Below are 109,459 nucleotides of genomic sequence, written 5' to 3'. Positions count from 1 at the left end.
GATGACGGGCCGGTGAAGGCCGAAGCCATCGCCGATGCGCAGGACATCCCGCACAAGTTCCTCGAGGGCATCCTCAACGACATGCGCCGAGGCGGGCTCGTCCTCAGTCAGCGCGGCGGCAACGGCGGCTACCGGCTGGCCAAGCCCGCCGGGTCCATCAGCATCGCGGATGTGATCCGCGTCGTGGACGGACCGCTCGTCTCGGTGCGCGGGGTACGCCCACCGGACCTGTCCTACACCGGCCCCGCCGAGTCCCTGCTCCCCCTGTGGATCGCCCTGCGGGCCAACGTGCGCGAGATCCTCGACGGCGTGTCCCTCGCCGACGTCGCGTCGTCCGAGCTGCCCCCCGTCGTATCGGCGCTGGCCGAAACCCCCGGGGCCTGGACCAATCCCTGACCTCCTGCCGCCAGTGCAGACGCTGCCCCACCTGCGCGTTCTCACATAACGAGAAATTAGAGTCCAACATGCGGTCACCCTCTTGGGGCGGGTGCCGACCTCTGCCAAGATGCCTACCAACCAGGTGGGAAAACTAGGAATGAGGGAGGGAGCGACCGTGCGAACCGTGCACCACGCAGGCCGGACGCTGCCTCTGACCTCCCGTCGCCACATCGACCTGGTCCGTACCTCCAGCGCCATCTGTCAGCCCGGCTGACACCCTTCACCGGGCCCCGTCTCCGCGCAGAGCGCCATGAGCGCCATGAGCGACGAGCCACGAGCCACCGTTCCGGTGCGCTCTCCGCCGGCCGGGCGGGCCCCTTCGGCCGACCTCACCGACCGCGCGCCTTCGAGCGCGGGCCTTCGAGCGCGGGCGTCCGAAACCTCCGTGCCTTGACCTCGCCGACGGCCGGGAGCCGATGTCCCGTACGCCGGCGGCTCCGCGCCGCTCCATCTCCGTATCGCCCCGAACCTGCACACCATCCCGTGAAAGGACACCCCCGTGTCTGCCGCAAGACCGCTCCCCCTCCTGCGCGCCATCGCCGTCACAGCGGCGCTTCCCCTGCTGCTCACCGCCTGCGGCTACGGTTCCGAGGCGAAGAAGGACGACGACAAGGCCCAGGTCGCGGCCACCGGCGACAAGAAGCTGTCGGCCGCCGAGGTCCGTATCGGGTACTTCCCGAACCTGACGCACGCCACCGCGCTGGTCGGCCTCCAGGAGGGCCTGATCGAGAAGGAACTGAACGGCACCAAGGTCAAGCCGCAGTCCTTCAACGCCGGCCCGTCCGAGATCGAAGCCCTCAACGGCGGCTCTCTCGACATCGGCTTCATCGGCCCCTCGCCCTCGATCAACGGCTACGTCAAGTCCAAGGGCTCCAACCTGCGCATCATCTCCGGCTCCGCATCCGGCGGCGTCAAGCTCGTCGTGAACCCGGACAGGATCAAGACCCTCGACGACCTCAAGGGCAAGAAGATCGCCACCCCGCAGAAGGGGAACACCCAGGACGTCGCCTTCCTCAACTGGATCTCCGAGAAGGGCTGGACGGTCGACCCCGAGTCCGGCAAGGGCGACGTCTCCGTCGTCCGCACCGACAACAAGGTCACCCCCGACGCCTTCAAGCAGGGCTCCATCGACGGCGCCTGGGTACCCGAGCCCACAGCCTCCAAGCTCGTCTCCGACGGCGGCTCCGTCCTCCTCGACGAGACCGCCCTGTGGCCCGACAAGAAGTTCGTCATCACGAACATCATCGTGTCGCAGAAGTTCCTCAAGGAGCACCCCGACGTCGTCGAGGCCGTCCTCAAGGGCACCGTGAAGACCAACGAGTGGATCAACGCCAACCCGGACAAGGCCAAGGCCTCCGCGAACGCGAAGCTCGAGGCGGACAGCGGCAAGGCCCTCGACGCGAAGGTCCTCGACCCGGCGTGGCCCAGCATCGCCATCACCGACGACCCGCTGGCCTCCACCCTCAAGACCCAGTCCGAGTGGGCCGTCAAGGCCAAGCTCATCGAGCAGCCCGACCTCGCCGGCATCTACGACCTCACGCTCCTGAACAAGGTCCTCAAGGCCGCCGGCAAGCCCGAGGTCTCCGACGCCGGCCTCGGCGCCAAGTAACCCCGCACCACGGCAGTCCCAGGACGGCGACGAGCACGACCGGCTCGTCGCCGTCCTGGGCGCTTCTGCGTTCGGGGAGCAACGCGCCTGCGGTCAGAGGACCTTGGAGAGAAAGGCACGGGTGCGCGCGTGCTGCGGGTCGTCCAGTACGGCCGCGGGCGGCCCGTGTTCGACCACGGCTCCGCCGTCCATGAACACGACGGTGTCGGCGACCTCGCGGGCGAAGCCGATCTCGTGCGTCACGACGATCATGGTGGTTCCGGCGCGGGCCAGGTCCTTGACGACGTCCAGGACCTCGCCGACCAGCTCCGGGTCGAGCGCCGAGGTCGGCTCGTCGAAGAGCAGCACCTTGGGTTCGAGGGCGAGGGCGCGGGCGATAGCCACGCGCTGCTGCTGCCCGCCGGACAGCTGCAGCGGATAGGCGTCGACCTTGTCGGCGAGCCCGACGCGCTCCAGCAGCCGGCGGGCCGTCCCCTCCGCCTCCTGACGCGGGCGGCCCAGTACGGCCACCGGGGCCTCGACGAGATTGTCCAGCACCGTGAGGTGCGGGAACAGGTTGAAGGTCTGGAAGACGAACCCGATGCGGGTGCGCTGGCGCCGGACCTCCTTCTCCTTCAACTCGTACAGCTTGCCGCGGGAGCTGCGGTAGCCGATCAGGTCTCCGTCGACGCTGATCCAGCCGCGGTCGACCTTCTCCAAATGATTGATGGTGCGCAGGAGCGTGGACTTCCCCGACCCGGAAGGGCCGAGGATGACGGTGACCTCGCCGGGGCGGACCAACAGGTCGACTCCGCGCAGCACTTCCAGTGGCCCGAAGCTCTTGTGGACACCGCGCACCTCGACCATGACGTCACTCATGGATTCCCCCTCATGCGTGCTCGGCCGGGTTGATCTGCGACGTGTCGATCGCGGAGGCGGTGGTGCCCCACTTCTGCAGGATCCGCGCGTAGGTGCCGTTCTTGATGAGCTCGTTGACGGCGGCCTGGAGGGCGGGGGCGAGCGGGGAGCCCTTCTTGAAGGCGAATCCGACGTCGAGGCGGTGGTACTCGCCGAGGAAGGCGGTCTGCGCGGCGGGCTGTGCGGCCTGGTGGCGCAGGCCGTTGATCGTCGACATGACGACGTCGATCCGGCCCTGCTGGAGGGCGGTGGTGACGGCCCCGGTCTCGGAGAAGACCTTCACCTCGTACGGCTTCTTGCCGGCCGCGGCGCAGACGCCCTTCTGCGCGGTGAGGGTCTTCTCGAAGGTCGTGCCCGCGCCGGTTCCGATGGTCAGTCCGCACAGCTGGGTGAGGTCGGAGACCTGTGTGGTCAGGGTGGTGTTGCCGGTCCTGACCGCGAACCCCTGTCCGTCGTTGATGTAGGTGACGAAGTCGATGGTCTTCAGGCGTTCGGTGGTGACGCCGAAGTTGCCGGTGCCGAAGTCGTACTTGCCGCTGCCGAGCGCGGGCAGGATCGTCTCGAAGGAGGCGTCCTGGCGCTCCAGCTTCACGCCGAGGACCTTGGCGACCGCGTCGGCGATGTCGATGTCCTGGCCGGCGGGGGGCTTGTCCTGCCCGTTCGGGTAGTACGCCGCGGGCGGGGCTCCGACGGAGCTGCCGACCCGCAGCGTGCCCGCCTTGCGGACCTCGGCGGGCAGCAGGGCGGCGATCGAGTCCACGGCCCGTACACCGGCGACGGGGTCGTCGGCCGGTGCCGGGGCCGCCCCGGCACCCGCGACGGCCGGGGCTCCGCCACCGGAGCCGCAGGCCGTCAGCGCCAGGAGGGGCAGGAGGGCGAGGGCGGCGGCGGTGCGCAGTCGGGTGCGGATCGCGTTCCCGGGGAGGTTCACAGCGGGAGGACCTTTCCATTGCGGGGTGCGGTGCCCAGGTGGGGCGTGGTGCCGAGGTGGAGGGTGCGTGCTGTGGAGGTCATCCGTGCACTGCCGCGGGCAACGGGTCTGAGCCGTCTGCCGCGGACGCGGGCCCGCGCCCGGCCACCCGTTCGGCGTCTCGCTTGGCGACTTCTTCGCGGACGAGCGGGATCACGTACCGGCCGAAGTCGACGGCGTCGTCCAGCAGGTCGTAGCCGCGGGCCGAGAGGATGTCGACACCGAGGTCGTAGTAGTCCAGCAGCGCCCGGGCGACCGTCTCCGGAGTGCCGACCAGGGCGTTGGAGTTGCCGGCGCCGCCGGTGGCGGCAGCGGTCGGGGTCCACAGGGCCCGGTCGTAGCGCTCCCCCGCCTCGGCGATGGCGAGCAGTCGCTGTGATCCGGTGTTCTGCGGGGCCCCGACCTCCGGGATGCCGTTGCGGTGCTGTGGTACGAGGCCCGCCTGCCGCCGCTGCTTGATGGCGCCCACCGTGCGGTGTGCCTTCTCCCAGGCCAGTTCCTCGGTCGGGGCGATGATCGGGCGGAACGCGACCTGGATGCGCGGCACGTCGGTGCGGCCGGCAGCCCTCGCCGCGGCCTTCACGGCCTCGATCTGCTCGGCGGTCTTCGCGAGCGGCTCGCCCCACAGGCAGTAGATGTCGGCCTCCGCGCCGCCGGCGGCGTACGCGGCGGGTGAGGATCCGCCGAACGAGACGTTCGGGCGCGGCTGCTGGACGGGGAAGACATCGCTGACGAAGTCGTGGAAGCGGTAGTGCTCGCCCTCGTGGTCGAAGGCCTCCCGGGTGGTCCAGATCTTCTTGACGATCCGGATGTACTCGCGGGTGCGGGCGTAGCGTTCGTCCTTGGTGAGGGTGTCGCCCTCGCGGCCCTGCTCGTGGTCGTTGCCGCCGGTGATGAAGTGGACGGAGAGTCGGCCGTCGCTGATCCGGTCGAGGGTTGCGAAGGTCTTGGCGGCGTAGGTGGGGTACGAGACGTTGGGCCGGTGGGCGAGCAGGATCTGGAGGCGATCCAGTCTGCTCGCGATGTACGCGGCAGCGGGCGCGGGGTCCGGGGACCCGGAGCCGTACGCGAACAGCACGCGGTCCCAGTCGTGGTCCTCGTGGGCCCGGGCGAGCCGGAGCGTGTACTCCTTGTCGAAGGCGGCGCCCGATCGGGCGGTGGTTTCGGAGCCGTTGTTGGTCGCGGCGATGCCGAGGAATTCCACGGGCATGGGGTGGGCCTTTCGGAACGGGCGAGGATCGTGCACCGGGGCATGGCTGAGCAGCCGCTCGGGCAGCACGAGGTGACGCAACGTCACACGGATGCGGGTGGGGGCGGAGCGATACGGGCGTGACGACGCGGGGCGTCGGGAGCAGCAGTTCGGCGGCAGCGCACGGCCGGGATCGCGGCGGTGGGCCTGGCACGGCTCACCGCCCGCGTCCGGTGAGGGTGCGAAGGGAGGTCTCGGCCCGCGACGGGGTCACCGAGGGAGGGAAGGGCCGTTCAGAGCGCCCACTGCCGCGTCAGGCGCAACACGCCGCGGACCACACCCGACCGAAGTCGATGTAGTCGCGCGAGAAAAGGCGCTGACGGGCATTCATGCGACTAATTGAGCAGTACATGCGGCTCCTCGTCAAGCAACGGTCGAATGCCGGACGGCCCTCGGCCCCCGCGTGGTTGACAGGGCCGGGCCGTAGGTGCCTACGATCGACGGCGGAGCGGCCGTGCCCATACGGCGGCCTCTCCGCCCGCGTTGAGGGACGCGGCGAGCGTGACGACACGAGTACCCCCGTTCCCGGCAGCACCGCAAGCGCGCGGATCCTGTGCCCGTGCCTGCGCGCGTGCCGTGCCGCCGGGTGGTCATCCGCCCCCGCGCCCCTCCCTGGAGAGCCTCCCCATGGCCACCCCGCCCGAAGTCACCGATCACACCGATCACACCGATCACACCGATACGTCCGACTCCCCCAGCGCAGCCCGTGCCGGGGCGGCCGCCACCGTGGCGAAGCGCCCCGGCGCGCACGGCATCCCCGGGGACGGGCTGCCCCCGATCGTGCCGCGTCGGCGCATCGGCCGCCGGCTGTCCGCTGCCGCCGCACTACTGGCCTTCGCGCTGGTGCTGGCCTCCGTCGTCCGCAACAAGGCCTTCCAATGGGACGTGGTGGGGCAGTACTTCACCACCGCCGCGGTGCTCGACGGACTGCTGCTCACTTTGTGGCTGACGGGCGCGGTGATGGTGCTCGGCTTCCTGTTCGGCACCGTGCTGGCGGTGATGCGCCTCTCGGGCAACCCGGTGCTGCGGACACTGAGCTGGGGCTATGTGTGGATCTTCCGCTCCACGCCGCTGCTGGTGCAGCTGCTGTTCTGGTTCAACATCGGCGCCCTGTACCCCACGCTCGGCCTCGGGATCCCGTACGGCCCCCAGCTCTTCACCATCAAGACGGTGAACCTGCTCGGCCCGACCCTCACCGCCGTCATCGGCCTGACCCTGCACGAATCCGCGTACGCCGCCGAGGTGGTGCGCGGCGGCATCCTCTCCGTGGACCCGGGCCAGACCGAGGCCGCGCAGGCGCTGGGCCTGAGCAGGCGCCGCACCCTGCGCCGGATCGTCGTTCCGCAGGCGATGCGGTCGATCGTGCCGACCGCCGGGAACATGCTGATCGGCACGCTCAAGGGCACGAGCATCGTCAGCGTGCTGGCCGTGCACGACCTGCTGTACTCGGTGCAGCTGACGTACAACCAGAACTACCAGGTGATCCCGCTGCTGATGGTCGCCACGCTCTGGTACGTCGCCGTCACGACGGTGCTGAGCGGGGGCCAGTACTACGTCGAGCGGTACTACGCGCGCGGCACCTCCCGCGGCCTGCCGCCCACGCCGCCCCAGCGCCTGCGCACCCGGCTGACCACCCTGCGCGCCCGGCTGCACGCCCTGACCGCCGCCGGTGGACGGCCCGCCCGGTGAGCGGGCGTCGCCGTTGCGGCGCGGACCCTCCCTATGCGAACCCGCCCCACACCGCGGCTCCGCCCTCCCCCGCGCCCGCGGCGTCGATCCGGTACGCGTCGTCCTTCGCGTCGCGTCCGCCGGTGGCGTGATCGTACTGGCCGGCGAAGACGTGCTCGCCGGACGGGACGTTCCTGCCGGGTTTCAGGGTCCACCGGTAGACGAGGAAGCCCCCTTCCTCGCGGGCGGAGAGCTCGAAGTCCTCGGCGGGCAGCGTCCGCCAGCTGCCGGTGTCCTTCACCCCTGCGGTGAGGGCGATGCGCAGCTCGACGACGAGCGCGGTGAGCGGCTTCCTGGTCTTCAGGGTGACGTTGCTCTGCGCCCAGTAGGTGTTGCTGTGGGGATCGACCGAGCCGTCGGCCCACAGCGGACCGTCCTCGGTCCGGCTGCCCGCGGTCGGCGGCGCCGTGCGGTCGACGGCGGACGGGGCGGCGGACGGGGCGGCGGCCGCCGGTTGCCGGGGCGGGTCCGGGGTGTGCACGACCGCGACCACGGTGAGGGCGCTCACCGTCAGGGTTCCGGCGGTGGCCAGGGTCGCGAGGACGATCTTCGGCCAGGTCAGGCTGCCCGTGCGGGCGCTGTCCCGCAGCCCGCGGGCGGCGCCGCGGCGGGCCGTTCCGCGCTCGACGCGGGCCAGCATGCGGGCCCGGTCGGGCAGGTGGGCTTCGGCGCTCTCGCGCAGCAGGCCGCGCAGTTCGTCGGTCACCGGCTTCCCCTTCCCACCAGCTCGTCCGCGGCCCGGGCACCGAGCAGCCGCTGCAGTTCCGCCGTCCCCTTCGAGGTCTGGCTCTTCACCGTACCCACCGATATCCCGAGCGCCGCCGCGGTGTCCTTCTCCGAGAGGTCGAAGGCGTGCCGCAGCACCACGCAGGCGCGTTTGCGGAAGGGCAGCGTGTCCAGCGCGGCCCGTACGTCCATGACGGCGGCGATGTCCGGGCCGTCGGTCCGCTCCGGGCGGTGCGACCAGAACAGCAGGACGCGCCGCCGCTCGCGCACCGTGCTCCGGATCCGGCTGCGGGCGAGGTTGGCGACGATTCCGCGGGCGTAGGCGGCCGCGGAGTCGGCACGGCGGGCCCTGTCCCAGCGGTGCCAGAGCGCGACCATCGCGTCCGCGGCGAGGTCGTCGGCAGCGTCCGCCTCTCCGGTCAGCAGGTACGCCAGGCGGGAGAGTTCGGCGTGGTGGCGTTCGAAGAACGCATGGAAGTCCGCGGCCCTCTCATCTTCGGTCATGGCCTCGGTACGGCCTCTCGGTGCGACGGGGGCAGTCTCGGGCAGGTGCCGGAGCGTAGCAGTCCGTTCGCGCACTCGTTCGGGTGCCCCGGTCCGCCCGAGTTCGGTGCGCCCGGGTCCGGTACGCATGGGCCCGGTCCGCATCGTGACGCCCATCAGCCGGTCGGGTTCCAGCCGTCGGTGCCGGCCAAGTAGGCGCGGGCGGTGTGGGCGGCGGCCCGTTCCGGGGTGAGCTGGGGGCGGCTCGCTCCGCTGCCGGCGCCGGGGCCGGTGTTGGCGTACTCGGCGAACCGGGCGGACTTCCAGGAGAAGCCCCCCATGTCGCTCCACGGGCCCTCGGTCTTCACGGCTGCCGGCAGGCTCGTGTTGCGGATGACGAGTTGACCGACCGCGCTCGCGCCCGGGTGCCAGGGGCGGCCGAGGTAGTAGGTCCCGGGCCGGGCTGGGCTGCTGATCGTGCTGTCGGTGATGAGGATCCCGTACGGCTTGGCCGCGTCGGTGTTCGGCGCGGCGAGGTATCCGCCCGTTCCGCCGGCCGCGGTGCCGCGGTCGCGCAGGGTGATGTTGACACGGTCGTAGACGGCGGTGGCGTTGCCGAAGACGAAGTCGACGTCGCCCGCGATGAAACAGTGGCGGAAGTACTGCCGGTACTGGCCGGTGGCGGAGGGAGCCCAGTTGAGGACGGTGTCCTGGTGCCCGAGGAAACGCGAGTTGAGGTACTTCTGGCGGTCGCCGGACGCGTTGACCGCCACCGCCTGGGTGTCCTGGATCTCCGGGTGCGCCGCCCGCTGCCAGGTGTTCTCGAAGGTCACGCCCGTGACGGTGAGGTCGTTCGCCGAGAAGGTCGCGGTGGCGCTCCCCGCCGTACCGTACGTGCCGCCCCCGGGCTTCGGCGTGCCGGAGGCGTTGTCGTAGGTGATGACGACGTCCTCGGCATTGCCGGTGGCGCCCTTGAGGGTCAGCCCGCGCTTGGAGGCCGGGACGTTCACCGTCTCCCGGTAGGTGCCGCGCGCGACGAGTACCGTGTCGCCCGCGGTGGCGGCGTCGACTGCGGCCTGCACGGTGCGGTGGGCGGCGGAGCCGTCGGCGGCGACCGTCAGGGTCCGGCCGCCGGCCGGACCCGACGGGGCGGGCGCGGCCTTGCCGCCGGTCTCGGTGAGGACGCCGGCCCCCGCCTCGGCCGCCAGCTTCGCCGGCAGTCCGGCGGCGGGTTCCAGTCCGGCGGTGAGGGTGGGCCGCCAGTCGACGGTGGTCTTGATCTTCTTCTTGGGGTTGGCGGTGTTGTGGGCGGCGACCAGGTCGACGAGGGCGCCGCCGACGAGGTTGCCGCTGCCCGCGATGGCTCCGGTGCCGTCACCGCTGAGCAGGTCGGAGGTCTTCCGGTCGGAGGAGAGCTTCCAGTGGTTGTTCTGCGCGACGACTTGGGCGCCGGCGCGGGAGTTGATGCTGTAGCTGTGGGCGTAGCCCTCCGATTCCGTGGTGTCGTAGGAGTTGTCGTACAGGTGGATCTGGCCCACCCGGGCGAGGGGGGCGCGCTGGACGATGCCCCGGAAGACGTTGTGGTGGAGCGTCACCCGCAGTTTGGTGTCCTTGTCGCTGCTGCCGATCAGCATGGTCTTGTCGTGGTTGGCGAAGGTGTTGTATCCGACGGTGACCAGGTCGGAGGCGTTGGTGATGTCGAGGGCGCCGTCGTGGACCTGGTACTCGCGGCCGAAGCGGACGGGATTGCCCGAGTCCGGGTGCGGGTCGTCGGAGAAGCTGTTGTGGTCGACCCAGACGTGGGTGGCGCCGCGCAGGCTGACGGCGTCGTAGGCGGAGTTCCAGTTGCCGGTGGAGCCGTCGGTGGGGTCCCACTGCGGGAAGCAGTCCCGGACGTCGGTGAGCGACAGGTTGCGGATGATCACGTTGCCGGCGTTCTTCACCACCAGGCTGCCGCCGGTGATGCCCGCTCCGGTGCCGGGTACGCCGATGACGGTGGTCCGCGCCGGCACCGTGAACACCATCCGAGCGGCCTGCCTGGCCTGGGCCGCCCTGCGGGCGTTCTCCTGGGCACCGGACGGCACCTTGGTACGGCCCCAGACGGCGGGGTCGTAGGCCTTGAGGTAGGCGTCGAGCGAGTAGCCGGTGCCCGCGGCGTAGTCGGCGCAGCTCTGCGGCCTCCCGTTGTCATCGGTGCCGGCGTCGATCAGGCCCTTGACCCGGACGATCCGCGGGGCATCGGCCGGGCCCGCGGCCAGGGCCCGCGCCAGCTCGGCGCGGGTGGAGACGGTGAAGACGCGTGCCGCGGCCGCCGCCCGGCCGCCGGTGGTGCCCGAGCCGCTCGCCGCCCAGCCGTCCCGGGCGGGCAGCACCCCGTGAGCGAGGTCGGCGGGCGCCACGGCATCGGCCTTCACGACCAGCGGCACGGCGCCGAGGCCGGCGGCGACCAGGGCGGCCGCTGCGACCAGGGCGAGCCTTCGGCGTCCGACGGGGCGGCGATGGGGGGAAGCTGACATGAGCGGTACTCCTTGGGGTGACGTGCACTGTTCACCCCTCAGTTGCCGCCGGAGCCGGAAAGGTTGCCGGGCACACGGCTTCGCCTGCGAGTCCGTCGTCGCTCAGGGGCGCACGGCGCCCCCGAGCAGGGTGAGCGCGGCCTCGCGCAGCCGGGCGTCGGTGCCGGCCGTCCGGCGGCCGGTGATGCCGGAGCGGAACAGGGCGGAGCCCTCCATCAGCATCACGAACACCTCGGCCCTGTGGTGTGCTTCGGCCTCGCTCACGCCCGGCGCGTGCTCGCGGACGAAGGCGGCCACGTGCGTGACGTACTGGTCGTAGAAGGCGCGGACCGCCGCGGCCGCCTCCTCGTCGTGCGCGGCCAGTGCCCACACCTCGGTGAACAGCATGACCAGGCGCGGGTCGTCGTGGTCGGAGAGGACGGCGTCGAGCAGGGCTTCGCGGTCGGTGCCGTGCGTGTGCGCGGCGGGGAGGGCCGTGAGGGCGGTGACCCGTTCCAAGGACGAGGCGAGGATGCGGTCGAGGAGCGCCGACAGCAGGTCGGAACGGGCCGGGAAGTAGTACTGGAGGTGGCCCAGCCGGACACCGGCTTCCTCGGCGACGGCCCGCAGGGTCAGTTCGGACCCTCCGGAGCCGGTGAGGACGCGCTCGGCCGCATCGAGGAGGGCCGTACGCCGCTGGCGGCCCTTGGAGGTCGGTCCGCCTGCGGCGCTCATGCGGCGGCCCGTGTTCCCGGCCGGCCGTGGCCCGTGCCGACGGCGTCGTCCTCGTCGAAGGCCAGGCCGACACCGTGCGCGGCGAGCAGCTCGAGGGCGCGGGCCGGATCCGGATGCTGCTCGGGGAAAACCACCCCCCGGGGAGCGGGCGAGCCGTCGGTGCCGAGGACGCGGCGCAGGCCCATGACGGCCCCGACCGCCGTCAGGTGGTGCTGGCCGAGGGGGTCGGTGACGGTCGCGGTGCGCGTGCGTCCGCGATGGGTGACGTCCACGCGCAGCCGGGCCGTCCCGCCGTCGCCCGGCGAGTGGAGCAGGGCCCGCCGCGCGGGCGCCCAGCGTTCCCCGCCGGCCCAGCGGAAGAATCCCGTGCCCCGCAGCGCGAGGAGCGCCCGGGTCGCGGCCGGGGAGCTGAAGCCGATGCGGGTGGCTGCGGTGGTGGTGCCGAGGGTCAGCGGCAGCGTGAACTGCTCCGGGGTGTCGATGCGCGCGACGCGTACGGGTGTTCCGTCGATGCGGACCGTACGGGACTCCGTCATCGGGGTGGCGAGTCGGCGCCTTCCTCCGTCCACCACCTCGAACGCCACGCCCAGCCGGTCCATGAACTCGACGGAATCCGCGCCGGCCCGGTCGGCCATGTCCCAGCGGACGGCGATCTCGACCTGCTCGGCGCCGCCCAGCTCCGCGGCCAGCGCCGCCGCCACCAGGCTGCTGACCCCGCCCATCCAGGCGGAGGAGAGCAGCACCGGGGCGGCGGGGCGGTGCAGGGCGGCGACGGTGACGGCCCGCTGCAGTCGGCCCGTCCACCGGGTGATGTCGACGTAGGGCACGCCGGCGGCCGCGGCGGCGGCCAGCACCCGGTCCTCGGGGTCGTTGACCGAGCCGATGACCGCCCGGACGTCCGCCCGGAAGGGGGACGGGTCCGCCAGGTCCCAGGCCCGCACCTCGCCCCCGACCTCGGCGGCCAGGGCCTCGCCGCGGTCGGGGTTCCGGCCGGTGAGCAGGGTCGGGGTGGCCGGGCCCAGGATGCGGGCGATCTCGGCGCCCACGGTGCCGTATCCGCCGGTGATCAGTACAGGGCCGGAGGGGTCCGGGCGCAGTTCGTCGTGCGGTTCGGTGATCATGCTCCGAAGTTTAGGTCAGATGACCTAAAAATGCGATCCCGCCGTCGGCGCCGCCTACCGTCCGGTACGGGCCGGGCGTCCCGGCCTCACTTCAGGTGCCGGTCGAAGAAGCGGTTGCCGTCCTCCACCTCGAACCACGGGGTACCGGTATGTCCACCCAGGTTGGCGTGGAGCGTCTTCTCCGCGGAGCCGAACGCGTCGAACAGGTCCAGGGCCCGCTGCCGGGGGTTCCCCTCGTCGTCCCACTGCAACAGGAACAGCAGCGGGACGTTGACCTGCCGGGCCTCCTCGCGCTGGGCGCGGGGCACGTATCCCCCGGCGAAGAGGCCGGCGGCCGCGATGCGCGGCTCGACCGCAGCTAGGCGGATGCCGACGGCGGTCCACCCCGAGTACCCGACCGGGCCGCCGATCTCGGGCAGCGCGAGGAGCGCGTCCAAAGTGGTACGCCAGTCCGGGACGGCCTTTTCGACCAGCGGGCCGATGAAGGACTCGAAGATCTCGTCGACCGGCCCGCCGGCCCGCATCGCCCGGCGGAAGTCGGCGCGAGCCTGCTCGTCGGCGGCGCTGCGGGGCCGGTCACCGCACCCGGTGGCGTCGATGGTGGCCACCGCGTAGCCGTACGCCGCGGATTGCCGGGCGCGCGCCACCAGCCGGGCCGCCCCCTTGGGCAGGCCGTTGTTGTGGGCCATCAGGATCAGCGGGAGCGGTGTGGCGGATCGAGGCGTCCACAGGGTGCCGGGGATCTCGCCGAGGGTGAATTCGCGTTCGAGGACGCCGTCGTCGTGACGGTGTTCAGAAGTGAACTGCATGGTCGTGCCTTTCGGGAGTGCTCATGAATGGCGCTCCCGGACGACCTGCCTATCGTCCGACCGTGGCCCCGGGAGGGAGCGCCCATGTCGATACTGCGTTCACGGGTACCACCTCCTCGTTCTCTCGCACGGCCTCCGGAAACGTAGCAGCGGCCGCTGTCCCCGCCAACCAGATTTTTTGCGGACGCCCCACGGCCGGACGCCGCGGAGCCGGCGCCGTCCTCACTTCGTGGAGGCCGCCGGGGCACGCCGGCCCGGGTGGCTCGCCCCGGGCACCGGCGGTGTCGGCCGGCTCCGCCGTCGGCGCAGCCAGACGTACAGCATCAGGCACGGCAGCAGCAGCCCGAGGACGGTGAGGGTGAGGAACGCGGTGAAGCTGCTGATGTGGGTGACCAGCCAGTCGAAGTTCTGCCCGAAGAAGCCGACCACGAACGACAGCGGGAGAAACACGCTCGCGAGGATCGTGAGCCTCTCCATCGTGGCGCTCTGCCGGAGGTTGATCTTGTTCTGTTCTACGGAGATCACCGCGATGTTCGCTTCCAGGACGGTGGTCAGGAGGTCCCGCTGGGCGGCGACCTCCTCGTTGACCAGCAGCAGGTGGTCGTGGACGTCACGGATGTACGGCCGGAGCGCGGACGGCGTCTTGCCGGTCTGCAGCCGCCTGGCGAGCACGGCGAGCAGCGGGTGCACGGCCCGGTAGAAGTCGGTGGCCTCGCGGCGCAGCGAGTAGATCCGCTCGGTCGGGGCGACCGCCCCGGAGAAGACCGTCGCCTCGATCTGCTCGATGTCGCGCTCGAGTTCGCCTACGACCGGCGCATAGCTGTCGACGACCTGGTCGAGGATCGCCCACAGCGTGGAGGCGCTCCCGGTCCTGAGCAGTTCGGGGCGGCTTTCGAGCCGGCTGCGGGCTCCGTGCAGCTCGCTGGCGATGCCGTGGCGAACGGTGATCACGAAGTGGTCGGCGAGGAAGATGCTGATCTCGCCGGTGTCGATCTCCTCCCGCTCGTCGTCGTAGCGCGCCGTCCGCAGGATGATCAGCTCGGTGCCGTCCTCGTACTGCTCGGCCTTGGGGCGCAGGTGGAAGGCCGCGGCGTCCTCGACGGCGAGCTCGTGCAGTCCGAAGATCTCGCGGACCCGGTCCAGTTCCTCGGGACCCGGTTCGAAGAGGCCCAGCCAGACGAATCCGCCTTGCCCGCAGCGCGCGGCCGCCTGCTCCAGCGGCATCGCGCCTTCCTGCTGTCGACGCCCGTCGCGATAATGTGCGCAGTCGACGATCATGGCCTTCCTCCTCACGGCCGACCGGTGTGCGCCCGCCTCGTACCCGCCCGGGGGCACAGCGCGTCGTACAGGCCCCACAGCAATAGATGCTCCTCCGACTCGGCCGAGATGTCCTCGTGGCCGGCGCCGGTGCCTGCTCTCCCGGGCGGAGTCCGCTGGTCACCGGACGCGCGAGGGACGGTCCGGTACGGCGCACCACCGACGCCGACGCCGACGATCATCGTGGCGGTGTGGCCCTGAGGATGCGGCGGACGATGGACTCGGCTTCCTTCTGGTGGTGGTCCAGCCAATCGGTGAGGTGTGTGCGGACGACCTCCTGGACGTAGGTGCCCGCGTCGGGATTGCGGAGCCTGGTCCTGGTGGAGCCCTCGAAGACGGGATGGGCGAGCTTGACGGAGACGACCGCGGTCAGGCCCTCGCGGACGGCCCCGGCGGGGATGTCCTCGTCGTCCGCGGACAGCATCCCGTGCCGGCGCGCGTAGTCGTTGACGAGGTCCGTGAGCGCGGTGCGGAAGCCCTCTTCGTGGGCGCCGCCCTCGCGGGTACGCGTGCTGTTCGCGAAGGAGTGGAGCTCGCCCGGGGACCAGGTGTTCCACTGCATGGCGACCTGCACGGAGATCGTCCTGCTCTCGTTCTCCGACTCGAATCCGATGGCCGGGGAGTGGAGGTGACTCGCGGGGTAGGGGTTGAGCCGGGCCACGTAGGCGCGTAGGCCGTCCGGGTGGTGGTGGCGGACCGGCCGCTGCGGACGCTCGTCGGTGAGCGAGACGGCCAGGCCCCCATTGAGGAAGGCCAGTTCCTGGAGGCGCTCCGACAGCGTGGCGAACGAGAACCGGCCGGTCTCGAAGATGCCGGCGTCGGGCAGGAACGCGATCGTGGTGCCGTGCTCGCTCGTCTCCTCCTTCCTCGTCAGCGCAGTGACCGCGACCCCCTTCCGGTACTCCTGTGTCCACCGGTGGCCGTCACGGCGGACCTCGACCGTGAGGCGGCTCGACAGCGCGTTGACCGCGCACAGGCCCACGCCTCCGAGGCCGCCGGAAACGCCGTAGCCGGTGTGGGGCCGGGAGCCGAAGTTCAGCTCCGTCAGTTCGCGTTCGACGGCCGACGTGCCGGTGGGCTCCTCCGCCTCGACGGGCAGGCCCCGCCCGTTGTCCGCGACGCGGATGCCGCCGTCCGCCGTGATCGTCACGCCGATGGCGTCGGCATGGCCGGCCATGTGCTCGTCCACGGCGTACGAGACGACCTCGTACACCATGTGGTGCAGGCCGCGTTCGCCGGTCGAGCCGACGTACATGCCCGGACGCCTGCGGATCGCCTCGTGGCCTTCGAGTACCTGGATGTGCGCGGCGGTGTACTCGTTCACACTCACGTTCGCGGGCTGTGCGGGGTTGCCGGACTCGGTCATGAAGCACCCTCCCTGGGTCGTCCTGAGCACGTTCGTGGGCGGGGCTCGCCGAAGGAGTCCACGCCGCTTCCGCGCCCTCGCCCGTGTGTGCCCCATCCTAGGAATCTGACGGCAAATCCGCAGGTCAGACTGTATGCGACGAGGCTCCGAGCGGCCGCTGCCGCGGCTTTACCCAAGCCGTCGTCCCGGGGCGCCTCCGCAGGGCGCGGAGTGGCGCGAAGGCCCCGCCGAAGGCGTCCTGGGGGGCTTTCCCGGCGCAGCCCAAGGGCCTTTTTCGCGCGAATTTCCATCGCGTCCCGGCTCTGCGGAGATGGCCGCCGTCCCGGCGGTGATGCCGCGTCAGCCCAGCGCGCGGTCGAGATTGAAGGCGGCACTGATCAGCGAGAGATGGGTGAAGGCCTGCGGGAAGTTTCCCAGTTGCTCCCCGGTCGGGCCGATCTCCTCGGCGAACAGGCCGAGATGGTTGGCGTAGGTGAGCATCTTCTCGAAGGCGAGCCTGGCTTCCTCCAGCCGGCCCGCCCGGGCCAGCGCCTCCACGTACCAGAAGGAACAGATCGAAAAGGTGCCCTCGGGTCCGTGCAGTCCGTCCGGGCTGGCGGTCGGGTCGTAGCGGTACACCAGCGAGTCGGAGACCAGGTCCGTGGTGAGGGCGTCCAGGGTGGAGAGCCACTTGGGGTCCGTGGGCGAGACGAACTTGGCCATCGGCATCATCAGCAGCGAGGCGTCCAGCACGTGGCCGTCCAGCCCCTGGACGAACGCCCCGCGCTCGCTCGACCAGCCGCGCCGCATGATCTGCCGGTAGATCGCGTCCCGGGACTCGCGCCAGCGGTTCAGGTCCGCGGGCAGACCGCGGCGGTTCGCCATGCGCATCGCCCGTTCCAGGGCCACCCAGCACATCAGCCGCGAGTAGACGAAGTCGCGCCGGCCCGCCCTGGTCTCCCACACCCCTTCGTCCGGCTGGTCCCAGTGCTCGCACAGCCAGTCCACGACGGCACCGACCTGGTCCCAGCGGTCACTGCTGATCGGCTGCCCCCACTTGTCGTAGAGGTAGATCGAGTCGATCAGGGCGCCGTAGATGTCCAGCTGGAGCTGGCCGGTCGCGGCGTTGCCCACCCGGACCGGTCCGGAGCCGAGGTATCCCTCCAGGTGCGAAAGCTCGTATTCGGGCAGTTCGGTGCGCCCGTCGATGCCGTACATGATCTGCAACGGACCGGTCTCCCCCGTGCCCTGCAGGATGCCCCGCTCGGAGATGAACCCCATGAACGCCTCGGCCTCCGAGGTGAACCCCAGTCGCAGCATCGCGTAGACGCAGAAGGCGGCGTCGCGGACCCAGACGTAGCGGTAGTCCCAGTTGCGCTCGCCGCCGATCTGCTCGGGCAGGCTGGTGGTCGGTGCGGCGACGATCGCGCCGGTCGGCGCATAGGTGAGCAGCTTCAGCACCAGCGCGGACCGGTTCACCATCTCCCGCCACCGCCCGTGGTAGCGCGAACCGGCGAGCCAGTGGCGCCAGAACCGGACGGTCGCCTCGGCCTGCTCCTGTGCTTCGGCGCGCGGGCACGCCCGGGGCGGGGCATCATCGCCGATCTGGTCGAGGGCGAAGACGTGGGACTCGCCCTCGAGGAGCTTGAAGTGCGACCACACGTCCTGGCCGTCGGCTTCCAGGGGTGCGGTGGCGGTCAGCGCGAGGGTGAGGGACGGGGAGCGGAACACCGCGGTGTGGCCTTCGAGGTGCGTGGTGTGCTTTTCGGTGCCGTAGCCGAAGCGGGGAGCGATCCGCGCCCTGAACGGGAGGGTTCCGCGGACGCAGATCACCCGCCGGATCAGCCGGTGCCGGGACGCCTCGCGGGACTCGTCGACGACGGGCATGAAGTCCTGGATCTCCGCCACCCCGTCGGCGGCGAAGAACCGCGTGATCAGCACGTTCGTGTCGGGGAAGTAGAACTGCCTGGTGCGGGTCGGAACCTCGGCGGCCAACTCGAACGAGCCGCCGCGGTCGGCGTCGAGGATGGACCCGAAGACGCTCGGCGCATCGAAGCGCGGACAGCAGTACCAGTCGATGGTGCCGTTCGTGCCGACCAGGGCGGCGGTACGAAGATCGCCGATCAGGCCGTGGTCGGAGATCGGGATGTAGCGGCCGCCGTCCGCCTGCGCGAAACCCGTCGTGTCGAACGCCATACCGGCCTCCCTGCCGCTGCGGGCCGGGCCTGGGGATGAACCTTGCTCTTCATGCTAGACCGCAGTTCGCGGCGGGGTCCGGCGAAGCCGTGCGGGCCGGGGACGTCTGCCTTCGCAGCGCGGCCCGGGTCAGTGGGCGGCGGCGGGCGAGATCTGCCGCATGAGGCTGATCAGGTCCGGAGCGACCCACTCCTCGGCGATCCTGTCGCCCTCGATGCGGTAGACCTCGATGCTGGTGAAAGCCACCTGCCGGCCCGTCGCCTCGATCTGCTGGAACGCGCCCTGATGGGTTCCCTCGAAGCGCAGCAGCACCGTCACCTTGTCGCCGGCGCCGAAGATCTCCTGAACCATGATCTTCAGGTCGGGGAAGGCGTCCTTCATCGCCTGTGTGCCCAGGCGCCAGACGTCGCGGCCGACCAGCGGCGCGGGGCTGCCGGGAACGTTGGCGATGAAGTCCTGCGTCAGCATCTGCTCCGCCGCGTCCAGGTCACCGCTCTCGACCGCCCGGTACGCGGTGCGCAGCAGGGTCACGTTCTTCTCGGGCGCGGTGATCATCTCGATGTCCTCTCCGGGGTCGTCCGCGGGCTCGGTGATCGCTGCGGACCGGGATGCCCCTCAGTACAGACCCTGACGTCGCGGCAAGGTCAAGGGACCGCGGATGCGCTGCCCGAACCGGCCCTGGCCTGGCCCGGCGTCGCGAACGTTGGTGTGGAGGGGCGACGGAACCGGGTACCGTCTTTGTCATGTTCTTCCAGAGGCCGATTTACGAGTGAGGGCGTGATGGGCCCCTGCTGACGTCCTTCGGCGTCGCTGCCCCTCCCCCACCGATCAGTCCGTAGACCGCTTCGCATCACCACCTGGAGAACCCGTGACCGACAGCAAGAACATCAACAACCCCGTGGGCCAGGGCGGCGGCCAGCGCAAGAGGCTGTCCCGCGCCGAACGGCAGAACAACGGTCCGCACCGCAACCTCGACCGCCGGAACGCCGCCGACCAGAAGGCGGAGCTGGTGCGCAAGATGCGCGAGAAGGCGGGCGCGGCCGAGGGCGCCGAGCAGGCGGACGACGCCCCCGCACAGAGCTGACGTACCGCCGCCGCAAGGCGGCACCGCACGGGGACGGGCCCTCACCGCGACGGGCCCGCACCGCGACGCGGTTCAGTTCACCGGAATGATGTCGGGGGCGCCGAGACGCACCGCGTCGGCGGTCCGGTCGTCCGGCTGCTCCTGCGCTTCCCGCTCGGCGGCCACGCGCTTGAGGTAGTGGTCGACCTCGCGGTCCCGGTGCGCCCGGTCCCATCCCAGGTGGGGCGCCATCAGCCGGGCCACGGTCGGCGCCGCGTCCACCCCGCGGTCCCAGGACTCGATGGAGATCCGGGTGCGCCGGGCGAGGACGTCCTCCAGGTGGCGGGCCCCCTCGTGGGTCACCGCGTACACGGCCTCGACCTTCAGGTAGTCGTCGGAGCTCGGCAGTGCCTCGCCGAGCGCGGGGTCGGCGGCCACCAGGGCGAGCAGTTCGGGCGCCAGGGAGCCGTAGCGGTTCAGGAGGTGCTCGACGCGGGCGACATGGAGGCCGGAGGTCTCGGCGAGTCGGCGCCGGGAGTTCCACAGCGCCGGGTAGCCGTCGGCGCCCAGCAGCGGGACACGGTGCGTGACGCAGTCGGGAACCTTCTCGTCCAGGCCTCGGACGGCCTCGTCGACCGCGTCCTTGGCCATCACCCGGTAGGTGGTGTACTTGCCGCCCGCCACCACGACGAGTCCCGGCACCGGATGGGCGACCAGGTGCTCCCGGGACAGCTTGCTGGTCTCCGCGGCCTCGCCGGACAGCAGGGGCCGCAGGCCGGCGTAGACGCCCTCGACGTCCTCGGGGACCAGGGGCGTGGCCAGGGCGCTGTTGACGTGTTCCAGCAGGTAGGTGACGTCCTTGGAGCTGAGGGCGGGGTGGGCCTTGTCGAGGGTCCAGTCGGTGTCGGTGGTCCCGATGATCCAGTGCCGCCCCCAGGGGATGACGAACAGCACGCTCTTCTCGGTGCGCAGGATCAGTCCGGTGCGGGAGTTGATGCGGTCCCGGGGGACGAGCAGGTGGACGCCCTTCGAGGCGCGGACGTGGAACTGGCCGCGCGTGCCGGCCATGGCCTGGGTGTCGTCCGTCCACACCCCGGTCGCGTTGATGACCTGCTTGGCCCGTACCTCTGTCTCCTCGCCGGTCTCCAGGTCCGTGACCACGGCGCCGACCACCCGCTCGCCCTGCCGCAGGAAGCGGCTGACGCGGGTCCGGTTGGCGGTCAGTGCCCCGTACGCGGCGGCCGTACGGGCGAGGAACAGGGTGTGGCGGGCGTCGTCGACCTGGGCGTCCCAGTACTGGATGGCGCCCACCAGGGCGTCGGCGCGCAGGGCAGGTGCTTCGAGCAGGGCCCGGCGCCTGCTCAGGTGGCGGTGGAGGGGCAGGCCCCCGGACGTGCCGGAGGCCCGGGCCATCACGTCGTAGAGCAGCACCCCGCTGCCGACGTACGGGCGCTCCGTGACGCGGTGTTGCAGGGGGTAGAGGAACGGCACCGGACGCACCAGGTGGGGGGCGAGGTACCGGAGCAGGAGGCCCCGTTCCTTGAGGGCTTCGGCGACGAGGCGGAAATCGAGCATCTCCAGGTAGCGGAGGCCGCCGTGGATGAGTTTGCTGGAGCGGCTGGACGTGCCCGAAGCCCAGTCGCGGGCTTCGACGAGTCCGACGCTCAGGCCCCGGGTGGCGGCGTCGAGGGCGGCCCCGCTGCCGACGACACCGCCTCCGACGACCAGGACGTCGAGTTCGCCCTGCCCCATGCCTGCGAGGGCCTGTGCGCGGGCCCGCGGTGAGAGTGCGACCGGATCGACCATGGTCTCCTCCTCGGTGATGCGGGCACGTGCGTGGCGGCCGGATCGGCCGGACCTATTCGACCTTGGCCCAGTCGAGCGTGCGCTCCACCGCCCGCTTCCAGCCCTCGTACCCTTCGGTGCGCCGTTCCTCCGACCACTCGGGCTCCCAGCGCTTGGACTCCTGCCAGTGGGTGCGCAGTTCGTCCGTGTCGCGCCAGAAGCCGGTGGCGAGCCCGGCCGCGTAGGCGGCGCCGAGCGCGGTCGTCTCGGCGACGACAGGCCGGCTGACCGGGACGCCGAGGACATCGGCCTGGGTCTGCATGCACAGGTCGTTGGCCGTGACCCCGCCGTCGACCTTGAGCACGTCGAGGTGGACGCCGGAGTCCTGCTCCATGGCTTCCACCACGTCACGGGTCTGGTAGCAGATGGCCTCCAGGGTGGCCCGCGCCAGGTGTCCGTTGTCGTGGTAGCGGGCCAGGCCGACGATCGCGCCGCGGGCGTCGGAGCGCCAGTACGGGGCGAACAGGCCGGAGAAGGCGGGCACGAAGTAGATGCCGCCGCTGTCCTCGACGGTGCGGGCCAGGCGCTCGCTCTCGGCGGCGTCACCGATGATCTTCAGTTGGTCGCGCAGCCATTGCACGGCGGAACCGGTGACCGCGATGGATCCTTCGAGGGCGTAGATCGCGGGGCTGTCGCCGAACTGATAGGCCACGGTGGTCAGCAGGCCGTGCTGCGAGCGGACCAGCTCCGTCCCGGTGTTGAGCACCAGGAAGTTGCCGGTCCCGTACGTGTTCTTCGCCTCGCCGGGCTGGTAGCAGACCTGCCCGACGGTGGCCGCCTGCTGGTCGCCGAGGACACCGGTGATGGGAATGGCCCCGCGCAACGGACGCGAGGTGCGGGTCTGTCCGTACGCCTCCGGGTGGGAGGAAGGGTTGATGGTGGGCAGCATGGACCGGGGGATGCCGAAGAAGCCGAGGAGCTCGTCGTCCCAGTCGAGGGTCTCCAGGTCCATGAGCATGGTGCGGCTGGCGTTGGTGACGTCGGTGGCGTGGACGCCGCCGTCGGGTCCGCCGGTGAGGTTCCACAGCACCCAGCAGTCGGTGTTGCCGAAGAGGGCGTGGCCCTGCTCGGCGGCCTCGCGCACGCCGTCGACGTTCTCCAGGATCCATTGGATCTTGCCGCCGGAGAAGTAGGTGGCCGGTGGCAGCCCCGCCTTGCGGCGGATGACCTCGCCCTGGCCGCCGCGCTCGAGTGCCGCGGCGATGGAGTCGGTACGGGTGTCCTGCCAGACGATGGCGTTGTAGTACGGGCGGCCCGTGCGGGGGTCCCAGACGACGGTCGTCTCGCGCTGATTGGTGATGCCGACGGCCGCCAGGTCGGAGGCGTCGAGGTTGCCGTGCCGGAGGGCGTTCTGGATCACCGAGTTGGTGCGTTCCCAGATCTCCACCGGGTCGTGTTCGACCCACCCCGATCGCGGGAGGATCTGCGAGTGCTCCAGCTGGTGCCGCGCCACCTCGTTGCCGGCGTGGTCGAAGATCATGAAACGGGTGCTCGTGGTCCCCTGGTCCACTGCGCCGACGAAGTCAGCCATGGGTGCCGCCTCCTGTTGGGATGCCGTGTGTGGGCTGTGATCCGCGACAGGACGGGAGGGGCGTCGTGCCGTGTCCCGCCCCCGTCGCGGATCCGATCAGCTCTCCTCCGGTGCCGGTACGCGTCCGGGAGGCTCCGGTTCCGCGGTCGGCAGGAACCGGCCGATGAGCAGCTTGTAGATGGCCGCTCCCAGCACACCGCCGATGAACGGGCCGATGATCGGCACCCAGAAGTAGAGGTTGCCGTACTGATCCCTCCATGCTCCGCCGTAGCCGGTGAGGAAGCTGGCCAGCCGGGGGCCGAGGTCACGGGCCGGATTGATCGCGTACCCGGCGTTGGTGCCCCAGGCCATGCCGATCGCCACCACGATCAGGCCGACGATGAACGGTGCCAGGTTGGCGCCGGGAGGCGTGCCCAGCAGGTCCGTGACCGCGAAGATCAGCATCAGCAGGATCGCGGTGCCGATGATCTGGTCGCGCAGTGCGCCCCACTCGGTCACCGGCAGGTTCGTGTTTCCGTTGGCCGGCAGCGTGGAGAAGACACCCTGCGTCTTGATGGTGTGGCCGGGGTCGGCTTTTGCCAGCGCCTCGGTGTAGTTCCAGCGGACGATCAGGGCGGCGACGAAGGCTCCGGCGAGCTGGGCCAGCGCGTAGGGGGCCACCTTGCTCCACGGGAAGCCCTTGAAAGCGGCCAGGGCGACGGTCACCGCGGGATTGAGGTGGGCGCCGCTCAGCCGTGCCGCGACGTAGACGCCCAGGGTCACACCGAGACCCCAGGCCCAGGCGATGCTGTCGTGGTTTCCGAGGCCGCCCGCCGGGTCGGTCAGGGCTCCGCCGGCGACCACCTGGGCCACGACACCACAGCCGAAGAGAATGAGGATCATGGTTCCGGCGAATTCGGCCGATAGTTCGCCGACCAATCCTGATGATTTGAGGCGCTCCTTCATGGGTGCCCGCTTCCCGCCGGTCCGAGGACCGGCTTTCGCCTGCCCCGAGTCCCCCGATTCAGCGTAGATCGGGTCGGTCGTACCGCAAACGCGAGGGTGGTCCGGTCCGGTGGAGGCCAGTGCCCGCTTGGGATTGCCCGGTACTCCTCCGAGGCGGTTTCTCCCGTTCTCGCGCATGCCCTCGGGGGTGGCAGCACACTGTTCGTATGGCGTGCCTTCGCTGACGCGCCTGACCGGCGCGCGGAAATCGGTCCTCCGTGACGGCGCCGGACACCGGACACCCACTCGTCGGCTCCGACCGGGAGGCACTCGATGAAGATGCTGATCAACAGTCCTGAGGCCGTGGTCGCGGACGCCCTGCGTGGGCTGGCCGCGGCCCATCCGGACCTGGACGTGGACGTCGAGGCCCGGGTCGTCGTACGACGGGACGCGCGGACCGGCGGGCGGGTCGGTCTCGTCTCCGGCGGCGGCTCCGGACACGAGCCCCTGCACGCCGGTTTCGTCGGATACGGAATGCTGTCCGCCGCCTGTCCGGGCGAGGTGTTCACTTCCCCCGTGCCGGACCAGATGGCGCGGGCGATCAAGGCCGTGGACTCCGGCCAGGGCGTGCTGCTCGTCGTCAAGAACTACACCGGGGACGTACTGAACTTCGACATGGCCGCCGAGCTCGCCGAGGAGGACGGCATCCGCGTCGAGCGGGTGCTCGTCAACGACGATGTCGCCGTGACCGACAGCCTCTACACGGCCGGGCGGCGCGGCACCGGGGCCACGCTCTTCGTCGAGAAGATCGCCGGGGCGGCGGCGGAGGAGGGCGCGCCGCTGGAGCAGGTCGCCGCGCTCGCCCGGCGGGTCAACGAGGCCTCGGGCAGCTTCGGCGTCGCGCTGAGCGCCTGCACCACCCCCGCGAAGGGCAGTCCCACCTTCGACCTGCCGGACGGCGAGCTGGAGCTGGGCATCGGGATCCACGGCGAGCCGGGCCGGGAGCGGCGCCCGATGATGCCGGCGGCGGAGATCGCGGAGGTCGCGGTGGGTACCGTGCTGGACGACATGGCGAACACGGCCCCTGTCGACGGGCCGGTCCTGGCCCTGGTCAACGGGATGGGCGCAACGCCGCTGCTGGAGCTGTACGGCTTCCATGCGGAGGTGGCCCGGGTGCTGGAGGCCCGGGGCGTCCCGGTGGCCCGGGCCCTCGTGGGGAACTACGTCACCTCGCTGGACATGGCGGGATGCTCGGTCACGCTGTGCCGGGCCGACGAGGAGATGCTGCGCCTGTGGGACGCGCCGGTGCAGACGGCAGCGCTGCGCTGGGGCCGCTGACGCTCCCCCCGCGGACAAGGCTGTGCTGCGACATCGGTGACCGGGCGCCGAGGTTCGGCGAGCGCCGGCGCTGCCATGCGCGGCCCCGGCCGCCGGGGCCGGCCGGGGCGGCACCGGAATCGTCACCCGGCACACCGAGTCGGCGCTGTCGCCGTGCATCCCCCGTGGTGGAGGACCCGTACGGGGGATGACGGACGGTCCGGTGGCCGGAGGGGGGGCGGGCGCGCGCGGCGGGCCGCACGCCCCTCCGTGGGGGCCGGCGGTCAGTGGCCCGCGGCCCGGTCCCCGGCGGCCTGTTCGCGCATGCCCCACGGGGAGCCGTACGCGGTGAGCAGGTCGAGGAAGGGCTGCGGCGGCAGCGCCTCGGGGCCCAGGACGCCGGACTGCGTCCACACGCCGGTGGCGAGGAGTTCGAGGGCCACCACCGGGTTGACGGCGGTCTGCCAGACGACGGCCTGGGAGCCGTATTCGCCCATGGACCACTGGTTGTCGACGACGTGGTAGAGGTAGACCTCGCGGGGCAGGCCGTCCTTCGTGCCCTTGACCCAGGTGCCGGCGCAGGTCTTTCCGGTCATGCGGTCGCCGAGCGTCGCAGGGTCCGGCAGGCAGGCGGCGACCACGTCGCGGGGCGAGATGCGGACCTCGGCGCCGTCCTCGCCGCGGACCGCGACCCGGTCGGTGGAGTCCAGGCCCAGGGCGTGCAGGGTCTTGAGCTTGCCGATGAAGTCGTCGCCGAGGCCGTACTTGAAGGTGACCCGGCGGGCTCCGACCCAGCGCGGGATCAGGAGGACCTCCTCGTGTTCGACGTTGACGCACTCCACGGGGCCGATGCCTTCGGGGAAGTCGAAGACCTCCGGCTCGCTGAAGGGCTCGGTGGTGAACCAGCCGCGCTCGCGCTCGTAGACCACGGGCGGGTTCAGGCACTCCTCGATCGTCGTCCAGATGTTGAAGGACGGGGCGAAGTCGTAGCCCTCGACGGTCAGGTTGGCGCCGTCGCGGATGCCGATCTCCTCGATCTCGTCGAAGAGCCGGTCCGCCGCGTAGCGGGCGAAGACGTCCGAGAGGCCGGGCTCGACCCCCATGCCGACGAGGGCGAGACGGCCCGACTTCTCCCATTCCTCGGCCCGTTCGAACTGCTCGTCGCCGAGCTTGACTCCGCACGCGCTGTGCGGGCGGTCGGGGTGCGGACGGGAGAGGGACATGGCCATGTCGACGTAGTGGCTGCCCGCCGCCAGCGCGGCGTTGAACAGCGGCATCACGAACCGCGGGTCGGTGGCGTTCATCAGGACGTCGCATCCGCGCTCGGTGAGCAGGCGCGTGACGGCCGCCTCGTCGGAGGCGTCGACGCGGCAGGCGCTGAAGCGCTGCTCCTCGCCGCCGAGGGCCGCGACGGCGGCCTCGGCGCGGGCCGGGTCGTAGTCGGCGACGACGAAGTGGTCGAAGAAGTCGCGGCGGGCGGCGATCTTGGCGATCGCGCTCCCGACACCGCCGGCACCCACAAGCAGAACACGCATGGCGAGGTCCTTTCTCTGTGAGGCGTGCGCCTCAGGGGGCTGATGCAACCCGCCGCTCCGAGTTAAGGTCAATGGTGTTGGCGTAAGGACGGCCATACGGACGGGAGGACGGGCGATGGCGAAGGACGTGGTCCCGGAGGAGGCCCGCAGGCGGCGGCGCCCGACCCGGCAGGGGACGGTGCTCTCCGAGCGGCTGATCGTCGAGACGGCGCTGCGGATGGTGCGCGAGCACGGGAGCGCCGGGCTGTCCGCCCGGCGGCTCGGGGCCGCGCTGGGGGCGGACCCCAGCACCCTGTACCGGTACTTCGACGGCATGGACGGACTGACCCTGGCCATCGGCGAGGAGCTGATCGGGCGGGCGCTCGCGGGCTGGGCCCCGACCGGGCGGTGGCGCGAGGACCTGCGCTCGCTGGGGCTCCGCATCCACGGCGCCTACCTCGCCCACCCCCAGGCCGCACTGCTGACCGCGAGCCGGGTGACCGGCCGGCCGCGCGAGATCGCGACCGACGAGGCGATCCTCGGCAGCCTGCGCGGCGCGGGATTCCCGGATGCGGACGCCGTACGGATCTACCACGCCTACATCGACCAGGCCCTGGCCTTCGCGGCGCTCGACGCGGGGTCCCTCGCGCTGACCGACGAGGCGCGCGAGTCGGACGAGGAGCGGTGGGAGTCGACGTACGCCCGGCTGCCGGCCGACGCCTACCCGAACATCGCGGCCACGGCGGGCCTTCTGGCGGCCCGGATGCCGCACAGCGCGTACCCGGTCGCGCTGGAGATGCTGCTGGACACCGCCGAGAGGCAACTGGCGGGCGCGGCCGGGGGCTCCGGGGGTGCGGCGGGGGCCGAGGGCGGGAGCACCCGCCGGCGCGGCTGAACCCGCCCCGGCCCGGCGGGCGCGCTTATGCCAACACCATTGACCCTTGGTACGGCGCACGGGTTTCCTCATCGCATTCACGCCCCGTTCACCGTTCACCGTTCACCCTGCACCAGTGAGGGACCATGGTCGAAGACACCCCGCGGACGCCGGCCGCCACCGCCACGCTCAGACCGAACGCGATCGGGTTCGTCGACGCCCTCGCCATCGGACTCAACGCCACGTCGCCGGCGTACTCCCTGGCTGCCGTGATCGGGCCGATCGTCGCCCTGGTCGGCGTACACGCCCCCGGGGTGATGCTCGCGTCCTTCGTTCCGATGGTGCTCATCGCATCCGCTTTCTACTACTTGAACCGGTCCGACCCCGACTGCGGCACGACCTTTTCGTGGGTGACCCGTGCGCTCGGGCCCACGACCGGCTGGCTGGGCGGCTGGGCGATCACCATGACCGGGGTCCTGGTGGTCGGCTCGCTCGCCGATGTCGCCGTCAACTTCGGCCTGCTGGCCGTCGGCCTGGACGGCTGGGCCGCGAACACCCTGATCCGCCAGGCGCTCACCGTGCTGGTGATCGTGGCGATGGCGGCGCTGTGCGTCCGGGACACGCAGGCCGCGGCGCGGCTGCAGAACGTCCTCGTCCTGCTCCAGACCCTCTGCCTCTTCGTCTTCGCGGCGGTGGCCCTGTACCGGGTCCACGCCGGGACCGGCTCGCTCGACGCGGTGCGGCCGTCCGCCGACTGGCTCGACCCGTTCGGAGCCGGGAGCACGGCGCTGACGGGCGGGCTGCTCCTCGGCGTCTTCGTGTACTGGGGCTGGGAGTCGGCGGTCAACCTCACCGAGGAGACGACGGATCCCTCGTCCGCCCCGGGCCGGGCCGGCCTGTGGTCGACGGTCGTCCTGCTGGCCACGTACGTATCGGTGGCCTTCGCCGTCGTCGCGTACGCGGGCACCGGCTACCTCGCGGCGCACGTCGACGACGAGGAGGCCGTCTTCGCCTCCCTGGCCCGCGAGGCCCTCGGCGGCTGGGACTGGATCGTCCTCCTCGCCGTCGCCACCTCCGCGCTCGCCTCGACCCAGACGACGATCATCCCGGCCTCACGTACCGCGCTGTCCATGGCCCGCCGGCACGCCCTCCCCCGCCGCTTCGGCCTGATCCATCCCCGGTACCGCACGCCCGCCGTCAGCACCTGGTGGGTCGCCGGCACGGCCACCGTCTGGTACCTGCTCATCCACCGGATCAGCGAAAACGCGCTCGCCGACTCCCTGACGGCCCTCTCCCTGCTGATCGCCTTCTACTACGCCCTGACCGGCATCGCCTGCGCGGTCTACCACCGGCGGCGACTCACCGCGGGGGTGCGCGAGTTCCTGTTCATCGGCGCCGGCCCCCTGCTCGGCGCGGCGATGCTGGTCTGGCTGCTCGTCGAAGCGGTCGCCGACATGGCGGACCCGGCCAACTCCTCGGGCGGGACGTCCTGGTTCGGCCTGGGTCCGCCGTTGGTGATCGCGCTCGGCCTGAGCCTGGCGGGTGTGCTGGTGATGCTGGCCCGGCGCGCGGTGTCCGGGGCGTTCTGGGCCGAGCGCCCGAGCGTGTACGGGGCGCCGTCGGACCGTACGGCGATGAGCGCGCGGCAGGCCCGTCCACAGCCCGTGCCGATTGTCAGTGGCTCGCGAGAGGATCACTGACATGACGAACCTTTCCGCCGTTCAGGCGCTGTCCAGCATGCCCGGCATCCCCACCGGCATCCCCGTCCTGTCCGGCCGCTCCGCGTACGAGGCCGCGCTCGAGCGCCTGCGCGCGGCCTCGGGGGCGTACTACGCCGACGGCGACAGCCCGATGGACGATGCGACGTACGACCAGCTGCGGCTCGCCGTCCTGGCGTGGGAGTCGGAGCACCCCGGCGAGGTCGCCGCCGACTCCCCCACCGGGCTGGTCGGCGACGGCGCCGCCCCCGTCGGGGACATTGCGCACACCACCCGGCTGCTCAGCCTGGACAATGTGTTCAACGCCGATGGTCTGGTGGCGTGGGGCGAGTCCCTGCAGCGCCGCCTGGGCCGTGCGCCGGTGGGTGGGTACACCGTCGAGCCGAAGCTGGACGGCGCGGCCGTGGCGGCCCGTTACCGGGCCGGGCGGCTGGTGCAGATCATCACGCGTGGCGACGGCAGCAGCGGTGAGGACGTCAGCCACGTCATCGGGCAGATCGACGGCCTGCCCGAGCAACTGCCGGTGGCAGCCACCTTCGAGGTGCGCGGCGAGGTGCTGTTCACCCAGGAGCAGTTCGAGGCCGCGAACGCGGTGCGTACCGCGCACGGCGCGCAGGTGTTCGCCAACCCCCGCAACGGCACGGCCGGCACGCTGAGGGCGAAGGACCGCCCGTACCGGCTGATGATGACGTTCTGGACGTACGGCGCGGTCGAACTGGACGGGGAGGCGTTCCTGCCCGCCGGAGCCACGCACGCCGAGGTGCTGGCCGCGGTCGCGCTGGCCGGCGTACGGACGACCGCGGACACCCCGGCCGGGCTGCACGTGGTCGCCACGCTCGCCGAGGCCCAGCAGCGGGTGGACGAGATCGCCGCTCTGCGCCCCGGGCTGCCCTTCGGCATCGACGGGGTCGTGATCAAGGTCAATGACGCGGCCGAGCAGGAGGCGGCGGGGCTGGGCAGCCGGTTCCCCTACTTCGCGGTCGCCTTCAAGCTCCCGGCCGTCGAGCGGCAGACTGTGCTGGAGGACGTGGTGTGGGAGGTCGGCCGGACCGGGGTGCTCGCCCCGACCGCGATCCTCGCCCCGGTACTGATCGACGGGTCCACGGTGACCCGGGCCACGCTGCACAACCCGGCCGACATACGGCGCCGGGACCTGCACCTGGGCGACACCGTGACGGTCTACAAGGCGGGTGACATCATCCCCCGCGTCCAGGCGGCCGTGGTGCCGCTCCGCCCGGAGGGTGCGGTGGAAGTACCGCTCCCCGAGGAGTGCCCGAGCTGCGGCGGGGAGATCAACAAGACTCAGGAGCGGTGGCGTTGCGCGAAGGGCGCGGCCTGCGCCCTCCCGGCGCTCATCGAGTACGCCGCCGGGCGCGAGATGCTCGACATCGACGGGCTCGGCAGAACGTACGTCAAGGCCCTGGTCGACGCCGGGGACGTCACGGACGTCGCCGACCTGTTCGGCCTGTCCGTGGAGCAGCTCACCACCGCTTCCGGGAGCGCCAAGCGGGCCGCGAAGCTGGCGGAGCAGATCGAGGCGGCGAAGGCCCGCCCGCTGAACCGCGTGGTGTGCGCGCTGGGGATCCTGGGCACGGGGCGCAGCATCTCGCGCCGGATAGCGCGACACTTCGGCACGATGGACGCCGTCCGCGCGGCCGATTCCCTGGCGATGCAGGCGGTGGACGGCATCGGCCCGGAGAAGGCCCCGGTGATCGTCGAACAGATCGCCGCACTGGCTCCGGTGATCGACAAGCTCGCGGCGGCGGGCGTCAACATGACCGAGCCCCAGGACACGTCGGCGGCGCCGGAGTCGGGGCCGCTGGCGGGCAAGGTCGTGGTGGTGACCGGCAAGATGACCGGCGCCCTGGAAGGCCGGGGTCGGGACGCGATGAACGCCCTGATCGAGAAGGCGGGCGGGCGCGCGGGGAGCAGCGTGAGCCCCAAGACCTCGATCCTGGTCTCCGCGCCGTCGGCCGGCGGCAAGCCGAGCTCCAAGGCGGTCAAGGCGGCCGAGCTCGGCGTCGAGGTCCTCTCGCCGGAGGCCTTCGCCGAGCTGGTCGCCGAGTTCCTGGTCTGAGCGGGCGGGGGGCGAGGGGCGCGGGCGGCTGCGCCTGCACCTTCGCCTGCCATGCGAAAGGCCTCCGGCCGTCCCGCGTACAGGCGGGGCGGCCGGAGGCCTCAAGTCGGTGGCGAGGAAAGCGAAGGGACTGATTTCAAGGAGTGTGGAGAAGGAAGCCCCCTCATGGCCTCGCCACGGCCACGTTAACAGTCAGGCGGGGATCAGGTCACGCAGGTTTTCCGGAGTGACGATCCGCGACTGCGGGTGCAGCCCGGCGGGACGTTCCAGGCCGATGTAGGTGACGGGCCCCGCCGGAACGTTCTTGCCGTCCCACAGGGTCACCGTCGTCGCGCTGCCGGTCATCAGCTCGGTGAGGTGGCGCACGGTGACCGGCTCCCGCTCGACGATGCCGCGCAGCAGCGTAGCGACCGTGGCCCGGTTGCCCTCGACCCTGTTCGACGACGGAGCCCCCTTCAGGTAGAGGTGCAGCCACTTGGCGCGCCACCGGCCGTCGGAACCGCGCAGGAAGACCAGCGGCAGCGCGACCCGGCCGGGACCGCGCAGCTCCGACTTCATGCGTACCGTGCGCGGCTCGAACGGGCGCCCCTTCTGCTCGCCCTCACGCAGCATGAACCCGAAGAACGACTCCTCGACCTCCTCGAAGCCCTCACCGCTGTAGATGTTGACCTGCGGCACGATGCAGGTGGCGCGCACTGCGCCGAGCCGCAGGTTGATGAACTCCGAGGCGCCGTCGGGGGCGTCCGTGATGTCGCCGGAGTGCTCGCCCTCGACGCCGCGCAGCTTGGTGTACGACAGCCAGGAGGCGGTCGAGTAGTCGGCGTTCAGGAGCGCCGCCGACAGGTCGTAGTCGGTGGAGTGCTCGCTCTGCTTCCAGTACACGAAGAAGCGCAGCAGCTCCCCCTCGACGCGCGACACCGAGCCGCGCGGCAGCACGCCGAGCCCGGACGCGGTGGCCTTGCCGCTGAGCGGCAGCGCCACGTCCAGGACGTCCGGGTCGATCAGCAGGTGGTCGGCGGCGGGCAGCCGTCGGCGCAGCTCCGCGTCGAGCGCGGCGATCAGCCGCTTGCGCTCGCGCGCGTGCACCGGCCGGCGGACGTCGTCGGCGACCCAGGCGCGGCCGAGACGGTTGACGAACACGCGCTGCTCGCCCGTCTCGTGCTCGCGGTTGTGCAGGTGCTGGCGCACCGCCAGCACGACCCGGCCGGATACGTCGGCCAGGACCTGCTCGGCGGCTTCCACCACGACGTCGCGCTCCTCCTGGGTGTAGGAGTCGCGCAGCAGGTGGTCCAGGGAGCGGAAGAGCTTGCCGGGCGCGGCCTTCAGCAGTGCGACGGCGGCGGTGGTGTCGGCGCGGGCGAGCAGCTCATCGACCCGGCTCTCCAGGGAGCGCGCCGTCTTCTCGCCGCGGGCGACGGCGAACACGTCGGCCGCGTGCGGCCACTGCGGGTACTCGTGCGGGTGCAGCCGCTCGCCGAGCCGCTTCCACCTCTCGCGGTGGGCGTGCACGTCGGCGAGCTTGGCCGGGGCCGCGGCGACCACCGCGTCCAGCCCCGCGAGCAGCGCCCGGCGCACCGAACGGGGCAGGGTGCTCAGCCGCGTCGGCTCCTGCAGGGTCACGTCGCCGCCCACGAGCGCGCAGGCGAGGCGCAGCACGTCGGTGACCGTGTCCAGCAGCAGGCCCGCGCCGGCCATCAGCCGGGCCTGGTTGATCACGGCGCGGTTCTCCCGTACGGGGATCTCCGCGGGCTGCGGTCCGTCGGCGCAGTGACCGGCGAGGTCCGCCAGGTCGCGCAGGCCGTCCTCGCCGAGCGGGGTGGCGCTGCCGGCCAGGGCGAGGTAGAGGGAGGTGATTTCCTCGTCGAGGGCGCCGCCCAGGTGCAGGACCGTCATCCGGTCCCCCGCCGCGGCGATCAGCTCGTCGTGGTGGGCGAGCATCTCGGCGTAGGCGTGGCGGTAGTTGCCGTATGACGGGAGGGTGAGCAGGTTCACCACACCGGCGCTCAGCTGCTCCAGGGTGCTCGTGCGCGTCTCGTCGTCGGCGAGCGCGTCGGCGATGCAGCGTGTCCAGAAGTCGAAGGTGTCCGGGACGTTGGCGGGGAAGTCGATGAAGTACACGTTGTGCCGGACGTGGTCGCCGACCATCTCCCGTACGGTGCCGAGCGTCCGTACGGCGGTCTCGACGACCGCGCCCTCGGCGAGCCCGGACAGGTGCGCGAGCAGCTCGGCGGAGAGTTTGAAGCCCACCGACATCAGCGCGGCGTCGAACTGCTGTGCCACGACCGCGCCTTCCCCGACGGGTCCTGTCGGGCAGGGGATGCGGTGGGTGTGCCGGATGACCAGGGGTTCGAGTCGGTGGACCATTCCGGGATGATCCCAGGACGGGGCGAGTGGCCGCACCCGGTTTTGGCCGGGGATACGCTGAGGGCATGTCAGTCCTGAACAGCCCCGCGCCGGGCACGCTGCGTCTGGAACCCGTCACCGCCGACAACTTCGACGCGGTCTGCGCGATACAGGTGCGCGCCGACCAGGCGCACTTGGTCTCCCCCGTGGTGAAGTCGCTCGCCGAGGCGTACGTGCACACGGCGACCGCCTGGCCGCGTGCCATCGTCGACGGCGACGAGGTCGTCGGCTTCGTGATGGCCTTCCACGACTTCGTGTGGGACCCGGCGGTGGACCCCGACGACCGGCGCAGCGGGCTGTGGCGCCTCAACATCGACGCCGGCCGGCAGGGCAAGGGGTACGGCCGCTTCGCCGTGCAGGCCGTGACGGAGGAGCTCCGCGCCCGCGGCGTCGACCACGCGTACGTCAGCTGGAGCACCGGCGTGAACAGCCCCGAGCCCTTCTACCTCGGCCTCGGCTTCCGGCCGACCGGCGAACTCGCCGGCGACCAGCGCGTCGCCAAGCTCCCCCTGGCCCCGAACCTGCCCTGACCGCCCGGACGCACGGCGTGACCTGCGCTGACGCCGCTCGTTCCGACATGTGGCCCGATTCCTGCCGGTCGGCCTCAAGGGGGTACTGTCCCCCGGTCACGGACGGCATTCGGATCGTCCGTCCAACCCAGGGGAACCGACATGACTGAACTGGACTCGCTGCGGGCAAGCCTTGCGTCGGGTGAGCACGAGTTCGCCGCCACCTTGGCCTTCGTCGCCGCGCATTACGAGTACAGGCCCCAGGCGTTCCACAACGGAGAAGTGGAAAACGCCGCGGGTGAGAACGAGGGCTCCTGCAAGACGCTGGGACTGGCCCTGCTGGAAGGACTCAGCGACCAGGAGGCCCTGCAGGCATTCGGTGAGCACTACCGCAGTGTGCTGGCGACGCCGAACGGCACCGATCACAGCAACATCCGCAACCTCATGGCCCATGGCCTGGCAGGCGTGCGCTTCGCCGGGCAGCCGTTGACCCGCAAGGGCTGAACAGCGACGGCACGGCAGCGGACATCCTGAAGGCCTGCACCAGCGCTCAGGAGAGCCAGTCGGCGTAGCGGGTGGGGGCGAGATGGGCGCCCTCGTCGGTGAGGACGTCACCCTTGACGACGGCGAACATGCCGGCGGTGGGGTCGGTGACGACGGTGCGGCTGTCGGACATGTGGGCCAGGGTGAGCCGGCCCAACTCGTCCAGGGAGAAGACCTCGGGTCCGGCGATGCGGCGAATGCCTCCCAGCGGGGCGCCCGCAGCGACTTCTGCCACCGCGGCGGCCACGTCCTTGGCGGCGATCGGCTGGATCGGCGTGGCGGGCAGCCGGACGGTGTCGCCGTCGGCGGTCCAGGACAGGATCGCGTCGATGAATTCCATGAACTGCGTGGCGCGGACGATCGAGTAGGGGATCGGCCCGGCCGTGAGGATGTCCTCCTGGAGCACCTTGGCCCGGTAGTAGTCCAGCTCCGGCACCTGGTCCACGCCGACGATCGAGAGAATGACGAAGTGCCGGACGCCACCCTTCCGGCCCGCGGCCAGAAGGGCGTCCATCGAGGTCCGGAAGAAGGCCAGGGAGGCTTCGTCGAAGGTCGGGGAGTTCGTCAGGTTGACGATGACGTCGGCCCCCGCCACCGCCCCGTCCAGTCCCTGGCCGCTGATGACGTCGACACCGGTGGACTGCGAGTGCGGCACCGCCTCGTGCCCGGCGGCGTTCAGACGGGTGACGACCTGCGACCCGATCAGCCCGGTACCGCCGATGACCGCGAACTTCATGACATGCCTTCCGTCGGGAGATGCGTCCAAAATATGGCAGATGTCCCCTATGAGGACGTCTGATGCGGCACAGGAGTGGCTGAAGGAAGGAGCGGCATCGGCGTGGGAGCTCACCGCATCCCGGCGTCGAACCAGGGCCGTCCGGCCTGGGGACGGTGACCATACGCTCGGCCGTACGCCCCCTTCGCCGACCCCTTGTGGCCGAGGGGCGTCCGAGCATCGGACGAAGTGCCGCCGATATCCTCCCGGGCACGTGATCAACAGAAAGACGGTGAGGATGACCAAGGACGTTCCGACAACAGCCCGGGTGCAGGACATACTGAACCGGGCCACACGCGTGGTGATCGTCGAAGGATCGCCCGACGAGGTCGACTCCGTCGACCGGGCACGGCTCGTGGTGACGGGTGACGAGATCGCAGACCTGGCAAGCCACTTGGCCATCGTGGACGGTGGGACCGGTGACAGATGCCGGTGCAACGGCTGGCCGACGATCATGGTTCACGGTCCGGACGGCGAAACGGCCTGTTGGACCCTGCACCACCAGATCGGGCTGCGAGGGATCGGCAACTGCGATGCCGACCTGCGTGATGGACCGGCCCTCACGGCATGGCTGGCACAGCGTGGCCTGACCGGATCACAGAGGGCCCAGGAGTGGCTCGCCGAGGAAGAGGCCGAGGCCGAGCATCGCCGGATGCGCTGGATCCGGGCCGCACCGGCCGGCCTGGACGCCGCAGCCGCCGATGTGGCTCAGCCACCGGGCCGTGACTACGAAGCCTGGTCACGGCAGCTGAACGAGGCCGAGGTCCGGCTCGCCGCTCTCGTCCAGCAGCACTACCCCGATGCGACCGAGCGGATCCGCGCGCTGCTGGCATGGGCGGGGATCTGCTCCCGGGAGTCCAGCACCGGATCAATGTGGTACGACACTGCCGTACAGCGCCAACTCCACCGGGAATCTCCCGACCTCGTCCTGGCCGCGCTGGCTGCGCACCCCCCGAGTCCGGCCCAACTCGACGGGGCGTCCGAACTGTTCTGCGCTCCCGAATGGACCAAGGCGCACGACCGCCACCTGCCCGAACCGCAGAGGTCGATGCTGATCGGACACATCCAGGCAGAGGGCACTGACGCCATGCGACGCCGGCTGAGCTGGGGCTACTACGGCGCCGAGCGAACGGTCGACTGAGCTCTCAGCCGTGGTGTCGGAGGCGCGATGCCTGTTCCGCTGCCCTCGGGGAACAGCGCGCAGTCCCCAAGCGCCACCACCTGTCGACCTCCGTCCGGGAGCGGAGCCTCGGGTGCCGCAGCGGGTCAGCGAACGGGCCCGGTGGCCGGGGCGCGGGCCAGGCCCGGCCAGCCCCCGGACCGGTCTATCCAAGGTTGGATTTCAGCCACACAATGGCTCGGAGGCCAGAAAGGACGCCAGCATTGACAAGCGAACATCCCGGTGGTGCAGGCCGCCCCGAGGACTGGGCCCATCAGATCGTCACCGGCCTCCAATCCCGTGCCGACGCCGACTGGGCTCTCCATGTGGCTGTCCATGGCGCACACAACCTGGCCGCCGAGAACAAGGAGCGGCGCGCCCGGGCCGTTCACGCCGCCGCCATGGGACTGGACCACGCGGGGTGCGCGGCCGCCGCCGGCGTTTCGGAGTCCCTCCTGTCCACCTGGCGTGCGCAGCACCCTGTCTTCGACGCCGCCCTGGCAACGGCGACCGCCATGGCTGCCGTGGATGAAGTGAGCGCGCCGGGCCGGCTCAGCGGTATGAGTCTGGGTCTCTTCCTGCAGGCCGTGGCCCGAGGGGCCGCCGTGGCGACTGCCGCAAGGGCCGTGGGGCTCACGAGCAGTCAGCTCCGCCGCCTGCGCGAGCGCCATGCGGACGTCGACCACCTGACGCGCGCGGCGATCGGGCAGTCCCTCTCCCCCGGCACACCCAAACGCGCCAGGCGTCCCCTCACCTACTGGCTGATCCGGTCCAGCGAGCCGAGCCCTCCTCCGCGCTGAGAAGGGCACCCCGTCGCGCGGCACGCGGCGATCAGGCCGGTCCAGGTTTGACATGCAGGCAAGCCCGACGCAGTGTTCGCTCGGTTACCCAACGCGGTGGTGGTCGGGCCGGCCGACGGCGTCCGCGTCGGTCAGCGGGTACGGAAACTGCCGGTGTACACGTCCGTACGGTTCTGCGGCGCGTCGGAGTTGGTTTCGGTGAGCACCGCCCGCACTTCCTTGCCGTCGGCGACCAGGCCTTGGTAGTCGCCGAGGAAGTAACCCCCGGCGAACGGCGCCTGCAGCCAGTCGAACACCCGTGAGATCCGGCGTTCGGTCCGGAGCTCCGGGTTTCCGTGCGGCAGTGTGGCCAGCTGATAGGCGGTGGGCAGGGTGGTGGTGTCGCCCGGCTTGAGGAAGCGCAGGTCGTAGTAGGTGAGCGCGACCGTGCCCCGCTCGTCGACCGCGATCGACGGGGAGAAGGCCGGCACATCCTCAGGGCTGATCAGCTCGGGGCTCCCCCAGGTGCGTCCGCCGTCGGTGGAGCGTACGAGCTGGACGGAGTCGAACCTGCCGCCGGAGAAGTCCGAGCCCTCGTAAGCCATGTACAGCGCGCCCGACTTGGGGTCGACGGCCGGGCTGGGCAGGGTGGCCGCGGCGCGCAGCAGTTTGGTGGGGTCGTTCGGGTCGACCTCCGGTACGGAGGTGTCCCGGGCCACGGTGACCGGGGCGCTCCAGGTCTCTCCGGCGTCGGTCGAGGTGACCACCTCGTAGCGGGCTTCGACGACGGTACTCAGGTCGTCGGAGTGGGTGATCCGGTCGAAGAAGTCGTACAGGGTGCCGGTGCGCGGGTCGACGACGATCACATGGCCGATGGTCTGGGTGTTGGGCACGGCTCCGGTGTCGACGAACCGCCGGGCCTCGCTCCAGGTGCGGCCGCCGTCGCGGGTGAGGGAGATGTAGCCGGGACCGTCGAGTGAGCTGGGGCCGGGCGGGTCGTTGTCGAGGCGGTCCCAGACCTGGTAGGCGGTGCCTTCGCGGATCGGGTCGGCGGTGAGCGAGGGCTTGTCGTTGAAGAACGGCTGCTCGTCGACGTGGGTGGTGGTGAGGTTCTGCCAGGTCCGGCCGCCGTCGCGGGACGTGGCGGCCAGGAGGGCGCTGCGCGTGCTCCTGGTGAAGTCGACGCCTTCCCCGCTCGCGTAGACCGTGCCGTCCGGGCCGGTGCTCACCCAGGGGTCGGAGGCCCGTTCGTAGTCCGCGCCGCCGGGGGCGCACAGGCTGAACGGCAGCGTGCTCCGGTGGAAGGTGTGGCCGTCGGTGCTCCAGGAGGCCACCAGGCCGCGGGCGGCGCCGTCGCTCCAGCGGTCCTGCTGGTACACGGTGACCACGCGTTTCGGGTCGCGTGGATCGACGGACAGGTACGGCTCGACCTCGGTGCCGGGGTAGACGATGCTCTCTGGGGAGATCGCGCCAATGGTGCAGTCCGCGTACGGGTCGCCTTGGGACACCTTGACGAGGGGTGTGCGGACAGGGTTCCGGTCTGCTGCGGCGGGGGTTGCGCCGGTGACCGTGACGAGCAGGAGCGCGGCGGTGGTGACGGCGGTCAGGGGCAGGAAGACGCGCATGCAGGATCTCCTCCGGGCCTGTCGGCCGGGGTACGCGACCGCCGTCATCGGGGCGGCCTGGGGCGCGGAGGCGTACCGGAAGGCGAGGGTGGGGCGACTCCGCTTGGTCGTTTTCGGCGTCGCAGCCGGTGCCCTTGATGGGCCGAACGACGGAGTCGTCCCCGGGGTCGTCGACGAGCACGGCGGAGCCGACCGGCAGGCGGGCGCACCGTGCGGCCGGCTCCTTGGTGGTCCTGTTGCGGCGGCGCCGTCCCGTAGGTGCCCGGAGATGGCCGTGGGTCGCGCGCCGCGTGCCGGTTGGCGATGCCGGTTGCTTCGGGTTCGCGAGGACGGTCGACGTCCACCATCGCGAGCGCCGCGATGCGAGGCGGGCGCGCGCGATCGTCACCCCGTACGCACCGCGCCGGATACACCGGCCGGACTGGTTGTCCAGCCGTGCGCCGACCGGTCGATTGAGCGTCGGTGTGCTCCCAAGATTTCCCGCCCGTGCCCCGCCCGCTCAAGGAGCCGCACCGACCGCCGTTTTCACCCTGTCACCCGAATGGCCCAACAAGACGTGCCACCCACATGGGTGAGAAACTGGCTAGTGGCCCAACCGAGGTAATCCGTGAAAGGGGAACCACATGCGCATTCGACGAATCTTTGCCGCCGTCATCGCCACGGCAGCCCTCGCCGGACTCGGCCTCACAGGTGCCGCCACCGCCACCGCTGCCGCACAGAGTGCCCCCACCGTCGTCACCCCTTCCCAGTGCAAGCAGGGCGGCGGAACACCCGCGATCAATGACGCGGGCAACTACTGCAAGGGTGGTATGTACGACGGCGAGCAAGTCGACTGACCCCACAAGTGGCTCGCTGCGCGACCACGCGCCGGGCACTCCCGCGCGAGCGCCCACCCAGTGCGGCAGGTCACCGAAACGTCGGGTTGAAAACGGAACCAGGGGTAGTCGCGGGTCATGGATGCCACAGAGAACACCCCGTTGCGTGCCGTAGCACTCGTCTGCACCCTGTCTCCGTCCCCTGCCCGGTCCAGCTCCGACCTCCTCGCCCGGCAGACCCTGGACGCCCTCGCCGAGCACGGCGTCACCGGCAAGACCATCCGGATCGCCGACCACGACGTGAAAACCGGTGTGGCGACGGATCTGGGCGGCGGTGACGCCTGGCCGGACATCAGGGAGACGATCCTCGGCACGGACATCCTGATTCTGGCGACGCCGATCTGGCTCGGCCACCCCTCCAGCCTCGCCCAGCGCGTCATGGAACGCCTCAACGCGGAAATCGGCGAGAGCGACGACGAGGGCCGCATGCTCACCTACGGCAAGGTCGCCGCCGTATGCGTGGTCGGCAATGAGGACGGCGCCCACAAGGTCAGCGCCGACCTCTTCCAGGGCCTGAACGATGTCGGCTTCTCCCTCGCCCCGAACGCCGTCACCTACTGGGTCGGCGAAGCCATGCAGGGCACCGACTACCAGGACCTCGACAAGACCCCCGAGAAGACCGCCGCCACCACGAAGACGCTCGCGGCGAACACCGCCCATCTCGCCCGTCGGCTCAAGCGCAGCGAGTACCCGCCTGCCTGAGCAGGGGCGGATGGCCCGCCCGCCCGCTGCGGGAAGTACGTGGACCCGGGCGGGCCGGCGGGTCGACGCGCACGCTTGGCGGGCGCGGGCTCACCACTCGGGGTGGAGGTCGTGGCTGTCGTAGCGCCGACCCGATGCGGTGATCCACGGTCGGAAGCGGCCCGGGCCGGTGTGGTCGAAGGTGTAGGTGACCGGTTCGCCGGTGTCGTCGGTGACGATGACCGCGCCCGCCCTCTCGGCGCTGCGAAGGGCGTGGGTCCAGTGGCGGCCGCGATGACCGCTTTGGTAGTCGGGGATCTTGCACTGTGCCATCGGTCATCAACCTTTCGTATCCGCGGTCACGCACGAGAGCGGTTCGGTCGATCCGGCGCACGTGCCGCGGCCCGTACGCCTTCCGGTCCGGTCGCCGCCCTGCCCCTGGCGTCTTCCCCGGCCCGTCGTCCGTCACGCCGGTCGATTCCTCGGGAATGTCCGGCCCGGACCGGACCGGCGCTGCCGCGCGTCCCGGCAGGTCTCGGCGGTGACGAGAGGGGCGAGGGCCCACTAGCGGAACGCGTCAGCCGCCTGCACGATGCGGGCGGACATGTTGATCTCCATCATGCGCAGGGCCGCCTCGGCCAGGTCCTGGTGAATGTGCGCGACGGCGTCCCGGGCGATCGTGACCGGCAGGTGGCGGATGTGCGCGTCGAGGGCGGAGTAGAGCACGCACTGCTCCGTGACCTGCCCGCACAGGACGAGGCCGGTCACGTCGAGGGAGTTCAGAAGGTAGGCGAGCGGGGTCTCGTAGAAGATCGAGTGGCGTGCCTTGACGACGAAGTACGCGGACTCGTCGGGTCGGATCGGTTCGACGAGGTCGGCGTGCGGGCTCGCGAGGGCCACCTCCAGGAGTTCCCCGTGGTGGGAGCGCCATTTCCCGAAGTTGTCGTTGGCGTAGACCACGGGGACGTCCCGTTCTCGGGCTTGTGCTAGCAGGTTTCGCACGGCGGGCAGGGCCCGCGAGGCGGACGGGATCAGGAGTTCGGCGTCCTCGTGGTCATACGTGTTGAGCATGTCGATGACGACGAGTGCGGGCGTCTTCGCCACGGTCCACCTCCCAGGACCGGTGATGACCGGTGATGTGCCGGGCCGACCGGCTCGCGTATGGGGTGCGGGTGCGGTCGGCCCGGCGTGATCAGTACCCGAGTGCTTCCTCGAGCTGGTGCTTGTTCATGTGGGACCGGCCTTGGATCCCGTGTTCCGCGGCTCGATGGCGCAGTTCCTGCAGGGTGAGGTGGGAGGAGCCGCCGCGCCGGCCGGAACGGTGGGTGCCGTCGGGGTGGAGGACGACCTTCGTCCAGCCGTCGTCGCGGTTGTCGAAGTGCTCGTACGCCGAGGGGGCCTCGTCCAGGTCGAGTTCGTGGGAGACGACGAAGCTGGGCTCCGCCCTGCCGCCTGCGATGAGGTCGCGCAGCGCCCGGTTGTACCGCTTGACCGGGGCCTGGCCGGTGCCGATCGTCTGCCCCTTGAACCAAAGCTTGCCGAAGTCGATCGGAATCTTCCCCTCGGCGGCAAGCTCCCCCTGTGCCTCGAGGGCTCCTGGGTCTTCGGGGACGAACACCCCGACAACGCCGATCCTGCCGGTGAAGCGGACGGAGTCGATGAGGCCGTTCATGGTGAGGGTGGCGTCCTCGTGGCCCTGGGGGTCGTGGGCCTGGTAGCCGACGCATTCGCAGCCGTTGTCGGCGCCGAGGCCGAGGGTGGCGTCCTTGATGACTTCGGCGGGGTCCTGCTCGGCGGTGTTGATGGGGATGGCGCCGATCTGCTCGGCGAGGCGGAGCCGGTCGGGCTGGTGGTCGGCGACCCAGACCCGCCCGGCGCCCTTGAGCAGGGCCGAGTAGGCGGCCATCAGACCGACCGGGCCCGCGCCGTGGACAACCGTCTGGTCGCCGGGCTTGACTCCGGCCATCTCCGTGGCGTGATAGCCGGTCGGGAAGATGTCGGCCAGCATCACGTAGTCGAGCTGGCGCTCGGCGGCGTCCTCGCCCAGGCGCAGGGCGTTGAAGTCGCCGTACGGGACGCGCAGCAGCTCGGCCTGCCCGCCCTGGTACGGGCCCATTTCCGCGAAGCCGTAGGCCGCGCCCGCCATGTCCGCCTTCGGCTGCATGGTGAGGCAGTAGTTCGTCAGGCCCTGCTCGCACTGCTTGCAGAAGCCGCAGGCGATGTTGAAGGGCAGCACCACCCAGTCACCGACCTTCACCTTGCCGACGGCCGCACCGACCTCGACCACCTGCCCCAGGTTCTCGTGGCCCATGGCCCGGCCGGTCTCGAATGAGGTCCGTCCTTCGTACATGTGGAGGTCGGATCCGCAGATGTTCGTGGTCGTGACCTTCACGAGAATGTCGGCGGGGTGCTCAATCCTCGCATCGGGAACGTCCTTCACCGTCACTGTCCGCGGTCCTTCGTACACTGCAGCTTTCATGATCGTTCCTTGGCCGCCGTATTGAAGAAGTCCCCTTTGTCGCGGGTACCCCATGCGTCACCGCCAAACGACGGGATCGCCGGAATCGCCGGAGTCGGCCTCGGACGTGCGGCCTCGCCCCTGGCCCGTGGCCCGTGGCCCGTGACGCGTGACCGGAACCACGACCCCACCTCGTGCGGCTTCACTGGCGGGCCCAGCCCACTCCACCTCGCGCCGCCCGGGCAGCTCCGCCCCGCCGCCGGCCACCGGAGCCCCCGGGCTCCCCTGTGGCCGTCCGCGCGGTCATCGCGTCGGAGCCGGCCCGTTTGGCCGCGACCTCCCCGAGCAGGACGTGGCCACTCCCCTGCCCGGCATTTCGCTCCCCCAGCGGTCAGCGGCTCCGAGCTATAAGGCCCGGCCGGAGTCTGGATGCATTCCTGGCCTCTCGACTTCGCGAACTCGACCATGCCGGGGAGGGAGTAGTTTTCTGCGCGCGGGAGTCGGCACGGCTGCTCGGCGAACAGGGCCGACAGGCAGAGGAACTGGAGATACTCGCGCCGCACCTCGCTACCTTTAGTCAGGGACGCAGAATGCAGTGCCCTCAGCCGAGGAGTACGAAGAGCAGCAGAAAGCACATTGCCCCGAAGGAAGAATGGTGCGCACCATGAAGTACACCGTCTCCACCGAGATCGCCCTGCCGCGGGAGAAGGTGGTCCAGCTGCTCGCCGACCCGGCATACCTGCCGAAATGCTGCGGGGCCTGGTGCTGCACGAGCCGCTGAGTGGGGAGCACGGGCAGCTCGGCACCAAGTCGCGGGTCGTGATGGAGATGGGCAAGCGGCAGATGGAGTGCACCGAGACCATCACGCGCCGGGAACCGGCGGACCTGAGTGAGATCCCGAAATCGAGCGTCGTTCACTTCGACCGCGAGATGGTCGGCGAGGGCATGTGGAGCGCCGTGCGCGACCGGCTGACGGAAGCCGGCCCGGAAACGACGCTGTGGGAGAGCGAGAACGAATACCGGTTCAGCAGCTTTCTGATGAAGCTGGTGGGGATTCTGATGCCCGGCGCCTTCCGGAAGCAGTCGCAACAGCACATGCAGGACTTCAAGGCTTTCGCCGAGCAGGGAAAGGACGTCCGCGAGGCGAAGGACTGATCTGCCGCAACTGGTCGTGCGCCTGACGGCGCGGCGTGTTGATGGGACGGCGCCGGCAACCACGCGGCAGGTTGCAGGGCGTCGGTAGGATCAGCGCTCTCATAAGGGGTGCGATGCGAATATCAGGACGGGATGGCACGGGACGGAAGTACGCGTTGACTTCGGACGACGACTACAGCGACTTCTGGGGCTTTGCTCACGAGGCCGACGGGCTCTTCACGCCTCTGCCGGATGAGGAGGGCGCACGTCGAGTGCACCTCGTAGGGTGCCTACCGGAGGGTGGCCTGCTGAAGAGCGTCGATCATGTCGGTAGTCGTCGCGCCGTGGCGGGGAACGCCTGGCTCGCCCTTCTCGACCGGGACGGCGCCACCATGGGGTCCTACTTCGTCAACGAGGTCACCGTCATCGACGTCAAGCCTTCCGCTGATGGAGTCGGCCTCGTCGACCTCACGGTGACGCTGTGGTGCGAGAACGCCCTGCCCGGAGCGGAACGAGCCTGGGACCTGCTCCGCACCGGTCGCCTGAACCAGACCGGAATGTGGCACGATCTCGCACCCGCAGACCGGCAGGCATGGCTATCGGTGGCGCTGTGGTCCCGGGAGTACCAATGCCAGGGAAAGCCCGATGCACCCGCGGGCCAAGTGTTCACCTTGAACGGCCGGCACATCGTCGACAAAGACAGCTTCTACTGCGCGATCGGTGAGGCCATCAACGGACCCGGCGGATATTTCGGCTGGAACCTTGACGCCCTGGACGACTGTCTCTTCGGCGGCTGGGGCGCCACTTCCCCCTTCACCTTGCACTGGGATTCCTCGGCCGAGGCCCGGGCACGGTTGGTCGGCGACCGTGAGGTTGCACTGTTCGACCTGTTCCTGGAGATCTTCGAGAAACGGGGCGTGAGCGTCATCCTTCGGTGACAGCTGGTCGGTACCGGGCATCGGTCCGGGTGACGATGGCCTCCTGGACAATCTGCGATGCGGTCGGCGAGCTCGGCCTTGCCGTCGTCCCGGCCGACCAGGACCAGGTCGACGCCACGGGCACGGTGACTTCGTAGCCCTCGTCGACCAGTTCCCTGCCGATGACCGCTTCGATCGACGCGCAAAATTTCTTGTCGCCAGGTCCGCTGGGACGACGCTGGCCCTTTGCCCGAGGCCTTCGACCTGGACCGGCGATTGGATCTGGAACTATGCCGTCTGGGCGACGAGGTATTCCGACCTCGCCTTCTCCTTGACGGCGGATGCGAGCTCGGCCCCCGGGGTGTCGGGGCCGGATGCGGTCGCGACGATGGCGACAGCCGGTGGGGCGACGGCGGCTTCGAGTGCGGGCGTAGCCAGCGGTGCAGCGATTGCGGCGGCGATGGCGAGGACTGCGGCAGCGCGTAGAGTCCACTTCAACACGAGGATGCTCCGATCTGGACGTGTGAGGGTGATGGCATGTGCCTCGATCGTCGCCACCGAACCGGTGTCCGGAGATCGTCCGCAGGTCGCGAATGTCTCCCCCGCACGGGGGAGGTGGCCGGCCGCGGAGTGCCTCCCGTCCCGGTGAACATCGACCTGGACGGATCGGGCCGCGGCCCCGTGAGCGATCGCTGACACGGCGCGGGTGGCAGCACGACGATCGCTTTGCCGCGGGTGGCGCCGAGCGCGGTGGCCACCGCTTCGGAGGGCACGCCGGACGACGGGCAGGGGCGGCGCGGTCCGGGTTCGCGAGCCGTCCCGCGCGGTCTACGTCCGTGCCGGGAGCGCAGAGGATGTTCGGTGATGGTCGCCCCGTCCGGGCGATACGCGGTGGCGGGGGCCACGGCGAGGGTGGTGTCGCTGTCTATCGCTACGTCCGGCGGGCGCGGCGGGCGGCGGAGAGATCGAGTACATCGTCGATGGCGGTCCTGGTCGGGCTGTCGAGACTGGCAGCGCGGCTGCGCAGCATCGAGACCAAGTACCTTCCGGCCGAGGGGACTTCGGCGGCGATGCCGCGGTCGAGAGCGGCGGCGAGCATGGTGGCGAGCTCGCGGGTGTGGTGGGCGAGCGAGTCGCCAGCGTACCGGGCGGCCTCGGCGGGGCGGTGGCGGCGGGTGAGCTGCTGGGAGAGGGCGGCGGCTACGGTCTCGGCGGCCCGGCGCCGTACCGAACCGATCAGCAACAGGCCTTCGCCGTCCTTCCCTTCGTCGGTCTGCCGATCGAGGGTGCGCGCGGTGGACGTGATGCGGAACGCGGCGACTGCGGCGGCTCCGGGGGTGAGTCCGAGCCGAACAGGGGGACGGCTACGAGGACTTCCAGGTGGGGCACTCGGCATCATCGGACAGCCGGAAGCGAACGCCCGTGAGGGTTTCGCACAGCTCCCACAGCCGGCGGGCGGTGGCGGTGTCGCGTACGGCACGCTCCCGGCCGCGCAGGACCGGCTCGCCGCGCAGCCGCAAGGCTCAGGAGGCGGTGCGCGCCGCCACCCTCGCCGAGTTGGCGGACAAGGGATACGCCGAGCTGACCGTCGAGGGCGTGGCTCAGCGGGCCGGGGTGCACAAGACGACGGTCTACCGGCGCCGGAAGGATCGGGCGAGCCTGGTCGTCGACGCGCTGGCCGAGCGCTTCGCCACCGACATCCCCATTCCGGACACCGGCGCCATCGAGACCGACCTGCAAGCGCTCGCCCAGGCGCTCGTGCAGAGCATGACGGGGCCGGTGGGCAGGGCGGTGCAAACCGCGATGTACTCCGACGCCGGCCGGCTGCCGGAGATCGCCGAGGCGCGGCGGCGGATCTTCGCCGACCGGTTCCGGCGGGCCGAGCCCGTGGCCGCCCGCGCCATCGACCGTGGCGAGCTCCCGGCAGACACCGATCCGGTCGAGCTGATCAAAACGCTGGTCGCTCCGATCCACTTCCGGTTGCTGGTGAGCCCTGATCCGGTCGAGGAGGGCACCGCCGACCTGGCTGTGAGGATCACGCTCGCCGCCGCCCGCGCCGGCGTGCTGGCAAAGGGCTCCCCCGCCCCTGCCACGGCGACCGAAGCGGACGCCGGTCAAGCCGCCGACGAAGGGGCAGCAAGGGCGGCGGGCCCACAGGCTTCGACAAAACGATCTGCAAGCGCAGGAACGAAGTCGAGCTAGTTGCCGGTCGTACCGTCGAGCATCTCGCGCAGGATGTCCAGGTGGCCGTTGTGGCGGGCCGTCTCCTCGGTGAGGTGGAGGAGGATCCAGCGCAGGTCGACATGGAGGCCGTCGCGGATGGATCGCCGGGCCTTCTGGTCCAGGCCATTCCCGGCGACCAGTTCGCGGTAGCGGGCGCTCTGCGCGGCGTATTCGTCGAGCAGCTGCGTGAGCGGGAAGTCGACGGCGATACGCATCTCGCGGTCGGGGTCCTCATCGGTCCAGGGGCCCTGGTCTTCCTCGCCGAGGAAGACCACCTGGAACCAGTGGTACTCGACCCAGCGGAGGTGGTTGATCAATCCGCTCATGGTCATCAGCGGTGAGCCCGGCAAGAGCGCCTTGCGGGCGTTCTCCTCCGAGACGCCATCGCACTTGGCGCGGGCGGTGTCACGTGCGTAGTCGAGAAACGTGGTGAGCTGGGTGCGCTCGTCCCACGCGGGCGGCGTGTCGTCGATTCTTGTCATCGCGCGAAGCGTCCCCGATCATCGCGCCCGATGTCGAGGCATTTAACAGCGGGCCCAACGCGCCCCAGCAGCCCCTTGTCCGGTGAGTCGCCACAGCCGGTCACCGCCATGGTCGGGACTGCGGCGCTCGCGGTGCCCAGGCAGACGTCGCTCGTCTTTCGTGTGGCTACCGCCCGCTGCTGCTCGAGTCGGCTGAGAGAGCACCCGACGCCGGAGGCGTCGGCGGGCGGCGGAGGGTGGCCATGAGAACGGCTACGGCACAGAGCAGCGAGCCCAGGGCCGCACCCACCGCACCCAGCGTTCCGGCGATCTCCCACGCGGCGCTCTCCGTCGGGCGGCAGTCCGGGGCGCACACCCACGATCGGGCGCCACCCGTCCGCGCGACTGCGAGAGCGGCCAGCCCCAGCAGCAACAGGGCGATACCGGACCAGAACATCCACCGGGCGGCTGCCTCATACCGTCGAGAGCGCGTGTCGACCATGTCGGCCACGGTCCCACCCCGGTGCACGGTCAGCAATGGTGCGGATCAAAGGCGTGCCGGAGAGGGGCAGAAGCGCTGGAGGCATCCGGACATGCCGTCTCGGCCGGGGCGCCCTGGCCGTGAGTGCGGCCCTGTCCTCGCCCGCGCAGGGCGAACCGCCGGCGCCGATCCGGGGTGTGGGAGGCGGATGGACGACAGATGACCGGAACGGAAAAAGTTTTCCGCAGACGCCTATCGAATGGCCGTTCGCTGGGAATGCTGGGTGTGATCTCCCGCCCTCGCCGACGCTCCCATACGGCGTTGCCCGGGCGGGCCTTCCGTTCTGAGTCTCGGGAGGTACTACGCCATGCAGTCGTCCCCCACTCCGTCCCCGGCCCGCAGCCGCCGCGAGATCCTCACCGGCTTCGGCCTGGCCGCCGGCGCCCCGCTCCTCCTCGGCATCACCACCCGCCCCGAACGTCCCCACGTCCCGGTCGGCCCGAGGGTGCTGCTGCGCGGCGCCTCCCTCGTCCTCACCATGGACCCGGCCCTCGGCAGCGGCCCCCTCGGCGCCCTCGAGAACGCCGACGTCCTGATGCGGAACGGCGCCATCGCCTCCGTCGGCCCGGGCCTGCGGCCCCCGCCCGGCACCTGGATCGTGGACGCCTCGGCCAAGCTGGTCATGCCGGGGTTCGTCGACACCCACACCCACCTCTGGCAGGCGGTGATCCGCGGGGGCTGTACCGACGGGGACCTGTTCGGCTGGTTCGCACGATGTACGGACCCCCAGCGGGGCCGACTCACCCCCGAGGCCCTGCACAGCTTCGTACGCCTCGCAGCCCTCGACGCCGTCCAGTCGGGGGTGACCACCCTCGTGGACTGGGTGGACATCTTCTCGTACGACCTCATCGAGAGCTACGTACGGGCGCTGGCCGGAACCGGAGTGCGGTTCACCTACGCGATGTTCCCCTCCGAAGCCGACCCGGCGCTGGTCACGAAGGTGAAGAAGGAACTCGTCGACCCCGTTCCGCTCGGCGGCTTCCAGGTCGCCACGCACGCGGCGCGGGCCGTCCAACACCTCAACCACGCCCACTGGGAAGCCGCCCAGGACCTCGGGGTCATGCTCAACTCCCACGTGCTGGAACGCCCCGAGCAGCGCGCCGACGACCCCATCGGGGTCCTCGCCGACATCGGCGCCCTCGGTCCTCGGCTCCTGATCAACCACGCCATCCACCTGACCGACGACGAGATCGCCGCCCTCGCCGCGCACGATGTGCGTGCGGCGCACTGCCCGCTCAGCAACATGCGGCTGGCCTCCGGCATCATGCGGCTGTCCGAGTTCGGGCGGCGGGGCATCAAGGTCGGCCTCGGCCTGGACGGCGGTACGAACGACAGCTCGGACTTCCACGCCCTGATGAAGACGGCGATCGGCCTGCAGCGCGCCCGCGCGACGGAAGCCGGGATCTTCCCGCAGGTGCACGACGTCCTGCGGATGGCCACGCTGGGCGGCGCCGAGGCCCTCGGGATCAGCGACCGGACGGGCTCCCTGACGCCCGGAAAGCGGGCGGACGTCGTGGTCGTCGACCCGGCCGCCCTGAACTTCGCGCCGCGCTTCGACTGGGTCGGCCAGACCGTCTTCAACGGGCGGCCCGAGAACATCGAGGCCGTGTTCGTGGACGGACGGCCCCTGAAGTTCGACGGCCGACTCGTGGACATCGACACGAACCGCGTCGTACGGGAGGCGGAGACGGCAGCCGCCCGACTCCGTGCGGCCGGATAGCCACGGGCGTAGGACTCCGATGGCGAGTCACGCGTACGACTGCGCCTGACCGACTCCTACTCCCACTGGGTGCCCCGGCGCCGAGGGGTCGGCCCACCACGTCAGCCCACCGCGTCCCAGGCCCTCATCGGACCGTCCAGCCAGGCGGGCGGCAGCTCGGCGGCGTCCCACTCCTCCCGCAGTGCCGTGGCCGGCGCGGTGAGCCGCTCCAGTACGGCGACGCTGGTGGCGGAGTGGAGGAGGGAGTAGCGGCTGTGGATGGCGGTGGGGCTGCCGGGCCCGTACTCCACGTACAACCGCTCCAGACGGGCCCGGTGCGCCGCGGCGAAATCCGCCAGCCGGCCGGCGTACCGGGCCCTCTGGCGGGGAGTCATCGTGGCGAGGACGGCACGGAGCACCTCCTCGGTGACCTCGGGGTCGAGGTCGGAGGCGGCGGTGAAGGTGAGGTAGAGGGGGGTGACGGCCGCCTTCGCCTGCTCCACCTCGACGCGCCCGACCGGCGGCCGGGGGGCCGAGGCGGTGCTCGGTCCGTCGGGGTCGACGGTGTGCCGCAGGGCCCGTTCGGCGATCGCGCCGAGCTCGTCGGTGACGGTACGGGCACCGTCCAGCCAGCCCGACTCGTACGGCTCGCCCTTGTCTCCCGGTACGGATCCCCCGAGCGCGCCGAGCTCCTCGCACGCGCCGGCCAAGGCGCCCGCCTCGACCAGGGCGATCAGGCCCTCCGCATCGTCGGCGGAGATCCCCGCCCGGCCGAGCAGCTGGAGCAGCGTCCTCTTCGCGTTCAGGACGCTGACCGGGTCCAGCTCCGGCCGGTTCTCCTCGGCGGCGTGCATCGGGTCCTCCTCATCCCATGAGCCAGCGGTGCGGTGCGTGCAGTGCGGTGCGTGCGGTCCGTGCGGTGTGCGGACGCGGAGCGCACCCTTCGACAGTTCAACGTGGGAGGGGGCCGCTGTGATCCCGGCGGATGCCCTGCTGCTCGACGACTGCATCCGTTCGGCGCAACGAGCGCCTCGGCCGCCCGGAGGACCCAGTATCCCCTGACCGGGCCCGGCGCGATCCTCATTGCGGCGGGGCGGGTCAGCCCAGGACGAGCGGGAACCTCACCGCCGCGTCGCGCAGTTCGGCGCGCTGCGCGTCGGTGGGTGCGCTGCGGCCGGTGCCGACCAGGAGTGCGTCGCGGTCGGTGAACGAGGCGGGGAACGCCGCCCCGGCGATCCGCTCCAGCATGGCGCGGGAGCGGGCCATGCCCTCCTCGGGCGGCAGGGTCGGCGCATCCGGGAGGTGGGCGATCAGGTCGAGGTGGTGCAGGGTCCACTCCAGGACGTACGCGCCGAGGTAGTCGGCCACGGTGAGGACCTCGTCGCGGGTGCCCACCCGGGCCTTCGGGTCGGCGAGTTCGGCGGCGCGGCCGGCGGCGGAGCCGACGTCATCGAGGTGGAACCGGAGCAGGCGCGGGTCCCCGTACGCGGCGGCCAGCCGGACAGTGAGGGCGTCGAGCGGGTCCTCGCCGGTCGGGGGCCGGTCCTCGACGTGCCAGTAGGTCACCGCGTCGACGGTCGGCTCCGTCGCGGCGGGGGTGGCGAGGGTGATCAGGACGTCCTGGGCATCGATGACCAGGTGGCACACGAGATCCCGTACGAGCCAGCCGGCGCAGCCGGACGGACGTGCGAAGTCCGGGTCGGGGATCTCGGCGACCGCCGTGCGCAACGCCGACCAGGAACGGGTGAAGAGGTCCACACCGGCACCGTAGTGCGGCGCCGCCACGGCGGACAAGCGCGGCACCCACCGGGCCCCGCGGGGCGCCGGCCTCCCCGGGTGGCTTCGTTCGCGGGAATGCTCGCGAACGAAGCCACCCGGAGCCCACTGCGCGCCGTTGATCACGCAGCCCGGACCAACCCCCGTCCGTCGCTGCGAGCCGCGGGCCCCGGGCCCCGGGCCCCGGGCCCCGGGCCCCGGGCGGCAACCGTAGGGCAGCGGGCGGCGGGTCGGCGGGCGGCCCTACGGTCGGTACACCTTTCCGGCTTCGGGGCGGGCTGGGGCAAGCAGCTCCCGGACGCAGGTCCGCCGGCTTTCCGGCAGGCTGCCCAGCTGTACGACCGCCTGCATGCGTCCGGGCCGTTGGAAGTCTTCCGGCTCCACCCGTCACGTGTCCAACAGGACGGTCACCCGCTCTTCGGCGGGGAACGCGCGGCCTGGCGGCCACCGGGCGCGCCGGGAGGCGGCCGCACTCGTGGGCTGAGCGGCGGTCCGGAGGGGTGTTCGTCCCCGGCCGAGCAGGTCCGCAGGAAAGTCGCCCGTTCCGGATAGCGTGATCAAGGTCAAACAATGTGATCATATGGCGGCATGACCACGAGGACTCTCCACCTGCTCTGTTCCGCCGCCCCGCCCGTCTTCGACATCGCCCACGTCATCGAGGACGCCCAGACCCGCGGCTGGGACGTGTGCCTCGGCCTCACCCCCACCTCAGCGCACTGGCTGTCCGAGAGCCTCGACGGACTCGCCGCCCTGACCGGCCACCCGGTCCGCTGGCAGTACAAGTTCCCCGGGCAGGCCGACGTATGGCCGGCGGCCGACGCCCTCCTCTTCGCGCCCGCCACCTTCAACAGCATCAACTCCTGGGCCCTCGGCCTGACCAACAACCTGGTCATCGGTCTGGCCGCCGAGGCGACCGGCAAGCGCACGCCCGCCGTCGCGATGCCCTGCACCAACACCGCGCTCGCCGCGCACCCGCAGTTCGAGTCCTCGCTGAGCACTTTGCGCAACGCCGGAGTCGAACTCCTCCACGGCGAAACCGGTTACGCCCCCGACCCCGCGGACCCCGACGCCCCGCTCCACTTCCCGTGGGCCACTGCCCTGAGCGCCCTCGAGGCCCGTACCCGTACCTCCCCGCAGGCGTAGACGAAGACGAAGGCGAAGACGTAGGGATGGACGCAGACGTGAAACGTCAGCGCAGGTCGAGGCGCATCAGGATCCTGGGATGACCGGCCAGCACCGAGGTGGTGTCCGCGGCATGGACGAACCCGGCGCGCTCGAAGTTCTTGCGGAGCCCGGCGTACGCCATCGTCAGGTCGACCTTGGCATCACCGTTGTCGAGCGGGTAGGCCTCGATCACCGGTGCGCCCCGGGCACGGGCGAATTCGACCGCGCCGGCGATGAGTGCGTGCGAGATCCCGCTGCCGCGGTGGCTGGGGCGTACCCGTACACACCACAGCGACCAGACCGGTAGGTCGTCGACCGTCGGGATCGTACGACTGCGCGCGTACGAGGTGTCCGCACGCGGGGCCACGGCGGCCCAGCCGACCGGCTCGTCGCCGTCGTGGGCGAGTACCCCGGGAGGGGTTTCGCCACGGCACAGCCCGGCCACGTACTCACCGCGGGCCGGCCCGCGCAGCTCGTTGTTGAGCTTGGACGGGATCCGGTAGCTCAGGCACCAGCAGACGTTGGCCCCGGGTGACTTCGGTCCGAGGACGGCCCGGACGTCCTCGAAGACGGCGGCCGGACGAACGCTGATGACCATCGCACCACCATGTCATGACGGACGTGACGGCGTCGCCGCGTCCCGCCGCCGGGTTCACCCGCCCGGGCGCGCCGGTCGCCCGTTCGACCTGTCCCTCAGCACCGGTAGGGCCAGACGCTGACACGGCTCCGGGCAGCCCGTACCTCCACCCACGAGCCGTCGGCACCGTCCGGCGGTGGACCTGCCTGATCGAAGAGGATCAGCGCGCCGCCCACCTCCAGGACGGCCGCTCCGTCCTCGGTGAGACCCAGCCTCCCCCGGAAGACGATGTGGGATCCCTCTTCCCGGACCTCGGACGTGGGGACGGCAGCCGCGCGGGTGTTCCCCGCCCAGGTGATGTCCTCGTCGACCGTCCACTCGATGTGGTGCCGGCCCTCCGCCGCCTCACCGGCGCCGTCCTGCCAGACCACGACGGCGCTTCCCACCGCCGAACGCACCCGCACGGACGTGGCGCCCGCTGCCGACCGCTCCACCGCCTCCACCTGTACCAGCACCCCGCCATCATCCACGGCCGCCCCCGCAATCGAATTCCGGGGGCCGCCCCCCGGACCGGCCGGTTCCGGCCAACCTCCCTTCCGGCTGCGCCCGGAAGCCCGGCGGCACGCGCGCACGATCAGCGGCCACCGCTGGGGAGCCGCCGCCGCGAGGTCGGCCAGATCCGGCTGCTCCGCGTCCGGGCCTGCGCTCTACTCACTCCCTCCAGTTCCCGCGACCACGCAGCCGCCCCTCCGCACACCACGGAGACGGGCTTCTCCGGCATGCGCCGGGCGCACGTGAACCGGCCTCCACGACAACCCAGTTGAAGGAGAAAGCCACATGTCCGAGCAGCAGGACCAACAGCAGACCGAGCAGCGGAGCGAGCAGCGGAAGAGGGCCGCCGCACCGCCCGCACCGCCCGCACCGCCCGAGTTCAAGTACACCTGGGGCCAGCACAACGAGACCATGGAGGCGCTGTCGCTGGGGCAGATGGCCCGCCGCGTTCCCTCCGCCCTCCGGCAGACGGCGCGGCTCGCCCTCGCCGTCAACCGCACCGCGTTCCACGTGCTGGTCACCGCCCAGATCCTCGGTGGTATCTGCACGGCCGCGGCGCTCGCGGCGATCTCGCGGGCCATGGTCCCGCTACTGGCGGGCGACAGCGTCCAGGAGCGGATCTCGGCCGCGACCTGGCCGCTGGTCGTCGCCGCCGCGATGACGGCGCTCGGCGCGCTGGCCTCCATCACCTCGGGCAGTGCGGCCCGCCGACTGAATCCCGGCATGGCCACCCTCGCCGACCTCGCCATGGTCGACGCCCACATGGACGTCGAACTCGCCGCGTACGACGCCCCTGACTTCACCGAGCGTTCCGAGGCGGCCGAGACCGGATCCGCCCGGTCCGCGATGCTGCTGCAGGACGCCCTCGGCTTCACCGGCGGCCTGATCGACATGCTCGCGGTGGCCTCCGTCCTCGCGGTGGTCCACCCCGTGCTGTTGCCGCTGCTCCTGCTGTCGGTGGTCCCCCGCGGCCTCGGCTCGGTCTACGCCGCCCGCCTCGACTACCGCCTCCACAACCAGACGATCGCCTCCCGCAACATCAAGCACATGATGCGCTGGCACCTGACCACCCCCAAGCTCGCCGACGAGCTGCGCGGCAACAGCATGCGGCCGCACGCCCACCACTGGTACGCGGCGGTCTGCGAGCGGATCGACTCCCGGATGGTCAGCTCCGCGCCCCGCTACCTCACCGTCTACCTGATCGCCGCCTCCGCCTCGGGGGTCTTCGTCGTCGCGACCTACGGCGCCCTCGCCGGTCTCGTCGTCGGCGGGTACATGGCGATCGCCGCCGCCGGCACCGCGATCGTCGCCATGCGCACCTCCACCGCCGCCCTGTCTCAGCTCGTCGTCTACGGCGCGGCGATGTTCCAGCACGCGCTCTACCTCGGTGACTACACCGCTTTCGTCGCGGAGGCCGCCCAGAAGTCCGGCCCGCGCGGACCGCAGGTGGTGGAGGGCGCCCCGGAGAAGATCCGGCTGGAGGAGGCCACGTACGCCTACCCGGGCAAGGACAGCCCCGCGCTCGGGCCGGTGTCCCTGACCCTGTCCCGGGGCGAGGTGATCGCCGTCGTCGGGGAGAACGGCGCCGGGAAGTCCACCCTGATCAGGCTGCTGACCTCGCTGACGGTCCCGACCTCCGGCACCGTCTCCTGGGACGGGATCCCGACCTCTGACGCCGACCAGCGCACCGCCTGGCAGCACGTCGGCCTCGTGACGCAGTCGTACGGGTACTGGCCGTTCTCCGCCCGGGAGAACATCACCCTCGGCCAGCCCGACCCGCGCGGCGAGGAGGCCGTGTGGGACGCCCTGGACGCGGTCGGCATGCGGACGACCGTCGAGGACTTCCCCAACGGCCTGGACACCCTGCTGGCCCGCTCGATCTGGGGCGGGCACGAGCCCTCCGGCGGCCAGTGGCAGCGCCTGGCGTGCGGGCGGGCGTTCCACCGGAAGCCGGGGCTGCTGGTCATGGACGAGCCGACGTCGGCCATGGACCCGCGCGGGGAGCACATGGTGTTCTCCGGGCTGCGGGACATGCGCGCCGACCGGATCACGGTCATCGTCACGCACCGGATGGAGAACTGCCGCCTCGCCGACCGGATCATCGTGCTCGACGCTGGCCGGATCACGGAACAGGGCAGCTACGAGGAACTGGTGCGGCTGAACGGCTCCTTCGCCGAGCTCGTGCGCCTCTCCCAGGACCGGTAGCCCCTCGCCCGGGCCACCCGGGCGGCCCTGTCAGTGGGACGGTCTAGCCTGCACCACATGATCGATGGGGAATTCGCCGCACCGGCACCGGGTGCGCTCGCCGACGAGGTCGCGGCGGTACTGGCCGACCGCCGCGACCCCGGCGTGCCTTCGTTCGAGCGCGTACTGGGCGGGGTCGTGAGTCACAGCTTCCGCAACCGGGACGCGCTCGTCGCCGCGCTGGGCTCCGTACCGCGCGGGTCCGGGCTGCGGCCGCACCCTCGGGCGGGGAGCATCGCGGCGGTCGTCGGCGCCGCGGTGGACCCGGTCCGGTCGGAGGAGCCCTGGGAGACCGCCGGGGCGGCGGGCTGGCTCGAACTGTGCCAGCACGTGGCACTGGACTACGTGGTCGGGGCGCGGATGGGCGAGGTCGCCGCGCGGTTGCGCGCGGGTGATCCCGTACCGTTCCTGCTGTCCACGCCGAGCGGGCCGACCGGTGCGGTGGCGCCGTACGACCTGGTCGCGCGACTCGCGGAGTACGAGCGTCTCGGTGTCCGGCCCGGGCCGGCGGACCTGGGGCAGGCACTGCTGCGCGTCGGCGGCCCCGTCGATCCGGAAGCCGTGCGCGCCGCGGAGGGGTTGCGGCTGGCGGAGGGCGCCCGCGTGGCCGACTGGCTCCGGCAGGGCGGTCTGCCCCGGCCGGCGTCGTGGCGGGAGCGCGAGGCCGGTGAACCCGAGCGTCCCAGCAGGCGCCGGGGAGCACGGATCGGCCGCCGGATCCTGGTGGGGCACGAGGCGATCGAGGGCCGGGGCGCGTTTCCCCGGCGTTTCTGGTCGCTGTTCCGGAAGTTCGAGCCGCAGCTGTCCTGTCCGCACTGGTCGCTGCCGGACCAGCGGGACGCCCACACGGTCGCGGCCCTCCCCTGGCACCCGGAGACGGCCGCGGCCCGGCTGCTGACGGGTGTCGCATCGGCGGCCGACCAGGACGGCAGCGGTGCCCCCGCCTTCCTGGAGGCGCTCGCCGCGACCGACGGCCCGGCCGGACCCGCTGTGCACCTGGCCGTCGCCTACGGGCTCGCCTCCGTCCCGGAGCGGGACCGGGAGGCCGCCGTGCGGGCGCTGCTCCTGCTGGCCGCGCGGGGCCGGCTGGACGGAGAACTGCTCGGCCGCGAGCTCACCGAACTCGTGGGGCTGGGCACGCTGAAGGTGCCCCTGCTGATCGAGTCACTCCGGGCCGCGGCCGCCGCGCCGCAGGGCGCCGGGGCGGTCTGGGCGGTCCTGGCCGGCGCGCTCCCCGGCCTGCTGGTCCACACCCGGCCGCAGGTGCACGGAGCGCTCCTGGCCGTCGCGGCGGACTGCGCGCGGCTGTCGGGTGCGCGCGGTGAGCTGCCCGAGGTGACGGCGTTGGCGCAGCGACCGGGTTCGTCCCAGTTGCTCAGGCAGGCACGCCGGCTGCGTGACGCGCTGGCCGGGGTGTGACGGGACGGGGTCGGTACGGTCGGTGCGGTCAGCCGTGCTGGTGCTGTTCGGGCAGCCTGCTGTCCGGGTGCGCCCACAGCAGTACGTTGCCGGGCCGCTCGTCGCCGAAGAAGTCGAGGACGTCCTGGTCCGAGTGGCGCAGGCTGAAGTGCGTGAGGACGAAGAGCGTGTCGGGGTGGGCCTCGACGACGGGCTTCAGCCGGCTCCAGACGGTGTGTCCGACCCGGTCGGCCCGCTCCAGCTCGGCGTCGTCGAGATAGGTGCACTCGGTGATGAGGACCGGGTACTCGAAGAGCCAGGGATTGTCCTCGAAGACGCTCACGTGGGTGTCACCGAGGAAGGCGAACAGCGGCTTGAGCACCTCTCGTTCGACCTCGGCGCCCTCCTTGCGGCGCTCGGCGAGGATCCGCCCGAACTCGCCGCCCCGGCCCTCTTCGGCGAGGTCGCGCCGCAGTTCCTCGTACTCGGGCAGCAGCGCCTTGCGGCGTTCGGAGAAGGCGTATCCCACACAGGGCACCTTGTGCACGCACTCCACCACCCGTACGTGGTGGCCACGGCGGCCGAAGGTGAACTCGTCGCCGCCGCGGACTCCGTGCAGCCGGCAGTTCGCGGCGAGTGCGGGGTCGTAGGCGGTGCCGTGGTTCAGTTCGGCGGAGGCCCGCAGGAAGGTCTCCACGTAGGGCGCAGCCGCCGCGGGCAGGTGGATGTCGACTCCGTCGGGCCGGGCGGCGAGGTGGTCGAGGTCCTTGGAGTGGTCGTGGTGGGTGTGCGTGAGGAAGACCGTCTCCGGCTGACGCCCTTCCGCCAGTCCGGCGTCGAGCGCGCAGCGCAGCTCCGGGATGTGGAAGAACGTCTTGTCGTTGGCGCGCGAGTACCCGGTGAGGGTGAGCTCGGTCCCGGGTATGCGCCAGGTCTTCCACTGGCGGAACGGGTGGCCCTGGTCGAGTCGTTCGGGGTGGGCGGGGGTCCGCGAGGGGGCCAGGGTCATCGGTGCCTCCGTGGGACCGCCGTGATCGGGTGGGTGGATGAGGCGCGTGAGGTGGGTGGGTACGCGCGCGGCCCGATCGTAGCGGGCGGTGTCCCCGGGCGGCCCGCGGTTTTCCGGGCGCCGGGCGGGGCCCGGCTCGGTACCCGTGGAGGCCCTCTTTCCCTCCTGGGCTTCTTCGGCGCCCTTCTGACGCGGGGGCCGGCGGCGGATCACGCCGCTGCCGAGCCCGATGACCGACCACGACGACCCGACCCGCGGGTGCGGCCCCGCCATGAAGGCGTACGCGCCCGGCGGGCCCGAGAACCGGGCTCAGCCGGACGATCGCGCTCCGGCCCGGGCCGCGCGCCGCTTGGCCGCACGTCGTTCGTCCTCGCTCATGCCGCCGCACACGCCGAGGTCCTGGCCTCCCTCGAGGGCCCACTGGAGGCAGCTCTCCATGACCGGGCAGCGGTGGCACACCGCCTTGGCCTCCTCGATCTGGACAAGGGCCGGGCCGCTGGTGCCCACCGGGAAGAAGAGCTCGGGATCTTCCCACCGGCAAGCAGCCTCCTGGCGCCAGTTCATCGTCATTCCTCCATTCAGTCCGTCCGAAGCCGTCCCCCCGCTCCTGGCCGGTACCGGCCGCTCTATTCAGTGCCGGACCCGCTATTTGTCGCTCCCTTGCGTCCGGATGCACCCGGAGCGGTCGGGGCGGACGCTGGAAGAAGGGTCGGGAGCGGCCCCCGGACGTCGGTCGGCGGGCGGGCCACGGGAAGTGATCGGCATGACTCACCGTTCTCGGACGCAGCGCCTCGCGATGCTTGCGGCGTCCGCGGCCTTGATCGCAGGGGGTGTGCCGGTTTCCGCCACCGCGTTCGCCGCCCCCTCCGGCGCTCCCTCCGCCCCTGCGCCGCCGCCGGTCACGGCCCTGGCCGCCGTCCCCGCCGCGGACTGGGTGAGGACGACCGACCCGCCCAGTGGCATCAGTGCGGAGCTTCCAGGGAAGGCCACCGTCCGGACGGCGACCGTACCCATCGAGGACCAGCTCGTCGACGGACGCGCGTACGGCGTGGACACGCCGGACGGAGGGACCGGTTTCGCCGTCCATGACATGCCGGGAGACCAGTACCCGCTCGAGGAGAATCTCCAGCGTTTCCTGCGGTCGTACACGCAGAACACCGCCGAGCCTCTGACCAGCCATGACGTGCGGAAACTGACGGTCGACGGCCGCCCCGCCCTCGACGCTCGCCTGACCTCCGAGTCGGACGGTGAGCCTGTGACCGGCTCCATTCGTCTCATAGCCGACGACAAGCACCTCGTGCAGGCCATCAGCCTCGGCCCCCAGGCGAACGACAAGGCCCTGAAGGCGATGCACGAGCAGCTCCTCGCCGGTCTCCGCATCCCCTGACCCCGAACCCGACCCCGGTCCCACGGCGCCCGGCAGCGTCAGGCGCCCCCGGTCCACACCTCGGGCCCGCCCCCCTCCCACCGGATCGGCCCGTCCTCGGACAGCTCCACATCCTCCAGGCCGACCCGGCGCAGCAACTCCGTCACATCTGCGAGCGTGAGCGCCCGGCCCAGGTCCGCGTCCACGCCGAGCGCGTGCACGGTGACCTTGCGCCCGCCCTGCGGGGACACGGGGTGGATCACGATCTCCGTCTGGTCCGCCATACATCCAGAGTGCGGCGGGCCGCCCCGTACGGCATCCGCGGCTCGCCGCTGCACACCGAACGCCGTGGAAGCGGCTCCGGTCTCAGGCCACGAGATCGCCGCGGCCCGTGACCCGTGACCCTGCTGACGCGCTCTCAGGTGCGCGGAGTTTCTGGAGGAGCGGGTGTTTGGGAACGAGCAATCGGGTCAGACGCGTGACATCGGAAGCCGCCGCCTGGGGGGTGGGGTGCTTCCGGAGCGCGCCGCGCCGCATGATGCCCTTCCCCCCCCGGCATCATGCGGCAGGCCCGCCCGCCCGGCGGGCAGCCCGCCTACCGAGCCCTGACGGATCGCCACATCCTGCCGGCCGCACCGCACATTCCTGCCGGGCATCGGCCGGTTGCCTGCGGGAACTGGACCGCGAGCTGGGCAACGCGGCCGCGGGGACCTGGAGCTCATCGCCAAGCAGTGGTGAGGCGACCGACCCGCACACCCCGCCGCACCTCCACGCGCCCGCGCGGGGTCCGGCACGTCCGTGCGAGCGGCGAACCCGCCGTACCCTGAACCACGTGCCGCCCTCCCGCCTCCACCGTGTCGCCGTCCTCGTCCTCGAGGGCGCGAAGCCGCTCGACGTCGGTATCCCCGCGCAGGTGTTCACGACACGCGCGAGCATGCCGTACGAGGTGCGGGTGTGCGGGGCGGCGCCCGGTCTCGTGACCGGCGGCGACGGGCTCTCGTACCACGTCACGCACGGGCTCGACGCGCTGGCCTGGGCCGACATCGTCTTCGTACCCGGCTACCGCTTTCCCGACCGCGAGGACCCGCCGCGGGCGGTCATCGACGCGCTGATCGCCGCCCACGAGCGGGGCGCGCGGCTCGCCGCCATCTCCACGGGCGCCTTCGCCCTCGCCGCCACGGGCCTGCTCGACGGCAAGCGGGCGACGACCCACTGGCACTACGCACGAGCTCTGGCGGCGAAACATCCGGACATCCGCCTCGACGAGAACGTCCTGTTCGTCGACGAGGGCAGCGTGCTGACGTCGGCCGGCGCCGCCTCGGGCATCGACCTGTGCCTGCACATCCTGCGCCACGACCTCGGCGTGGCCGCCTCGAACCACGCGGCCCGGCGCCTGGTCGCGGCCCCGTACCGCAGCGGCGGCCAGGCGCAGTACGTACCGCGCAGCGTCCCCGAGCCGCTCGGGGAGCGGTTCGCCGCCACCCGGGAGTGGGCGCTGCACCGGCTGGGCGAGCCGCTCACCCTGGAGGCGCTCGCCCAGCACGCGGGGGTCTCGCCCCGTACGTTCTCGCGCCGTTTCGCCGAGGACACCGGGTACACGCCGATGCAGTGGGTCATGCGGGCGCGCATCGACGTGGCGCGCGAGCTGCTGGAGCGTTCGGGGCGCAGCGTCGAGCAGATCGCCGACGACGTCGGCCTCGGCACGGGGGCGAATCTGCGGCTGCACTTCCACCGCATCCTGGGCACCACCCCGACGGAGTACCGGCGCACCTTCACCCAGGGCACATAGGGCCCGGGGCGCGTCCTGCCCGCATCGGCCCGAGAATGCCTCGACCGTCGCGGGTGGCGAGATCCTTACGAACCATGGCGATCTCGCCGCTGTCGGGGAGGGGCAGCGGGGGCGAACCTGGTGGCGAACGAAAGGGACATCGCTCATGACTCGCATTGCCATCAACGGATTCGGCCGCATCGGACGCAACGTGCTGCGCGCGCTCCTGGAGCGCGAGACGGACCTCGAGGTCGTCGCCGTCAACGACCTGACGGAGCCCGCCACCCTCGCGCGACTGCTCGCCTTCGACACCACCTCCGGCCGGCTCGGCCGCCCGGTGACCGTCGAGGGGAACGTGCTCGTCGTCGACGGCCACCGCATCACCGTGCTCGCCGAGCGCGAGCCGGAGCAGCTGCCGTGGGCCAAGCTCGGTGTCGACCTCGTCCTGGAGGCGACCGGTCGCTTCACCTCCGCCGAGGCCGCCCGTGGCCACATCAAGGCGGGTGCGCGCAAGGTGCTGGTCAGCGCGCCGTCCGACGGGGCCGACGTCACGCTCGCGTTCGGTGTGAACACCGACGCATACGACCCGGCGCTGCACACGATCGTCTCGAACGCGTCCTGCACGACCAACGCGCTGGCCCCGCTGGCCGCCGTACTCGACGACCTCGCCGGCATCGAGCACGGCTTCATGACCACGGTGCACGCCTACACGCAGGAGCAGAACCTGCAGGACGGCCCGCACCGCGACCCGCGCCGTGCCCGCGCCGCCGGTGTCAACATCGTGCCGACCTCGACCGGTGCCGCGAAGGCGATCGGCCTGGTGCTGCCGCAGCTCGACGGCAAGCTGTCCGGCGACTCGATCCGCGTGCCCGTCCCGGTGGGGTCGATCGTCGAGCTCAACACCACCGTCGCCCGCGAGGTGACGCGCGAGGAGATCCTCGAGGCGTACCGTGCCGCGGCGCAGGGCCCGCTGGCCGGCGTGCTGGAGTACTCGGACGACCCGCTGGTGTCGTCCGACATCACCGGCAACCCCGCCTCGTCGATCTTCGACTCGGAGCTCACCCGCGTCGACGGCCGCCACGTCAAGGTGGTCGCCTGGTACGACAACGAGTGGGGCTTCTCGAACCGTGTGATCGACACGCTCACCCTCCTCGCCGCGGGCTGAACCGCGAACCGAGCCGCGGGCGGCTACCGGTAGGACCGTCCCAGCCTGTCGTTCGACGTTCGGCGTTCGGCGTCGAACGGCAGCTGGAACGCCATGGCCGCTCCGCGGTGTGCGGGTCTGCCGGATGGCCTTCGCAGCCCCGGCAGGCGTCGGGCCCTTCCTCCTGTTCGCCGGGCCTGATGAGGCGGAAGCGGGAGGGGCTGACATCGTGATGCCCCTTCAGGCCACCCCGAACAGCCGCCGTGCGGTGCTGCGCCACCCGCGCGGCGGCGTCTTCGAGTACGTCGGCCCCTGAACGGTGTCCGTTCGGGGTGCCGGGTAGTCGTCCGGGGCCTGACCGGCGGGGTTTCGGTGCTCCGGCGGGACAAGGCCTGCGTCGGCGACATCCGGACGTGCTCGACCTCCAGCCGGCTTGATATGCCTTCCACCAGGGGGAGTTCGCCCTTGTGGTCAAGCCGAGCAGCCCGGTGCGGCAACCGCGGGTGGACCCGGTCCCACGCCTGCGTGACGGCCTTGGGCTGTTCGAAGTCAGTCGGGCAGTGCCACGGTGAGATCCAGCTCGACGAGCTGTCCGGCAAAGCCCAGCTGCGAGACGCCCAGGAGGGTGCTGGCGGTGGTGAACGCCGGACCGAGGGCGGAGCCGGTGAGCCGATGCCACGCGGCTCCGAGAACGTCCCTCTCATCGCTCCGTACGTAGATCACCGACCGCACCACGTGTTGCGGCTGGGCATTCGCCGCAGCGAGGGCTGTGAGCGCGTTCGCGACAACCTGGTCGACCTGTGTCTCGAGAGAACCGGGACCGACGAGGTCACCGTTCCGGTCAAGAGGGCACTGCCCCGCCAGGTAGGCCGTACGACCCGCCTCCACCACGGTGATGTGGTGGTAGCCGGGCGTCGCATGCAGCTGCTCGGGGTTGATGCGGGTGATCTTCTCGGTCATGTCCGCGAGTCTGACCGGCGTGGTGCCGGCCCGCACCGCAATTTTCCCTGTCGGCACGCCCTCCGTCGGCCGCAAATGCAGGGCGGCGTGGCCGCGGCGGTGTTCAGCCAGCAGCGTCAAGTCCACCGGCGTCCGCACCGGCCCATCCGCGCACAGCATCGCGTCGGTCAGCGCAAACAGTTCGTCACGGTGCGCGGTCAGACATGCATAGAGGCCGCGCCCGAAGCGTGACGCTTTCGCGAACGCTTCCGGTTGGGCATCAAGGTGCGGCACGCTCATCCCTACGGCCTTCGTCATGGCTGATTGCCATACTTGGTCGGAGCACGGAATCGGGCGAAGGGCGCTCGCGTGTCCGGAGGATCCCTGGTGGGGCACCAAGTCGATGGGCACTCGAGCCGTGTGATGGGTCCAGGGAGCCGGCCGCGTTGTCTCAGTAGAGTGGGACGCAAGTGAAGACACGTCAGAAGGACCGCGGCGTGCCAGAGCCACATGCCCCCTGGAACGAAGTCGTGCCAGGGCTGTGGATGGGCGGTCACGACTGGACCAATGCCTCGGGGGAAAGCCGTCCAGTGGTCGTCGGAAAGGAGTTCGGACTGGTCATCAGCCTGTACACCCGTCCCGGTCACGGACCCGACCCGGGGATCGATCACCTGGTCGCCGAGATTCCTGACGGTCCGCTCGTCGCCGCACAGATCCACACGGTCCAGCAGCTCGCCCGCACCGCCGCCAGGGCCGTGCAGGACGGGCGCACGGTTCTGGTTCGCTGCAACGCCGGCTACAACCGCTCCGGCCTTGTCATCGCGCAAACGCTCGTCCACCTCGGCCACGAAGCGCGGACAGCCGTCGACGTCGTCCGACAGAAACGATCCCCCTCGGCGTTGAACAACAGGCTCTTCGAGGAGTACCTCAACACCGGCCTCGGCGTCACCTGCCTACTCGCCGACCTGGACATGCTCACCTGACCTGATCGAGGTCAAATAACAAGCTCATAGCTTGCCGTTCAACCTCCGGCCTCTGGCGAAGCCGGCTCGTCTTTTGCGGTGAGGGTGACTTGGGCGGTCCATGACCAAGGCTCCCGGGGCGGGTCCCAGTTCACCTCGACGTCGGTGGCGTGGAAGTCCCGCGCGAGTTCCGTCACCATCACAGCCGCTGCGGCCCGCGCGTCTTGCGGGTGGGTGTTGATCGGCACGTCCAGGCGCCCGCAGAGCATTCCGCCTTCCCCGGTGAGGACACTGGTGCGCCAGCCCTCCGGCGTCGCCAGCAGGACGATCCCCTTCGGAATGCCGAAGGCTGGCCCCTTCTTCTTCGCTTTCCTGCGTCTCACCATGCCGCTATCCAACATGGTCGAGCTCGTGGCGAGGAGTTCGGGTGGCGGCTCAGCCTTCTGGTTGGCCAGTTCGTCGGGGTTTGGTGCCCGACCTGGTGGCGTGTGCGGGTCGGGCGTACGACTCGCCGGTGGCGAGTACGCGTCCAACCTCATAGCGGGTAGCGAGCCGCCGGTTCTCCGAGCCGAGAGGGCGGCCGGGGCCAGGGCGTCTGGGTTTCGGTGCACCGGCTGGCGTGCCCGCCGCAGCCGTGTGACGACGATCCGACCGTGGTTGATTCCGGAGTGCAGGGCCCCATGCCCGCGCCGATGCCCGGGAGCGAGCGCCAGGTCCACGAGGGTGCGGACCGGACCGTCGGTGCACAGCAACGCATCGCATCGCATCGCATCGCACAGGGCGTAGCTCCGCGCTGTCAGGCACGCGTACAACTCCGACCGGAACTCCGCCACCACCGTCAACGCGTCGCGTGGAACCGCATGCTCAACCAGTCCCACGATCCCGGCCCCCGTGCTGCGTTGTCGCTCGGCACAGGATCGGCCCGCGGCCCTTCACACGCCTGGTGAACCGGGGAGAAACCGAAAAAGTTCGAGCCCCTTTCGACGGCGGACCATAAACGACGGGCTCAGCTTGTTCTTATCTACCAAGATCTTCCGGGCTTGCCGATGGCCTTGAGGGTCTCTGGGCGCTTGACGGTTTTGCCGACGTCGTAGCGGGGTGCCCGGTGTTTGTTCTTGGCGCCGGGTGGCCGTCCGGGTCCGGCGCCTTGAGGTTTGGGAACACGGGCCGGGCAGGCGAGATGAGCGCGGATGTTCCTGAACCCTCGGCGGACCGGGCCGGGGTGAGCCGGCCGGAGGTGGTGGGCTTCTCCCAGGGCCTGCGGAGGTCCGCGGCCAGGGGCCGGGCGAGCCGGAGCTGGGTGTGCGCGACGATCAGGAGCCAGGTCCAGCGATCCGCGGCGTCAGGAGTACGGAGTTTCGGGGTGGTCCAGCCGAGGGTCTGTTTCGCGAAGCGGAAGGTATGCTCTAGATCGAAACGGCGGAGAAACGCCTGCCAGAAGCGGTTCACGTCATCCGCGGTGGCTCCGGTCTTGGAGGACCACAACCACACCGGCGGAGCATCCCGGTCCTTCGACAGGTGCTCAACCTTCAGGCGGATCAGCGTCCCTTCAACCAAGGGCAGTTCGCCTTCGTGGTCCAGCCATGAGGACCGGTGGGTGAGCCGTGGGTGGACCCGGTCCCATGCCTGGGTTTCGGCCTTGCCGTAGTTGGTGGTGTCCGTGATCGTGGTGATGGCCGGCTCGGGCCAGGTCTCCGGTTTGGCGAAGCGGAATTCCGGGCCGTGCTTAGGCGGTCGGCCATTGACGCCGTGCATCCTCGGTGGCTTGGGCAGCCGCATGACGCGGTCGGAGCGAACCCGGCCGCCGAGCTCGACCGGCAGGTCGCGCGGGACCCAGGCCAGACGGGTGACGTCATAGCCCGCGTCACTGACGATCACGATGGCCGGGTCCCCGGCCGTCTTCGCACGGCCGTAGACATGACAGAACAGCCGGTCCGCCGAACAAGGCTCGTCCGCACGAAGCCACGGCGAGACATCGACCGCCAGGACCAGGCGTCCGCCGTCGAACCGCGGCAGCGACAGCCCGGCCAGCGCCATACGCAGCTGGTCGGCGTCGATCCTGCCGTGGTTCAGGCCGCCGTACATCGCTCCGTGGCCACGTCGATGCTCGGGCAGCAACGTCAGGTCCACCGGCGTCTTCACCGCCCCGTCCGCACACAGCATCGCGTCCACCAGCTCGAACAGCTCGTCCCGTCGCGCAGTCAGACACTCGTAGAACTCACCCCGGAAGCGTGACGCTTCCGCGAGCGCCTCCCTCCGGACAGCATCAGGCAGCAGACTCACCCTCACGGCCTTCGTCTTGGGTCACATGCACCTTGGTCGGAGCACAGGATCAAACGAAGGCCGCCCCCACGTCCGGCGAATCCACACGTGAGCCACCTAGTTCGAAGATCATTCGAGCTGACACACGGCTCCGTCACACTGTCTCGGCGCTGATGACGACGTCAACCGCGCGAGCCCATCCCTGCGGATCGTCAACCGAGACCCGAACCCGCCGCCTACCTGGCTTCCCGAGTAGGGAAGTGGTGAATCGGCTCTCGCCAACGACATCCCCCACTACGAGCCGACCGTCACTCAGCAGAAGATGCCCGTCGAACACGGTGGTCAGAGGCTCTCCGTCACTTCCGTGGTCATCCGCGTCACCATGATCCTGAAAGACTCGAACCTTGACCAGCGCAACCTGGGCCTGCACCCGAACGATGAGGTGCGTGTCGCACGCAGCGGCAGGAGCGCCGTCGAGGGCCAACGTGGTGGGGATCCACTCGGTCGAACCGAGCGCCATCACCGGGTGATTCACATACAGTTCTACCCCTGCGATCTGCACAGCCTGACTCCCAGTCCATCCGCGACATTCAGCGGAGGATAGAACCAGGCACTGACAAGAAGGCCCCGAGGTTAAAGAACAAGCTCAGAGGTTGTCCCAGAACCGGCGCCAGAAGTTGGCGTGCACGTCTCTGATCCAGTGGCGGGTGTTGCAGTGCAGCTTGCGCACCACCGGGAAGGGCTGCGGTACGGGACGCCCGCACCACTGGCACGGCTTCGTGCGCCGTGCGGGCGGGCCCGGCGCCCGCGTGCGGTTGGTCTCGGTCATGGTCACAGTGAACCGACCGGCCGCACGCGGCGCCTCGGCGTACCTACTCAGTCGCCCGGGTCCTCCTACTCATGCCGCCCCGCGGCCCGCTCAGCGCATGCGGGGCAGGCGGAGGCTGAGCACGACGGTCAGCGCGATGAGGCCGAGCTGGACGAGCAGCGTCGTGGACACCGCCTCGCGCACGCCTGCTGTCGGCACCAGCGCGAGGAAGAGACTTCCCAGGGTGGCGACGCCGATCGCCACGGCGGACTGCTGGACGGTGATCATGACGCCGCCGCCCGCCCCGGCCCGGTCGGCGGGGACGTCCGAGAGCATCAGGCGCATCAGCACGGGCATTTGAAAGCCCTGGCCCAGACCTGCGAGGGCAACGCCCGGGGTGAGTGCCGCCGGGCCGAGGTCCGGCCAGCCGTGGCGGAGGGTGACCAGCAGGAGGGCGATCCCGGCCGCCTGGATGACACCGCCGGCGGTGACGATCCGGCTGCCGAAGCGGGTGATCAGGCGCGGCCCGGCGAGCGCGGCGCCGAAGAAGGCCACCGCCATCGGCGCCAGCGACAGTCCCGCCTGCACCGGACCCATGCCCAGGCCCTGTTGGAGGGTCACGGCGAGGACGAACATGAAGCCGCCGAATCCGATCGAGAACGGCACCAGCAGCATCAGGCCGCGCCGCAGCGACTCCAGCCTCAGCAGGCTCGGCGGCACCAGCGGGATATGGCCGAGGCGGTCGGCCCGGCGCTCGGTGACGTAGAACGCGGCGGCCGCGACCGGGAAGACGCCGAGCGAGATCCAGGTCCAGAGCGGCCAGCCCGCGGCCCGCCCCTCGGTCAGGGGCAGCAGCAGCGAGACCAGTGACAGCGCGAGCAGCAGGGTGCCCGGCACGTCCACGGCGGCGGGCCGGCCGGCGCGGGTGTCCGGGACCGAGCGCACGGCCAGGACCAGTCCGACGATCACCACGGGTACGTTGACCAGGAACACCGCGCGCCAGCCCGTTCCGCCGAGGTCCGCGGCGACCAGGACGCCGCCGAGGATCTGCCCGGCGACCATGGACAGGCCTCCGGTGGCCCCGTACAGGCTCATGGCCCGGGCCCGGCGCGGTCCCTCGGTGGTGGCCTGGATGGTGGCGAGCACCTGCGGCAGCATGAGGGCGGAGGCCGCGCCCTGCGCGACGCGGGCGGCGACGAGGGTCCAGGCGTTCGGCGCGAGCCCGCAGGCGAGCGAGGTGACGCCGAAGGCGGCCATGCCGACGAGGAAGAGCCGGCGCCGGCCGAGGCTGTCACCGACTCGCCCGCCGAGGACCAGGAGGACGGCGTACGCGACGCCGTAGCCGCCGATGACCAGTTCCAGGAGGGCGGGGCCGGCGGAGAGGTCGTGCTCGATGGAGGGCAGCGCGACGTTGACGATGAAGAAGTCGATCAGGGGCAGGGCCGCGCCGAGGAGCACGGTGAACAGGCCCAGGCCGCCCAGGTGGGGGGCGGCGGCGGTGCGTGCGGGGGTGGTGCGCGCAGGGGTGGTGCGTACAGGCGTGTCGCCCACAGGAGTTCGAGTCACCCTTCGACGGTCGTGCACCTGCCGGACGGGTACCAGAGTGCGCTTATCCGGGTACCAGGACTACCTGGCAACAGGATGGGCGGTGCGGCAGGCTGGAGGTATGACCACTGTGGCCCCTGGAAGCGATGTCCGCCGGCACGAGCTGGCCGAGTTCCTGCGCAGCCGCCGCGAGCGGATCACCCCCGAGCAGGTCGGACTCGTACGCGGACCTCGCCGGCGCACCCCCGGGCTGCGCCGCGAGGAGGTCGCGCACCTGTCGTCGGTGGGCGTGACCTGGTACACCTGGCTGGAACAGGCGCGCGACATCCAGGTGTCGGCGCAGGTGCTGGACGCGGTCGCGCGGGCGCTGCTACTGGACGTGAGCGAACGCGAGCACCTGTTCGCGCTGGCCGGGAGCCTGGACCCGGCGCCGCCCGCGGACTGCCCCAGTGTGACGCCGGCCGTGCGGGCGCTGCTCGACCAGTTGGGCCACATCCCGGCGTGCGTCCAGAACAGCCGCTACGACACCGTCGCCTACAACGCCACGTACGGTCGGCTGCTGTGCGATCTGGACAGGAAGCCGCCGGAGGACCGCAACTGCATGTGGCTGGCCTTCACGGATCCCGAGTGGCGGGAGGCGGTGGTCGACCTGCCGAGTACGCACCGGATCATGGCGGCGAGGTTCCGGGCGGCGATGGCCGAGCACTTGGCGGAGCCCGCGTGGACGACGCTGCTGGCCCGCCTGGAGGGTGCGTCGGCGGAGTTCCGGAAGGTGTGGGCGCGCCATGAGGTGGTCGGCGGGCAGGTCGCGAAGGCGAAGTACATCCGCAACGCGCACGTGGGCATGCTGCACGTGGAGCACACCAATCTGTGGCTCGGCCCGAGGACCGGTCCGAGGCTCGTGACGTACGTACCGCTGGACGAGGAGACGCGGGAGCGGCTGGAGGCACTGGCGGAGCTGGCTGGCGCCGGGGTTCCCGTAACGGTCTGACGGCCGGGCCGGGCCGGCCGAACGGCCGCGGCGCTCATCCCCCCAGGAGCACCGCGGCGAACCATACGAACGCCAGCGGCAGCGCCGTGGCCACCGTGCCGAGCGCGACCCCGATCCGCGCCCGGCGACGGGCCACTCCCTCGTCCTCCTGCGGGCCCCGCAGGTACCGCAGGTCGAGGAGACCGAGGACGACCGCGAGGATCGCGACGGGGAGGACGAGGTAGACGGGCCCGAAGCGGAGCCATGCCGGGAATCCCTCGGGCAGGAAGAGACAGCCGATCATCGCGACGGCCACGGCGCCCAGGACGAGAGGGACCAGACCGCTCGGCCGCGGCCCCTGCTCCTGCTCCTGCTCCTGCTCCTGCTCCTGCTCCTGCTCCACAACGCTCATGGCTCGGACGCTAGTCGGGCGGCGAGCAACTGCGCCTGGGCGCAGGTACTCAGATCTCCGTGAGTAGCCGCAGCCGAAAGAGACGGCCTAGGCGAAGGGGCCTTCGTTCATGAAGCGGCGCAGGTGGTGGGCGAACGTCTCGGCCTCGCCCGGGGGCCATGAGGCCAGGCTCGCGGTGATGCGGGCGGCCAGGCGCGTGCGGAGCTCCGCCACGACGTGCTGCCCCTCGTCGGTGAGGACGAGGAGGTGTGCGCGGCGGTCGGTGGGGTCCGGCTCGCGGCGGATGAGGCCGGCGGCCTCCAGGCGGGAGGCGCGGCGGGTGACGCCCGAGCGGTCGATCCCGGCGACCTGAGCCAGGTCCGCGGCGCTGCGCGGGCCGGTCCGGGCGAGGGCGCTGAGCACGGGATACGTCAGTTCGTCCACCGCCTCCCCCATGTCCTCCGTGAGTTGCTTGTGCAGGTGCGTGCGGGTCGTTCGCTTGAGCAGGATGCCCAGCGCGTCCGCGATCTCGTGCCCGATCTCGTTGTCCACACGAAAAGAATAGCGTGCGTTGCGCACGCAGTACTGCTACGGTGATGAAAGAGCGTGCGCAGCGCACGCATCGCGGAAGATCTTCTTCGTATCGAAAGGCAGTCCCATGACGCGCACCGGTATCTCCGCCGCCCTCACCGACCTGCTCCTCAACCGCGACCTCACCGTCGAGGAGGCCGCCGACCGCCACTTCGCGCCGGAGTACCGCCAGCGCACCGACGGGGAGTGGGCGGACCGGGCGGGCTTCATCGAGCACATCTCCCACCTGCGCGGCGTCGTGGACCACGGCACGGTCGAGGTGCACGAGGAGCTCTCCGACGGCAGCAAGTACGCCGACCGGCACACCGTCCACGTCACGAAGACGGACGGCTCGACGGTGAGCATGGAGGTCTACCTGTTCGGCGAGTTCGCCGCCGACGGCCGCTTCAGCCGCATAGAGGAGACCACCCTCATGCTCAAGGGATCCGCCGCCGACCGCGACCTCGGCAGCGCCCGCTAGCGGGCGGTCAGGGGCGGAAGCGCAGGGGATGGTCCGCGGGGACCTCCACCAGGGCGATGCGGACGCCGTCGGGGTCGGCGAGCCACATTTCGATCAGGCCCCACGGTTCGCGGCGGGGCGCTCGCAGGACCTCCGCGTTCCGGCTGCGCAGGTCCTCGTACGCCGCGTGGACGTCCGCGACCTGGAGCCACAGCCGCAGGCCGGGGGCGGGCGGCTCGTCCGCCCGCCCTGACACCTCGAGGAAGCCGCCGCCGAGGAAGTAGACCGTGCCGCGCTCGGGGCCGGTACCGAACTCGCGGTACACCGCCAGCCCCAGGGTGTCGCCGTAGAAGGCGCGCGAGCGTTCGGGATCCGTGGGTTGCAGCAGCATCCTGCTGCCCAGTACGTGCACCATGCCTCCACCTTCCCTCACGCGGCGTCCTGCCGGGCCCGCTTGAGCGGCTTCCAGCTCCTGCGCCGGGTACGGGTGTGGTGGTCGAGTTCCTCCAGCAGGCGCTGGGAACGTTTGTCCACGCCCAGTTCGTCGAGGACCCGGTCGATCTCGGTGAGCAGCGCGCCGCGCAGCTGCCAGTGCTCCGGGTCCTCGCGGGCGGCGGCCAGCAGCAGCTCCGCGAGCCGGTCGCGGTAGGCCCGGGCGACGGCGAGTTCTCCCGTCAGGCGGGCCTCCGCCTCCTCCGCGTTGGCGCTGACCTGCGCGGTGATCAGCTGGGCGAAGCTCTCCACCGCGATGGCCGTGTGGCGCAGCACCTGCCGCAGTGCGGCCGCGGTCGCCGGGTCGAACAGCGGGCCGTCGGGGCGGGCCCTGGCCAGGTCGGTCAGGGTCCGGGAGGCGACGCGGAGCACCACGGCGCAGATTTCCAGGGTGTCCAGGCCGGTGCGCAGGACCAGCCGGAAGAGCAGCCCCTCCTTGACGCGCGGGTTGAGGCGGAGGCTGTCCTCGGCCTGCCGGAGGGCGGCGTCGACCTGGGCGATGTCGTTGTCGAGGCGGCGTGCCTCGTGCAGCCGGGCCGCGGCCTGTTCGACCCGTGCCGGGCCGGCGGGGTCCTCGCCGAGGTGGTCGAGGAGCCGGCTCATCCGCTGGGCGAGGTCGGTGATCGCGGCGCCCGCGGGGCCGACCCACAGCGGTGGCGCCAGGAGGAGGTTGACGAGCAGTCCGACCACCGCGCCGATGATCGTCTCCAAGACCCGGTCCCAGGCGGTGTCGGTGACCTGCGTGACGCCGAGGACCAGCATGGCGCTGATCGCGACCTCGGGGACGAACTCGTCGACGCGCACCAGGTGGCCCACGACCAGGGAGGCGAGGATCAACAGGCCCAGGCTCCACCAGGTCAGACCCACCAGCGCGCTGAAGCCGATCGCGATCAGCACGCCGACGACCACCGAGTTGACCCGCCGGATGCTGGTGGTCAGCGTGGAGTACAGGGTGACCTGGACGACGAGCAGGGCGGTCAGCGGCGCGGTGAGCGGGTTCGGCTCGCTGCTCAGGCGGAGCGCGACGACATAGCTGATCACGGCCGCCGCGGTGGAACGCAGGGCCTGGACGGCGACCGGCTCGCGGCGACGGCGTACGAAACGGGTGGCGAGGCTACTGATCGTTTCCGTCATGCGGGGCGCCTTCCCGCTGCTGGGCCGGATGACGCATGGCGTGGCCGACGGGGTCCGAGCGCTTCAGGATGGGTCGTGAGAGGAGGGTGACCGGGCCGTTCGCGGGTAGGCGGAGGGTGTCCGGATCCCCTGTCCATCAGATCTGTGAGGGAGCGGCAGCCATGAGCGGTATGGAGAGCAAGCGTCAGAAGCCGGGTAAGGGTCGCGAGGAGCAGGTGCAGGAGCACCCCGGTCCGGACCCGGTCCACCCGGAGGCCAGCAAGCGGGTCAGCGGCAAGACTCCGGAGGAACTGAGGCGGCTGCAGGAGCGGAAGATGACCCGAACGGGCGACGACGACGCGGAGTAACGGCGTCCGGTCGTAGGTCGATGGGGCAGGGACCTCGGCGGGGCCTTATGGGCCCTCGTCGTAGGTCCCTGCCTCGATTTCCAGGGCGAGCTGCTGAAGGACCCCGATCGAGGAGATGTCCGTCCGCCCGCTGTCGTGCACCATCGCGAGGCTGGTGAAAGCCAGGCTGAAGCCGGAGACCATCGTGTGCAGGGCCGGGCCGAGTGCTTCCGCGACCAGCGCCGCCACCTGCTGCGGAGACGCGTCGGCCGGGACGCGGATCGACGGCAGCATCTCATTCAGGAGCAGAGTGGCCACGCCGGCCGTGGGCTCGGGGCTGTCGCCCTCGTCCGCGTCCTCCCCGGCCTCGGCGGCCCGGCGGATGTCCTGGGCGTCGGTGAGGATGCCGATGACCCGCTTGAGTACCTCTGCGCGTTCCATCTGCGGAGCGTAGCCCCGCGCCCCGAACCGGGGCGACAAAGGTAATGGCCAAAAAGGCAAAGGCAAGGAGGTAAGCGCTCCTTGCCACTCTCAACATATAGCGCACCGGGGGCCTTGCGGCAAGGCCCCTGCCGTGCTGCACAATCTCCGTTCGAAGCCGGAACCTGATGAAAATCAGGGATTCGCGGAGTATGAGGGATCTTGTTGATTGACGTGATGATGGTCGGCGGCGGACCGACCGGCCTGATGCTGGCCGCCGAGTTGAGGCTGCACGGTGTGCGGGCCCTCGTCCTGGAGAAGGAGGCGGAGCCGGCCGGTTACGTCCGCGCGCTCGGCCTGCACGTGCGCAGCATCGAGGTGATGGCCCAACGCGGCCTGCTGGAACGGTTCCTCGCGCACGGCAAGCAGTACGAGGTGGGCGGCTTCTTCGCCGGCCTCGGCACCGTGTGGCCCGACGGGCTCGACACCGCCCACTCGTACGTCCTCGGCATCCCGCAGCCCGTCACCGATCGCCTGCTGGCTGAGCGCGCCACCGAGCTCGGTGCCGAGATCCGGCGCGGTTGCGAACTGGTCGGGCTGAGCCAGGACGCGGACGGGGTGACCGCCGTGCTGGCCGACGGTACGCAGCTGCGCTCGCGCTATCTCGTCGGCTGCGACGGGGGCCGCAGTACGGTGCGCAAGCTGCTCGGCGTCGGATTCCCCGGCGAGCCCACCCGGGTGGAGACGCTGCTGGGCGAGATGGAGCTGACTGCGGAGCCGCAGACGCTGGCTGCCGTGATGGCGGAGGTACGCGCGACGCAGAAGCGGTTCGGCGCGGCGCCGTTCGGGGACGGGGTGTACCGCGTGGTCGTACCCGCCGAGGGGGTGGCGGAGGACCGCGCGGTCCCGCCGACCTTCGAGGAGTTCAAGGAGCGGCTGCGGGCCGTCGCCGGCACCGACTTCGGCGTGCACTCCCCGCGCTGGCTGTCGCGGTTCGGTGACGCCACCCGGCAGGCCGAGCGCTACCGGGTGGGCCGGGTACTGCTGGCGGGCGACGCGGCGCACATCCATCCGCCGACCGGCGGGCAGGGCCTCAACCTCGGTATCCAGGACGCCTTCAACCTCGGCTGGAAACTGGCGGCCGAGGTGAACGGCTGGGCACCGAAGGGGCTGCTGGACAGCTACGAGGCCGAACGGCACGCGGTGGCGGCCGACGTACTGGACAACACCCGTGCGCAGATGGAGCTGATGTCCACGGAGCCCGGCGCCCGGGCGGTGCGCCGGCTGCTGTCCGAGTTGATGGACTTCGAGAACGTGAACCGGTACCTGATCGAGAAGATCACCGCCATCGGGGTCCGCTACGACGTCGGCTACGACGTCGGCGAGGGCCACGCACTGCTCGGCCGGCGGATGCGGGACATCGCACTGAAGCGCGGTCGCCTCTACGAACTGATGCACCGCGGCCGCGGGCTGCTGCTGGACCGGACCGGCCGGCTCTCGGTGGCCGGCTGGTCGGACCGCGTCGACCACGTCGTCGATGTGGTCGACGCCGGCGAGGAACCGGGGGCACTGGACGTGCCCGCGGTACTGCTGCGGCCGGACGGCCACGTGGTGTGGGCCGGCGACGACCAGCAGGAGCTGCTCGACCGGCTGCCCCGCTGGTTCGGGGCGGCCACTGGATCTGCGTAGGTCGCTTCCGCTTCCTCACTGTTCGGTAACTCTTGGTCAGGTACGCATGCCGCATGGGCTGTTCTGTGCCGTTTTGATGACCGCGGCTGCCGCTAGGTTCTGATCCACACCGGCGACTTTCAGCCATGGGCGTGGAGATTTTCTCCTTGGGGAAGCAGTGAACCTTCAAAAGACATCGGGTACCCGTCGGCAGGCCCGCCGGCCGCGGCCGGTGCGACGGCTGCCCGTCGGCTGGTCGGCCGTCCTTGCCTTCGACCTACTGGCCACCCTCCTGACCTCCCTCGGCCTGTGCGCCGCCAGCGTCCTGCTGCCCGGGATCACGGAGGACTACGGGCCCGCCACCCGGCCCACCTCGCCCAGGGCCCTCGCCGTCCTCGCGGCCGCCCTCGCGCTGATCACGTCCCTGGCGGTGACGGCGACCCTGCTCGCACGCGCCAGGACCGACCGCTCCCGCCGACTGGCCCTGTGGCTCTCGGCCGTACGTCTCGCGCTGCTGCTGCTCGCCGCGGCGGCTCTCATCACGTACGGCGTCTTCGGGATCGAGCTCGTCTGACCGCCTCACGCGCCGTCAGCCCGGTCCGCCCTGAACGGGATCGGGAGGCGGACGTGTAGCCGGGACACCCCGGGGCAGGCGCGCCGTGACGGACACGGATCGATGAAGGGAGCTGTTTTCCCATGTCAGAGAACGTCTGGGCCTACCGCCTCACCGTTGGCCGCCTCGCGGATGTGGACCTCTCCGGCTACAAGGTGGAGGCGACCGACGGCACCATCGGCAAGGTCGACAAGCACTCCGACGAGGTGGGATCCGCCTACCTGGTCGTGGACACCGGCCCGTGGATCTTCGGCAAGGAGGTCCTCCTCCCGGCGGGTACCGTCACCGGTATCGATCTGGAGGAGAAGAGCGTCCAGGTCGGACTGACCAAGGAACAGATCAAGAACGCCCCCGAGTTCGTGCGGGACGTGCACCTGCAGGACGCCGACTACCGGGAGGCGCTCGGCGGCTACTACGGGATCTTCCCGCCCCGCTGGCTGTGACCCCCGGCCGCAGCACCCGCCCGACACCCGGGGTGCCGAGCCGTGACCACGGCTCGGCACCCCGGGTGTGGCACGCCCGCCGGGCTCAGCTCCCCCCGGCGCAGGTACCGTGGGGGTTGTACAGCGGTACGTCGTACCAGCCGCTGGTACCGCCGGGCCGCTGGATCGAGAACACGACCACGCAGCGGGTGCCGAGTGCGGAGACCATGGCGGAGTTCGCGTGCCAGGCGAACTCCGTGCTCACGAACTGGTTCCACCTGTTGCGGTATTCCAGCCGGACCCCGACGCGGCAGTAGCCGGGCCCACCCACCTTGGTGATGTTCGCGTACATGGTGTTCGGGTGCGGGTTGGCGGTGGTGTAGCCGAAGTGCGCGTCCGCCACGCATTCACTGGCGCGGAACTGTACGTCGTTGGTTCCGTTCGACCAGATGATCTGGTCCCCGGGGTTGGCGTGTGCCGGGCCGGCGGGAAGAACCACTGCGAGGCCGACGGCGGCTGCCAGCGCCCCCACGGACCTGGTGAGCGCCTTCGCCCTCGTCACCTTCGTCCTCGTCGCTTCCTTCGTCCTCGTCGCTTCCTTCGTCCTCGTCGTCTTCTTCGCCTTCGTCCAGGTCGCTCGCACGGGATCCGCCTCTCGCTCGCCCACCGGCCGGTCCGGTGGGGTTACGGCGCCACGATGGCGGGGCGGGCGCATTGGCCGGGCGGCGCGGGCGGAAAGAACCCAGCTCAGCAGGGGCGGGTGGGCGGACAACGGGATTGTCCACGGACAACGAGCCAATAATTGGTGCACATTCGCGCAATACTGGTGCAACCATGGTGCAGTCTTCTTCAACAGGAAAGGCCTCGCCATGGATCAGCTCCCCCCTCACCCCGACAGCGAGCGGTACTCCGTCACCCTCTGCCCCCCGGCCGTCACCATCGTCTCCGAGCTGACCGCCGCGACCGGCGTCAGCAAGTCGGACGTGATCAACCGGGCGGTGCTCCTGCTCGGGTTCATCGAGCGCGAACGTGCCAAGGGCAACGACCTGATGGTCCGCGACACCTCCGGCGCCCTGGAGCGCATCCACATCATCTGAACGACGTCCCCCACGCCCCCTACGCCGTGCGCCCGGCGCGGCCCATACTGGGCACATGGCAAGGGAGACGACGACCGTCCAGCGGATCAGACGCCAGGCCGGCGAGGCGGTCTTCCTGCGCGTGGCCGGGCCCGACGGGCCCGAGAACAGGGCGCGGATCCACACGACCCCCGGGCCCCGCTGGTTCGCGCCGGAGCGGCCGGTCCGGCGGGTGCACGGGGACGCGTCGATGTTCATCGGCGGGCTGGCCGCCCTGCTGCTCCAGTCCCTGCACCCCCTCGCGATGGCCGCCGTGGCCGCGCATTCGGGCTACCGGGGCGACCCGTGGGGCCGGCTGCACCGGACCAGTACCTTCCTGGCCTTCACCACCTTCGGTACCAGTGCCGACGCCGAGGCGGCCGTGGCCCACGTACGCGAGGTGCACGGCCGCATCCGGGGCCGGACGGCCGACGGCGTGCCGTACCGGGCCGACGATCCGGAGCTGCTGACCTGGGTGCACATCGCCGAGGCGGAGTGCTTCCTGCGGGCCCACCAGCGGTACGGCAGGCGCCCGTTGGACTCCGCGGGCCGCGATGCGTACCTCGCCGACACGGCGCGCGTGGCCCGCGCGCTGGGCGCGGACCGGCCACCGGAGAGCATGCGGGAACTGGCCGTGCTGATGGCGCGGTACCGGCCCGACCTGCGGCCGACGGCGGCCTCCCGGGACACCGCCCGATTCCTGCTGACCGATCCCCCGCTGCCGGGGGCCGCCCGGTGGCCGTACGCACTGCTGGCGGCTGCAGCGGTCGATCTGCTGCCGCCCTGGGCGAGGGCGGCCGTGGCCGGCGAGGCTTCCGCCGCCGCACGGATACCGCCCGTTGCCGCTCGCGCCGGTGGCCACGCCGTGACCCGGGCGATCCGCTGGGCACTGCCCCCGGCTCCCCCGGCCCCGCCTCCCGCTCCGTCGCACTGAGGCCGGTACCGGTTTTCGGTATCGGTACCGGTATCGGCCCAGGCCGGTCAGTACTCCTCGTCGGGGTACCCCCAGCGGATCTCCGGCCGGGCGCCCGCCGCCACTTCGGCGACCGTCGCCGCGAAGAGCCCCTCGAAGTGCGGCTGCCACAGGTAGAAGCGGGAGATGCCGAGCGGGAAGTCGGACTCCCCGGAGACGAAGAACGCGCCGTCGTCGTCCACGGCCACCCCGATGGTCACCTGGCCGGCTATGTCCTCCTCGTACATCAACTGCTGGAGGGCGCGGACGATGTGCCAGGCCTGCGGTTCGTCGGCGACCCCGGTGACGGTGAAGGCAAGATCGATATTCACTGACATGCCGGAAGGATAGGCGGAGCCACCGACAATCCCCGCCCGGGTTCTCCCTGTTGAGGGCGCCGGCCCGCGGCCCCGGCTACGGGCGGGTGGCGGTCACGAGGTAGTAGTCCAGGATCTGCTGTTCCCAGGCGGCCAGGAAGTTCCGGGGCCAGGTGCCCGGCTCCCACAGGCGGGCGAGCCAGCGGTCCCAGCCCGGCCAGACCTGCGGGCCGATCGATGCGACCCGGACGTCGGCGAAACCGGCTTCGGTCAGGGCGTCGGCGAGCCGGGAGACGGGCCGGGCGATGTCCAGGCCGCTCGCGAACGAGTCGAGCAGCCCGGCGAGCCGCTCCGCGGACTCGGGCGCACCGCCCACGCTGAAGAAGCTGGTGACCGCGACCCGGCCGCCGGGGCGAAGCACCCGCGCCGCCTCCCGGGCGAAGGCGGACAGGTCCGGGAAGTGCTGGGCCGCCTCGACGCTGTAGAGGCAGTCGAACTCCGCATCGCCGAGCGGCAGATCCTCCGCCGCTCCGAGGACGAAGCGCAGCCGGTGCGGCTGCGCCTCGAGGAGCGGTGAGTTCGCCTCGCGGGCCCGTTGGAGCTGCTGGGGGTGGATGTCGATGCCGGTGATGGCCGCGGGACCGTACTCCTCCAGCGCGAGGGCGCACCCGAGGCCGAGACCGCAGCCGACCTCGACGGCCCGGCCGCCGCCGGGGGCCGCCGCGTCCAGGACGTGCCGGTAGAGGTCCTGTTCGCTACGGATCCGGTCGCCCTGCGACAGGGGCCCTTCGAGGTCGACGGCCCGCCAGTAGCCGAAGTTGATGAACCCTCCGGCGAACACCGGTACGGCGCTGAGATCGGCCGGACCGTACGTCTCCCACACCTCGGGCCGTACGACCGGAGCGGGCTGCGAAGCCCGCTGTGCGCGCTCACCCGACGCCACCACCCCACCACCTCCCCATGACGGGGGCCTTCGGCCCCGGCGCACCCAGTGTGGCCGGTGGAGCCCCGCCCGCGACAGAGGGCCCACCTCCGTCCGGCCGCGAACATGGATACGAGCCCTCACCCGGTAACCGTTCGTTGTTTGCCGAAATCATGGGGCATCCTGGACGTATGAACCAGATGCATACGGAGCCTGCGTCGCCCTCGTGCGGACCGGCCCCCGCGGCCCTCCTGGCCGCCTTCGCCGGCGCCCTCGCCGACGAGACGCGGGCCGCGATCTGCATGACCCTGCTGGAGGGGCGCGCCTGGACCGCGGGCGAGCTGGCCCGGATCACTTCGGTGGCGCCCTCCACCATCAGCGGCCATCTGACCCGGCTGCTCGAGGCGGGCATCTGCGTGACCGAGCGGCAGGGCCGCCACAGTTACGTGCGCATCTCCGACGGTGCGACCGCCCGGCTGCTCGACGATCTCGCCTCGCACGCGATTCCGGACCGGGACGCGGCCCACGCCGTGCCCGTGGTCTCCGCGCCGGACCCGCTGGCCCGCGGCCGGACCTGCTACGACCATTTCGCCGGGCGGCTCGGCATGGCGGTGACGGACGCGATGGAGCGGCGCGGGCTGCTGCGCACGGAGGACGTCTTCGAACTGACGGAGGCCGGGCGGGCCTGGTGCGCCGAGGCCGGCATCAGCCTCGCCGACGAGGGGCGCAGGCGGCTGGCGAGTTCCTGCCTGGACTGGACGGAGCGGCGCCGCCACCTGGGCGGCCTGGCCGGGGCGCGCCTGTGCGCGCGGGCACTGGAGGAGCAGTGGGTCGTGCGCCCGGCAGGTGGCGGGCGGGCGTTGGAGGTGACCGAGGCCGGGGAGCGGGCCTTCGGCGAGCTGCTGGGGCTCACGGCGCAGGCATGGCGCTGAGCCGCTGAGCCGCTGAGACGTGGCGGCGGGCGTGGGGGCCGGGAGGCAGGGCCGGGTGCGCGTGGAGCGTTCATGGAGCACGGCTCCACATCCAGCCATTAATTCGGTCGACACCGAAATGTTGCGGTCGTAGGGTGGGCGTATGACGTTCCGCTCGAGTTCGATCCCGCCCGGCGTCCTCACGGTCGGCGCCGTCACCTTCACGGTGTTCGCCTGGGCCTCCGCCTTCGTGTCCATCCGCAGCGCGGGGGCCGCCTATTCGCCCGGCGCACTGGCCCTCGGCCGGTTGCTGGCCGCCTCGCTGGTGCTCGTCGTGCTGGTCCTGGTCCGCCGCCAGGGCCTGCCGCCCCGCGAGGCCTGGCGGGGGATCCTCGTATCCGGCGTCGTCTGGTTCTGCGGCTACACGATCGCGCTGAACTGGGGTGAGCGGCTGGTCGACGCGGGCACGGCCTCGCTGCTCGTGAACACCGGGCCCATCCTCATGGCGCTCCTCGCGGCCCGTCTCCTCGGCGAGGCCCTGCCCCCGCGGCTCCTCGTGGGCATGGCCGTCTCCTTCGCCGGCGCGGTGGTCGTGGGACTGTCCATGTCGTCCGGGGACGGCGGCTCCACCTCGGTGCTCGGCGTCGCGCTCTGCCTGCTCGCTGCGGTGGCCTACGCGACCGGCGTCGTCGCCCAGAAGCCGGCACTCTCCTACGGCACGCCGCTCCAGGTCACCACCTACGCCTGCCTGACGGGAGCCGTGGTCTGCCTGCCCTTCACGGGCCAGCTGCTCGCGGAGGTGCCCGACGCACCGGTGTCCGCGACCCTGAACATGATCTACCTGGGCGTGGTGCCGACCGCCCTCGCCTTCACCACCTGGACCTACGCCCTGGCGCGGATGCCCGCCGGCAAGCTGGGCGCGACCACGTACGCCGTCCCCGCCATCGTCGTCCTGCTCAGCTGGACCCTCCTCGGCGAGGTACCCGCCTGGCTGACCCTCCTCGGCGGGGCGCTGTGCCTGGCCGGGGTGGCGGTTTCCCGGTACGCACCGCGCTCGGCGCGCACCCCCGCCGAGGACAGCCCGCTCGGCGCGGGCCGTACCTGATCCCACCCGTCCCACGTCCCCCATCCCGAAAGGCAAGCAATCCATGAGGATCCTCACGGTCGGCGCGGGTGCCGTCGGCGGCTTCTTCGGCGCCCGGCTCGCGAACGCGGGCCAGGACGTCTCCTTCCTGGTCCGGCCGGGCCGCGCGAAGGCCCTGGAAGCGCGCGGCCTGCGCGTGACGGGCCAGGGAGAGCAGCTGCACCTCGCGCCGCGCCTGGTGACGGCGGACGCGGTGGGCGGACCGTACGACCTGGTCCTGCTCTCCGTGAAAGCGACCGCATTGACCACGGCCCTGGCCGACATCGAACCCGCCGTCGGCCCGGACACCGCCGTCGTACCCCTGCTCAACGGCGTGGCGCACCTCGACGCGCTCGTCGCACACCTCGGGGCGGGCGCAGTCCTCGGCGGTGTCGCGAAGGTGGTCACCACCCTGAACGAGGACGGCGACATCCTCCGCATGGCGCCGCCCGCGGTCATCCTGACCGGTGAGCTCGACGCCCGTCCGTCGGCCCGCGTGGACTCGATCCGTACCGTCCTGGCCGAAGCCGGCATCGACTCGCCGGCGACCGAGGACATCGTCGCCGCCATGTGGCACAAGTGGGTCTTCATCTCCACCCTCGTCGCCCTGACCTGCCTGATGCGCGGCACGGTCGGAGAGGTGAACGCCGTTGCGGGCGGGCCCGATCTGGCGGCGGCCCTGATCGCCGAGACGACGGCGGTGGCGGAGGCCGCGGGTCACCCGGTGACCGGGGCCGAGCTCGCCTTCACCACGTCGACCGTCACGGCGCCGGGCTCCCCGCTCACCCCGTCCCTGTACCGCGACCTCGTCGCGGGAGCGCCGACGGAGGCCGACCACGTCCTGACCGACCTCACCCTGCGCGCCCGCGCGCTGGGGGTGGCCACTCCCCTGCTGGACCTCGCCGACCTCCAGCTGCGCGTGCACGAGCAGCGGCTGTCCGCGGCCCGCGCCTGAGGCCGTGTCCGCGGCTGCGGCTGCGGCTGCGGCTGCGCGGGCTGCCGTACGCCTCACCCGGATGCCCGGTCCACTGGGCATCCGGGCCGGGGCGCCGTTGACTGGGAGTCCGGAAGTTCCGAACACCCGTGGAGGCATGGTGACAGCGCTGGCGTGGATGCGTGGTGCGGCAGGTGTGGTGGCGGTCTCGCTGGTGGCGCTCGGCGCCGCGGGCTGCTCGGACGGCGACAGCACCCCGTCCGGGGCCGTCTCCAGCGCCGCGTCGGCGGTGCAGTCGGCGGGCGAGGCGGTCTCGTCGGCGGCGGCCGAGGCCAAGCGGGCCGCCGAGTCGGCGGCTGCGGTGGCGCAGGACAAGCTCGCCGAGGTGAAGGGCGGGGTCGATGCCAAGGGCCAGGTGACCCTGGGCTCGGTGGCGACGGACGCGGACGGGTACACGACGGTGCCCGTGACCGTGCAGAACACCGACGACGCGTCGAAGTCCTTCGCGGTGCAGGTCGAGTTCAAGGACGAGTCGGGCAACCTCATCGACACGGTGGTGACCACGATCACGGACGTCGCCGCCAAGGGCACGGGCCAGGGCACGGCCCGCAGCACGCACAAGCTCTCCGGCACGGTGACGGCCCAGACCGGCAAGGCCCTGCGCTACTGAACCCCCTCCTCCCTGCCGTGCGGTGGTGACGCCGGGGCCCGGTGCGACTCGCGGGCGCCGCATCGCCCCACCGGACTCGGCGGCGGGGTATACGTCCTCCAGGGCCTGCCCGATGCCTGCGAAGGGAGCGGTCGCCGTGGAACGAACCACCTGCTGTGTGGTGGGAGGAGGGCCCGCGGGGATGGTGCTGGGCCTGTTGCTGGCCCGGGCCGGGGTGGAGGTGACCGTGCTGGAGAAGCACGGCGACTTCCTTCGCGATTTCCGCGGTGACACCGTGCACCCGTCGACCCTGTCGCTGCTGGACACCATCGGCCTGGCCGACCGCTTCGCCGCGCTGCCGCAGCGGCGGGTCACCTCGGTACAGCTGCCCATCGGGCCCGACCGGTCCCTCGTCACGGTCGGGAACATCGGGGCGCTGCACGGGAAGTACAACTACATCGCGATGGTGCCCCAGTGGGACCTGCTCGACCTGCTCGCCGACGAAGCGGGCCGGGAGCCTTCGTTCCGACTGCGCATGAACACGGAGGCCACGTCCTTCCTGATCGAGCGCGGCAGGGTCACGGGCGTGCGCTACCGCACGGCCGACGGCGGCACCGGCGAGCTGCGGGCCTCGCTGACCGTGGCCTGCGACGGGCGCGGCTCCCTGGCCAGGGCCCTTCCCGAGCTCGGGCTGGAGGACTTCCCGTGTCCCCTGGACGCGTGGTGGTTCCGGATGCCGCGCCGCGAGGAGGATCCCAGCGGGCTCGTCGGCGGCATCGGGGACCGGCTCTTCGTCGCGCTCATCGACCGCGGCGACTACTGGCAGTGCGCGGCGCTCATTCCCAAGGGGACCGATGCGCGGCGCCGCGCGGAGGGCCTGGAGCCGTTCATGGCCCGGTTCACGGAAGCCGTCCCCTGGCTCGCCGACCGGGCCGACGCCGTCACCTCCTGGGACGAGGTCAAGCTGCTCGACGTACGCCTCGACCGGCTGCGCCGCTGGCATCGCCCGGGGCTGCTCTGCATCGGCGACGCCGCTCACGCGATGTCGCCGGTCTTCGGCATCGGCATCAACCTCGCCGTGCAGGACGCGGTGGCCGCTGCCCGCCACCTCGTGGGCCCGTTGCGCGAGGGGACCGTGGGACTGCGGGACGTACGCCGGGTGCAGCAGCGGCGCATGCCCACGACGGTGGCGACCCAGGGCCTCCAGCGGGTGGCCCACGCCCAGGTCATCGAACCACTGCTGGCCGGCCGCGTCGCGTTCGGCAATCCCCGGCGGGCCAAGCGGCTGACCGAGCTGATCACCGAGTCGCGTTGGCTGAACCGGCTGCCCGCCTACTTCCTCGCCTACGGAGCCCTGCGCGAGCGGCCCCCGAAGGAATCGCTGCGCTGACCTCTCCGAAACGACCGCCCACCATGGCCGGAAAGCGACGTATCGGGAGCCTTGGGCATATAACCTCACCTTGCAGAGCGAGGACGACGTGACGACGCGCTTCGGGAGGCATCATGAGCGAGCAGCCGCCGGCCCTTCTTCCCTACGCCGACCCGGCCTTCGTCGCGGACCCGTTCCCCCTGTACCGGCAGCTGCGCGAGGACGGCCCCGTGCGCCGCGTCGTCATCGCGGGCGGCCTGGACGCCTGGCTCGTCACCCGCTACGAGGACGGACTCGCGGCCCTGTCCGACTCCCGCCTGAGCAGCGACGTACGCGATGCCTCGGACGCCCGGCTCCTTCAGCAACTGCCCGAGACCGAACGCGAGTCGATGCTGAGCAACATGCTGCGCAGCGATCCGCCCGACCACACCCGGCTGCGCCGGCTGGTCTCCAAGGCGTTCACCGCCCGCCGCGTGGCCTTGATGCGGCCGCGGATCCAGAGCATCACCGACCGGCTGCTGGACGACATCGCCCCGGCCGGCCGTGCCGATCTGGTGGCGGACTTCGCGCTGCCGTTGCCGGTCACGGTGATCAGCGAACTCCTCGGGGTTCCGGTGGACGACCGCCACGAGTTCCAGGGCTGGACCGATCGCATGATCAGGCGGGGCGCGGAGCCGCCGGACCCGGCCGTGGTCAACGAGGCGTGGCAGCACATGCGCGGCTACGTGACCGGGCTCATCCACGCCAAGCGGGCGCACCCCGGTGACGACCTGCTCAGCGGCCTCGTCACCGCCCGGGACCAGGAGCAGCGGCTGAGCGAGGACGAGCTGGTGGCCATGGTGTTCCTGCTGCTGGCGGCGGGCTACATCACCACGGTCAACCTGATCGGCGGGGGCATCGCGATGCTGCTCGCCGAGCCGGCCCAGCTGGACCTGCTGCGGTCCGATCCCGGTCTGCTGCCGGGCGCGATCGAGGAGCTCCTGCGCTACGACGGCCCGGTCAACCCGGGTATCGCGCGGTTCGCGCGCGAGGAGGTGGAGATCGCGGGTGTGACCGTACCGCGCGGCGCGACCGTGCTGATCGGCTCGGCCGTGGCCGACCGCGATCCGGCCCGCTTCCCCGACCCGGACCGCCTGGACATCACCCGGCAGGACAATCCGCATCTCGCCTTCGGGCACGGCATCCACTACTGCCTGGGGGCTCCGCTGGCCCGGTTGGAGGGCCAGATCGCCATCGGTACGGTCCTGCGCCGGCTGCCCGGGCTCGCCCTCGCGGTACCGCCGGGCGAGATCCCCTGGCGCCCCGGCGGGCTGCGCGGGCCCGAGAGCCTGCCGGTGACCTTCACCCCGGGCCGCTGAGCGGGGACGGGACACGGCCCGGTCCGGTCCGGTCCGATTCGCGCGCGGGGCCGGGGCGTCAGCCGCCCTCCGCGGAGAAGTGCTGGTAGTCGGGTGGACTCCAGCGGCCGCCCCAGTACCAGCCGGCCTCGCGGAAGGCCCGGGTCACCGCGCCCTCCGGGGTGACCATCCCGGGTCGGGCGCGGCCGCGGTCGAGGTAGGTGCGGCCGTTCGGGGGATGGCTGGTGCCCTGGACGTCGACGTACGGGTTCTCGACCGGGTTGATGTCGATGGCGTCGCCCCACGCGTGCCGGGACAGTTTGCCCGGGTCTCCGGTGACCGGTCGGCAGTTGAAGGCGGAGGTGTTGTCGTCGGCCATCGCCGCGATGTCGCTGCCGCCGTACTCGGCGGTCACCTGCATGCGGCGGATGGGGAAACGGGCGGTGAAGGCCGTGCCGAAGACGCGCAGGACGGGGTCCACGACGTCCTCGTGGACCACCAGCTCGCCGCGGTGCACCTTGCCGTCGAAGCCCCAGTGGTTCATCGACACGAGCCTGAGCCGCTCCGGCGGTACCGGACACCCCGGGTGGTAGGTTGCGCCCAGCTTCTCCGGGGGGACGGTCGTCACGTGCGCGGAGAGCGTCTGCACCGCGGGCTCGGGCAGGGCCTGGAGGTGCGTTTCGGTCTTCGCCGCCGTACACGACAACACGGTCGCGCACAGGGTGCCTGCCAGGACCGCGCAGGCGAGGCGATGGCTCACCTTTCCACCGTAGGCACGCCCGGCGCGGTGGGCATGCCGGCCGCGATCCGGGGCCGCCGGGATGGCCGGGACGGCCCCCGACGACCGGGGCGGGGTCTCAGAGCGCCCCGGCGGCGGCTGCGGGATCAACCGGCAGCCGGGGACGGGACCGGGCGGCGAGTACGGCGACGTCGTCCTCCGCGTGGTCGGCGTCGAGGGCCGCCACCACGGCGTCCACCACCGCGTTCACACCGGCCCCCGGCGGCAGGCGCACGGCCGCCAGCCTGGCCAGCGAGACGTCGATGTCCTCGCCCCGGCGTTCCACCAGCCCGTCGGTGAACATCAGCAGGGTCTCCTGCGGGGTGATGGTGCGCGTGACGGCTTCGTAGCCGCCGACCCCGGTGCCCAGGGGCGGGCCGACCGGGACGTCGACCAGGGTGGCCGAGCCGCCGGCGCCGAAGACCGCCGGCGGCAGATGGCCGGCGCCGGCGAACATCGCGACGCCGCGCGCGGGATCGACCCGTACGAGCAGGCAGGTCGCGGGCCTGCGGCCCGCGTCCCCGGCGGCCAGGGCGTCGAGCTGGCGCAGCACGCGGTGCGGGGCGAGGTCGGTCGACGCCACGTCCCGCAGGGTGGAGCGGTAGGCGTTCATGTCCACCGCCGCGTCGAGGCCGTGGCCCATCACGTCCCCGACGACGAGGAGGGTGCGGCCGTAGTGGAGGCGGACCGTCTCGAACCAGTCGCCTCCCACCAGGGCCCGGGGGCCGGCCGGCAGGTAGCGGCTGGCCACCTCCAGGTTCGGGTGCGGCCGGCCCGGTTCCGACACGAGCGCCCGCTGCAAGTGCGACACGGTGTCCTCGGTGGCGGCCAGCTGCCGCGCGTGCCCGAGGTGCACCGCCGCCAAGCGGGCCGCGAAGTGCACGGTGGCCGCTTCGTGGTCGCTGAACGCCGTCCGGGCGCGTACGGCAGTCAGCAGGCCGTGCACCCGGTGCCCGTCGGGCAGCGGGACCGACAGGACGTGGACCGGGACGCCGCCGGCGACCGTCACCCACGCGGAGAGCGGGTGACCGCCGTCGGTCGCCCGTGGGGAGGGCGTCCCGTCGCTCCCCGCCGCCAGCAGCTCGTCGGCTCCGGCCGTGGCCGCACGGAGGGGCCCGCCGTCCTCGTCCAGGAGGTCCACGGCCACCGCGTCGCACACGTTCCGGAACAGGAAACCGGCCAGTTCCTCGCAGGTGGTCACCGCGTCGAGGGTCGTGCCGATCCGCTCCACGGCGGCCTCGGTCGCCCGGACACGCGCCAGCAGCCCCTCATGCCCACCGGCAGGCCCGGTGGACCTCCCGTCTCGCTGCGGCAAACGGACCTCCTCGCCGTCCTCGCCCCGGACCTCCGAAGCAGCCACTCCAGCAGGAGCACCGGTCACGTTCACGCGCGCCGCGCCCCACGGCCCGCGGCGCGGGGCTGTCGTCGAGGGGCGGTCCGCGGTCGATATTCGCTTGCACCCCATCGTCGCTCGGTCCACGGTCGACCGACACCGCACGGAAGAAGTGAAGATGACCACGCATCCCCATCCGGTCGACCACGAGCTGATCGAAGCCGCGGCGCACATCGCCCGCACGCGTTGCCGGAGCGAGAACCACACCATGGCGGCGGCCGCCCGCGCCGGCGACGGCCGGATCGTCACCGCGGTGAACGCCTACCACTTCACGGGAGGCCCGTGCGCCGAGCTCGTCGTCATCGGCGCGGCCGCCGCCCAGGGCGTGCACGACTTGGACACGATCGTCGCCGTGGGCGACCGCGACCGGGGGGTCGTGCCCCCGTGCGGGCGCTGCCGCCAGGTCCTCCTGGACTATTTCCCCTCCCTCAGGGTGATCGTCGGGGCGGGCGATCGTGTCCGCAGCGTCCCGGTCGCCGACCTGCTGCCCGAGAGCTACGTCTGGGCCGACCACCAGCCGGCCGACGAGTAGCGCACGGGACCCGCCCGCGGGACCTGCCCGCGGGCGGGGCGGAGGTGGCGTGCGGCAACTCGGTCGAACGCCCACGCGAGTGGCCAACTCCCGCGGCTCGCACGGGTGATGGCCGTACGGTGCGGATGCCCGCCACCGGGCCCCGAGGGCGTATCGTGCCCGCATGCCCGCCGATCTGATCCGTATCGTCTCCCGCGACTCGCCGATGGCCCTCGCCCAGGTGGAACGTGTCCGCGCCGAGCTCGCCGCGCTCCACCCCGGGATCGAGACCACCGTCCTGCCGGTGAAGACCACCGGGGACATGTGGATGGGAGACCTCTCCCAGGTGGAGGGCAAGGGCGCGTTCACCAAGGAGGTCGACGCCGCGATCCTCGCCGGGCACGCCGACCTCGCCGTGCACTGCGTCAAGGACGTCCCGGCGGACCGGCCGCTGCCGGCCGGGACCGTCTTCGCCGCGTTCCTGGAGCGCGACGACATCCGTGACGCCCTGATCCACCCGGGAGGGCTCACGCTCGACCGGCTCCCTCCCGGCACCCGGATCGGCACCTCCTCCGTACGCCGGATCGCCCAACTCGCCGCCGCGTACCCGCAGCTGGAGTGCGTACCGATGCGCGGCAATGCCAACCGCCGGCTGGAGAAGCTCGCCGCCGGTGAGGCGGACGCCCTTCTCCTGGCCGTCGCCGGCCTGCACCGCATCGGCCGCGCGGACGTCATCACGGAGATCATCCCGGTGGACACGCTCATGCCGCCCATCGGCGCCGGGGTCCTCGCGCTCCAGTGCCGCGAGGACGACGCCGTGCTCATCGACACCGTCAGCGCCCTCGGTCACCCCGACACCCACCGTGAGACGACGGCCGAGCGCATGCTCCTCCACGTCCTCCAAGGGCACTGCAACAGCCCGATCGCCGGGTACGCGCGGGCGGAGCGCGGAGGGGATCTGTCCCTGCGCGCCTGCGTGTTCTCGCCGGACGGCAAGGACGTCCTGAACGCCCACGAGTGGGCGGGCCGCCTCGACCCGGCCACCCTCGGCACGTCCGTCGCCGTCGCCCTCCTGCGACAGGGTGCCCGAGAGCTGATCGACAGCATTCCGCACTGACCGGGGGCCGTTGCCGCCGATGCCCGGCACTGCTGCGCCGACGCGCGTGCCCCGCGTCGGGCGGTGCGGCGCTGGTACGGCACCATGGCGGCCGTCCTGCGCCGGACCGGCCGCCCGGCCGGCTGACTGCCTCATTCCGGTGCGCGCTACCACCGTGCGGGCCGGACACCGGTGTCGGCGGGTCTGCCGAGGCGGGACGCGATGCGGAACCGCATCTCGCCCGCGGCCCTGCGGACCTCCTCGGGCTGCTCGTCGCTCTCGAGCACTCCCAGGAGCACCATCAGGGCGCGCGCCTCGTCGCCGCTGATCAGCTTCAACCGCTGTTCCGTCGCGCCGTCGAGCAGTACGTCCAATACGTCCAGTACGTCATCCATGCCCGTACCAACAGCGAACACCCCTGTGGGGTCACCGGTGCCCGGCGCTCAGAGCGGATCGCCGAGGGGGCCGTACTCGGCCTCCAGGTTCCTGGCCCAGTGCGCGGCGAAGTCGGGGCGGCTGCCGTCGGCGTCCGTGAACCCGTACTCCTTGTGGAGGTCCCAGGTGGCCAGCGCCCGGCCGGTCCTGGCGATGACGTCGGGGTCGGCCGCCAGCGCCACGACCGCGCGCCCCAAGTACGCGGGGGTCTCGGAGTGGGCGAAGTTCGGGTCATCGGCCGCGCCGTCACGCCAGTTGGCCTCGGTGACGCCGAAGTGCTCGAGCATCGCCTCCGACCGCAGGAACCCCGGTGTCAGTGCCACGGCCGCCACGCCGTGCGGCTTGAGCTCGGCGGCCTGCGCGACGGCGAGGCGGATCACGGCGGACTTCGCCATGTCGTAGAAGAAGGAGCCCCGGTAGCGGGCGGTGTTGCCGTCGGTGACTTCCACGACCAGGCCGCTCCTGCGGGCGACCATCAGCGGCAGCGCGTACCGGCTGGTGATCACATGGGTCTCGACCGCCTGCCGCAGGAGGCGCAGGCCCTGGTCGAGGTCCTGTTCCCACAGGGGGTGCTCCCAGTCGGTGAGCGGATCGCCGCCCCAGACGGAGTTGACCAGGATGTCGAGGCGGCCGTCCTGTTCGGCCGCGATGCGCGCCACCAGGGCCCGGACCTCCTCCGGGTCGCTGTGGTCGGTGCGGACCGCGATGCCCCGGCCTCCGGCATCGGTGACCTGCTGGGCCGTCTCCTCGATCGTCTCGGCGCGGTCGAGGTCGGAGCGGTGCGCTCCGCTGCTGCGGCCGGTGACGTAGACCGTGGCGCCGGCGGCTCCGAGCTCGACGGCGATGCCGCGTCCGCCGCCCCGGGTACCGCCCGCGACCAGGGCGACCCTGCCGGCCAGTTGTGGTGTCCGTATCGTCATGTCGTCTCCCAGTGGTGCGGCGGCTTCAGGCGGAGGGGGCGGCGAGGTGCGGGGCCAGGACGGCGTCGAGTCCGTGCCGGACGCGCCGGTCGAGGGTGCCCCGGCGGTCGAGCGCCCAGGCGAGACCCGTACCGGAGGTGACGGCCAGCACGGTCGCGGTGAGTTCCTCGGTGTCGGTCGCAGCGTCGAGTTCGCCCGCGGACACGGCCTCGGCGAGTAGCGCGGCGACCGCGTCGCGCTGGGCCCGGTGCACGGCGAGGGCCCTTTCACGGAGTTCCGGGTCGGTGAGATCGGCGCAGAGGAACGCCAGGTGATGGGCGAAGGTTTCGGGGGTCACCATCGGCTCCGCCCACTGCGTGATCAGCACGGTGAGGGCGCCCAGCGCCGAGCCCTGCTCGTCGCGGACCCGGTCGGGCAGGGCCGCGACGTCCCGGACGGACTGGTCGGCCAGTGCCAGGATCAGGCCGCGCTTGGATCCGAACCGCTGGACGAGCGTGCCGGGCACCAGGCCGACCCGGCGGGCGACCGCCGCCAGCGTCAGCCCGGAAGGTCCCACCTGCCCCATGACCTCGGTCGCCGCACGGAGAATCACCATGTCTTCCACGCCTCGGGGACGTCCTGCCCTCGCCATCACCACTCCGATTTAATACATGCACGTTCATTTATTAAAGCACTCCCTAGGGGAGGATGGAGTCCACGTATCCCCCGTCCACCCGCAGTGCTCCGCCCGTGGTGGCCGAGGCCTGGGGCGAGGCCAGGTAGACCACCATGTGGGCGATCTCCTCCGGTTCGATCAACCGCTGGAGCAGCGACTGGGGCCGGTGGGCGCGCATGAACGCCCGCTGCGCCTCCTCCCACGGCAGGTCCCGGTCGACCAGTTCGTAGACGAAGTCCTCGACCCCGCCGGTGTGCGTGGGGCCCGCGATGACGGAGTTGACGGTGACCCCCGTGCCGGCCGCCGCCTTGGCGAAGCCCCGGGAGACGGCCAGCAGCGCGGTCTTGGACATCCCGTAGTGGATCATCTCGGCGGGGACGGCCACCGCCGAGTCGCTGGCGATGTACTGGACGCGGCCCCAGGAGCGCTCCACCATGCCGGGGAGGTAGTGCCGCGTCATCCGGACCGCGGTGAGCACGTTCGTCTCGAAGTACCGCCGCCATTCGTCGTCCTCGATCTCCAGCGCCGGTGCCGATCCGAAGATCCCGAGGTTGTTGACGAGGATGTCGACGTGCGGGACCGCGTCGAAGACGGCCTGCGCCCCCTCGTCCGTGGCGATGTCGCCGGGCGCCGCAACGTACTCGCCGCCCCCGGCGGCGCCGAGCCGGGCGATGGCCGCCTCGACGGATTTCGAGCCGCGGCCGTTGACTGCCACCCGGGCGCCCGCGCCGGCCAGTCCCGCCGCGATGGCGGCGCCGATTCCCTGGGTGGATCCGGTGACCAGGGCCGTCCTGCCGGAGAGGTCGATGTGCACGCCGATACCTGCCTCGTCTGCCGCCGTGCGGCTGTCGCGTCCGTTGCCGTCCAGGTCACCGGTTCCCCGCCGCAGCCCTTTACCCACCCGGCGCAGGGCGGGCGGCGCGCTGCCCGCCCACCTGCGGGGTACGGCCACCGGCCGGCCCTACGGTGGACCGCATGGCCCCTGACGAGACGCTCCCCGCCGGGTCCCCGGGCGGCGCCGCCCCCGGACCGGACCACGAGCAGGCCTTCGATCGCGAGCCGCGGTTCGCCGCCGCGCGGCTGAAGGAACGGCTGTACGCGACCATCACCATGATCGCGGTGGTGATCGGGCTGGCGGGCTCCGAGCACATCAGCGCCCCCGGAGCCGCCGCGACCGTACTGACCACCGCGGTGGGCCTGTGGCTGGCCGCCCTGGTCGCGGACCAGCAGGCCCACCGCGTCGTCCACGGCCGTCTGGCGACCGGCCACGAGCTGCGCCGCATGCTGTCGATCAGCAGCCCGCTGCTGCTGTCCGCCGTGGGACCCCTGGTCCTCATCGCCTCGGCGGCGCTCGGGGTGATGGAGGTGGACACGGCCCTGCTGGTCTCGGCCGGGGTGAGCATCGCCGGGCTGTTCACCTGGGGCTGGTACGGCGGCATCCGCATGGGTGGCGGTACGGGTTTGGCGCTGCTGGCCGGGATCCTGGACGCGGCCATCGGCACCGCGGTCGCCCTGGTGAAGGCGGCCGCGGGCCACTGATCCGGCCGTGCGGGCGCGCGAACCCTGGACGCGCCGTAGCGTGGAAGCATCAGAGGCACTCCGCGGTGAGGGGCGATGCGCCATGACCTGGGCTTCGTGGACGACGACAGGGGTATACGCCGGACGCGGCGGAGTGAGCACCGACGAGGCGGGCATCCTCTCCGGGGACCTGACCGTGCACACCACCTGGTCGGCTCCGGAGGCCCATGTGGCCGTGCAGTACAGCGGCGGCTCCGACTGGTTCACCGTGACCGGCAGTCCGGTGCCCTGCGAGTCGGAGGAGGGCAGCCGCCTCCTGCACCAGGCCGTGGTGGACGCAGTACGGGTCGGCAAGGCGGCCTCGGTCCCCCGCAACCTGCCCGCGGACGCCCACTGGAGCCCGCCCGCGCCGGCTTCCTGATCGCCCGGTCACTTCGCCTCGGCGAGCCGGACCGCGTCGGCGCCGGCCGGGAAGCGCAGCCGGCCGGTCGTGTCGTGCGCGGCGCGCCAGACCGTCTCGGCCACGTCGCGCTCCGTCGTGTACAGGTCCTGGTTCGCGAAGTCGGCCAGGACCTTCTTCGTGAACTCCGCGTACGGCGCGGGCACGAGTTCGTCGGGCGATCCGTCGCTCGTCGCCCTGGTCCCGAAGTTCGTCGTGAAGCAGGCGCCCGGCTCGACCGTCCTGGCCCGCACGCCGAAGGGCTCGAGTTCGAGCGCGAGCGATGCGGTGAACCCCTCGACGGCCGTCTTGCTGGCCTTGTAGACGGCCGTGAGCGGCATGTGCCCCAGCACCACGCTGGAGGTCACGTTGACCACGACGCCGCTGCCGCGTTCGCGGAACCCGGGCAGCACCGCCTGGGTCACGGCCATCACGCCGAACGTGTTGGTCTCGAAGACCTCCCGCACCCGGGCCATGGGGGTGCCCTCGAAGACGCCGATCGAGGGGACACCCGCGTTGTTGACCAGGACGTCGACGGGTCCTGCGGCCTCGAGCGCGGCGGTGATGGTCTCGGGCCTGGTCACGTCCAGCTCGAGGACGCGGATCCGGTCCGACTCGGGCAGGATGCCGGCACGCGGGGTCCGCATGGTGGCGATGACGTTCCATCCCTGCTCGTGGAAGTAGAGGGCGGTCTCGCGCCCGTAGCCGGAGGAGGTGCCGGTGATCAGGACGGTCTTCATGGTGTGCCCCTCGCGATGGTGGTGGGATCGGGGATCCACGGAGCGACAGGCATTTTCCTGCTCCGCGGAAGAACCGCTGATTCCATTGAATCGCTCTGACCTGCGCAGACAGTAGAACTATCCTCGCTGCCCCTTGCACGATCCTCCCTAATGGCTCGGGTCGGCTCAGGGCAGGACACTCGCCGGGGCCCGTACGGTGTCCCGCAGCCGGGCCGCGTCCCGGCTCGGGGGCGCGCCGAACTGCCGGCGGTACTCACGGCTGAACTGCGAGGGGTTGTCGTAGCCGACGCGCTGGCCGACGCCCGTGACGTCGCCCGGGTGCGTGGCGAGCAGCAGCCGGGCCTCCTGGAGCCGGATCTGCTTCTGGAACTGGATGGGGCTCATCGCGGTCACCGCCTGGAACTGCCGGTAGAAGGCGGAGACGCTCATGCCGGCCAGGCGCGCCACGTCCTCGACGCGGAAGGGCTCGGCGTAGTGCTCGCGGATCCAGCGCACCGCGCGTGAGACGTGGCTGAGGCCGCTGTCGGCGAGGCCGAGCTGGCGCACCGCGGCCCCCTGCTCGCCGGTGATCAGCCGCCACAGGATCTCCCGCTTGACCAGGGGGGCCAGTACGGCCCGGTCCCGGGGTTCGTCGAGCAGGCGCAGCAGGCGGACCACCGCGTCCAGCAGGGCGGGCGGGGCGTCGCTGACGGCGATTCCCGACGGCGCGCCCGCCGCGGACCGCGGGGTGTACACAGCGGGACCGGCCTGTACCAGCAGTTCGGCGACGGCGGCCGGTTCGAGCGTGAGGCCGAAACCGAGGGCCGGGTGATCCGGGTCGGCCCGGGTGAACTGTCCGGTGACCGGCAGGTCGACGGATGCCACCAGGTACTGCCCGGCGCCGTACTCGTAGACCCTGTCCCCGAGGGCGAGCCGTTTGGCTCCCTGGGCGATGACCGCCAGGACCGTGCCGGACATCGACGGCGCCGGCGGATCCGACCGGTCGACCCGGGAGATCAGGACGCCGTCGATGGCGGTGCTCCAGTCGGAGCGGGCGTGCCGCGCCAGCAGGGTGCGGAGCTCATCGAGGTGCATGGCTCCATTGCAGCACCGTTTCGCGGTGTGCAGCCCGCCGTTGCGGGCGGACGACGCAGCGGGGGCGACCGCCCTGTGGTCGCCCCCGCCTGTTCATCGCGGCTCAGAAGTCATGCGCCGGTCCCGCGCTCAGAACTGGAGCGCCCAGGAGTCGATCTTGCCGGTGTCGACGTTCGCGTTGTCGTTCACCCGGAGCTTCCAGACACCGTTGGCGACCTCCGCGGAGGCATTGACGGTGAAGGTCTTGATGATGTTGTCCGCGCTGCCGCCGGTGCGGTTGTGCAGGGTGTAGACGGTGCCGTCGGGCGCGACCAGGTCCACCTTGAGGTCACCGATGTACGTGTGCTTGATGTCGACCGCGACGGTCAGCGCCGCCGGGGCGTTGCCGGCGACACCGCTGACGGTGACCGGCGACTCGACGGTGGCGTTGTCGTTGATCGCGTAGTCCGCGGCGTTCTCGAACCGCTTGCCGGGCGGGACGGTGCCGCCGTCGCCGACGTAGAGCAGCAGGTTCGGGGAGCCCGTGCCCGGGCCGGTCACCACGTTCGGGGTCGCGGCGGCCACCAGGGCGTCACGGACCTGCGCCGGGGTGCTGGCGGTGTTCTGCGCCAGGTAGAGCGCCGCCGCACCGACCACGTGCGGGGTGGCCATCGAGGTGCCGGAGATGGTGTTGGTGGCGGTGTCCCCGGTACCCCACGAGGAGGTGATGGAGGAGCCCGGCGCGAAGATGTCCAGGACGGTGCCGAAGTTGGAGTAGCTGGCCTTGGCGTCCGTGTTGGTGGTGGCGCCGACCGTGATGGCCTCGGCCACGCGGGCCGGGGACTTGGTCGAGGCGTTGGTGGACTCGTTGCCCGCGGCGACGCCGTAGGTGATGCCGGAGGCGATGGAGTTGCGCACGGCGGTGTCGAGCGCGGAGTCCGCGCCGCCGCCCAGCGACATGTTGGCCACGGCCGGCTTGACGGCGTTGCGGGTCACCCAGTCGATGCCCGCGACGACCTGGGCCGTCGTCCCGGAGCCGTTGTTGTCGAGGACGCGGACGCCGACGATCTTGGCCTTCTTGGCCACGCCGTAGGCGCCGCCCGCGACGGTGCCGGCGACGTGGGTGCCGTGGCCGTGGCCGTCCTGGGCGGTGTTGTCGTTGTCGATGGCGTCGTAGCCGTAGGAGGCGCGGGTGCCGAAGTCCTGGTGGGTGATGCGGACGCCGGTGTCGATGATGTAGGCGGTGACGCCCTCACCGGCCTTGTCCGGGTAGGTGTAGCTCTGGTTCAGCGGGAGCGCCCGCTGGTCGATGCGGTCGAGGCCCCAGGACGGCGGGTTGGGCTGGGTCGCGTCGACGGTGAAGACCCGGTTCTGCACGACGGACTTGACCGCCGGGTCGGCGGCGAGCTTCTTGGCCTGCGCCTCGGAGACCTCGACGGAGTAGCCGTTGAGGGCGGCGCTGTAGGTCTTGTCGATCTTCGCGCCGTAACGCTTGGCGACGGCCTTGCCGCTGTCGGCGGTGGAGCGGGCCGCGGTGTCGTTCAGGGTCACGATGTAGCTGCCGGAGATGGTTCCGGCGGCACCGGCGTTCTCGATGACGCCCTGTGCGCCGTTGTCTGCCGCCGAGGCGGGTAAGGCGGCGGCCGCGCCGAGCGCGAGCGCGACGACGGCGGTCGCGCTGATGCCGGCGATCTTCCGGCGGGTGTGACGCATCACGGACATGTGGGGGGTCCTCCTCATGGGTGCTGCACTGCGGGGACGAGGCGGGCTCGATAGCCATGCACATGTCAATGCATGGCCAACGGGCTGCCGCCCCCGAAAGGTTGACCCACCCCCCGCTCACTCACAAGAGGCGAACGGACGCGTAACATCCTTGCCATGTCGCAGTCATGATTGAGCAAAGGTGCACCGCACATGACGCGGGCACGGCCCGGATCGGGCCGGTCCGGGACAAGGCAGGCGGGCCGGCGTCCGGGCGCGCGGCGGGCACGGCCGGGACGGCGACCGACCCCGGACCTCGATTTCACGCCGGACCCGACGGCCGCGCGCAGACCGGCGGCCGCACCGGCTCACGGCGGCGCCACGCGGGTGTCGCGGCCGCCGCCTGGGAGGTTCTCGACCCGCCGGGTCGCGGGGACACCACCGCCGCGCCGTCCCGACCGAACGGGTTCACGCCAAAGGGAACTTCCCGGTTTCGATCCTGCCGCGTACGGTCCCGGGCCCGGTGCCGTGCACGGAACGCGCCGTGGCTGACGGCCGCGGAGCCGGCTCAGAGGGGGCCCACGACGGCCCGGAGGCGCCTCGGACGGCGTACGGGGCACCGGGCGGACCGAGTTGTGAAATTTTTGTGCCCGCAGCCCCGCCCGGGACGGGTGGGGGGCACAAGGGTGGCGGACCGTAGCCGGTCCGCCACGGCCGAGTCGGCACGGGTCGTGTCCGCACGGTCGAATTCGCCGCGCGCGAGCGCGGAAGGGCCGGCGCGCGTGTGCCCGCGCGCCGACCCGTCCGTGTGGACAGCTGCTTCGGTCAGCAGTCGCCGTGGTCGTAGCCTCCGCCCCAGTCGTCATCGTCGTCGTACCAGCCGTGGTGGCCGCCGTAACCGTGGTCGTCGTCGTCCCAGCCTCCGCCGGTGACATACGTGGGCGCGTGCGTCGGAGCTGCCGCCGAGGCCGTACCTGCGGCTCCGAGAGCGGCGCCACCTGCCATCAGAACACCGATGGCGGACACCGCGAAGAGTCGCTTCACTCTCAGTGCTTGCATGGTTCGAACCCTTCTTTTCCGTTGTCGTGCCACGCATTCGGGACGTGCTCGGGGGCGCCCTCTCGCGCAATGTTTCGGAGCGCGGGTGCGTGGCTGACCGCATACATGCGTGTGCGCGTATCCCCCGTCAACGCAGCCCGATCGGGCTGCGGACAACCGGGCCGACACGCGATCCCTCAAGCGTGGCGCTCGGGCGCACTACTGCGGGCTGAGTGTGTTCCCCACAGTTGCGGTTCTCACTTAGAGACGCTAGTCCCCTATCCGGAGCTTGGCATCTCGGGCAGCACATCCGGGGGGCGTCATGACGGACCCCCCTGCCGGGGCACCAGGTGCCACCACTGGTCGGCGTACTCCTCACCACACGAGGTCTGCGCCGCCGGAAGGCCCTGCCCGGTGCCCTGGACCAGCAGGCACTTGGCGTTGGCGGCGTTGCGCAGGACGAAGTGCCCGGCCCGGGCGCCGCTGCCCCACTGCAGTTCCCAGCGCTGCACGTGCTGCCCGGCGGTGCAGGCGAACTGGCGGGCGGGGGCGCCGTTCTCCTCCCCCGTGACGGTCAGGCAGCGGCCGCTGTGCGCGTTGCGCAGCGTGCGGCTGCGGGCGCCGTCCTGCTGGGCGAGCGTCCAGGTGCGGTCGGTGTCGGCGGTGCACGTGTCCTGCACCGGCACGAGGCCCTCGCCGGTCCCGGGTGCGCGGAGGCACAGTCCGCTGCCGTCGTTGACCAGCTGCCCGGTGAGGGCCGACAGATCCTCCCGGGGCGCGCCCGAGGTTGTGGCCGAGGTCGTGGCCGGGGCCGAGTCGGGCGGAGCGTCCGCCCCGGTACCGGTGTCGCCGCCCAGCCGGACCGCGATCACCGTGGCCACGCACACCAGGGCCACCGCGCAGGCCGACAGGATGCCGACGCGGTGCTCGTGGATGTTGACCTGGAGGTTCCCGCTGCCGCGCTGCACCCCGGCCGGGCCGTGGTACGCGTCCCCGCGGCGTCCGTCGGCCGGATCGGGCTCCGAGCCGGTCACGGGCGGGAGTCGAACCGGTTCACCTGGACGTTGCCGTCCCCGGACTGGAACGCCGCAGGGCCGAGGAACACGTTCTGCCCGGACATTCCGGCCGCCGGGCGCGCCGCCCGCGCAACCTCGGCAAGCAGCGCCCGGAGTTCCGCCGCGGCAGCGACCCGTTCGTCCGGTGCCAGTTCGTCCAGCAGGTCCTCGGTGCGGGTCCGCCAGGCCTCAATGTGCCGGGTGCGCTCCTCGCCGCCGCCTTCCGGAGCATCGCCCTCCGGCCCCGCCGCGGTCAGTTCGGCCGCGGTCCGGTCCAGGCGTTCCAGCTGGGCGCCCTCCTGCTGCCGGTCCCCGCGGCCGAGCAGCCGGGCCAGCCGGCTCCGTACCGCCTGCCAGGCGTCCGTCCCGGCGGCCTGTACGACGCCCGAGCCCACCGAGGCCGCCAGTGCGACCATCGCCTCGTCCAGCATGACGCTCCCCCTTCGCCGCCCCCGGGCACGGCTCCCACGGTAGCCCCGCCCGCCGCGGCTGCGACAGCCCGGGGCGGGCCCGGGCCGCACGCCGCTCAGTGGGGCGGTCGCTGCGGGGCGCTGGCCACGCCCGAGGCACGGCCGCCGAGTTCGGCGTCCAGGGTCTGCTGGGCCGTGCGCATCGACTCGGCGTACTTCGGCTCGTCCATGCGCCGCCAGACCTCGTCCGGCGCGACCTCCTCGACCCGGCTCACGACCCACCAGATGTTGCCGAAGGGATCCTTCACCCGGCCCCCGCGGTCGCCCCACGCGCTGTCGGCGGCCTCGGTGACCACCCGCGCTCCGTGGGCGACGGCGGCGGCCATGGCGGCGTCCGCGTCGGGTACGTAGACCCGCAGCATGGCGGGCGTGGCCGGCCAGTCCGGCCGCCGGTCGAAGGCGAGGACGACCGTGTCGCCGATCCGGATCTCGCCGTGGCCGATGCTGCCGTCCTCGACCGACACCCGTGCGATCTCTTCACCGTCGAACGCCGCGGTGATGAAGTCGAGCAACGCGCCCGTGTCGTCGGTGACGACCCACGGTGCGACGCTCGTGTAGCCCTCGGGGGCAAAGTGGTCCATCGCTCTCGTCCCGTCCCTTCCACTGACTTCGACTGACTTCGACTGACTTCACACGGCTTCCGCGGACTTCCCGCGGTCCGCCGCTCCGCGCGACATCACCACCGTAGGCACCAATGAGGTCGGTTCCCGTCCTACTTGGGGTGCGGATCCGTGACGTGTCGGTGATGGCCCGGACGTCTCGCGTCCGGCACGGTGGGCGCCGTCGGTGGCCGTCGCGTCCGTGCGGCGGTCGTTCAGCGCGCGGGAGAGTTTCGTATGACCGAGAACGGCAGTTCCCCGACCAGCCGCCGCGCCCTCCTGCTGGCCGCCGGCTCGGTCGGGGTCGCGGCACTGACGGCGGCCTGCTCCGGCCCTGCCGGGACCCGCGGGGCGGCGGGGCAGCCGTCCGCACCGCCGCCGCTCTCACCGTCACCCGGCGCCAGCACCCCGGCCTGCGTGCTCGCCGTGCAGGCGGGCGCCGGCCCGTACTACCTCGATCTGGACCGGGTCCGGTCGGACATCACGGAGGGCCGGGCGGGTGTGCCGTTCCGGCTGGACCTGACCGTGGTGCGGGTGTCGGCGGGCTGCCGTCCGGTCGCCGAGGCCGCCGTCGACGTCTGGCACGCCGACCCCTCGGGCGCCTACTCCACCGGCGGGGCCGCCTTCCTGCGCGGTACGCAGGTCACGGACGCCGCCGGCCGCAGCACCTTCCGCACCATCGTGCCCGGCTGGTACGCCGGGCTGGCACCGCACATCCACTTCAAGGTGCGTCCCGACCGCCGGACCGAGACGACCTCGCAGTTCTTCTTCCCCGAGCCCCTGCTGGTGCAGGTGTACAAGCGCCCTCCGTACGCCGAACGCCGCGCGCCGGAGCACCCCAACGCCCGTGACGACCGGTACCGCGCCTCCGGGGCCTCGATGACCCTGGCGCCGGTCCCGGACGGCGACGGCTACCGGGCCGCGTATACCGTGGGCATCGCCTGACCTCAGAGGGCGAGGCCCTCGATGAGTTCGGCTCCGGGGAGCTCCGCGAACAGCTTGCCGGGGGCGATGAGCTTGCCGCGGCGGCGTCCGCTGCCGACGAGTACGTAGGGCATGTCGGCGACCGCCGCGTCCACCAGGAGCGGCCAGTCGGCCGGCAGGCCGATCGGGGTGATGCCCCCGTACTCCATGCCCGTCAGTTCCACGGCCGTCTCCATCGGTGCGAAGGACACCTTGCGCGCGCCGAGGTGGCGGCGGACGGCGCCGTTGACGTCGATCCGGCCGGCGGAGGGCACGAGGCAGGCCGCGAGGGTGACCTCGCCGCCGCGCTTGGCGGCGACCACCACGCAGTTCGCCGACTGCCCGAGCAGTTCCTGCCCGTAGTGCGCGACGAAGGCGCGGGTGTCGGCGATCGCCGGATCGGTGTCCACGTGGAGGATCTGCTCGGCAGGTACGTCCCCGGTCCAGCCGCGGACCGCTTCGGCCACGGGCGGGGTGAGGTCCGCGAGGCAGTCGGGAGCCGGCACCGCGTTGTCGAAGGGCCCGATGGGAGCGCGCATGCCCGCACGCTAACACGGCCCGCCCGCACCCCCGGACGCCCTCCGGACCCCTCGGCTCACCGGGTCAGCCCGGCCTGTCACGGGGTGAGCCCGGCCTGATCGGCAAGGCACCCCAGGGGTGTCACCCCGCCGCGTCAGCCGACCTGGATCCCGATGACACAGGTGTCGTCGTCCGTGTCCGAGCGGCTCTCGGCGAGGAGGCGGTCCAGCTGCCGGTCCACGTCCCCGGCACAGGCGGCGGCCGTGTGCAGGAGGTGGCCGAGGGAGTCCTGCACCGAGGAGTCCCGGCGTTCCACCAGCCCGTCCGTGAACATCAGCAGGGTGTCCTCCGGTTCGAGGCGCACCTCCCGTTCGGCGTACGTCACCTCGGGGAGCGCGCCGAGCAGCAGGCCCTCGATCAACGGGAAGGCCTCGGCCTCGCCGCCGCGGACGAGTACGGGCGGCAGGTGCCCGGCGCGTGCCCACCGCATCACCCGGGTGCCGGGGTCGAAGATGCCGCAGACGGCGGTGGCCGTCACGTGCTTGGCGAGGTGGTGGGTGACCGTGTTGAGCCAGGACAGCAATTGGGCGGGGCCCGCTCCGGTCACGGCGAGGCCGCGCAGGGCGTTGCGCAGGACGACCATGCCGGTGGCGGCCTCGATGCCGTGGCCGGCGACGTCGCCCACGGACAGCATGATCAGGCCGGAAGGCAGGACCACGGTGTCGTACCAGTCGCCTCCGACGAGCGACTCGGTCTCCGCGGGCCGGTAGCGGACGGCGACGCGCAGGCCGGGTGCCGTGATGGCCGGTGGGGTCGGGGGCATGATGGCGTGCTGGAGTTGCAGGGCGAGGCGGTTGCGTTCGGCGGACTCGGCCTCGCTGTGGGCGAGTTGGTCCCGGGTCGCGGCCAGGGCGACTTCGGTCCAGTGCTGCGCGGAGATGTCCTGGTAGGCGCCGCGGACGGCGTGCAGTCGCTGGTCGGCGTCGAGGACGGGCTCGGCGACGACGCGGATGTGCCGGGTGATCCCGTCGGACCTGCGCAGGCGGAGGTTGACGGATGCGGGACGGCGGTAGCGCAGCACGGCGCGCAGGAAGCGGCCGAGGGCGGCGGAGTCGTCGGGGTGGGCGTAGCCGGGGAGTTCGCGCAGCCGGACGGGCGCTGCGGTGGTCGGTAGTCCGTGGAGCGCGTACAGCTGCGCGTTCCAGGTGATCTCGCCGGTGACGAGGTTCTCCTCGAAGCCGCCGATCCGGCCCAGGCGCTGGGCGTGCTGGAGGAGGTCGGCGAGGCGTGCCGTCTCGTCCTCGACGCGCCAGATCAGCAGGACGGCCGCGCCGTGCCGGCTGACGCTGATGTCCGCGACCGAGGTGAGGGGGATCTGGTCGACGAGCGCGGTCAGGCTCATGCGGTGGGCGCGGAAGGGTTCGCCCGTCGCGTGGACGCGCTCGACGATGTCGAAGAGTCCTCGCTCGCCGGCGGCCATCGGGTAGGCCTCCAGCAGGAGCGCCCCATTCACGTCGCCGCGCTGGCGCCCGGCGGGATCGACGAACCTGCTGCTGGCGTGGCGGATCCGGAAGTCGGTCAGCCGGCCCTCGTGGTCGAGCACCGGGGTGAGGACCACGGCGGGGTCGTGGAGGCCTTCGGCGAGGTCCACCAGTTCCGCGACGTCCGGGAGCACGGCTTCAAGGGCGCCGAAGTCGCCCGGGGGTGCGGTGTCCATGGTGCGGGCGCACAGTTCGGCGAGGGCCTCGACCTGGCGCTCGATCTGCGGGGGTTGCGGCGCCAGGGGCTGGGGCCAGCAGATCTCCAGGACTCCGTGGATGCGTCCGCCGGTTCCGGCGGGTACGGCCATCCGGCCGCCGTCGGGCCACTGGAGGTGGCCGATCGAGGGGAATCCGACGCGGTTCAGCCGGGCCAGCGCGACCAGGCGCCGCTCCTGCAGTGCGCGGCGGGCGACGGTGGAGACACCGGGCGGTACGTGGCGCCAGCGCGCAGCCTCCCCCGGCCCGAACCCGGCGTGCCCGGCGAGGGCCAGCGAGCCGTCGGGGGACGCGCTCCACACGGCGACGGCGACGGCTCCCAGCGGTCCCAGGGCGTTGGTCAGGAGGGACTCGGCCACCGCCTGGGTGTCGTCGGCGGCGGCCAGTACCCCGCTCTCGGCGGTGCGCAGTCGTACGGCGAGGGTGGTGGACGGCGCGGCCGATTCGGCCGGTGCCGGTGCGGCGGTGCGCTCGACGAACTCGGCGGCGACCTCGCTGACATGGTCGCGTGCGGCCTGGTTGACGATGTCGGCGGCGAGTTCGAGCGGGGACAGCCCGGTCTCGCGCGACAGCTCGTCGAGCTGGCGGGCCGCCGCCGCGGGGGTGCAGTTGAGCTGTCCGATCAGGATGCCCTTGGCCAGTTCGACCAGGGCCCGGCCGTCCGCGGCGGCATGCGCCTCCCGCACTTCGCGGCGCAGGCGTTCGACGGTGGCGACCAGGCGCCCCAGGGGCGTGGTGGCCTGGTTCGGGATGGCGTTGCGGGACTCCGGGGCCACCGCTCCCGGCAGCCGCGCATCGTCGTACTGCTGTGTGTCGGGGTTGCTCACCGTGCTGCCGGCTCCTTGTCGGGGCGGTCGTGGCCCTGCGGGGAGGGCCGTTGGGGGCATGCTCGGGTCGGACGGGACCGGGACCGGTGGGACCGGCGGGACCGGCGGGACCGGCGGTGAGTGCGGGGCGACTGTCATCCGGTGAGCCAGTGCCGGACCCGGGCGATGAGGTCGTCGGCGTCGACGGGCTTGGTGACGTAGTCGCTGGCGCCCGCGGCGAGGCTCTTCTCCCGGTCCCCCGGCATGGCCTTGGCGGTAACCGCGATGATGGGCAGCCCCGAGTAGGCCGGCATCCGGCGGATCTCGGCGGTCGCCGCGTAGCCGTCCAGTTCCGGCATCATCACGTCCATCAGGATCAGGTCGACGCCCTCGTTGCGGGTGAGCGTGTCGATGCCCTTGCGCCCGTCCTCCGCGTGCAGGACCCGGATCCCGTGCAGTTCCAGTACGCCGCTGAGGGCGTACAGGTTGCGCGCGTCGTCGTCGACGACCAGGACGGTGCGTCCGACGAGGTCGTCGTCGAGCACCGGGGCACTCTGCCGGCGCTCCGCCTCCTCGTGGACGAGGGGCAGTACGTCCCCCGGCCGGTCGGCCGACAGGTGCAGCACGATGCGCTCGCGGAGCTCGTCCAGGCTCGACAGCAGTTCCAGCCGGCGCGACGCGGCGCGTTCCCGCAGCGCCCGCTCCTGTCCGTTCTTCAGGCGGGGGTTGTTGTGGGCGAGGACGGGGAGGGAGGAGAGCGCCGGGTCCCCGTCGAGCGCGTCGAGGAAGCGCAGGGCCTCGCCGTCGGGCATGTCGAGTTCGAGGACGACGCAGTGGAAGGAGTCCGAGGCCAGGGCGGCGGCGGCTTCCCGCGAGCTCGTCGCGTTGACGACTTGGATGCCCTCGCGGTGGTCCCCGGACGGCTGGTGGCCGGGCACGAAGTCCCGGTCGGCACTCTCGGCGACGAGGGAGAGCAGCCCGTTGGGGCGTTCCTCGATCACCAGGAGCCGACGGGCCTGCCGCTGCGGCGGAACGGGCACGGCCGGGCCCTGGCCGCCCGCCGGTGCGGGGATCCCGCCCGCGGCGAGGTGCCGGGGCGCCTCGGGGGCGTCGGTGAGGGGCTCCTCCTCGTAGTCCGCCCGGCTGACCGGCAGGTAGAGGGTGAAGGTGCTGCCCTGGCCCGGAGTGCTCTCCGCGGTGACGGCGCCGCCGAGGAGCTGGGCGATCTCCCGGCTGATGGAGAGCCCGAGCCCGGTGCCGCCGTACTTGCGGCTGGTGGTCCCGTCGGCCTGCTGGAAGGCGCCGAAGACGGATTCCAGCTGCTGCTCGGGGATGCCGATGCCGGTGTCCCGTACCCGGAAGGCCAGCATGGGCGCGCGGCCGGGGAGCCCGGCGGGCACCTCGGGGGCCGTGGCGGGTTCGATCCGCAGCTCCACACCGCCGCGCTCGGTGAACTTGACCGCGTTGGAGAGCAGGTTGCGCAGGATCTGGCGCAGCCGCGCGTCGTCGGTGAGCAGGTCGGCCGGGGCGTCGGGGGCGGTGGTGACGGTGAAGTCGAGGCTCTTCTGGGTGGTCAGCGGGCGGAAGGTGGCGTCGACGTACTCCAGCAGCTGCGGCAGGTGCACCCGCTCGGGGTTGACGTCCATCTTGCCCGCCTCGACCTTCGAGAGGTCGAGGATGTCGTTGATCAGCTGCAGCAGGTCCGAGCCCGCCGAGTGGATGATGCCCGCGTACTCGACCTGCTTCGGGGAGAGGTTGCGGGTCGGGTTCTGCGCGAGCAGCTGGGCGAGGATGAGCAGGCTGTTGAGCGGGGTCCGCAGTTCGTGGCTCATGTTGGCCAGGAACTCGGACTTGTAGGTGGAGGCCTGCGACAGCTGCTGGGCGCGGTCCTCCAGTTCCTGCCGGGCCTGTTCGATCTCCAGGTTCTTGGCCTCGATGTCGCTGTTCTGGCTGGCGAGGAGGGCCGCCTTCTCCTCCAGTTCCGCGTTGGAGCGCTGCAGTTCCACCTGCTGGACCTGGAGCTCCTCCGACCGTGCCTGGAGTTCACCGGTCAGCCGCTGGGACTCCTCCAGGAGCTCGTCGGTGCGCGCGTTGGCGACGATGGTGTTGACGTTGACGCCGATGGTCTCCATCAACTGGCCGAGGAAGTCGCGGTGCACGGGGGTGAAGGCGGAGAAGGAGGCGAGCTCGATCACGCCGAGGACCTGGTCCTCCACCACGATCGGCAGGATGATCAGGCTGCCGGGGGTGGTGTGGCCGAGGCCCGAGGAGATGACGTAGTCCCCGGGGACGCTGTCGGTGGCGATGATGCGGTGGCTGCGCGCCGCCTGCCCGACCAGGGACTCGCCGAGGGCGAAGCCGACGCCCAGGGCGGTGCCCGCGGGCCGGCCGTAGGAGCCGACCAGGGTGAGGACGGCGCCCTGGGGGCCGTCCTCGGCGAGGTAGAAGGCGCCGTACTGGGCCGCGACCAGCGGGGTCAGTTCGTCCATGACGAGCTCGGCGACGACGGCGAGGTCCCGGTGGCCCTGCATCAGGCCCGAGATGCGCGCCAGGTTGGACTTGAGCCAGTCCTGCTCCTGGTTGGCCCGGGTGCTCTCGCGGAGCGAGCCGACCATGGAGTTGATGTTGTCCTTGAGTTCGGCGACCTCGCCCGAGGCGTCGACGGTGATCGAGCGGGTCAGGTCGCCCTCGGCGACCGCGCTGGCGACCTCGGCGATGGCCCGGACCTGGCGGGTCAGGTTGCCGGCCAGCTCGTTGACGTTCTCGGTCAGGCGCTTCCACGTGCCGGAGACGCCCTCGACCTCGGCCTGGCCGCCGAGCCGGCCCTCGCTGCCGACCTCGCGGGCCACCCGGGTGACTTCGGCGGCGAAGGCGGAGAGCTGGTCGACCATCGTGTTGATGGTGGTCTTGAGCTCCAGGATCTCCCCGCGGGCGTCCACGTCGATCTTCTTCGACAGGTCGCCGTTGGCGACGGCCGTCGTGACGAGGGCGATGTTGCGGACCTGGCCGGTGAGGTTGTTCGCCATGGAGTTGACGTTGTCGGTGAGGTCCTTCCAGGTGCCCGCGACGTTGGGTACCTGGGCCTGGCCGCCGAGCCGGCCCTCGGTGCCGACCTCGCGGGCCACGCGCGTCACCTCGTCGGCGAAGGCGGACAGGGTGTCGACCATCGTGTTGATCACGCCGGCCAGCGCGGCGACCTCGCCCTTCGCCTCCACCATGATCTTCTGCGAGAGGTCGCCCCGGGCGACGGCGGTGGCGACCTGGGCGATGGAGCGCACCTGGCCCGTCAGGTTGGAGGCCATCACGTTGACGTTGTCGGTGAGGTCCTTCCAGGTGCCGGAGACCCCGCGGACGGTGGCCTGGCCGCCCAGGTTGCCCTCGGTGCCGACCTCGCGGGCCACGCGCGTCACCTCGTCGGCGAACGCGGAGAGCTGGTCGACCATCGTGTTGATGGTCTCCTTCAGCTCCAGGATCTCCCCGCGCGCGTCCACCCGGATCTTCTGCGTCAGATCGCCCTGGGCCACCGCGGTGGTGACCTCCGCGATCGAGCGCACCTGGGCGGTCAGGTTGTCGGCCATGACGTTGACCGACTCCGTCAGGTCCTTCCAGGTGCCGGAGACGCCCTTGACGTCCGCCTGCCCGCCGAGCCGGCCCTCGGTGCCGACCTCGCGGGCCACCCGGGTGACTTCCCCGGCGAAGGCGGACAGCTGGTCGACCATCGTGTTGATGGTCTCCTTCAGCTCCAGGATCTCCCCGCGCGCGGTCACGTTGATCTTCTGCGAGAGGTCGCCCTTGGCCACGGCCGTCGCGACTTGGGCGATGGAACGCACCTGCGCCGTAAGGTTTCCGGCCATGAAATTGACCGAATCCGTGAGGTCCAGCCAGGCGCCGCCGACTCCCGGCACGTCCGCCTGGCCACCGAGCGTTCCCTCGGTGCCCACCTCACGGGCCACCCGCGTCACCTCGGACGTGAACAGCGACAGCTGGTCGGCCATCCCGTTGAAGACCGTGGCGATCTCGCCGAGCAGGCCGTCCGCCGTATCGGGCAGCCGGGTACGGAAATCCCCGTCCCGCACGGCCGTCAGACCGGCCAGCAGCTGGCGCAGTTCCGATTCGCCGATCCTGTCCTCGCCGGGAAGCGCCGGTGCCCTGCCCAGTTCCTCGGAACCCGACCGCTCAGCCATCTGCCAACCTCACTCTAGACAAGGACCGTGCCGGCGCACGGGAAAGGACACGGCAGGGGAACGCACCGGATCCCCCGGACCGACCGGGGGATCCGTCTTTCGCCGTACAACCGATGAAGAAGGCTATCGCCGAGCCGGGCACATCCGATCACCCGATCCCGACCAATCGGAAGCCGTGCGACACACACCGCCCCGGAACCGGCGGATGCATGAGCGGGCAGCGGGTAGGCGAACCGTGACGAACCACACGAACGACGCAACCGAAGTGGGGTGAGGACAATGGCGGTCAAGGCCGTGGGATGGGCCCGCACGTTTCCGGTGTCGAGAGGAGTCCGGGCGGCGCGGCAGTGGACCGCAGGGCACCTCGCCTCGCTGCCGTGGGGCGGCGCGGCCCCGGACACGGTGCATTCCGTACTCCTCAGCGTCTCCGAGCTCGTCACGAACGCCCATCTGCACG

109 protein-coding genes and 5 pseudogenes (2 of these 114 running past the window's edge) are annotated in these 109,459 nt (G+C 71.6%); 48 read left to right on the top strand and 66 right to left on the bottom strand.

Features of this window, described 5'->3' with window-relative positions:
- The 3 genes from B6R96_RS35600 to B6R96_RS35595 all read left to right on the top strand — a co-directional run.
- On the top strand, positions 1–396 hold the 3' portion of the coding sequence (locus B6R96_RS35600; RefSeq protein WP_030390951.1) for an RrF2 family transcriptional regulator. 63 nt of this gene lie to the left of the window's left edge; the window shows 396 of its 459 coding nt (coding positions 64–459); its start codon lies beyond the left edge, outside the window; the stop codon is at positions 394–396.
- A gap of 109 nt (positions 397–505) precedes the next feature.
- A complete protein-coding gene (locus B6R96_RS39060) occupies positions 506–652 on the top strand; it encodes a putative leader peptide (RefSeq protein WP_379247834.1) in 147 nt (48 codons plus the stop codon).
- A gap of 285 nt (positions 653–937) precedes the next feature.
- Positions 938–2,047, top strand: a complete 1,110-nt coding sequence (locus B6R96_RS35595) for an aliphatic sulfonate ABC transporter substrate-binding protein (RefSeq protein WP_081524853.1) — start codon at positions 938–940, stop codon at positions 2,045–2,047.
- A 93-nt stretch (positions 2,048–2,140) separates the two neighbouring features.
- On the opposite strand, the gene B6R96_RS35590 is transcribed toward B6R96_RS35595, so the two are convergent.
- The 3 genes from B6R96_RS35590 to B6R96_RS35580 form a co-directional block, all read right to left on the bottom strand.
- The gene (locus tag B6R96_RS35590) at positions 2,141–2,905 is read right to left on the bottom strand and encodes an amino acid ABC transporter ATP-binding protein (RefSeq protein WP_081524852.1); all 765 of its coding nucleotides are present in this window, start codon (positions 2,903–2,905) and stop codon (positions 2,141–2,143) included.
- 10 nt (positions 2,906–2,915) lie between these two features.
- Positions 2,916–3,875: an ABC transporter substrate-binding protein gene (locus tag B6R96_RS35585; RefSeq protein WP_081524851.1), complete on the bottom strand. Its 960-nt coding sequence runs from the start codon at positions 3,873–3,875 to the stop codon at positions 2,916–2,918.
- Between the two features lie 79 nt (positions 3,876–3,954).
- Positions 3,955–5,124, bottom strand: coding sequence for an LLM class flavin-dependent oxidoreductase (locus tag B6R96_RS35580; protein ID WP_081524850.1), 1,170 nt, complete (start codon positions 5,122–5,124; stop codon positions 3,955–3,957).
- 666 nt (positions 5,125–5,790) lie between these two features.
- Between B6R96_RS35580 and B6R96_RS35575 the strand changes: the two genes are divergently transcribed.
- Complete coding sequence (locus B6R96_RS35575; protein WP_081524849.1) at positions 5,791–6,852, top strand: amino acid ABC transporter permease; 1,062 nt, start codon at positions 5,791–5,793, stop codon at positions 6,850–6,852.
- Positions 6,853–6,883: 31 nt separating this feature from the next.
- On the opposite strand, the gene B6R96_RS37485 is transcribed toward B6R96_RS35575, so the two are convergent.
- The 11 genes and pseudogenes from B6R96_RS37485 to B6R96_RS35520 form a co-directional block, all read right to left on the bottom strand.
- Positions 6,884–7,597, bottom strand: a complete 714-nt coding sequence (locus B6R96_RS37485; protein WP_081524848.1) for a hypothetical protein — start codon at positions 7,595–7,597, stop codon at positions 6,884–6,886.
- Positions 7,594–8,121, bottom strand: a complete 528-nt coding sequence (locus B6R96_RS35565; protein WP_053168226.1) for a SigE family RNA polymerase sigma factor — start codon at positions 8,119–8,121, stop codon at positions 7,594–7,596. The genes B6R96_RS37485 and B6R96_RS35565 overlap by 4 nt, the downstream gene beginning before the upstream one ends.
- A 155-nt stretch (positions 8,122–8,276) precedes the next feature.
- A pseudogene (locus B6R96_RS39055) lies at positions 8,277–9,209 on the bottom strand (pectinesterase family protein); the annotation flags it as partial.
- 66 nt (positions 9,210–9,275) lie between these two features.
- Positions 9,276–10,616, bottom strand: a pseudogene (locus B6R96_RS39050) (pectate lyase family protein); the annotation flags it as partial.
- Positions 10,617–10,718: 102 nt separating this feature from the next.
- Positions 10,719–11,330: a TetR/AcrR family transcriptional regulator gene (locus B6R96_RS35550; RefSeq protein WP_081524847.1), complete on the bottom strand. Its 612-nt coding sequence runs from the start codon at positions 11,328–11,330 to the stop codon at positions 10,719–10,721.
- Entirely contained in the window at positions 11,327–12,451 is a 1,125-nt protein-coding gene (locus B6R96_RS35545) for a saccharopine dehydrogenase (RefSeq protein WP_081524846.1), read from the bottom strand. Before B6R96_RS35545 ends, B6R96_RS35550 begins: the two co-directional genes overlap by 4 nt.
- An 86-nt stretch (positions 12,452–12,537) precedes the next feature.
- Positions 12,538–13,260: a dienelactone hydrolase family protein gene (locus B6R96_RS35540; protein WP_081524845.1), complete on the bottom strand. Its 723-nt coding sequence runs from the start codon at positions 13,258–13,260 to the stop codon at positions 12,538–12,540.
- A gap of 222 nt (positions 13,261–13,482) precedes the next feature.
- Positions 13,483–14,538, bottom strand: a complete 1,056-nt coding sequence (locus B6R96_RS35535) for a magnesium and cobalt transport protein CorA (RefSeq protein WP_081524844.1) — start codon at positions 14,536–14,538, stop codon at positions 13,483–13,485.
- Positions 14,539–14,755: 217 nt separating this feature from the next.
- Complete coding sequence (locus tag B6R96_RS35530) at positions 14,756–15,943, bottom strand: ATP-binding protein (protein ID WP_159396436.1); 1,188 nt, start codon at positions 15,941–15,943, stop codon at positions 14,756–14,758.
- 339 nt (positions 15,944–16,282) lie between these two features.
- Positions 16,283–18,118: a glycoside hydrolase family 15 protein gene (locus B6R96_RS35525; protein ID WP_081524842.1), complete on the bottom strand. Its 1,836-nt coding sequence runs from the start codon at positions 18,116–18,118 to the stop codon at positions 16,283–16,285.
- A 129-nt stretch (positions 18,119–18,247) separates the two neighbouring features.
- Entirely contained in the window at positions 18,248–18,673 is a 426-nt protein-coding gene (locus B6R96_RS35520) for an ester cyclase (protein WP_237291618.1), read from the bottom strand.
- 313 nt (positions 18,674–18,986) lie between these two features.
- Here B6R96_RS35520 and B6R96_RS35515 point away from each other — a divergent pair, with 313 nt between their 5' ends.
- Positions 18,987–19,202 (top strand): DUF6243 family protein, encoded by a 216-nt coding sequence (locus B6R96_RS35515; protein WP_081524841.1) that lies wholly within the window; start codon positions 18,987–18,989, stop codon positions 19,200–19,202.
- A gap of 72 nt (positions 19,203–19,274) precedes the next feature.
- Here the strand turns inward: B6R96_RS35515 and B6R96_RS35510 are convergent, their stop codons facing one another.
- From B6R96_RS35510 to B6R96_RS35500, 3 genes are all read right to left on the bottom strand, one after another.
- Positions 19,275–20,987 (bottom strand): glycerol-3-phosphate dehydrogenase/oxidase, encoded by a 1,713-nt coding sequence (locus tag B6R96_RS35510; RefSeq protein WP_081524840.1) that lies wholly within the window; start codon positions 20,985–20,987, stop codon positions 19,275–19,277.
- A gap of 52 nt (positions 20,988–21,039) precedes the next feature.
- Positions 21,040–22,557, bottom strand: coding sequence for a glycerol kinase GlpK (gene glpK, locus B6R96_RS35505; protein WP_030389689.1), 1,518 nt, complete (start codon positions 22,555–22,557; stop codon positions 21,040–21,042).
- Positions 22,558–22,653: 96 nt separating this feature from the next.
- Positions 22,654–23,502 carry an MIP/aquaporin family protein gene (locus B6R96_RS35500; protein WP_081524839.1) on the bottom strand — a complete coding sequence of 283 codons (849 nt, stop codon included), beginning with the start codon at positions 23,500–23,502 and terminating at the stop codon, positions 22,654–22,656.
- Between the two features lie 312 nt (positions 23,503–23,814).
- Here B6R96_RS35500 and dhaK point away from each other — a divergent pair, with 312 nt between their 5' ends.
- Entirely contained in the window at positions 23,815–24,819 is a 1,005-nt protein-coding gene (gene dhaK / locus B6R96_RS35495; RefSeq protein WP_081524838.1) for a dihydroxyacetone kinase subunit DhaK, read from the top strand.
- A 263-nt stretch (positions 24,820–25,082) separates the two neighbouring features.
- Here dhaK and B6R96_RS35490 read toward each other — a convergent pair whose 3' ends face one another.
- Positions 25,083–26,333 (bottom strand): saccharopine dehydrogenase family protein, encoded by a 1,251-nt coding sequence (locus tag B6R96_RS35490; protein ID WP_081524837.1) that lies wholly within the window; start codon positions 26,331–26,333, stop codon positions 25,083–25,085.
- A gap of 115 nt (positions 26,334–26,448) precedes the next feature.
- Here B6R96_RS35490 and B6R96_RS35485 point away from each other — a divergent pair, with 115 nt between their 5' ends.
- The 3 genes from B6R96_RS35485 (at position 26,449) to ligA (ending at position 30,981) form a co-directional block, all read left to right on the top strand.
- A complete protein-coding gene (locus tag B6R96_RS35485) occupies positions 26,449–27,207 on the top strand; it encodes a TetR/AcrR family transcriptional regulator (protein ID WP_081524836.1) in 759 nt (252 codons plus the stop codon).
- Between the two features lie 125 nt (positions 27,208–27,332).
- Positions 27,333–28,886: an APC family permease gene (locus B6R96_RS35480; protein WP_081524835.1), complete on the top strand. Its 1,554-nt coding sequence runs from the start codon at positions 27,333–27,335 to the stop codon at positions 28,884–28,886.
- A gap of 1 nt (position 28,887) precedes the next feature.
- Complete coding sequence (gene ligA, locus B6R96_RS35475) at positions 28,888–30,981, top strand: NAD-dependent DNA ligase LigA (RefSeq protein ID WP_107475648.1); 2,094 nt, start codon at positions 28,888–28,890, stop codon at positions 30,979–30,981.
- A 192-nt stretch (positions 30,982–31,173) separates the two neighbouring features.
- On the opposite strand, the gene B6R96_RS35470 is transcribed toward ligA, so the two are convergent.
- Entirely contained in the window at positions 31,174–33,345 is a 2,172-nt protein-coding gene (locus B6R96_RS35470; RefSeq protein WP_081524834.1) for a TerD family protein, read from the bottom strand.
- Between the two features lie 65 nt (positions 33,346–33,410).
- Here B6R96_RS35470 and B6R96_RS35465 point away from each other — a divergent pair, with 65 nt between their 5' ends.
- Positions 33,411–33,914 carry a GNAT family N-acetyltransferase gene (locus B6R96_RS35465; RefSeq protein ID WP_081524833.1) on the top strand — a complete coding sequence of 168 codons (504 nt, stop codon included), beginning with the start codon at positions 33,411–33,413 and terminating at the stop codon, positions 33,912–33,914.
- A gap of 141 nt (positions 33,915–34,055) precedes the next feature.
- On the top strand, positions 34,056–34,397 hold the full coding sequence (locus B6R96_RS35460; RefSeq protein WP_081524832.1) for a HopJ type III effector protein: 342 nt from the start codon (positions 34,056–34,058) through the stop codon (positions 34,395–34,397).
- 46 nt (positions 34,398–34,443) lie between these two features.
- Here the strand turns inward: B6R96_RS35460 and B6R96_RS35455 are convergent, their stop codons facing one another.
- Positions 34,444–35,172 carry an SDR family oxidoreductase gene (locus B6R96_RS35455; protein ID WP_081524831.1) on the bottom strand — a complete coding sequence of 243 codons (729 nt, stop codon included), beginning with the start codon at positions 35,170–35,172 and terminating at the stop codon, positions 34,444–34,446.
- A 307-nt stretch (positions 35,173–35,479) separates the two neighbouring features.
- On the opposite strand from B6R96_RS35455, the gene B6R96_RS35450 reads away from it, so the two are divergent.
- Both B6R96_RS35450 and B6R96_RS35445 read left to right on the top strand, forming a co-directional pair.
- Positions 35,480–36,352: a hypothetical protein gene (locus tag B6R96_RS35450; protein WP_081524830.1), complete on the top strand. Its 873-nt coding sequence runs from the start codon at positions 35,480–35,482 to the stop codon at positions 36,350–36,352.
- A 344-nt stretch (positions 36,353–36,696) separates the two neighbouring features.
- Positions 36,697–37,170, top strand: coding sequence for a hypothetical protein (locus B6R96_RS35445; protein WP_159396435.1), 474 nt, complete (start codon positions 36,697–36,699; stop codon positions 37,168–37,170).
- 131 nt (positions 37,171–37,301) lie between these two features.
- Here the strand turns inward: B6R96_RS35445 and B6R96_RS35440 are convergent, their stop codons facing one another.
- Positions 37,302–38,774, bottom strand: a complete 1,473-nt coding sequence (locus B6R96_RS35440; protein ID WP_081524828.1) for a sialidase family protein — start codon at positions 38,772–38,774, stop codon at positions 37,302–37,304.
- Between the two features lie 623 nt (positions 38,775–39,397).
- Between B6R96_RS35440 and B6R96_RS35430 the strand changes: the two genes are divergently transcribed.
- Entirely contained in the window at positions 39,398–39,610 is a 213-nt protein-coding gene (locus B6R96_RS35430) for a hypothetical protein (RefSeq protein WP_030389672.1), read from the top strand.
- A gap of 117 nt (positions 39,611–39,727) precedes the next feature.
- The gene (locus B6R96_RS35425) at positions 39,728–40,351 is read left to right on the top strand and encodes a flavodoxin family protein (RefSeq protein WP_030389671.1); all 624 of its coding nucleotides are present in this window, start codon (positions 39,728–39,730) and stop codon (positions 40,349–40,351) included.
- A gap of 90 nt (positions 40,352–40,441) precedes the next feature.
- Here B6R96_RS35425 and B6R96_RS35420 read toward each other — a convergent pair whose 3' ends face one another.
- The 3 genes from B6R96_RS35420 to B6R96_RS35410 all read right to left on the bottom strand — a co-directional run bounded on the left by B6R96_RS35420 (position 40,442) and on the right by B6R96_RS35410 (position 42,809).
- The gene (locus B6R96_RS35420) at positions 40,442–40,663 is read right to left on the bottom strand and encodes a hypothetical protein (RefSeq protein ID WP_081524827.1); all 222 of its coding nucleotides are present in this window, start codon (positions 40,661–40,663) and stop codon (positions 40,442–40,444) included.
- Positions 40,664–40,894: 231 nt separating this feature from the next.
- Positions 40,895–41,434, bottom strand: coding sequence for an isochorismatase family cysteine hydrolase (locus B6R96_RS35415; protein ID WP_081524826.1), 540 nt, complete (start codon positions 41,432–41,434; stop codon positions 40,895–40,897).
- A gap of 88 nt (positions 41,435–41,522) precedes the next feature.
- A complete protein-coding gene (locus B6R96_RS35410; RefSeq protein ID WP_081524825.1) occupies positions 41,523–42,809 on the bottom strand; it encodes a glutathione-independent formaldehyde dehydrogenase in 1,287 nt (428 codons plus the stop codon).
- 631 nt (positions 42,810–43,440) lie between these two features.
- Here B6R96_RS35410 and B6R96_RS38595 point away from each other — a divergent pair.
- The 4 genes from B6R96_RS38595 to B6R96_RS37480 all read left to right on the top strand — a co-directional run bounded on the left by B6R96_RS38595 (position 43,441) and on the right by B6R96_RS37480 (position 44,997).
- Positions 43,441–43,569, top strand: coding sequence for a hypothetical protein (locus B6R96_RS38595; protein WP_257789514.1), 129 nt, complete (start codon positions 43,441–43,443; stop codon positions 43,567–43,569).
- Positions 43,536–43,943, top strand: coding sequence for an SRPBCC family protein (locus B6R96_RS35405; RefSeq protein ID WP_203351700.1), 408 nt, complete (start codon positions 43,536–43,538; stop codon positions 43,941–43,943). Before B6R96_RS38595 ends, B6R96_RS35405 begins: the two co-directional genes overlap by 34 nt.
- A 155-nt stretch (positions 43,944–44,098) precedes the next feature.
- Complete coding sequence (locus tag B6R96_RS35400) at positions 44,099–44,860, top strand: barstar family protein (protein ID WP_237291617.1); 762 nt, start codon at positions 44,099–44,101, stop codon at positions 44,858–44,860.
- The gene (locus tag B6R96_RS37480) at positions 44,857–44,997 is read left to right on the top strand and encodes a hypothetical protein (RefSeq protein ID WP_159396434.1); all 141 of its coding nucleotides are present in this window, start codon (positions 44,857–44,859) and stop codon (positions 44,995–44,997) included. Before B6R96_RS35400 ends, B6R96_RS37480 begins: the two co-directional genes overlap by 4 nt.
- A gap of 130 nt (positions 44,998–45,127) precedes the next feature.
- Here B6R96_RS37480 and B6R96_RS35395 read toward each other — a convergent pair whose 3' ends face one another.
- Together B6R96_RS35395 and B6R96_RS39045 are read right to left on the bottom strand one after the other, a co-directional pair.
- Positions 45,128–45,397, bottom strand: coding sequence for a hypothetical protein (locus B6R96_RS35395; RefSeq protein ID WP_081524823.1), 270 nt, complete (start codon positions 45,395–45,397; stop codon positions 45,128–45,130).
- A 373-nt stretch (positions 45,398–45,770) separates the two neighbouring features.
- Complete coding sequence (locus tag B6R96_RS39045; RefSeq protein ID WP_081524822.1) at positions 45,771–46,082, bottom strand: hypothetical protein; 312 nt, start codon at positions 46,080–46,082, stop codon at positions 45,771–45,773.
- 290 nt (positions 46,083–46,372) lie between these two features.
- Between B6R96_RS39045 and B6R96_RS38590 the strand changes: the two genes are divergently transcribed.
- Positions 46,373–47,041, top strand: coding sequence for a TetR/AcrR family transcriptional regulator C-terminal ligand-binding domain-containing protein (locus B6R96_RS38590; protein ID WP_443070005.1), 669 nt, complete (start codon positions 46,373–46,375; stop codon positions 47,039–47,041).
- Here B6R96_RS38590 and B6R96_RS35380 read toward each other — a convergent pair.
- Positions 47,038–47,544 (bottom strand): DinB family protein, encoded by a 507-nt coding sequence (locus B6R96_RS35380; RefSeq protein ID WP_081524821.1) that lies wholly within the window; start codon positions 47,542–47,544, stop codon positions 47,038–47,040. The two genes, B6R96_RS38590 and B6R96_RS35380, sit on opposite strands and share 4 nt — an antisense overlap.
- 827 nt (positions 47,545–48,371) lie before the next feature.
- On the opposite strand from B6R96_RS35380, the gene B6R96_RS35370 reads away from it, so the two are divergent.
- Entirely contained in the window at positions 48,372–49,784 is a 1,413-nt protein-coding gene (locus B6R96_RS35370; RefSeq protein WP_237291616.1) for an amidohydrolase family protein, read from the top strand.
- A 101-nt stretch (positions 49,785–49,885) separates the two neighbouring features.
- Here the strand turns inward: B6R96_RS35370 and B6R96_RS35365 are convergent, their stop codons facing one another.
- The gene (locus tag B6R96_RS35365; protein WP_081524819.1) at positions 49,886–50,617 is read right to left on the bottom strand and encodes a hypothetical protein; all 732 of its coding nucleotides are present in this window, start codon (positions 50,615–50,617) and stop codon (positions 49,886–49,888) included.
- 244 nt (positions 50,618–50,861) lie between these two features.
- Positions 50,862–51,521, bottom strand: a complete 660-nt coding sequence (locus tag B6R96_RS35360) for a maleylpyruvate isomerase N-terminal domain-containing protein (protein WP_081525417.1) — start codon at positions 51,519–51,521, stop codon at positions 50,862–50,864.
- Positions 51,522–52,127: 606 nt separating this feature from the next.
- On the opposite strand from B6R96_RS35360, the gene B6R96_RS35355 reads away from it, so the two are divergent.
- Positions 52,128–52,682 carry a flavoprotein gene (locus B6R96_RS35355; protein WP_081524818.1) on the top strand — a complete coding sequence of 185 codons (555 nt, stop codon included), beginning with the start codon at positions 52,128–52,130 and terminating at the stop codon, positions 52,680–52,682.
- A 46-nt stretch (positions 52,683–52,728) separates the two neighbouring features.
- Here B6R96_RS35355 and B6R96_RS35350 read toward each other — a convergent pair whose 3' ends face one another.
- Complete coding sequence (locus tag B6R96_RS35350; protein WP_081524817.1) at positions 52,729–53,301, bottom strand: GNAT family N-acetyltransferase; 573 nt, start codon at positions 53,299–53,301, stop codon at positions 52,729–52,731.
- A 95-nt stretch (positions 53,302–53,396) separates the two neighbouring features.
- Positions 53,397–53,795, bottom strand: a complete 399-nt coding sequence (locus tag B6R96_RS35345; RefSeq protein ID WP_237291615.1) for a hypothetical protein — start codon at positions 53,793–53,795, stop codon at positions 53,397–53,399.
- A 322-nt stretch (positions 53,796–54,117) separates the two neighbouring features.
- Between B6R96_RS35345 and B6R96_RS35340 the strand changes: the two genes are divergently transcribed.
- On the top strand, positions 54,118–56,037 hold the full coding sequence (locus B6R96_RS35340; RefSeq protein WP_081524815.1) for an ATP-binding cassette domain-containing protein: 1,920 nt from the start codon (positions 54,118–54,120) through the stop codon (positions 56,035–56,037).
- Positions 56,038–56,094: 57 nt separating this feature from the next.
- Positions 56,095–57,495 (top strand): hypothetical protein, encoded by a 1,401-nt coding sequence (locus B6R96_RS35335; RefSeq protein ID WP_081524814.1) that lies wholly within the window; start codon positions 56,095–56,097, stop codon positions 57,493–57,495.
- Positions 57,496–57,523: 28 nt separating this feature from the next.
- On the opposite strand, the gene B6R96_RS35330 is transcribed toward B6R96_RS35335, so the two are convergent.
- The gene (locus B6R96_RS35330) at positions 57,524–58,483 is read right to left on the bottom strand and encodes an MBL fold metallo-hydrolase (protein ID WP_081524813.1); all 960 of its coding nucleotides are present in this window, start codon (positions 58,481–58,483) and stop codon (positions 57,524–57,526) included.
- 309 nt (positions 58,484–58,792) lie between these two features.
- Positions 58,793–59,047, bottom strand: coding sequence for a WhiB family transcriptional regulator (locus B6R96_RS35325; protein WP_053177057.1), 255 nt, complete (start codon positions 59,045–59,047; stop codon positions 58,793–58,795).
- A 268-nt stretch (positions 59,048–59,315) separates the two neighbouring features.
- On the opposite strand from B6R96_RS35325, the gene B6R96_RS35320 reads away from it, so the two are divergent.
- The gene (locus B6R96_RS35320) at positions 59,316–59,870 is read left to right on the top strand and encodes a hypothetical protein (RefSeq protein ID WP_159396433.1); all 555 of its coding nucleotides are present in this window, start codon (positions 59,316–59,318) and stop codon (positions 59,868–59,870) included.
- Positions 59,871–59,908: 38 nt separating this feature from the next.
- Here B6R96_RS35320 and B6R96_RS35315 read toward each other — a convergent pair whose 3' ends face one another.
- Positions 59,909–60,133, bottom strand: coding sequence for a hypothetical protein (locus tag B6R96_RS35315; protein ID WP_053177024.1), 225 nt, complete (start codon positions 60,131–60,133; stop codon positions 59,909–59,911).
- 548 nt (positions 60,134–60,681) lie between these two features.
- On the opposite strand from B6R96_RS35315, the gene B6R96_RS35310 reads away from it, so the two are divergent.
- Positions 60,682–61,638, top strand: coding sequence for a GlxA family transcriptional regulator (locus tag B6R96_RS35310; RefSeq protein ID WP_053702898.1), 957 nt, complete (start codon positions 60,682–60,684; stop codon positions 61,636–61,638).
- 145 nt (positions 61,639–61,783) lie between these two features.
- A complete protein-coding gene (gap, locus tag B6R96_RS35305; protein WP_081524811.1) occupies positions 61,784–62,782 on the top strand; it encodes a type I glyceraldehyde-3-phosphate dehydrogenase in 999 nt (332 codons plus the stop codon).
- Between the two features lie 528 nt (positions 62,783–63,310).
- On the opposite strand, the gene B6R96_RS35295 is transcribed toward gap, so the two are convergent.
- Both B6R96_RS35295 and B6R96_RS37055 read right to left on the bottom strand, forming a co-directional pair.
- The gene (locus B6R96_RS35295; protein WP_081525415.1) at positions 63,311–63,721 is read right to left on the bottom strand and encodes a RidA family protein; all 411 of its coding nucleotides are present in this window, start codon (positions 63,719–63,721) and stop codon (positions 63,311–63,313) included.
- A 75-nt stretch (positions 63,722–63,796) separates the two neighbouring features.
- Positions 63,797–64,000, bottom strand: a pseudogene (locus B6R96_RS37055) (NF041680 family putative transposase); the annotation flags it as partial.
- A 170-nt stretch (positions 64,001–64,170) separates the two neighbouring features.
- On the opposite strand from B6R96_RS37055, the gene B6R96_RS35290 reads away from it, so the two are divergent.
- The gene (locus B6R96_RS35290; protein WP_081524810.1) at positions 64,171–64,683 is read left to right on the top strand and encodes a protein-tyrosine phosphatase family protein; all 513 of its coding nucleotides are present in this window, start codon (positions 64,171–64,173) and stop codon (positions 64,681–64,683) included.
- A 38-nt stretch (positions 64,684–64,721) separates the two neighbouring features.
- Here B6R96_RS35290 and B6R96_RS37475 read toward each other — a convergent pair whose 3' ends face one another.
- From B6R96_RS37475 to B6R96_RS35260, 6 genes and pseudogenes are all read right to left on the bottom strand, one after another.
- Positions 64,722–65,048 (bottom strand): hypothetical protein, encoded by a 327-nt coding sequence (locus B6R96_RS37475; RefSeq protein WP_159396432.1) that lies wholly within the window; start codon positions 65,046–65,048, stop codon positions 64,722–64,724.
- Positions 65,049–65,342: 294 nt separating this feature from the next.
- Positions 65,343–65,429: pseudogene (locus B6R96_RS39040) on the bottom strand (hypothetical protein); the annotation flags it as partial.
- 254 nt (positions 65,430–65,683) lie between these two features.
- Positions 65,684–66,945: pseudogene (locus B6R96_RS35275) on the bottom strand (transposase).
- Between the two features lie 133 nt (positions 66,946–67,078).
- Positions 67,079–67,486, bottom strand: a complete 408-nt coding sequence (locus B6R96_RS35270; RefSeq protein WP_081524808.1) for a hypothetical protein — start codon at positions 67,484–67,486, stop codon at positions 67,079–67,081.
- A gap of 84 nt (positions 67,487–67,570) precedes the next feature.
- The gene (locus B6R96_RS35265) at positions 67,571–67,753 is read right to left on the bottom strand and encodes a hypothetical protein (protein ID WP_081524807.1); all 183 of its coding nucleotides are present in this window, start codon (positions 67,751–67,753) and stop codon (positions 67,571–67,573) included.
- Positions 67,754–67,843: 90 nt separating this feature from the next.
- On the bottom strand, positions 67,844–69,283 hold the full coding sequence (locus tag B6R96_RS35260; RefSeq protein WP_081524806.1) for an MFS transporter: 1,440 nt from the start codon (positions 69,281–69,283) through the stop codon (positions 67,844–67,846).
- A 115-nt stretch (positions 69,284–69,398) separates the two neighbouring features.
- Here B6R96_RS35260 and B6R96_RS35255 point away from each other — a divergent pair, with 115 nt between their 5' ends.
- Complete coding sequence (locus B6R96_RS35255) at positions 69,399–70,268, top strand: helix-turn-helix transcriptional regulator (protein ID WP_030386776.1); 870 nt, start codon at positions 69,399–69,401, stop codon at positions 70,266–70,268.
- Positions 70,269–70,302: 34 nt separating this feature from the next.
- On the opposite strand, the gene B6R96_RS35250 is transcribed toward B6R96_RS35255, so the two are convergent.
- Positions 70,303–70,659: a hypothetical protein gene (locus B6R96_RS35250; RefSeq protein ID WP_237291614.1), complete on the bottom strand. Its 357-nt coding sequence runs from the start codon at positions 70,657–70,659 to the stop codon at positions 70,303–70,305.
- Positions 70,660–70,746: 87 nt separating this feature from the next.
- Positions 70,747–71,190, bottom strand: coding sequence for a MarR family winged helix-turn-helix transcriptional regulator (locus tag B6R96_RS35245; RefSeq protein ID WP_081524805.1), 444 nt, complete (start codon positions 71,188–71,190; stop codon positions 70,747–70,749).
- Between the two features lie 106 nt (positions 71,191–71,296).
- Here B6R96_RS35245 and B6R96_RS35240 point away from each other — a divergent pair, with 106 nt between their 5' ends.
- Entirely contained in the window at positions 71,297–71,689 is a 393-nt protein-coding gene (locus tag B6R96_RS35240; protein WP_030386773.1) for a nuclear transport factor 2 family protein, read from the top strand.
- A 7-nt stretch (positions 71,690–71,696) separates the two neighbouring features.
- Here the strand turns inward: B6R96_RS35240 and B6R96_RS35235 are convergent, their stop codons facing one another.
- Together B6R96_RS35235 and B6R96_RS35230 are read right to left on the bottom strand one after the other, a co-directional pair.
- Positions 71,697–72,083, bottom strand: a complete 387-nt coding sequence (locus B6R96_RS35235) for a VOC family protein (protein WP_081524804.1) — start codon at positions 72,081–72,083, stop codon at positions 71,697–71,699.
- Between the two features lie 14 nt (positions 72,084–72,097).
- Complete coding sequence (locus tag B6R96_RS35230; RefSeq protein ID WP_081524803.1) at positions 72,098–73,294, bottom strand: FUSC family protein; 1,197 nt, start codon at positions 73,292–73,294, stop codon at positions 72,098–72,100.
- Positions 73,295–73,455: 161 nt separating this feature from the next.
- Between B6R96_RS35230 and B6R96_RS35225 the strand changes: the two genes are divergently transcribed.
- Positions 73,456–73,641: a hypothetical protein gene (locus tag B6R96_RS35225; RefSeq protein WP_051779309.1), complete on the top strand. Its 186-nt coding sequence runs from the start codon at positions 73,456–73,458 to the stop codon at positions 73,639–73,641.
- Positions 73,642–73,686: 45 nt separating this feature from the next.
- Here B6R96_RS35225 and B6R96_RS35220 read toward each other — a convergent pair whose 3' ends face one another.
- Positions 73,687–74,061 carry a hypothetical protein gene (locus B6R96_RS35220; RefSeq protein ID WP_030386769.1) on the bottom strand — a complete coding sequence of 125 codons (375 nt, stop codon included), beginning with the start codon at positions 74,059–74,061 and terminating at the stop codon, positions 73,687–73,689.
- A 204-nt stretch (positions 74,062–74,265) separates the two neighbouring features.
- On the opposite strand from B6R96_RS35220, the gene rox reads away from it, so the two are divergent.
- The 3 genes from rox to B6R96_RS35205 all read left to right on the top strand — a co-directional run bounded on the left by rox (position 74,266) and on the right by B6R96_RS35205 (position 76,764).
- Entirely contained in the window at positions 74,266–75,729 is a 1,464-nt protein-coding gene (rox, locus tag B6R96_RS35215) for a rifampin monooxygenase (RefSeq protein ID WP_081524802.1), read from the top strand.
- 211 nt (positions 75,730–75,940) lie between these two features.
- The gene (locus B6R96_RS35210) at positions 75,941–76,282 is read left to right on the top strand and encodes a hypothetical protein (protein ID WP_081524801.1); all 342 of its coding nucleotides are present in this window, start codon (positions 75,941–75,943) and stop codon (positions 76,280–76,282) included.
- A gap of 122 nt (positions 76,283–76,404) precedes the next feature.
- Positions 76,405–76,764, top strand: a complete 360-nt coding sequence (locus B6R96_RS35205) for a PRC domain containing protein (RefSeq protein WP_081524800.1) — start codon at positions 76,405–76,407, stop codon at positions 76,762–76,764.
- Between the two features lie 85 nt (positions 76,765–76,849).
- Here B6R96_RS35205 and B6R96_RS35200 read toward each other — a convergent pair whose 3' ends face one another.
- The gene (locus B6R96_RS35200; RefSeq protein ID WP_159396431.1) at positions 76,850–77,386 is read right to left on the bottom strand and encodes a hypothetical protein; all 537 of its coding nucleotides are present in this window, start codon (positions 77,384–77,386) and stop codon (positions 76,850–76,852) included.
- Positions 77,387–77,612: 226 nt separating this feature from the next.
- On the opposite strand from B6R96_RS35200, the gene B6R96_RS35195 reads away from it, so the two are divergent.
- Positions 77,613–77,840, top strand: a complete 228-nt coding sequence (locus B6R96_RS35195; RefSeq protein ID WP_052875083.1) for a hypothetical protein — start codon at positions 77,613–77,615, stop codon at positions 77,838–77,840.
- 55 nt (positions 77,841–77,895) lie between these two features.
- Entirely contained in the window at positions 77,896–78,792 is an 897-nt protein-coding gene (locus B6R96_RS35190; protein ID WP_081524798.1) for an oxygenase MpaB family protein, read from the top strand.
- 47 nt (positions 78,793–78,839) lie between these two features.
- Here the strand turns inward: B6R96_RS35190 and B6R96_RS35185 are convergent, their stop codons facing one another.
- Both B6R96_RS35185 and B6R96_RS35180 read right to left on the bottom strand, forming a co-directional pair.
- Positions 78,840–79,148, bottom strand: a complete 309-nt coding sequence (locus B6R96_RS35185; protein ID WP_053702888.1) for a hypothetical protein — start codon at positions 79,146–79,148, stop codon at positions 78,840–78,842.
- Between the two features lie 76 nt (positions 79,149–79,224).
- Positions 79,225–80,073: a class I SAM-dependent methyltransferase gene (locus B6R96_RS35180; RefSeq protein ID WP_335755563.1), complete on the bottom strand. Its 849-nt coding sequence runs from the start codon at positions 80,071–80,073 to the stop codon at positions 79,225–79,227.
- Between the two features lie 176 nt (positions 80,074–80,249).
- Here B6R96_RS35180 and B6R96_RS35175 point away from each other — a divergent pair, with 176 nt between their 5' ends.
- The 6 genes from B6R96_RS35175 (at position 80,250) to B6R96_RS35150 (ending at position 86,393) form a co-directional block, all read left to right on the top strand.
- Entirely contained in the window at positions 80,250–80,981 is a 732-nt protein-coding gene (locus B6R96_RS35175) for an ArsR/SmtB family transcription factor (protein ID WP_081525412.1), read from the top strand.
- Between the two features lie 142 nt (positions 80,982–81,123).
- Positions 81,124–82,065 carry a DMT family transporter gene (locus B6R96_RS35170; RefSeq protein ID WP_081524797.1) on the top strand — a complete coding sequence of 314 codons (942 nt, stop codon included), beginning with the start codon at positions 81,124–81,126 and terminating at the stop codon, positions 82,063–82,065.
- Positions 82,066–82,108: 43 nt separating this feature from the next.
- A complete protein-coding gene (locus tag B6R96_RS35165) occupies positions 82,109–83,038 on the top strand; it encodes a 2-dehydropantoate 2-reductase (protein WP_081524796.1) in 930 nt (309 codons plus the stop codon).
- 136 nt (positions 83,039–83,174) lie between these two features.
- On the top strand, positions 83,175–83,687 hold the full coding sequence (locus B6R96_RS35160) for a hypothetical protein (RefSeq protein WP_237291613.1): 513 nt from the start codon (positions 83,175–83,177) through the stop codon (positions 83,685–83,687).
- A gap of 136 nt (positions 83,688–83,823) precedes the next feature.
- Positions 83,824–85,056, top strand: a complete 1,233-nt coding sequence (locus B6R96_RS35155) for an FAD-dependent oxidoreductase (RefSeq protein WP_081524795.1) — start codon at positions 83,824–83,826, stop codon at positions 85,054–85,056.
- 113 nt (positions 85,057–85,169) lie between these two features.
- Complete coding sequence (locus B6R96_RS35150) at positions 85,170–86,393, top strand: cytochrome P450 family protein (RefSeq protein WP_081524794.1); 1,224 nt, start codon at positions 85,170–85,172, stop codon at positions 86,391–86,393.
- 58 nt (positions 86,394–86,451) lie between these two features.
- On the opposite strand, the gene B6R96_RS35145 is transcribed toward B6R96_RS35150, so the two are convergent.
- Positions 86,452–87,132 carry a M15 family metallopeptidase gene (locus B6R96_RS35145; RefSeq protein ID WP_237291612.1) on the bottom strand — a complete coding sequence of 227 codons (681 nt, stop codon included), beginning with the start codon at positions 87,130–87,132 and terminating at the stop codon, positions 86,452–86,454.
- Between the two features lie 97 nt (positions 87,133–87,229).
- Entirely contained in the window at positions 87,230–88,465 is a 1,236-nt protein-coding gene (locus B6R96_RS35140) for a PP2C family protein-serine/threonine phosphatase (RefSeq protein ID WP_081524793.1), read from the bottom strand.
- 196 nt (positions 88,466–88,661) lie between these two features.
- Here B6R96_RS35140 and B6R96_RS35135 point away from each other — a divergent pair, with 196 nt between their 5' ends.
- Positions 88,662–89,075: a cytidine deaminase gene (locus B6R96_RS35135; protein ID WP_081524792.1), complete on the top strand. Its 414-nt coding sequence runs from the start codon at positions 88,662–88,664 to the stop codon at positions 89,073–89,075.
- A 163-nt stretch (positions 89,076–89,238) separates the two neighbouring features.
- Positions 89,239–90,171: a hydroxymethylbilane synthase gene (hemC, locus tag B6R96_RS35130; protein WP_081524791.1), complete on the top strand. Its 933-nt coding sequence runs from the start codon at positions 89,239–89,241 to the stop codon at positions 90,169–90,171.
- Positions 90,172–90,317: 146 nt separating this feature from the next.
- On the opposite strand, the gene B6R96_RS35125 is transcribed toward hemC, so the two are convergent.
- The 4 genes from B6R96_RS35125 to B6R96_RS35110 all read right to left on the bottom strand — a co-directional run bounded on the left by B6R96_RS35125 (position 90,318) and on the right by B6R96_RS35110 (position 92,974).
- Positions 90,318–90,545, bottom strand: coding sequence for a hypothetical protein (locus tag B6R96_RS35125; protein ID WP_081524790.1), 228 nt, complete (start codon positions 90,543–90,545; stop codon positions 90,318–90,320).
- A gap of 48 nt (positions 90,546–90,593) precedes the next feature.
- Entirely contained in the window at positions 90,594–91,505 is a 912-nt protein-coding gene (locus tag B6R96_RS35120; RefSeq protein WP_081524789.1) for an SDR family oxidoreductase, read from the bottom strand.
- Between the two features lie 25 nt (positions 91,506–91,530).
- Positions 91,531–92,100, bottom strand: a complete 570-nt coding sequence (locus B6R96_RS35115; RefSeq protein WP_237291611.1) for a TetR/AcrR family transcriptional regulator — start codon at positions 92,098–92,100, stop codon at positions 91,531–91,533.
- An 82-nt stretch (positions 92,101–92,182) separates the two neighbouring features.
- Positions 92,183–92,974 (bottom strand): SDR family NAD(P)-dependent oxidoreductase, encoded by a 792-nt coding sequence (locus tag B6R96_RS35110; RefSeq protein WP_081524787.1) that lies wholly within the window; start codon positions 92,972–92,974, stop codon positions 92,183–92,185.
- 161 nt (positions 92,975–93,135) lie between these two features.
- Here B6R96_RS35110 and B6R96_RS35105 point away from each other — a divergent pair, with 161 nt between their 5' ends.
- Both B6R96_RS35105 and B6R96_RS35100 read left to right on the top strand, forming a co-directional pair.
- Positions 93,136–93,699: a hypothetical protein gene (locus B6R96_RS35105; protein WP_234431775.1), complete on the top strand. Its 564-nt coding sequence runs from the start codon at positions 93,136–93,138 to the stop codon at positions 93,697–93,699.
- 82 nt (positions 93,700–93,781) lie between these two features.
- Entirely contained in the window at positions 93,782–94,099 is a 318-nt protein-coding gene (locus B6R96_RS35100) for a hypothetical protein (protein WP_030386746.1), read from the top strand.
- A gap of 8 nt (positions 94,100–94,107) precedes the next feature.
- Here the strand turns inward: B6R96_RS35100 and B6R96_RS35095 are convergent, their stop codons facing one another.
- The 7 genes from B6R96_RS35095 to B6R96_RS35065 all read right to left on the bottom strand — a co-directional run bounded on the left by B6R96_RS35095 (position 94,108) and on the right by B6R96_RS35065 (position 100,755).
- Complete coding sequence (locus B6R96_RS35095; protein ID WP_081524786.1) at positions 94,108–94,857, bottom strand: SDR family oxidoreductase; 750 nt, start codon at positions 94,855–94,857, stop codon at positions 94,108–94,110.
- Positions 94,858–95,022: 165 nt separating this feature from the next.
- On the bottom strand, positions 95,023–95,931 hold the full coding sequence (locus B6R96_RS35090; protein WP_081524785.1) for an AraC family transcriptional regulator: 909 nt from the start codon (positions 95,929–95,931) through the stop codon (positions 95,023–95,025).
- 129 nt (positions 95,932–96,060) lie between these two features.
- Positions 96,061–97,632, bottom strand: coding sequence for a S8 family peptidase (locus B6R96_RS35085; protein WP_053175531.1), 1,572 nt, complete (start codon positions 97,630–97,632; stop codon positions 96,061–96,063).
- Positions 97,633–98,436: 804 nt separating this feature from the next.
- Positions 98,437–98,670, bottom strand: coding sequence for a hypothetical protein (locus B6R96_RS35080; protein WP_051779308.1), 234 nt, complete (start codon positions 98,668–98,670; stop codon positions 98,437–98,439).
- 299 nt (positions 98,671–98,969) lie between these two features.
- The gene (locus B6R96_RS35075; RefSeq protein ID WP_081524784.1) at positions 98,970–99,683 is read right to left on the bottom strand and encodes an RICIN domain-containing protein; all 714 of its coding nucleotides are present in this window, start codon (positions 99,681–99,683) and stop codon (positions 98,970–98,972) included.
- Complete coding sequence (locus B6R96_RS35070; RefSeq protein WP_081524783.1) at positions 99,680–100,135, bottom strand: hypothetical protein; 456 nt, start codon at positions 100,133–100,135, stop codon at positions 99,680–99,682. Before B6R96_RS35070 ends, B6R96_RS35075 begins: the two co-directional genes overlap by 4 nt.
- Before the next feature lie 95 nt (positions 100,136–100,230).
- Positions 100,231–100,755: a VOC family protein gene (locus tag B6R96_RS35065; RefSeq protein ID WP_081524782.1), complete on the bottom strand. Its 525-nt coding sequence runs from the start codon at positions 100,753–100,755 to the stop codon at positions 100,231–100,233.
- A gap of 255 nt (positions 100,756–101,010) precedes the next feature.
- Here B6R96_RS35065 and B6R96_RS35060 point away from each other — a divergent pair, with 255 nt between their 5' ends.
- Positions 101,011–101,718, top strand: coding sequence for a dioxygenase family protein (locus tag B6R96_RS35060; protein ID WP_081524781.1), 708 nt, complete (start codon positions 101,011–101,013; stop codon positions 101,716–101,718).
- Between the two features lie 2 nt (positions 101,719–101,720).
- Here B6R96_RS35060 and B6R96_RS35055 read toward each other — a convergent pair whose 3' ends face one another.
- The 3 genes from B6R96_RS35055 to B6R96_RS35045 form a co-directional block, all read right to left on the bottom strand.
- On the bottom strand, positions 101,721–102,275 hold the full coding sequence (locus B6R96_RS35055; protein ID WP_081524780.1) for a YbaK/EbsC family protein: 555 nt from the start codon (positions 102,273–102,275) through the stop codon (positions 101,721–101,723).
- 134 nt (positions 102,276–102,409) lie between these two features.
- Positions 102,410–104,899, bottom strand: a complete 2,490-nt coding sequence (locus B6R96_RS35050) for a SpoIIE family protein phosphatase (protein WP_081524779.1) — start codon at positions 104,897–104,899, stop codon at positions 102,410–102,412.
- Positions 104,900–104,973: 74 nt separating this feature from the next.
- Positions 104,974–109,002, bottom strand: a complete 4,029-nt coding sequence (locus B6R96_RS35045) for a HAMP domain-containing protein (protein WP_203351699.1) — start codon at positions 109,000–109,002, stop codon at positions 104,974–104,976.
- 279 nt (positions 109,003–109,281) lie between these two features.
- Between B6R96_RS35045 and B6R96_RS35040 the strand changes: the two genes are divergently transcribed.
- Positions 109,282–109,459 carry the beginning of an ATP-binding protein gene (locus B6R96_RS35040; protein WP_081524778.1) on the top strand. Its footprint extends 320 nt past the window's final position, so 178 of the gene's 498 nt are visible here — the first part of the coding sequence; it begins with the start codon at positions 109,282–109,284; the stop codon falls past the right edge of the window.

Origin of the sequence: Streptomyces sp. Sge12 (assembly GCF_002080455.1) — a bacterium.
Classification (GTDB): Bacteria; Actinomycetota; Actinomycetes; order Streptomycetales; family Streptomycetaceae; genus Streptomyces.
This window is presented reverse-complemented; position numbering and strand designations above follow the sequence as displayed.

Excerpts from the sequence above, each read along its gene's own strand:
- B6R96_RS39060 (WP_379247834.1), top strand. The coding sequence starts at position 506 with ATGCCTACCAACCAGGTGGGAAAACTAGGAATGAGGGAGGGAGCGACC.
- B6R96_RS35590 (WP_081524852.1), bottom strand. The coding sequence starts at position 2,905 with ATGAGTGACGTCATGGTCGAGGTGCGCGGTGTCCACAAGAGCTTCGGG.
- B6R96_RS35580 (WP_081524850.1), bottom strand. The coding sequence starts at position 5,124 with ATGCCCGTGGAATTCCTCGGCATCGCCGCGACCAACAACGGCTCCGAA.
- B6R96_RS35575 (WP_081524849.1), top strand. The coding sequence starts at position 5,791 with ATGGCCACCCCGCCCGAAGTCACCGATCACACCGATCACACCGATCAC.
- B6R96_RS35565 (WP_053168226.1), bottom strand. The coding sequence starts at position 8,121 with ATGACCGAAGATGAGAGGGCCGCGGACTTCCATGCGTTCTTCGAACGC.
- B6R96_RS35550 (WP_081524847.1), bottom strand. The coding sequence starts at position 11,330 with ATGAGCGCCGCAGGCGGACCGACCTCCAAGGGCCGCCAGCGGCGTACG.
- B6R96_RS35545 (WP_081524846.1), bottom strand. The coding sequence starts at position 12,451 with ATGATCACCGAACCGCACGACGAACTGCGCCCGGACCCCTCCGGCCCT.
- B6R96_RS35540 (WP_081524845.1), bottom strand. The coding sequence starts at position 13,260 with ATGCAGTTCACTTCTGAACACCGTCACGACGACGGCGTCCTCGAACGC.
- B6R96_RS35535 (WP_081524844.1), bottom strand. The coding sequence starts at position 14,538 with ATGATCGTCGACTGCGCACATTATCGCGACGGGCGTCGACAGCAGGAA.
- B6R96_RS35530 (WP_159396436.1), bottom strand. The coding sequence starts at position 15,943 with ATGACCGAGTCCGGCAACCCCGCACAGCCCGCGAACGTGAGTGTGAAC.
- B6R96_RS35525 (WP_081524842.1), bottom strand. The coding sequence starts at position 18,118 with ATGGCGTTCGACACGACGGGTTTCGCGCAGGCGGACGGCGGCCGCTAC.
- B6R96_RS35520 (WP_237291618.1), bottom strand. The coding sequence starts at position 18,673 with ATGATCACCGCGCCCGAGAAGAACGTGACCCTGCTGCGCACCGCGTAC.
- B6R96_RS35510 (WP_081524840.1), bottom strand. The coding sequence starts at position 20,987 with ATGGTCGATCCGGTCGCACTCTCACCGCGGGCCCGCGCACAGGCCCTC.
- glpK (WP_030389689.1), bottom strand. The coding sequence starts at position 22,557 with ATGGCTGACTTCGTCGGCGCAGTGGACCAGGGGACCACGAGCACCCGT.
- B6R96_RS35500 (WP_081524839.1), bottom strand. The coding sequence starts at position 23,502 with ATGAAGGAGCGCCTCAAATCATCAGGATTGGTCGGCGAACTATCGGCC.
- dhaK (WP_081524838.1), top strand. The coding sequence starts at position 23,815 with ATGAAGATGCTGATCAACAGTCCTGAGGCCGTGGTCGCGGACGCCCTG.
- B6R96_RS35490 (WP_081524837.1), bottom strand. The coding sequence starts at position 26,333 with ATGCGTGTTCTGCTTGTGGGTGCCGGCGGTGTCGGGAGCGCGATCGCC.
- B6R96_RS35485 (WP_081524836.1), top strand. The coding sequence starts at position 26,449 with ATGGCGAAGGACGTGGTCCCGGAGGAGGCCCGCAGGCGGCGGCGCCCG.
- B6R96_RS35480 (WP_081524835.1), top strand. The coding sequence starts at position 27,333 with ATGGTCGAAGACACCCCGCGGACGCCGGCCGCCACCGCCACGCTCAGA.
- ligA (WP_107475648.1), top strand. The coding sequence starts at position 28,888 with ATGACGAACCTTTCCGCCGTTCAGGCGCTGTCCAGCATGCCCGGCATC.
- B6R96_RS35470 (WP_081524834.1), bottom strand. The coding sequence starts at position 33,345 with ATGGTCCACCGACTCGAACCCCTGGTCATCCGGCACACCCACCGCATC.
- B6R96_RS35465 (WP_081524833.1), top strand. The coding sequence starts at position 33,411 with ATGTCAGTCCTGAACAGCCCCGCGCCGGGCACGCTGCGTCTGGAACCC.
- B6R96_RS35460 (WP_081524832.1), top strand. The coding sequence starts at position 34,056 with ATGACTGAACTGGACTCGCTGCGGGCAAGCCTTGCGTCGGGTGAGCAC.
- B6R96_RS35455 (WP_081524831.1), bottom strand. The coding sequence starts at position 35,172 with ATGAAGTTCGCGGTCATCGGCGGTACCGGGCTGATCGGGTCGCAGGTC.
- B6R96_RS35440 (WP_081524828.1), bottom strand. The coding sequence starts at position 38,774 with ATGCGCGTCTTCCTGCCCCTGACCGCCGTCACCACCGCCGCGCTCCTG.
- B6R96_RS35430 (WP_030389672.1), top strand. The coding sequence starts at position 39,398 with ATGCGCATTCGACGAATCTTTGCCGCCGTCATCGCCACGGCAGCCCTC.
- B6R96_RS35425 (WP_030389671.1), top strand. The coding sequence starts at position 39,728 with ATGGATGCCACAGAGAACACCCCGTTGCGTGCCGTAGCACTCGTCTGC.
- B6R96_RS35420 (WP_081524827.1), bottom strand. The coding sequence starts at position 40,663 with ATGGCACAGTGCAAGATCCCCGACTACCAAAGCGGTCATCGCGGCCGC.
- B6R96_RS35410 (WP_081524825.1), bottom strand. The coding sequence starts at position 42,809 with ATGAAAGCTGCAGTGTACGAAGGACCGCGGACAGTGACGGTGAAGGAC.
- B6R96_RS38595 (WP_257789514.1), top strand. The coding sequence starts at position 43,441 with ATGGTGCGCACCATGAAGTACACCGTCTCCACCGAGATCGCCCTGCCG.
- B6R96_RS35405 (WP_203351700.1), top strand. The coding sequence starts at position 43,536 with ATGCTGCGGGGCCTGGTGCTGCACGAGCCGCTGAGTGGGGAGCACGGG.
- B6R96_RS35380 (WP_081524821.1), bottom strand. The coding sequence starts at position 47,544 with ATGACAAGAATCGACGACACGCCGCCCGCGTGGGACGAGCGCACCCAG.
- B6R96_RS35370 (WP_237291616.1), top strand. The coding sequence starts at position 48,372 with ATGCAGTCGTCCCCCACTCCGTCCCCGGCCCGCAGCCGCCGCGAGATC.
- B6R96_RS35365 (WP_081524819.1), bottom strand. The coding sequence starts at position 50,617 with ATGCACGCCGCCGAGGAGAACCGGCCGGAGCTGGACCCGGTCAGCGTC.
- B6R96_RS35355 (WP_081524818.1), top strand. The coding sequence starts at position 52,128 with ATGACCACGAGGACTCTCCACCTGCTCTGTTCCGCCGCCCCGCCCGTC.
- B6R96_RS35350 (WP_081524817.1), bottom strand. The coding sequence starts at position 53,301 with ATGGTCATCAGCGTTCGTCCGGCCGCCGTCTTCGAGGACGTCCGGGCC.
- B6R96_RS35340 (WP_081524815.1), top strand. The coding sequence starts at position 54,118 with ATGTCCGAGCAGCAGGACCAACAGCAGACCGAGCAGCGGAGCGAGCAG.
- B6R96_RS35335 (WP_081524814.1), top strand. The coding sequence starts at position 56,095 with ATGATCGATGGGGAATTCGCCGCACCGGCACCGGGTGCGCTCGCCGAC.
- B6R96_RS35330 (WP_081524813.1), bottom strand. The coding sequence starts at position 58,483 with ATGACCCTGGCCCCCTCGCGGACCCCCGCCCACCCCGAACGACTCGAC.
- B6R96_RS35325 (WP_053177057.1), bottom strand. The coding sequence starts at position 59,047 with ATGAACTGGCGCCAGGAGGCTGCTTGCCGGTGGGAAGATCCCGAGCTC.
- B6R96_RS35315 (WP_053177024.1), bottom strand. The coding sequence starts at position 60,133 with ATGGCGGACCAGACGGAGATCGTGATCCACCCCGTGTCCCCGCAGGGC.
- gap (WP_081524811.1), top strand. The coding sequence starts at position 61,784 with ATGACTCGCATTGCCATCAACGGATTCGGCCGCATCGGACGCAACGTG.
- B6R96_RS35295 (WP_081525415.1), bottom strand. The coding sequence starts at position 63,721 with ATGACCGAGAAGATCACCCGCATCAACCCCGAGCAGCTGCATGCGACG.
- B6R96_RS37475 (WP_159396432.1), bottom strand. The coding sequence starts at position 65,048 with ATGGTGAGACGCAGGAAAGCGAAGAAGAAGGGGCCAGCCTTCGGCATT.
- B6R96_RS35265 (WP_081524807.1), bottom strand. The coding sequence starts at position 67,753 with ATGACCGAGACCAACCGCACGCGGGCGCCGGGCCCGCCCGCACGGCGC.
- B6R96_RS35255 (WP_030386776.1), top strand. The coding sequence starts at position 69,399 with ATGACCACTGTGGCCCCTGGAAGCGATGTCCGCCGGCACGAGCTGGCC.
- B6R96_RS35250 (WP_237291614.1), bottom strand. The coding sequence starts at position 70,659 with ATGAGCGTTGTGGAGCAGGAGCAGGAGCAGGAGCAGGAGCAGGAGCAG.
- B6R96_RS35240 (WP_030386773.1), top strand. The coding sequence starts at position 71,297 with ATGACGCGCACCGGTATCTCCGCCGCCCTCACCGACCTGCTCCTCAAC.
- B6R96_RS35235 (WP_081524804.1), bottom strand. The coding sequence starts at position 72,083 with ATGGTGCACGTACTGGGCAGCAGGATGCTGCTGCAACCCACGGATCCC.
- B6R96_RS35230 (WP_081524803.1), bottom strand. The coding sequence starts at position 73,294 with ATGACGGAAACGATCAGTAGCCTCGCCACCCGTTTCGTACGCCGTCGC.
- B6R96_RS35225 (WP_051779309.1), top strand. The coding sequence starts at position 73,456 with ATGAGCGGTATGGAGAGCAAGCGTCAGAAGCCGGGTAAGGGTCGCGAG.
- B6R96_RS35220 (WP_030386769.1), bottom strand. The coding sequence starts at position 74,061 with ATGGAACGCGCAGAGGTACTCAAGCGGGTCATCGGCATCCTCACCGAC.
- B6R96_RS35205 (WP_081524800.1), top strand. The coding sequence starts at position 76,405 with ATGTCAGAGAACGTCTGGGCCTACCGCCTCACCGTTGGCCGCCTCGCG.
- B6R96_RS35195 (WP_052875083.1), top strand. The coding sequence starts at position 77,613 with ATGGATCAGCTCCCCCCTCACCCCGACAGCGAGCGGTACTCCGTCACC.
- B6R96_RS35190 (WP_081524798.1), top strand. The coding sequence starts at position 77,896 with ATGGCAAGGGAGACGACGACCGTCCAGCGGATCAGACGCCAGGCCGGC.
- B6R96_RS35185 (WP_053702888.1), bottom strand. The coding sequence starts at position 79,148 with ATGTCAGTGAATATCGATCTTGCCTTCACCGTCACCGGGGTCGCCGAC.
- B6R96_RS35175 (WP_081525412.1), top strand. The coding sequence starts at position 80,250 with ATGCATACGGAGCCTGCGTCGCCCTCGTGCGGACCGGCCCCCGCGGCC.
- B6R96_RS35170 (WP_081524797.1), top strand. The coding sequence starts at position 81,124 with ATGACGTTCCGCTCGAGTTCGATCCCGCCCGGCGTCCTCACGGTCGGC.
- B6R96_RS35165 (WP_081524796.1), top strand. The coding sequence starts at position 82,109 with ATGAGGATCCTCACGGTCGGCGCGGGTGCCGTCGGCGGCTTCTTCGGC.
- B6R96_RS35160 (WP_237291613.1), top strand. The coding sequence starts at position 83,175 with ATGGTGACAGCGCTGGCGTGGATGCGTGGTGCGGCAGGTGTGGTGGCG.
- B6R96_RS35150 (WP_081524794.1), top strand. The coding sequence starts at position 85,170 with ATGAGCGAGCAGCCGCCGGCCCTTCTTCCCTACGCCGACCCGGCCTTC.
- B6R96_RS35135 (WP_081524792.1), top strand. The coding sequence starts at position 88,662 with ATGACCACGCATCCCCATCCGGTCGACCACGAGCTGATCGAAGCCGCG.
- hemC (WP_081524791.1), top strand. The coding sequence starts at position 89,239 with ATGCCCGCCGATCTGATCCGTATCGTCTCCCGCGACTCGCCGATGGCC.
- B6R96_RS35125 (WP_081524790.1), bottom strand. The coding sequence starts at position 90,545 with ATGGATGACGTACTGGACGTATTGGACGTACTGCTCGACGGCGCGACG.
- B6R96_RS35120 (WP_081524789.1), bottom strand. The coding sequence starts at position 91,505 with ATGACGATACGGACACCACAACTGGCCGGCAGGGTCGCCCTGGTCGCG.
- B6R96_RS35115 (WP_237291611.1), bottom strand. The coding sequence starts at position 92,100 with ATGGTGATTCTCCGTGCGGCGACCGAGGTCATGGGGCAGGTGGGACCT.
- B6R96_RS35105 (WP_234431775.1), top strand. The coding sequence starts at position 93,136 with ATGGCCCCTGACGAGACGCTCCCCGCCGGGTCCCCGGGCGGCGCCGCC.
- B6R96_RS35100 (WP_030386746.1), top strand. The coding sequence starts at position 93,782 with ATGACCTGGGCTTCGTGGACGACGACAGGGGTATACGCCGGACGCGGC.
- B6R96_RS35095 (WP_081524786.1), bottom strand. The coding sequence starts at position 94,857 with ATGAAGACCGTCCTGATCACCGGCACCTCCTCCGGCTACGGGCGCGAG.
- B6R96_RS35090 (WP_081524785.1), bottom strand. The coding sequence starts at position 95,931 with ATGCACCTCGATGAGCTCCGCACCCTGCTGGCGCGGCACGCCCGCTCC.
- B6R96_RS35085 (WP_053175531.1), bottom strand. The coding sequence starts at position 97,632 with ATGTCCGTGATGCGTCACACCCGCCGGAAGATCGCCGGCATCAGCGCG.
- B6R96_RS35080 (WP_051779308.1), bottom strand. The coding sequence starts at position 98,670 with ATGCAAGCACTGAGAGTGAAGCGACTCTTCGCGGTGTCCGCCATCGGT.
- B6R96_RS35070 (WP_081524783.1), bottom strand. The coding sequence starts at position 100,135 with ATGCTGGACGAGGCGATGGTCGCACTGGCGGCCTCGGTGGGCTCGGGC.
- B6R96_RS35065 (WP_081524782.1), bottom strand. The coding sequence starts at position 100,755 with ATGGACCACTTTGCCCCCGAGGGCTACACGAGCGTCGCACCGTGGGTC.
- B6R96_RS35060 (WP_081524781.1), top strand. The coding sequence starts at position 101,011 with ATGACCGAGAACGGCAGTTCCCCGACCAGCCGCCGCGCCCTCCTGCTG.
- B6R96_RS35055 (WP_081524780.1), bottom strand. The coding sequence starts at position 102,275 with ATGCGCGCTCCCATCGGGCCCTTCGACAACGCGGTGCCGGCTCCCGAC.
- B6R96_RS35050 (WP_081524779.1), bottom strand. The coding sequence starts at position 104,899 with ATGCCCCCAACGGCCCTCCCCGCAGGGCCACGACCGCCCCGACAAGGA.
- B6R96_RS35045 (WP_203351699.1), bottom strand. The coding sequence starts at position 109,002 with ATGGCTGAGCGGTCGGGTTCCGAGGAACTGGGCAGGGCACCGGCGCTT.